We start from the raw sequence: 115,343 nt of genomic DNA, 5'->3' as shown, positions 1-115,343 counted from the left end.
ATCTCGGTGGTCGGGCTGCAGGACATGATGTTCAAGGCCAAGCAGGCGGCCGACGCCACCCGCGAACCCTTCACCTTCTTCCTGGCGGTGGCGGCCTTGTACCTGGTGCTCACCAGCATCTCGCTGGTGGCCCTGAAGTACCTCGAACGACGCTACTCGGTGGGCGTAAAGGCGGCTGAACTATGATCTTCGACTACAACGTCATCTGGGAGGCCATGCCGCTGTACCTGGGCGGCCTGCTGACCACCCTGAAGCTGCTGGCGCTGTCGCTGTTCTTCGGCCTGCTGGCGGCCATCCCGCTGGGCCTGATGCGCGTGTCCAAGCAGCCCGTGGTGAACCTGCTCGCATGGCTTTACACCTACGTCATCCGTGGCACGCCGATGCTGGTGCAGCTGTTCCTGATCTACTACGGCCTGGCCCAGTTCGAAGCTGTGCGTGAAAGTGTGCTCTGGCCTTGGCTGTCCAGTGCGACCTTCTGCGCTTGCCTTGCGTTCGCGGTGAACACCAGCGCCTACACCGCCGAGATCATTGCCGGCAGCCTGCGGGCCACGCCCCATGGCGAGATCGAGGCGGCCAAGGCGATGGGCATGTCACGCATGAAGATGTACCGGCGCATCCTGTTGCCCTCGGCCCTGCGCCGGGCGTTGCCGCAGTACAGCAACGAAGTGATCATGATGCTGCAGACCACCAGCCTTGCATCGATCGTCACCCTGATCGACATCACGGGCGCGGCGCGTACCGTCAATGCCCAGTACTACCTGCCTTTCGAGGCCTACATCACGGCGGGCGCGTTCTACCTGTGCCTAACCTTCATCCTCGTGCGCCTGTTCAAGATGGCCGAACGCCGCTGGCTCAGCTACCTGGCGCCGCGCAAGCACTGAACGCTCTGTGAGAACCGACAGCATGTACAAACTCCAAGTCCAAGACCTGCACAAGCGCTACGGCAGCCATGAGGTGCTCAAGGGCGTCTCGCTCGAGGCCAAGGCGGGCGATGTGATCAGCATCATCGGCTCCAGTGGTTCGGGCAAGTCGACCTTCCTGCGCTGCATCAACCTGCTCGAGCAGCCTCATGCCGGCAAGATCCTGCTCAACAACGAAGAGCTCAAGCTGGTGGCCGGCAAGGACGGTGCGCTGAAGGCCGCCGACCCCAAGCAACTGCAACGCATGCGTTCGCGCCTGTCGATGGTGTTCCAGCACTTCAACCTGTGGTCGCATATGACCGCGCTGGAGAACGTGATCGAAGCGCCGGTACATGTGCTGGGCGTGAACAGGAAGGAAGCGTTGGAAAAGGCCGAGCACTACCTGAACAAGGTCGGCGTGGCCCACCGCAAGGATGCCTTCCCCGGGCATATGTCCGGTGGGGAGCAGCAGCGCGTGGCGATTGCCCGTGCCTTGGCCATGGAGCCTGAGGTGATGCTGTTCGACGAGCCGACCTCGGCCCTCGACCCGGAGCTGGTCGGCGATGTGCTCAAGGTCATGCAGTCGCTGGCCCAGGAAGGTCGGACCATGGTCGTGGTGACCCACGAAATGGGCTTTGCCCGTGAGGTGTCGAACCAGCTGGTGTTCCTGCACAAGGGTTTGGTGGAAGAGCGGGGCTGCCCGCGCGAAGTGCTGGTCAACCCGCAGTCGGAGCGACTCAAGCAGTTTCTCTCCGGCAGCCTGAAGTAAAGGCTGCACCTTTGCACCAGAATAGGGCATGCTGCGCAGCGAAGCGCAGCCTGACCCGGCGCCACAGACTCGAACGAACCCAGGTTTCGGACCACGCCCTATGACCACCCAGCGAATCGGATTTCTCATCTGGCCGAGCACCCGGCCGCTGACCCTGGCGTTGGCCGAGGAAGTGTTGCGGGTGGCCCAGCGGGTTCACCCGGATGTGGTCTACGAACTGGTCTTCCTTCAAGCCGATGCCAGCCCGGACGGTGACTGGCGCTTGCCTGGCGAGCCGTGGAACGGCCGCCTGGAAGGCTGTCACAAGTTGTTTCTGCTGGCGGACGAGCCGCCATCTGCCATGGGTTCGGCGTTGTCCGCTGCGCTCAAGCAACTGGCGCGCAGTGGCTGCATGATCGGCGGGTTGTCCGCCGGGGTGTACCCGCTGGCGGCGCTGGGCTTGCTGGATGGCTATCGGGCGGCGGTGCACTGGCGTTGGCAGGACGACTTCGCCGAACGTTTCCCCAAGGTCATCGCCACCAGCCACCTGTTCGACTGGGATCGTGATCGCCTGACCGCCTGTGGCGGCATGGCCGTGACCGACCTGCTGCTGGCGGTGCTGGCCCGTGACCATGGGGCGGAGCTGGCGGGGGCGGTGTCCGAGGAGTTGGTGGTCGAGCGCATCCGCGAAGGTGGCGAGCGCCAGCGTATTCCGCTGCAGAATCGCCTGGGCTCCAGCCATCCGAAGCTGACCCAGGCGGTGCTGTTGATGGAGGCGAACATCGAAGAGCCGCTGACCACCGACGAGATCGCCCAGCATGTCTGCGTGTCCCGTCGCCAGTTGGAGCGGATCTTCAAGCAATACCTCAACCGGGTGCCGAGCCAGTACTACCTGGAGCTGCGCCTGAACAAGGCGCGGCAGATGCTGATGCAGACCAGCAAGTCGATCATCCAGATTGGATTGTCGTGCGGCTTCTCCTCCGGGCCACATTTCTCCAGTGCCTACCGCAATTTCTTTGGCGCAACGCCACGGGAAGACCGCAATCAGCGACGCAGCAGCAGCCCGTTCGAGTTGAGCTCGGCGCCGGCGGAGAAAGGCTGAGTCCGAAGCTGCTCGTATTGTCCCATCGCCGGCAAGCCGGCTCCCACCTGTCTTGCGCTATTTTCAGAGGTAAACCGCGATACCTGTGGGGGCTGGCTTGCCAGCGAAGGCGGCACACGTGTTCTTCTTCCCCGTGTGAACAGCCGTTCACCCAATCCCTCTCTCCCGTTACACTGCGCGATTGCGACAGTGTTTGTCGCATTGCCGAAAACCTCTGTAAAACAAGGTTTAGCGCTGTAACAAGTTGTCGCCTGGCAGCAAGGACAGGCGCCGATCAGTCCTTACAATCCCCTCATCGCTCGCCACTTCCAGGCCAGCGTTCCTCTTCAGGAGACTCAGATGTCCGTTGAGCAAGCCCCGGTGCAACGTGCCGATTTCGACCAGGTCATGGTTCCCAATTATTCTCCGGCGGCCTTCATTCCTGTGCGAGGCGAGGGCTCCCGCGTCTGGGACCAGTCCGGTCGCGAGCTGATCGACTTCGCCGGTGGCATCGCGGTCAACGCCCTGGGCCATTGCCATCCTGCGCTGGTCAAGGCCCTGACCGAACAGGCCAATACCCTCTGGCACGTATCCAACGTCTTCACCAACGAGCCGGCCCTGCGCCTGGCCCACAAGCTGGTGGACGCGACCTTCGCCGAGCGTGCCTTCTTCTGCAACTCCGGCGCCGAGGCCAACGAGGCCGCCTTCAAGCTGGCCCGTCGCGTTGCCCATGACCGCTTCGGCCCCGAGAAGCACGAGATCATCGCCACCGTGAACAGCTTCCACGGTCGCACCCTGTTCACCGTCAGCGTCGGTGGCCAGCCCAAGTATTCCGACGGCTTCGGTCCGAAGATCACTGGCATCAGCCACGTGCCGTACAACGACCTGGAAGCACTCAAGGCACAGATTTCCGACAAGACCTGCGCCGTGGTGATCGAGCCGATCCAGGGCGAGAGCGGCGTGGTGCCGGCCGACAAGGCCTACCTGGAAGGCGCCCGCAAATTGTGCGACGAGCACAACGCCCTGCTGATCTTCGATGAAGTGCAGACTGGCGTGGGCCGTACCGGTTCGCTGTACGCCTACCAGCATTACGGCGTCACCCCGGACATCCTGACCAGCGCCAAGAGCCTGGGCGGCGGCTTCCCGATCGGCGCCATGCTGACCACCACCGACCTTGCCAAGCACCTGGCCGTTGGTACCCACGGCACCACCTATGGCGGCAACCCGCTGGCCTGTGCCGTGGCCTGCGCCGTGCTGGACGTGGTCAACACCCCGGAAACCCTTGCAGGCATCAAGGCCAAGCACGAGCGCTTCAAGGCGCGTCTGGAGAAGATCGGCCAGCAGTCCGGCCTGTTCACCCAGGTGCGGGGCGTCGGCCTGCTGATCGGTTGCGTACTCGCCGACGCCTGGAAGGGCAAGGCCAAGGACATCCTCAATGCCGCCGAGAAGGAGGGCGTGATGGTCCTGCAGGCCGGCCCGGACGTGGTGCGTTTCGCCCCGAGCCTGGTGGTCGAGGATGCCGACATCGACGAAGGCCTGGCGCGCTTCGAGCGTGCCGCGGCCAAGCTGACCCAGGGCTGACAGCGCTGTGGTCCCTTCGCCGGCCCTGACCCTGGCCAGGGCCGGCGATACCTGAATTCCAGAGCGGGCGCGCGTTGAACACCGCGCCCGTCGTTTTTCCGTGCCGACCTGTCGGCCTGTTTTCCAAAGGAGTGACACCATGCTGGTGATGCGCCCCGCGCAAATGGCGGACCTGAACGAAGTGCAGCGTATGGCTGCCGACAGCCCCATTGGTGTCACCTCGCTGCCAGACGACGCCGGTCGCCTGGGCGACAAGATCGCTGCCTCGGAAACCTCCTTCGCCGCCGAAGTGAGCTTCAACGGCGAGGAGAGCTATTTCTTCGTGCTCGAAGACAGCGAGACCGGCAAGCTCGCCGGCTGCTCGGCGATCGTCGCCTCGGCAGGCTATTCCGAGCCGTTCTACAGTTTTCGCAACGAGACCTTCGTGCACGCCTCGCGCGAGTTGAAGATCCACAACAAGATCCATGTGTTGTCGCTGTGTCACGACCTGACCGGCAACAGCCTGCTGACCAGCTTCTATGTCTTGCCGGAGCTGGTGAACAGTAGCTGGGCCGAACTCAACTCCCGTGGCCGCCTGCTGTTCATGGCCTCGCACCCTGAGCGTTTCGCCGATTCGGTGGTCACCGAGATCGTCGGCTACAGCGACGACCAGGGCGAGTCGCCGTTCTGGGACGCCATCGGCCGCAACTTCTTCGACCTCAACTATGCCGACGCCGAGCGCCTGTGCGGCCTGAAGAGCCGTACCTTCCTCGCCGAGCTGATGCCTCATTACCCGATCTATGTGCCGCTGTTGCCGGACGAAGCCCAGGAAGCCATGGGCCAGGTCCACCCGCGGGCGCAGATCACGTTCGACATCCTCATGCGCGAAGGCTTCGAGACCGAGCACTACATCGACATCTTCGATGGTGGCCCGACCCTGCACGCACGCACCTCGGGCATTCGCTCGATCGCCCAGAGCCGGGTGGTGCCGGTCAAGCTCGATGACAGCCCGATCAAGGGCGGGCGCGCCTACCTGGTGTGCAACGGCCAATTGCAGGACTACCGCGCGGTGTTGCTGGAACTGGACTGGGTGCCGGGCAAGCCGGTCAGCCTGACCCGTGAAGCTGCCGATGCCCTGGGCGTCGGTGAAGGTGGCAGCGTCCGCTTGGTCGCCGTCTGAACCCCAGGGTCGGTATCGAGAGATTCGCGGCAGGCAAAGACCGCCGCACAAGGAGATAGCATGATCGTTCGTCCCGTACGCAGCAGCGACCTACCCGCGCTGATCGAATTGGCACGCAGCACCGGCACCGGCCTGACCACCTTGCCGGCCAACGAAGACCGCCTCGGGCACCGTGTCGGCTGGGCCGAGAAAAGTTTCCGTGGCGAAGCCGAGCGCGCCGATACCGACTACCTGTTCGTATTGGAAAACGACGAGGGCCTGGTGGTCGGCATCTGTGCCATTGCCGGCGCCGTCGGCCTGCGCGAGCCCTGGTACAACTACCGGGTCGGCCTGACTGTCAGCGCTTCCCAGGAGCTGAAGATCTACCGCGAGATCCCCACCCTGTTCCTGGCCAACGACCTGACCGGCAACTCTGAGCTGTGCTCGCTGTTCCTGCGCAGTGACTACCGCACCGGCCTCAACGGCCGCCTGCTGTCCAAGGCACGTATGCTGTTCATCGCCGAGTTCCCGGAGCTGTTCGGCAACAAAATCATCGCTGAGATGCGCGGCATGTCCGACGAGCATGGCCGCTCGCCGTTCTGGGAGAGCCTGGGCCGGCATTTCTTCAAGATGGAGTTCAGCCAGGCCGACTACCTGACCGGCGTGGGCAACAAGTCGTTCATTGCCGAGCTGATGCCCAAGTTCCCGCTGTATACCTGCTTCCTGTCTGAGGCCGCGCGCAACGTCATCGGTCGCGTGCACACCGATACCGAGCCTGCTCTGGCCATGCTCAAGCGCGAAGGCTTCAGCTACCAGGGCTACGTCGACATCTTCGACGCAGGCCCGGCCATCGAGTGCGAAACTTCGAAGATCCGCGCCGTGCGTGAAAGCCAGACCCTGGTGTTGGCCGTCGGCACGCCGGGCGACGACGCCACCCCTTATCTCATTCATAACCGCAAGCGCGAGGACTGCCGCATCACCGCAGCGCCTGCGCGCCTGGCAGCCGGCACCCTGGTGGTCGATCCTCAGACCGCCAAGCGCCTGCGCCTGGGCGCCGGCGACAATGTGCGCGCCGTGCCGCTGTCCGCCAGCCGGGAGGCCCAGTAAATGACGACCCATTACATTGCCGGCCAGTGGCAGGCCGGGCAGGGCCAGGCCCTGCAATCGCTCAATCCCGTCACCCAGGCCGTGGTCTGGGAGGGGCAGGGCGCCGACGAGGCTCAGGTGCAGGCTGCCGTACAGGCGGCGCGCCAGGCCTTCCCGGCCTGGGCGCAACTGAGCCTGGATGCACGCATCAGCGTGCTGGAAGCCTTCGCCGAGCAGCTAAAGGCCAATGCAGATGCACTGGCCCATTGCATCGGTGAGGAAACCGGCAAGCCCTTGTGGGAATCGGCCACCGAAGTCACCAGCATGGTCAACAAGGTCGCCATTTCGGTGCAGAGCTACCGCGAGCGCACCGGCGAAAAGAGCGGGCCGTTGGCCGACGCCACTGCTGTGCTGCGGCACAAGCCCCATGGTGTGGTGGCTGTGTTCGGCCCCTACAACTTCCCGGGCCACCTGCCTAACGGCCATATCGTCCCGGCGTTGTTGGCGGGCAACTGCGTGGTATTCAAGCCCAGCGAGCTGACCCCCAAGGTGGCCGAACTGACCGTCAAGTGCTGGGTCGAGGCCGGCCTGCCGGCCGGTGTGCTGAACCTGGTCCAGGGTGGCCGCGAAACGGGGGTGGCCCTGGCTGCCAACCCGGGTATCGATGGCCTGTTCTTCACCGGGTCCAGCCGTACCGGCAACCTGCTGCACCAGCAGTTCGCCGGGCGCCCCGACAAGATCCTGGCCCTGGAGATGGGCGGCAACAACCCACTGGTGGTGGACGAAGTCCAGGACGTGGATGCGGCGGTCTACACCATCATCCAGTCGGCATTCATTTCCGCAGGCCAGCGCTGCACGTGCGCCCGCCGTCTGCTGGTGCCGCAAGGCGCCTGGGGCGACGCGCTGGTCCAGCGCCTGGTCGAGGTCTGCCGCAGTATCAGTGTCGGCGCGTTCGACCAGCAACCGGCGCCCTTCATGGGGTCGGTGATTTCCCTGCAGGCCGCTCGCGCGCTCATGGCCGCCCAGGCTGAGCTGTTGGGCAAGGGCGCCGTGGCCCTGCTGGAGATGACCCAGCCCCAGGCCGATTCCGCCTTGCTGACCCCTGGCATCCTCGATGTGACCGCCGTGGGCGAACGCCCGGACGAAGAATTCTTCGGTCCGCTGCTGCAGGTGATCCGCTACGCCGACTTCGATGCGGCCATCGACGAGGCCAACAACACCCAATACGGCCTGGCCGCCGGGCTGCTGTCGGATTCGCGTGCGCGCTACCAGTACTTCTGGCTGCGCAGCCGCGCGGGCATCGTCAACTGGAACAAGCAGCTGACCGGCGCTGCCAGCAGTGCACCGTTCGGCGGCGTGGGCGCCAGTGGCAACCATCGCGCCAGTGCTTACTACGCGGCCGACTACTGCGCCTACCCGGTGGCCTCGTTGGAAACCGCCAGCCTCACCCTGCCGGCGACCCTGACGCCGGGCGTCACCCTATAACAACAGGTCTCGGAGCCTTGCCGATGAAATCCTACGAAGTGAATTTTGATGGCCTGGTGGGGCCGACCCACAACTACGGTGGCCTGTCCTACGGCAACGTAGCTTCGCAGAGCAACAGCCAGCAGCAGTCCAACCCGCGTGAGGCGGCGCGCCAGGGCCTGGCGAAAATGAAAGCCCTGGCCGACATGGGGTTCAAGCAGGGTGTGCTGGCGCCGCAGGAGCGCCCGGATGTGACCGCGCTGCGTCGCCTGGGCTTTACCGGCAGTGATGCCGAAGTGATCCGCCGCGCCGCCAAGGACGCCATGCCGCTGCTGGTGGCAAGCTGTTCGGCCTCGAGCATGTGGGTGGCGAACGCCGCCACAGTCAGCCCGAGCGCCGATACTGCCGATGGCCGGGTGCATTTCACTGCCGCCAACCTCAACTGCAAATACCACCGCAGCATCGAGCACCCGACCACCAGCCGTGTGCTGGGCGCCATGTTCGCCAACGAACAGCATTTCGCCCACCACGAAGCCCTGCCGGCCGTGGCCCAGTTCGGTGACGAAGGCGCGGCCAACCACACGCGCTTCTGCCGCGCCTACGGCGAGCCTGGGGTGGAATTCTTCGTCTATGGCCGCAGCGCCTTCGACAGCCGTTACCCTGCACCGCAGAAGTATCCGGCACGGCAGACCCTCGAAGCCTCCCAGGCCGTGGCGCGCCTGCATGGGCTGACCGACGACGGTGTGGTCTACGCTCAACAGAACCCGGCGGTGATCGACCAGGGTGTGTTCCACAACGACGTGATTTCGGTGGGCAACGGCGAAGTGCTGTTCTACCACGAAGATGCCTTCCTCGAGACCGACGCGGTGCTTGGCCAGTTGCAGGCTAAACTGGCCAGCAAGGGCGGCAACTTCCAGGCGATCCGTGTGCCTCGCGCGGCGGTGACGGTGGAAGACGCGGTGCGCTCCTACCTGTTCAACAGCCAGCTGCTCAGCCGCGACGACGGCTCCATGCTGTTGGTGGTGCCGGAGGAGTGCCGCAATAACGAGCGCGTCTGGTCCTACCTGGGGCAGTTGACCAGCCAGGGTGGCCCGGTCAAGGAGGTCAAGGTATTCGACCTCAAGCAGAGCATGCAGAACGGTGGTGGCCCTGCCTGCCTGCGCTTACGCGTGGCCTTGAAGGACAATGAACTGGCGGCGGTCAACCAAGGCGTTATCATGACCGCCTCGCTGTACGACACCTTGGTCCAGTGGGTCGACAAGCACTACCGCGATCGCCTGGGCGAGGCGGACCTGGCCGACCCGCAACTGCTGGACGAATGCCGTACGGCCTTGGATGAGCTGACCCGGATCCTGAAGCTGGGCTCGGTCTATCCGTTCCAACGCCAACCTTGAAGAGAGAACTTGTAATGTCCGATGCCCTGCGGCTGATCCTTGAAGACAACGACGGCACCCAGCTGGAAACCTCCTGCACCCGCTTTGCGGTGGTCTGGCAAGGCAAGGAGGTATGGATCCAGCAGGACGGCCGTGGCCAGCTGCTGATTGGCGTCGACGTCGAGGACGGCGATACCGAGTACGCCAACCTGTTGCTGCGCCCCATGGCCACCAACCTGGTCAGCCTGCAGCTGGAAATGGAACCAGCCGACATCGGCGACGACGACCACGTGCATGGCCCGGACTGCGGTCACGATCACTAAGGAAACGCCCTATGCTCGCCCTCGGAAAACTGCTTGACCTGACCCTGGCCGACCATGAGCCGGCCGAGAAGACGCAAGTGACCGTCGGGGGTGTGCGTTTGCGCTGGCTGGGCGAGGGCGCCCTCGAAGTGCGCCCGCCCGAGGGCAAGGACACGGGGCTGGACCTGCTGCTCTCGGCAGGTATCCACGGCAACGAGACCGCGCCCATCGAGTTGCTCGACGAGCTGTTGCATGGCGTGGCCCGGGGCGAGATCAAGCCGCGGGCGCGGGTCCTGTTCCTGTTCGGCAACCCTGAGGCCATCCGCAAGGGGGAGCGTTTCGTCGAACAGGACATCAACCGCCTGTTCAACGGCCGGCATGAGCTGTCCAGCGGTGCCGAAGCCCTGCGCGCAGCGGAGCTGGAACAATTCGCCCGGGTGTTCTTCAGCATGCCCGGGCGCACCCGCCTGCACTACGACCTGCATACGGCGATCCGTGGTTCGAAGATCGAACAGTTCGCCCTGTATCCCTATAAAGAAGGGCGCCAGCATTCCCGGCGCGAACTGGCGCGCTTGCGCGCTGCAGGCATGGAGGCGGTGCTGTTGCAGAGCAAGTCGTCGATCACCTTCAGTGCCTTCACCTACGAGCAGCTGGAAGCCGAGGCCTTCACCCTGGAGCTGGGCAAGGCGCGGCCGTTCGGACAGAACCAGCAGGTCAACCTCGACCGCCTGCAGGCGCGTCTGGTGCAGATCATCGAAGGTACCGAGCCAGAGGGGGACGACAACCTCGATGGCCTGCAATTGTTCAGCGTCGCCCGGGAAATCATCAAGCACAGCGACAGTTTCCATCTGCACCTGCCGACGGATATCGAGAACTTCTCCGAGCTGAGCAAGGGCTACCTGCTGGCCGAAGACCTGGCCGAGATGCGCTGGATCGTCGAAGAGGAGGGGGCGCGTATCATCTTTCCCAACCCCAGGGTCAGGAACGGGCTACGGGCCGGGATCCTGGTCGTGCCAGACTCGGGGCAGCGGCTTGGCGCATGATTCGAGCCCTGCGCAAGGCAAGCGCAACGCTTGCCATGCGCAGGTGCCTCAATAATGTGTGCGCAATGGGACGCCTAGTTCGAGCCTCAATGCATTTTCGTTGAAGGGCGCGGGATTCGTGTCGGTCGCCGGGGTTGCCGGGTTCTGATCGAAGTCGAAAAAGAAGCCGGTCGGTAGGCCGATTGCTTGCAGGTGAGCCCTGTTGACCTGGATATCCCTGCGATCAAGGGTTCGTATGGTCGCTTCACCTGGCAGTGTCGTGGCATTGAAGGCGTTGTACGCCTCGCAAAGGCAGCGGTAGAAATCGAACAGCGGCAGGTTTTCGCTTTGCGAGTGTTGCGGGTTGAATGCCAGGTCGCCCCTTTCGGCAGGAAAACCGGCTACCCATGCCAATCGGCTGTTCTGTCTGATGTGGTGGTCGGCTTCGTTCGGGTCTGCTTCCTCTGGGGCGAACAGGGTCGTTCCTTGGGTTTCGGTAACCCTGATCCGGGACCTTTTGGCCAGCTCGATCAGTAGTCGTTGGCCACATTGTGTATGCCTGAGGAAGACCAGGTGGTTGCCCACGGCCTGCATGAAGGTATCGCTGCCTTCTATTTCGAATGTATCGTTGGCGAGCGTATCCAGAGGCGAGGGGAGCGGTTGTTCGAAGCGGGCATCATCGGCTCGGTTCCGGGCATACACGCCTTCGGTATGCGGGTCGTCTATCAGGATGTGGCCGTCGATGCGGCTTTTATCCGAGCCGCTTTCCAGAAATGCCAGGCCCTGACCCACCGTGACCTGCACATCCCCTGCGCCGGTGAATACTTGCGTGATACCACCGCCGGTGGTGATCTGGCTGTTGCCCGTTCCGGTCCGGATGATCGTTGGCGTCTTCACATCGTCCCCTACGCGAATGACGGCCTGGCCATCGCTGGTCTTGATGATGAGGGTTTGCCTGGGTGTCGGTGCGAGGATGAATCGCTGGTTTTCGATAGTGGCCAGAAGGTGGCAATCGTAGGTCGAGATATCGATGCGTGCATCGGGCGTGTGGGTCTGGATGACCATGTGATGCTTGTGAGGGGCCCTGCTTTCGTCGAGCCACACTTGTTCCAGGTAGATGTCCAGCTTGTCGTCCCGGTATTCGAACAGTTGATGGATGGTTCTGCCCGGGGTCGACGTATCGGCCCATTGCTGGAAGCCACTGACTCTTCCTGAAATGAAATAGGAGGGATTGGGATGCATACGCTTGCCTCGTTAAGGGGTGGACTGACGCAACGGGTGTTGCGTTGGCCAGCCTATGGGGCTGCCTGGGCATCGGAGTGGTAGCTATCTAATGCATGACGGAGCGAGGGGCGTTGGGCGAGGCGTTGTCGGCGGGCAATGAACCGTATAGCCTGCGAAGGGCTATTCGAATGACAATTTCACCCAGATTGGGCATCTCGACGTACAAACACACTGCATCCGCCGTTCAGGCTGGATATAATGGCGCCCTTTGCCGTCGTTTCGTCGATTCGACGTGTGGCCGCCGTTTCCGTGGAAGAACCTATGAAAAGCGCAGAAATCCGTGAAGCCTTCCTCCGCTTCTTCGAAGAGCAGGGACATACTCGCGTCGCCTCCAGCTCCCTGATTCCGGGCAATGACCCGACCCTGCTGTTTACCAATGCCGGCATGAACCAGTTCAAGGACTGCTTCCTCGGCCAGGAAAAGCGCGCCTACACTCGGGCTGTCAGCAGCCAGAAGTGCGTACGCGCCGGCGGCAAGCACAACGACCTGGAAAACGTCGGTTACACCGCGCGCCACCATACCTTCTTCGAAATGCTGGGTAACTTCAGCTTCGGCGACTATTTCAAGCGCGACGCCATTACCTTCGCCTGGACCTTCCTGACCTCCGAAAAGTGGCTGAACCTGCCCAAGGAAAAGCTCTGGGTCACCGTCTACGCCAGCGACGACGAAGCCTACGATATCTGGACCAAGGAAATCGGCGTGCCGGCCGAGCGCATGGTGCGCATCGGCGACAACAAAGGCGCCCCGTACGCGTCCGACAACTTCTGGACCATGGGCGACACCGGCCCCTGCGGCCCCTGCACCGAGATCTTCTACGATCACGGCGCGGACATCTGGGGCGGCCCACCCGGCTCGCCGGAGGAAGACGGCGACCGCTACATCGAGATCTGGAACAACGTCTTCATGCAGTTCAACCGTACCGCCGATGGCGTCCTGCACCCGCTGCCGGCGCCGTCGGTGGACACCGGCATGGGCCTGGAGCGCATCAGTGCGGTCATGCAGCACGTGCACTCGAACTACGAGATCGACCTGTTCCGCAACCTGCTGTCGGCTGCGGCCAAGGCCATCGGTTGCAGCAACGACGACCAACCTTCGCTGAAGGTCGTCGCCGACCACATCCGTTCCTGCGGTTTCCTGATCGCCGATGGCGTGCTGCCGTCCAACGAAGGCCGTGGCTACGTGCTGCGCCGCATCATCCGTCGCGCCTGCCGTCACGGTAACAAGCTGGGCGCCAAGGGCAGCTTCTTCTACCAGATCGTCGCCGCCCTGGTGGCCGAGATGGGCGAGGCCTTCCCCGAGCTCAAGGCCCAGCAGGCGCACATCGAGCGCGTGCTCAAGACCGAGGAAGAGCAGTTCGCCAAGACCTTGGAGCAAGGCCTGCGCATCCTCGAGCAGGACCTGGCCCAGCTCAAGGGCGACGTGGTGCCGGGTGACGTGGTGTTCAAGCTGTACGACACCTACGGCTTCCCCATGGACCTGACCGCCGATATCGCCCGTGAGCGCGAGCTGACCATCGACGAAGCCGGCTTCGAGCGCGAGATGGAGGCCCAGCGCGAGCGCGCCCGTTCCGCCAGCGCCTTCGGCATGGACTACAACAGCCTGGTCAAGGTCGACGTCGCCACCGAGTTCCTCGGCTATGACGCCACCGAAGGCCAGGGCAAGATCGTTGCCCTGTACAAGGACGGCCAGGCTGTCGACCAGCTGGGTGAAGGCGAGCAGGGCGTGGTCGTGCTCGATCGCACACCGTTCTACGCCGAATCCGGGGGCCAGGTGGGTGACACCGGCTACCTGCAGGCTGGCGCTGCGCGCTTCGACGTGCGCGACACCACCAAGACCGGTGGTGCCTTCCTGCACCACGGTGTGGTTGCCAGCGGTGCTCTGGTCATCGGCTCGCCCGTCGAGGCCAAGGTCGATGCCGAGGTGCAGCACGCCACCTCGCTGAACCACTCCGCCACCCACCTGTTGCACGAAGCGCTGCGCCAGGTATTGGGCGAGCACGTCCAGCAGAAAGGCTCGCTGGTCGACAGCCAGCGCCTGCGTTTCGACTTCAGCCACTTCGAGGCGGTGAAACCGGAGCAGATCAAGGCCCTGGAAGACATCGTCAATCGCGAAGTGCGCAAGAACACTGCGGTGGAAACCGAACTGACCGACATCGAAACCGCCAAGGCCAAGGGTGCCATGGCGCTGTTCGGCGAGAAGTACGGCGATACCGTGCGTGTGTTGAGCATGGGTGGCGATTTCTCGGTGGAGCTGTGCGGTGGCATCCATGCCAAGCGCACCGGCGATATCAGCGTGTTCAAGATCATCAGCGAAGGCGGCGTGGCTTCTGGTGTGCGCCGTATCGAAGCGGTTACCGGGGCTGCGGCGCTGGCCTACCTGAACGCTGCCGAAGAGCAGGTCAAGGAAGCCGCGCAGCTGGTCAAGGGTAATCGCGACAACCTGATCGACAAGCTGTCGGCTGTGCTCGAGCGCAACCGCCAGCTGGAAAAGCAGCTCGAGCAGCTGCAGGCCAAGGCCGCCAGCGCCGCAGGGGATGATCTCTCCAACGCGGCCGTTGAGGTCAAGGGTGCCAAGGTTCTTGCCGCACGCCTGGATGGTCAGGATGGCAAGGCCCTGTTGGCCCTGGTCGATCAGCTGAAGAACAAGCTCGGCCACGCAGTGATCCTGCTGGGCAGCGAGCATGAGGGCAAGGTCGTGCTGGTGGCCGGCGTGACCAAGGACCTCTCCGGCCAACTCAAGGCTGGCGATCTGATGAAGCAAGCCGCTGCTGCGGTAGGTGGCAAGGGCGGTGGTCGCCCGGACATGGCCCAGGGTGGTGGCGTCGACGTCGCTGCGTTGGACAAGGCCCTGGCCCTGGCCGTGCCGTTCGCCGAGCAGGGACTTTGAGATGAAGGGGCAGCGGTCTAGTCGCTGCCCTTTCATGTTGGATGGTTTTTTGGGGCCCTTGAGGGCTGAGGCACCTTTGAAATGGCGTTGATCGTACAGAAATTTGGCGGTACCTCTGTCGGTTCCATCGAGCGGATCGAGCAGGTTGCCGACAAGGTCAAGAAATTCCGCGAGCAAGGCACCGACCTGGTGGTGGTGCTGTCGGCCATGAGCGGAGAAACCAATCGCCTGATCGACCTGGCCAAGCAGATCACCGATCAGCCGGTTCCTCGCGAGCTGGATGTGATCGTCTCGACCGGTGAGCAGGTGACCATCGCCTTGCTGGCCATGGCCCTGATCAAGCGTGGCGTGCCGGCGGTGTCCTACACCGGCAACCAGGTGCGAATCCTCACCGACAGCGCGCATAACAAGGCGCGCATCCTCCAGATCGACGACCAGAAGATCCGTGCCGACCTCAAGGCCGGTCGCGTGGTCGTGGTAGCGGGCTTCCAGGGTGTCGACGAGCACGGCAATATCACCACCCTCGGTCGTGGCGGCTCCGACACCACCGGTGTGGCACTGGCGGCGGCGCTCAAGGCCGACGAGTGCCAGATCTACACCGATGTCGATGGCGTCTACACCACCGACCCGCGGGTAGTGCCCCAGGCCCAGCGCCTGGAGAAGATCACCTTCGAGGAAATGCTGGAAATGGCCAGCCTCGGCTCCAAGGTGTTGCAGATCCGCTCGGTGGAGTTCGCCGGCAAGTACAACGTCCCGCTGCGCGTGCTGCACAGCTTCAAGGAGGGTCCGGGTACCCTCATTACCATTGATGAAGAGGAATCCATGGAACAGCCGATCATTTCCGGTATCGCCTTCAACCGTGATGAGGCCAAGCTGACCATTCGTGGCGTGCCGGATACCCCGGGCGTTGCCTTCAAGATCCTCGGCCCGATCAGCGCGGCGAACATCGAAGTCGACATGATCGTGCAGAACGTCTCGCACGATAACACCACTGACTTCACCTTCACCGTGCACCGCAACGAGTACGAGAAGGCGCACAGCGTGCTGGAAAACACCGCGCGCGAGATCGGTGCCCGTGAAGTGATCGGCGACACCAACATCGCCAAGGTTTCCATCGTCGGTGTCGGCATGCGCTCCCACGCGGGCGTGGCCAGCCGCATGTTCGAAGCCCTGGCCAAGGAGAGCATCAATATCCAGATGATCTCCACCTCCGAGATCAAGGTTTCGGTGGTCATCGAGGAGAAGTACCTGGAGCTGGCCGTTCGCGCGCTGCACACCGCGTTCGAACTCGACGCTCCTGCCCGACAGGGCGAGTAACTCGCTGCCTGGAGGGGCGCGGCTTGCCGCGCCCTTCGCGTTTCTGGCTGCTGCGCAGGCGCCTGTCCTGCCTCGTGCGGTGGCTTATCCGGGCTTGGTGCCATGTATGGCCCGGCCCAGCCAACTACAGACTGTTGTCCCTGATTGAATTGCTTGAGGAGAAAGCTATGTTGATTCTGACTCGTCGGTGCGCCGAGAGCCTGATCATTGGTGACGGCGAGATCACCGTCACGGTCCTGGGTGTCAAAGGCAACCAGGTGCGTATCGGCGTGAGTGCGCCCAAGGAAGTGGCCGTTCACCGCGAAGAAATCTATCTGCGGATCAAGAAAGAGAAGGACGAAGAACCAACCCTTTAATTTTTCTCGATTTTTTTTCAAAAAAGGGTTTGCAAACGGGGAAGGGTCTGGTTATTATACGCCCCGTGTTGCGGTGAGGTGGCCGAGTGGCCGAAGGCGCTCCCCTGCTAAGGGAGTATACCTCATAAGGGTATCGGGGGTTCGAATCCCCCCTTCACCGCCATTTTTCGTGTAGGGCGCTGTAATTGGCCGAATCACTTAAGTCGTTGAAAATAAACGAAAAAGTGCTTGGCAAAACGATTCAGCGAACTATAATGCGCGGCAAGACACGGACTCATAGCTCAGCTGGATAGAGTACTCGGCTACGAACCGAGCGGTCGGAGGTTCGAATCCTCCTGAGTCCGCCATTTAATGGGGCGGTTTTGTTAATCAAGGCAGCTTCATCAACCAGTGGTAACCTGGTCTAAAAATACCACCTACGGACTCATAGCTCAGCTGGATAGAGTACTCGGCTACGAACCGAGCGGTCGGAGGTTCGAATCCTCCTGAGTCCGCCATTTAATGAGGCGGTTTTGTTGAGCAAGGCAGCTTCATCAACCAGTGGTAACCTGGTCTAAAAAATACCACCTACGGACTCATAGCTCAGCTGGATAGAGTACTCGGCTACGAACCGAGCGGTCGGAGGTTCGAATCCTCCTGAGTCCGCCACACCCAAAAAGCCCGCTCATTGAGCGGGCTTTTTCTTTTCTGCCGTTTCACTGATTTGTCAGTGATGTCGAACTAAGCTCAGCGGTGATGGTTGCATACGCCGCCAGGCATCCTGCATGAAGCGATGTGTTTTTTCGCGCCGCGCGGCCGTCGCACTGATGGCTTCGAGCGTTGTCATAGCTTTAACGCGCAAACGATTGTTCTGGCCAAAATTTTAAGCGATCTGACAGCTGATGCAGTGTATGATTGCGCCCGTCAGCCCCGCCGGGGCTTGTGGAATACCACCATGGACTTACCCAGTAGTTACTCGATAACACGATTTGCCAAGCTAGATCTGACCGATTGATTCTCCCGGCGTGCTCCGCTGCTGGGAGTGGAGTTCGCCTATGACCGAAGTCGAAGTAAAAAAAGCCCAAGAGAGCCTGCAGGATCGCCTGGCCCAGGTAATCGAACTGTTGCAGCGCCAACGGGTGGTCGAGGACCTGACCCATCGTCAGGAAGGTCACCATCACGACCTGGTGGAAAACCTTGTCCACCGCCAGAACCTGGTCGAGCTGCAGCGTAAGCTCGACGATCTGCACCCTGCCGACATCGCCTATATCCTTGAAGCCCTGCCGTTGGACGACCGCCTGACGGTCTGGCAGCTGGTGCGTTCCGAGCGCGACGGCGATATCCTGCTGGAAGTGTCCGACGCCGTTCGCCAGACGCTGATCGCCGACATGGACGATCACGAACTGCTCGCCGCCGCCAAGGAAATGGATGCCGACGAGCTGGCTGACCTGGCACCGGAGCTGCCGCGAGACGTCATCCATGAGCTGATGGAAAGCCTCGATGCCCAGCAGCGCGAGCGAGTCCGTTCGGCCCTGAGCTACGACGAAGAGCAGGTCGGTGCGCTGATGGACTTCGAGATGGTGACTATCCGTGAGGACGTCAGCCTGGAAGTGGTATTGCGTTACCTGCGGCGGCTCAAGGAACTGCCTGGCCACACCGACAAGCTGTTCGTGGTCGACTACGACGGTATCCTCAAGGGCGTATTGCCCATCAAGCGTTTGCTGGTCAACGACCCCGAGAAGAAAGTCGCCGAGGTCATGGCCAACGACCCAGTCACTTTCCACCCCGAGGAAGATGCCTACGATGCAGCCCAGGCGTTCGAGCGCTATGACCTGGTTTCCGCGCCGGTGGTCGACAAGAGCGATCGCCTGATCGGCCGTTTGACCATCGATGAGATGGTCGACCTGATTCGCGAGGAGAGTGAGAGCGAAGTGCTCAACATGGCAGGCTTGCGCGAGGAAGAGGACATCTTCGCCTCGGTCTGGCGTTCGCTGCGCAACCGTTGGGCCTGGCTGGCCATCAACCTGATCACCGCCTTCGTGGCGTCCCGGGTGATCGGCCTGTTCGAAGGCTCCATCGAGAAACTGGTCGCCCTGGCGGCGTTGATGCCGATCGTGGCGGGTATTGGTGGCAACTCGGGTAACCAGACCATCACCATGATCGTCCGCGCCATGGCCCTGGACCAGGTATCGCCCGGCAATACCAGCCGCCTTATGCGCAAGGAATTGGCGGTGTCGTTGCTCAATGGTCTGATTTGGGGTGGGGTGATCGGCGCCGTGGCCTTCTGGTTGTATGGCAGTTGGTCGCTGGGCCTGGTAATGACCGCCGCGATGACCCTGAACCTGCTGTTGGCCGCGTTGATGGGGGTGTTGATTCCGATGACGCTGACGCGTCTGGGGCGCGACCCGGCGATGGGGTCGAGCGTGATGATCACCGCCGTGACCGATAGCGGTGGTTTCTTCATCTTCCTGGGGTTGGCTACGCTGTTCCTGCTCTAACCGGCGGTCTCTGTATGGAGCGGTACAAAGCCGTTCCAGAATGTTTCGGCACAAAAAAAGCCAGCATCAGCTGGCTTTTTTTTGTGGTGCAGGCCTCAGGAAGCGTCTGCGGCCATTTCCACGTCGTGGGCGATCAGGGCAACCAGCGCGTTCTGCTGGCGGTGGGAGAGTTGGCGGAAGCGTTGCAGCAGCTCCCGCTCGTGCAGGCTCAGCTCAGGGCTGTCCAGGCGCATGCTGAGCTCGTCGCCCAATGCACCTTCCTGGATAAGGCTTTGCTCCAGGCGTGCAATGATCTCGGAGTTCATGCTGCGATGGTGGTTGCGCGCTACCTCGGCAATGCGCTCACGCATTCCGTCTGGCAGGCGGACGACGAACTTGTCAGCGGTGCGGCTTGAATAGATAGCCTGTTTCATTGGGCGCATATACATTGACCGGTTTTTCTGGTTCAGGGGAAGCGGTTCTCAAATTGGCCGCACGGTGGTGGTGGTACGACCGTGGCGACATCAAAATGTTCAACCGGGATCTCATTTAGGTGCTCATCTTGCCCTAAGGCCGGCGTTTCCTTGGCGTCAATTCTGTGACAAATAGTGATCCGAATAAAGGCTTTTTGCCAGTACCAATTATCAGAAATGAGCACTGGTTGGAAAAGTTTTACCTTTTTCGCCTCGCCACGCTGTCCGCTGATTGCCGTCAAAAGCTGTTAAAAATCAGCAAAGGCCATGGAAAATCCCTAAAATACGCAGGTTCCCTCACTCGAGCATAGTGGCTATGCGACATGACGCAAGCAGCACGCCCCACACGGCAGGTCGCCTGATATTTCTGATTGGACCTTCTGGATCAGGAAAAGATTCCCTGATCGATGCAGCCCGAGCGCAATTGCTGGCCCACGGCATCGAAATCGCCAGGCGCGTGATTACGCGTTCGGCCGAATCCAAGGGGGAGGCGGCTCACGGGGTGAGCCTTGAGCAGTTCGAGGCAATGCGCGAGGCGGGCGCGTTTGCGATGCATTGGCAGGCCAATGCGCTGCAGTACGGCATCCCTGCGCAAGTCGATGAATGGTTGGCGGCCGGTCGCCATGTGCTGGTGAATGGTTCTCGCGGTTACCTGCCCGAGGCGCGGCGACGTTATCCCGGCCTGCTGGCGATTCGGCTGGACGTTGCGCCGCAGGTATTGAGGCTGCGCCTGCTTGCCAGAGGGCGAGAAACAGCCGAGGAGATCGAGCAGCGGCTCGAGCGCAATGCACGGTTGCAGCATCACGACGCACCGGATGTGCATGTGTTGGATAATTCGCTTTCGCTGACCACTACCGTGGGTGCATTGCTTGAACTCCTGGCCGACGAGGGGGTGATCGCCAGGGCTGCCCACGTACCGGGTGGTTAGCGGTGGCGCGATGAGCCCTGGAAATGCCGAAAAGGATTACAGGTAAAACATGGATTGAGGCATGACAAACGGTCGGTCGCTGGTTAAGATGCTCGCCGTCTCGCATGCAGCCCTGCCCGCGAGGCGTCACATCAAGCTCCCACGCACGGCATGTCCAGTGGGAATCGCACTATCCGTCCTCGTAGTTTAATGGATAGAACGGGGCCCTCCTAAGGCCTTGGTGCAGGTTCGATTCCTGCCGGGGACGCCATCTTCGTTGTTTTACGTCTGGCTAGTTTCCAACTCATATCGGCATGCCCGTTTATGTGTACCGTTAGCGGGAGTCGTAAATATCCCTTGCTATTCGTGTGCGTTTATTCAGGTCGAAAAGTCGCCCGTCCCTGGGCATTGTTTGAATACCATCTTTTTAAAAGCCTAAGCAAGTCGGTTTTCTAATGTGCCCTTCGAGGGGTCGTTAAAATGCGAGCCACGTCGCAATCGTTCCGTTGGTGAAACGGACTGTTCCTTTTCGGTGGTGTGCGATCACTTTCCTGATTAATTCTTAAGTTAGTTATACCGTTCCGATTAACGCCAAGCGAGTGTCGCTTTCGCTTGCCACTTGTGCTTTGCCGCCTTCAGGCTGCAGAGGGCTCACTGTTCGCGTTGATCGAACAAAAAGGTTTTTCACCTAGGCCCTTGACGTTTTATCCCGCATGCACTTTCTTATGCGGTATGGACGTGTGCAGTGAAGGCTGGATATATATAGAAGCGATTAGTCCTATATATAACTGGCTCTATCCGGCTTTCGGCAGGAGGGAAGGGGCGATTGAGTACTGGTGGTGTCGGCAACTATTGATCTTTTTTAATTATTCAAGGCGTGCGGGTCCTGGCAGGCCATTCTTTTTTCGCCTGCACGTGATTCGTTGTGTGGTCTGGCTTTTATATACAAGCGACTGTTTGAACGTTTCAGTGCGGGGCGTCAGTGTGTCCGGCTGCCGGAAGTTTGGTTGGTTCGGGTACCGATTCGTCAGAGGATTTCCGCAACGGGCACAGGATAAAAGCTTATTCCCGGTGCGGTCTTTCCCGCTTGAGGGTTCGCAATGGATGCCGATTGGCCCTTTGCCAAGTCGCGTCAATACAAGGAGAAGTTTGAATGTCGATTCAAGCGAAAGTGATTGCTTCCACCCAACCCTCTCACACCCTCGCGGATGCCCCGGCAGTTGCGGTGGATGGCCAGCTCACACTCACCCAGAGCAGTAACGTTGCACTCGGGCTCTCACCGGACGCGGTAGCCGAATACTCCCGTCAAGGTCCTGATCTTGTGGTGCATCTGAAAAATGGCGAAACCGTGCGTATCGCCAACTTCTATGCCGAAGGCCAGGCACCCAGCGAATTGTTCCTGGTGGGCGAGGACGACAAGCTGGTGGCGGTCGACCTTGCCGCCGCAGAAACCGACGGAGTGATCGCGGCCACCTATGTGCCCCAGGACGGTATGGCTGGTTTTGAGTCCTTGACGGCAGCCTCCGGCGTCGCCGGCATCTCTGGCGGGGCACTGCTCGCCAGCTTGGCTATCGTTGGCGGCGGTATCGCCCTTGCCAGTAACGGCGGGGGTGGCGGTGGTGGCAGCGACGGTGGTTCCACACCAGACACAGTCGCGCCCGGCAAGCCGACAATCAACCCCAGCAACGGCTCCAGCTTCAGCGGCACAGCAGAACCGAACAGCACGGTGATTCTCACCGACGGCAACGGCAACCCCATCGGCCAGACCACTGCCGATGCCAATGGCAACTGGACCTTCAAACCCGATACACCGCTGCCGGATGGTACGGTGGTCAACGTGGTGGTCCAAGACGCCGCCGGTAACACCAGCCCAGGCGCAACGACCACCGTCGATGCCGTCGCCCCTGACGCGCCGGTGGTCAACCCAACCAATGGCAGCACCATCAGCGGCACCGCTGAGCCAGGCAGCACCGTGATCATCACCGATGGCAACGGCAACCCCATCGGAGAAACCACCACTGACGGCAACGGCAACTGGACCTACACTCCGACCACACCGCTGCCGGACGGCACCGTGGTCAATGTGGTGACCAAGGACCCGGCAGGCAACACCAGCGGACAGGGCAGCGTCACCGTCGATGCCGTTGCCCCTGACGTGCCGGTGGTCAACCCAACCAATGGCAGCACCATCAGCGGCACCGCTGAGCCAGGCAGCACCGTGATCATCACCGATGGCAACGGCAACCCCATCGGAGAAACCACCACTGACGGCAACGGCAACTGGACCTACACTCCGACCACACCGCTGCCGGACGGCACCGTGGTCAATGTGGTGACCAAGGACCCGGCAGGCAACACCAGCGGACAGGGCAGCGTCACCGTCGATGCCGTTGCCCCTGACGTGCCGGTGGTCAACCCAACCAATGGCAGCACCATCAGCGGCACCGCTGAGCCAGGCAGCACCGTGATCATCACCGATGGCAGTGGCAACCCCATCGGTGAAACCACCACCGACGGCAACGGCAATTGGACCTACACTCCGACCACACCGCTGCCGGACGGCACCGTGGTCAATGTGGTGACCAAGGACCCGGCTGGCAACACCAGCGGGCAGGGCAGCGTCACCGTCGATGCCGTGGCTCCAAGCGCCCCGGTGCTCAACCCAAGCAACGGCACGACCCTAAGCGGTACTGCCGAACCTGGCAGCACTGTGACCCTGACCGACGGCAACGGCAATCCGATTGGCCAAGCCACCACCGATGGCAGCGGCAACTGGTCGTTCACACCAGGCACTGCGCTGCCTGACGGCACCGTGGTCAACGCCACCGCCACCGACCCGTCGGGCAACTCCAGCGCGCCAGCCAGCACCACCGTGGATGGCGTCGCGCCAGCGACTCCGACCGTGAACCTGAGCAACGGCAGCAGCCTGAGCGGCACGGCGGAGCCGGGCAGCAAGGTGATCATCACCGACGGCAGCGGCAACCCTATCGGCGAAACCACGGCCGACGGCAGCGGCAACTGGACCTATACCCCGACCACGTCGCTGCCCAATGGAACGGTCGTCAACGTGGTAACCCAGGACGGCGCAGGCAACACCAGCCCAGCAGCTGCTGTCACCGTTGACTCCAGCGCACCGGCCGTGCCCGTGGTCAACCCAACCAATGGCACTACCTTGAGCGGTACCGCCGAGCCGGGCAGCACCGTGACCCTGACCGATGGCAATGGCAATCCGATTGGCCAAGCCACCGCCGACGGCAGCGGCAACTGGTCGTTCACACCGAGCACGCCGTTGCCCAACGGCACCGTCGTCAATGCCACCGCCACCGACCCGACGGGCAACACCAGCGGGCAGGGCAGCGTCACCGTCGATGCCGTGGCTCCAAGCGCCCCGGTGCTCAACCCCAGCAACGGCACGACCCTAAGCGGTACTGCCGAGCCGGGCAGCACCGTGACCCTGACCGACGGCAACGGCAATCCGATTGGCCAAGCCACCACCGATGGCAGCGGCAACTGGTCGTTCACACCAGGCACTGCGCTGCCTGACGGCACCGTGGTCAACGCCACCGCCACCGACCCGTCGGGCAACTCCAGCGCGCCAGCCACCACCACCGTGGATGCCGTCGCGCCGGCAGCGCCGGTGGTCAACCCTACCAATGGCAACGTGATCAACGGGACCGCCGAGCCTGACAGCACCGTGACCCTGACCGATGGCAACGGCAACCTCATTGGCGAGGTGACTGCCGATGGCAGCGGTAATTGGACGTTCACCCCGGCCACGCAATTGCCGAACGGCACCGTGGTGAATGCCACGGCCACCGATGCGGCCGGCAACACCGGCCCGCAAGGCACGACTACCGTGGACAGTTCGCTGCCATCGATCCCGCAGGTCGACCCGAGCAATGGTTCGGTGATCAGTGGTACCGCCGATGCGGGCAACACCATCATCATCACCGACGGCAACGGCAACCCGATCGGCCAAGTCACCGCCGATGGCAGTGGCAATTGGTCGTTCACGCCAGGCACTCCGCTGCCCGATGGCACTGTCATCAACGTGGTGGCGCGTAACCCCGCCAACATCGACAGCGCCCCGGCCGTCATCACCGTCGATGGCGTAGCGCCTGACGCACCGGTCGTCGAGCCGAGCAATGGCGTGGACATCACCGGTACTGCAGAAGCCGGTGCAACCATCCTGCTCACCGACGGCAACGGCAACCCGATCGGCCAGGTTACCGCCGATGGCACCGGCAACTGGAGCTTCACGCCGGCCACCCCGCTGCCCAATGGTACGGTGGTCAATGCCACGGCCACCGATGCTGCAGGCAACGTCAGTGTCCCGGGCACCACGACCGTGGACACCTCGGTACCGAACGTCCCACAGGTCGATGCCAGCAATGGTGTGATGATCAGCGGTACGGCCGATGCGGGTAACGTGATCATCATCACCGACGGCAATGGCAACCCGATCGGCCAGACCACTGCCGACGGCAGCGGCAACTGGACGTTCACCCCAAATACCGCACTGCCCGATGGCACGGTCGTCAATGTCGTGGCGCGCAATCCGGGCAACAATATCGACAGTGCCCCGGCCAGCATCACCGTGGACGCCGTGGCGCCCGACGCGCCGGTCATCGAGCCGAGCAATGGTGTAGAGCTCAGCGGTACCGCCGAACCTGGCGCCACCGTGCTGCTCCTGGACACCAATGGCGACCCGATCGGCCAGGCAACCGCTGACGGCAGCGGCAATTGGTCGTTCACCCCGGCTACGCCATTGCCTCATGGCACGGTGGTCGAAGCCGTGGCCCTGGACGAGGCGGGCAACACCAGCTCGCCAGCCGCCGTCACGGTCGATGCCGTGGCACCGGCTGCTCCAGTGGTCAATCCGAGCAATGGCAGCACCATCAGCGGTACCGCCGAGCCTGGCAGCACCGTGACCCTGACCGACGGCAGCGGTAACCCGATTGGCGAGGCCACTGCCGATGGCAGCGGCAATTGGACCTTCACGCCGGCCACCGCCTTGCCTGATGGCACCGTGATCAACGCCACCGCAACGGACCCAGCCGGCAACACTGGCCCGCAAGGCTCGGCTACCGTGGATGCAATCGCGCCAGCCACGCCTACCGTCAACCTGTCCAAGGGCGACATCCTCACCGGCACTGCCGAGCCGAACAGCAAGGTCATCCTCACCGACGGCAACGGTGACCCGATTGGCGAAACAACGGCCGATGGCGCCGGCAACTGGAGCTTCACGCCGACTTCGCCGATCCCCAACGGCACTCTCGTCAATGTGGTGGCCCAGGACGCTGCCGGCAACGACAGCCCGCCGGCGACCGTGACCGTGGACGCCAGCGCGCCACCTGCGCCAGTGATCAATCCGAGCAATGGCACGACCATCAGCGGTACCGCCGAAGCCGGCGCCACCGTGACCTTGACCGATGGTGGCGGCAATCCGATCGGCCAGGTCACCGCCGATGGCAGTGGCAATTGGTCGTACACGCCTGCCAGCCCGTTGCCAAACGGCACCGTCATCGTGGCCACTGCGACCGACCCGACCGGCAACACCGGGCCGCAAGCGGCCTCGGTCGTGGACGCGGTCGCGCCGGCAGCCCCGGTAGTTGCTCCAAGCAATGGCACGATACTCAGTGGTACTGCTGAAGCCGGAGCCAAGGTCATTCTTACCGATGGCAATGGAGGCCCTATCGGTGAAACCACGGCCGATGGCAGCGGCAACTGGTCGTTCACCCCGAGTACCCCGTTGCCCAACGGCACCGTAGTCAATGCCGTGGCGCAAGACCCGGCCGGCAACACCGGCCCGCAAGGCAGCACCACGGTCGATTCCGTCGAACCGGCAGCGCCGGTGGTCAACGCCACCAACGGCAATGTGGTCAACGGCACCGCCGAACCGAACAGCAGCATCACCCTGACCGATGGCAACGGTAATCCGATTGGCCAAACCACCACTGACGACAGCGGCAACTGGAGTTTCACGCCGGGTGCGCAGTTGCCCAATGGCACCGTGGTCAACGTCACGGCTACCGATGCGGCAGGCAATGTAAGCGTTCCAAGTACCACCACGGTCGATACTTCGCTGCCGTCGATTCCGCAGGTCGATCCGAGCAATGGCTCGGTGATCAGCGGTACCGCCGATGCGGGCAACACCATCATCATCACCGACGGCAATGGCAACCCGATCGGCCAGGTCACCGCCGATGGCAGCGGCAACTGGTCGTTCACCCCCGGCACACCGCTGCCGGACGGCACGGTAGTCAACGTCGTAGCCCGCAACCCCGGCAACGTCGACAGTGCCCCGGCCGTGATTACCGTGGACGGTGTGGCGCCTAACGCGCCGGTCGTCGACCCGAGCAATGGCACGGAGATCAGCGGCACCGCCGAAGCCGGTGCCACTGTCATCCTCTCCGACGGCGGCGGCAACCCGATCGGCCAGACCACCGCCGATGGCAACGGTGACTGGAGCTTCACACCCACCACGCCGCTGGCCAACGGCACCGTGATCAATGCCGTGGCCCAGGACCCGGCCGGCAACACCAGCGGCCCGACCAGCGTCACGGTCGATACCGTGGCGCCGCCTACGCCGATCATCAACCCGACCAATGGTGTGGTCATCAGCGGTACCGCCGAAGCCGGCGCGACGGTGATCCTTAGCAATGGCAACGGCGACCCGATCGGCCAGACCACGGCCGACGGCACTGGCAACTGGACATTCGTGCCGGGCACGGCGCTGCCCAACGGCACCGTGGTCAATGCCGTGGCCCAGGACCCGGCCGGCAACGTCAGTGGCCCGGCCAGCGCCACAGTCGATTCGGTGGCGCCTGCAGCGCCAGTGCTGGAACCCACCAACGGTACTGTGATCAGTGGTACCGCCGAGATAGGGGCCCAGGTGACCCTCACCGACGGCAACGGCAACCCGATCGGCCAGGCCACCGCCGATGGCTCCGGCAACTGGAGCTTCACGCCAGGCACGCCGCTGCCCAATGGCACCGTAATCAATGCGGTGGCCCAGGATGCGGCAGGCAATAGCAGTGGCCCTGCGACCACCACGGTCGACTCCGTGGCACCGGCCACGCCGACGATCGAACCGACCAATGGGGTCGTCATCAATGGTACTGCCGAAGCGGGTGCAGCGGTCATCCTGACTGACGGCAACGGAGCCCCGATTGGCGAGGCGACTGCAGACGGCAGCGGCAACTGGACATTCACCCCGGGTACGCCGTTGTCCGACGGCACCGTGGTCAACGCAGTGGCCCAGGACCCGGCCGGCAACACCAGTGGCCCGGTCAATACCACTGTCGACGCAGTGGCGCCGCCAACACCCGTGGTCAACCCGAGTAATGGCAGCGTCATCAGCGGTACCGCCGAAATCGGCGCCACGGTCGTCCTCACCGACGGCAATGGCAACCCGATCGGCGAGGCGACCGCCGATGGCAGCGGCAACTGGAGCTTCACCCCTGGCACGCCGCTGCCTGATGGCACCGTGGTCAACGCGGTGGCGCAGGATCCGGCCGGTAACACCAGCGGCCCGGCCAGCACCACGGTCGATGCGATTGCGCCTTCGGCACCGCTGCTGAGCATCAGCGCCGACGGGGCGCTGCTGACCGGCACCGCCGAGCCCAACAGCCAGGTGCGCATCGTGGTCGCTGGCGACACCGCCAACCCGATCACCGTGAACGTCGATGGCAACGGCAACTTCAGCCTGCCGTTCGCACCACCGCTGATCACCGGCGAGCTGTTGTCGGCGGTTACGGTGGACGCCGCGGGCAACCTCAGCGGCCCGACCACGATCAACGCGCCGGACCTGGCACCGCCGACCCTCACCGTGCCGGAGGCGGCCGATACCTGGATCAATGCAGCCGAAATTGGCGATGGCATCCAGGTGGATGTGGCCGTGCGCCCCACCATGCAGGTTGGCCAGGTGGTCACGGTCAAGTTCGCCGGCCAGAACGGCTACGAAGCCGAGGTCAGCCATACCCTTACCGCAGGTGATATCGCGGCGGGCAACGTCACCTTGACGCTGACGCCTCCCGGTGGCCAAGGGCCGTTCCCGGAAGGTGCCTCCACAGTCACGGCCGATATCAATGGCGGAACCGCATCGACACCGGTACCGTTCACCATCGATACGGTTCCGCCGGCTACCCCTGTGCTGTCGTTGGTGGGCAATATCCTTACGATTTCCGCGGAGCCGGGTACTGAGCTGACGGTCACCGTTGATGTAGGAGGGGTAACCGCAACGGCCACGGTCACTGCCGATAACAGCGGCTTGGCATCGCTGAACTTGCTGACCGACCTGGATATCGACTTCAGCTGGGACCAGTTGCTCAACGCCCAGGTTTCGGTGGTTGGTCGCGACCCTGCCGGCAACCCGAGCAACGTGGCCTCCATCGGCGTGGGTACCAGCATCGAACAGCCGGTGACCATCGGCAACTTCGGTGTGGATGTCAGCCTCAACCCGCTGAACCCGCGCTTCGGTTTCAGCGGCACCACCGAGCCTGACTCCAGCGTGGTCATTCGCGTGATCACGCCGGCATTGAACGTGGAGCTGTTGCCGATCCAGGCGGATTCGAGCGGCAACTTCTCCTTGAACCTGCTCAGCCCGACCGTGCTTACCCAGCTTGGGCTGAATATCACCGACATCCTCAACCTCGGTTCGCAGATCTCGTTCAACCTGGTATCCACCGACTCCAACGGCAACGACAGCGCGGCCTACGGCATTACGCTCAGCCCTAACGGGTTGTCGCTGAACATCGGTCAGATCGATGTCAACGGTACCTCGGGTGACGATGTACTGTCCGGTGCCGATGGCAGTTCCGAACACATCAATGGTGGCGATGGCAGCGACCTGATCTTCAATGTCGGCACCGGTGACCAAGTGGTAGCGGGCAACGGTAACGACACCATGCAGATCACCGCGACCGACTTTGTCAGCATCGATGGTGGCGCCGGGTTCGACACGCTGTTGCTCGCCAACGGCATCGACCTGGACTACAACGGCGCAGGCGTCGGCACGCTCAGCAACATCGAGCGTATCGACCTGGGCAAGGGCGACAGCGGCAGTGTGCTGACCCTGACGGCGGCGGAGGTCGATGTCATCACCGATGCCAACAACACGTTGCAGATCACCGGTGAAAACAACGACGTTCTGAACGTGGTGGGAGCGGTCAATACCGGTACCACCCAGTTGATCGACGGTGTGACCTACGACGTCTACACGTTCGGTAGCACGACCCTGTTGATCGAGGACAACACCGTTCAGGTCGTGGTCTGATGAAACGTGCCGCGCAGTCCCGCAAGGGGCGGCAGATGGTGAAAGGAGTCGTCTGGCTCCTTTCACTCGGCCTGCCGGTGTTGACGTCGGCCATGTCCCTCGACCAGGCGGTACGGTCGGGGCTGGCCATTCACCCGGACGTGCGTTCGGCCATCGCCGAGGCCGAACGCGCCGGCACCGAGGTGAAGATTGCCAAGGGAGGCTATTACCCGGCCCTGTCGATGTCCGGCGGGCCACAGGAATTCGATTTCGGTGAGGTCGTGTACGACGTCACCGTGTCCCAGATGCTCTACGACTGGGGCCGCGTGGGCAGCAAAGTCGATGGTGCCAGTGCCACCGAGCGCAAACAGTTGGAGGCGGTGCGGGTAGCCCAGGACGATGCGGCCCTGGACATCATCGAAACCTACCTGGACGTATTGGCCGCCACTCAGCGGGTGGAGGCCGTGCGCCAGCATATCCAGCGCCTGGATGGCGTCCGCCAGATGACCCAGGACCGTGGTGGCGACGGCTATGCCGATCGCAGTGAACTGGATCGCGCCAACCTGGAGCTGGCCCGGGCCCAGGAGCAGTTGTCGCTGGAGAAGGGCACCCTGCAGGACGCCCGCAACCAGTACGACATCCTGGTCGGGCAACCCCCGGCGGACCTGGAGGAGCCGCAACCGATGTCCATGCAGCGCTACCTGGCCGCGAGCGACCTCAAGCAGGTCATCCGCGATTCGCCCCTGCAGCGCAAGGCGGTCGAAGACGCCAATGTGGCCGAGGCCCAGGTGCGCGAAGCCAAGGCAGCGTTGTTGCCACAGCTGAACGTGGAGGCCTCGGCCCTGCGCCGCGAGGTGGGCGGGCACCTGGAAAACGATTCGGTGGTGTCCCTGCGCTTGCGCATGGATACCTTCCAGGGGCTTTCCAACTTCCAGCGCCCGACCGCGGCGCAGCAGCGCCTGGAGTCGGCGCGCTGGACCGCCGATGCCATGCAACGCGATATCCGCAGGCAGTTGCAGACCTTGTTCGACACAGGCGAGACCCTGCGCTGGCGTGAGCAGTCGCTCAGCCAGCAGGTGACGGAAGCGGAGCAGGTCGCGGGGTTGTACCGCGAGCAGTTCGAGGTCGGTCGGCGCGACGTGATCGACCTGCTCAACGTGCAGCGCGAGCGCTTCGAGGCCGAACGCCAGTTGATCAACCTGCATTTCGAACAAAAGCGAGTCGAGTATCGGGCCGCCGCCCAGGTCGGTTGGCTGGGCCCATTAGTGGAGGGGCGTTTGAATCATGGACATCGATACCAGCCAAGCGAAGGTCGTGACGTTGCCGGTGGACAACCATCAAGACCCGTTGCGTCAGGGATTGCTACTGCTGTGCCGGCAACTCGGTCGTCCACTCGGTGATGCCGAGCTGGTCGACGGCATTGCCCTGGAACAGGGGCAGTTGCCCCTGAACAAAGTGGTACGGGCGCTGCGCCGTGCCGACATTGTCGCCCAGGTGGTCGAGCAGCCCCTGCGGCAGATGGACGATTACCTGCTCCCGGCGTTGCTGCTGCTGGGCAACGGCCAGACCGTGCTACTGGTGGGGCTGGACGATGAGCATGCGCGGGTGCTGGTGCCGCAGAGCAATGGCGGCGCCGAGCGCATGGCCCTGGCCGAGCTCGAGGCGCTGTACAGCGGCACGGTGGTGTTCGCCAAGTGTCGGTTCCGCCCTGACGGTCGCATCGGCGACTACGCCAAGGCGCCGGGTGAGCACTGGTTCTTCGGCCCGCTGCGACGTCTATGGCGCTCCTACACCGAAGTGGCGTTCGCCGCCTTCGCGGCCAACCTGCTGGCCATCGCCTCGGCATTGTTCGCCATGCAGGTGTACGACCGGGTGGTCCCCAACGGCGCCTTCGACACCTTGTGGATCCTGGCCAGTGGCGTGATGGCGGCGATCGTCCTGGACGGCGTGTTGCGGATCCTGCGCGGACACCTGTTGACGGTGCTGGGCAAGCGCCTGGACCTGCAATTGTCGACCCTGCTGTTCTCACGCGTGCTGAGTACACGCCTGGCGGCCAAGCCGGCCTCGATGGGCGCGTTCAGTACCCAGGTGCGCGAGTTCGAGTCGGTGCGCGAGTTCTTCACCTCCTCCAGCGCCGCGCTGATCAGCGATATACCCTTCGTGGCGGTGTTCTTGTTGATCATCGCCCTGGTGGGTGGCCATGTGGTCTGGGTGCCGCTGGTGGCCTGCGTGTTGATGGTGCTGCCGGGGCTGCTGACCCAGCGCGTGCTCGGTTCGCTGTCACGGCAGAACCTGCGCGAAGGGGCGATGAAGAACGGCGTGCTGCTGGAAGCCTTCGAGCATCTGGAGACCGTCAAGGCCACCCGTGCCGAAGGGCGCTGCCTGCACCAGTGGGAGACCCTGACTGGCGAGCTGTCGACCACAGCCCTGCGGACCCAGGCCCTGGTCAGCGTCTTGAGCTACACCTCAAGCATCATCCAGCAGCTGTGCTACGTGGGCGTGGTGGTGTTCGGTGTGTACCGGATCAACGACGGGGCGATGACGGTCGGTGCCTTGGTTGCCTGCTCGATCCTGGCCTCCCGGGCGATTGCGCCCTTGTCCCAGGTGGCTGGCATCCTGGGCCGTTGGCAGCACACCAAGGTGGCCATGGAAGGCCTGGACCAGCTGATGTCGGCGGACCAGGAGCGCCCCAGCGGGCAACGCTTCGTGCACAAGGAACGCCTGGCCGGGCACTACCAGCTCGAAGGCGTGCGCCTGGCTCATGGCGACAGCCCTCCGGTGGTGAATGTACAGGCGCTGACCATCAAGGCCGGCGAGCGCGTGGCCTTGCTCGGTGGCAACGGCGCGGGCAAATCGTCGCTGTTGCGCCTGCTCAGCGGCTTGACCAGCCCGCAAGCGGGGCGCCTGTTGCTCGACGATGTGAGCCTTGGGCAGATCGACCCGGCCGACCGTCAACGCGGTATCGGCTACCTGCCCCAGGACGTGGCGCTGTTCCATGGCACATTGCGCGACAACCTCAACCTGGCCAATGCCGCACTGCCTGACGAAGACCTGCTGGAGGCCTTGGACGGCGTCGGGCTTGGCCCGTTCGTGCGGGGCCATGCCCTGGGGCTGGACATGCCGATCCACGGCAATGCCAGCCTTTCGGGTGGTCAGCGCCAGGCCGTAGGGTTGGCCCGGGTGCTGCTGCAGGACCCTTCGATCGTGCTGCTCGACGAGCCCACAGCGGCCTTCGACCAGACCAGTGAACTGCAGGTGGTCAACTACCTGCAGCGCTGGCTGGGCAGCCGCACGCTGATCCTGACCACCCACAAGAAAAGCATGCTGGCCCTGGTGGACCGTGCCGTGGTGCTGCGCCAGGGGCAGGTCGTGATGGACGGCGCCGTGCAACAGGTGGTGCAAGGCAACCAGGTCCAGGTCTCACCGGTCGAGGAGCGTGCCCATGGGCGTTGAAACGAAGAGCCTGCCGTTGCGCAGGCAGCTGGAAGATCCCTTGCTGGCCACCACCCACCCGACCTATCGGCCGCTGCTATGGACGCTGCTGGGCACGTTGGTGCTGTTCATCGCCTGGGCGGCCTGGGCTGAGCTGGACGAGGTGACCCGGGGCGATGGTCGCGTGGTGCCGTTCAGCCGCATCCAGAAGATCCAGAGCCTTGAAGGAGGCATCCTCGACCGCCTGCTGGTCAACGAGGGCGACCTCGTGGAAGTGGGGCAGCCGGTGGTGCAGCTGGATGAAACGCACTTCCTGACCAACTACCAGGAATCGGCCAACCAGTCCCAGGTTCTGCGTGCGGCGATCGCCCGCCTGGACGCCGAGGTGCTGGGCAAGGACCGCATCGAGTTCCCCAGCGATATCGACGGCAAGAGCCCGTTGGCACGTTCGGAGCAGGAGCTGTTTGCCTCGCGTCGGGCCAAGTTGCACGAAGGCACCCGTGCCGTGCAACAGCAGATCGGCCTGGCCCAGCGCCAGCTGAACCTGGTGCGCCCGTTGGTGGAAAAGCGCGCAGTCAGCCAGATGGAGGCGCTCAAGCTCAGCCAGGACATCGCCACCCTGAGCGGCAAGCTCACGGAGCTCAAGAACACCTACTTCCAGGAGGCTTACACCGAACGCGCCGACAAGAAGGCCCAGCTGGCCCAGGTCGAACCGATCGTGCAGCAGCGGCATGACCAGTTGCGCCGCACGCAGATCCTGTCGCCGGTGCGGGGGAGGGTGAACACGGTGCTGATCAATACCCGTGGTGGTGTGATCAAGCCGGGAGACCCGATCATGGAGATCATCCCGGTAGAGGATCGATTGCTGGTCGAGGCCAAGATCAAACCCCGGGATGTCGCCTTCCTGGTGCCAGGCATGGAAGCCAAGGTGAAGATCACCGCCTACGACTACAGCATCTACGGCGACCTCAGCGGCACTTTGGAGCAGATCAGCGCCGACACCATCGAGGAGGACACGCCCCATGGCAAGGAGTCGTTCTACCAGGTGCTGATCCGCACCGATGGCAGCCAGTTGACCCGAGGTTCGCAGGTGTTGCCGATCATCCCGGGGATGGTTGCCGAAGTGGACATCCTCAGCGGCAAGCGGACCGTGCTCAACTACCTGCTGCGGCCGTTGATCAAGGCGCGGTTGTACTGACCTGTGAGATCGAAGCTGCCTCGACGCACGCCGCCCCCTCTTGACGAAGCCCCGGTTCCCTGTTTTATTGAAACCGTTTTCATAACCCTGCCCACATAAGCGAATACAAGAAGGTCACCGGGTGGACAAGACGCTTTCCCAAGCCCGCACGCGGGTCACGATCAGTGAAGTGGCCCAGGCTGCCGGCGTTTCCAAGGCCACGGTCTCGCGCTATATCGGCGGCGACCGGCAACTGCTGGCCGATGCCACCGCCCAGCGCATCGAGGCGGTGATCGAGCAGCTCGGCTACCGCCCGAACCGCATGGCCAGCGCCCTCAAGCGCGGCCGTACGCGCCTGATCGGCATGCTCCTGGCCGATATCCGCAACCCCTATTCAGTGGCCGTGATGCACGGCGTCGAGACGGCCTGCCGCGAGCATGGCTACAGCCTGGTGGTGTGCAATACCGACTGCGATGACGCCCAGGAGCGCCAGCACCTACAGGCGCTGCAGGCTTACAACGTCGACGGCCTGATCGTGAATACCCTCGGCCACCACGCCGGCGAGCTGGCCAGCCTGGCCCAGGAACTGCCCATGGTACTGGTGGATCGCCAACTGGCCGAACTGCAGACCGACCTGGTGGGCCTGGACAACGCCGATGCCGTCGAGCAGGCCCTGGACCATCTGCACGCCTGCGGCTACCGCGACATCCTCGCCGTCAGCGAACCCCTCGACGGCACCAGTTCGCGGCAGGAGCGGGTGGCCGCTTTCCAGGCCTCCATCGCCCGGCGGTCCGGGTTGCGCGGCCAGGTGCTGGAAGTGAGCGCCAATCTGCCTGGGCAACTGGCGGCGTTCCTGGCCAGCGCTGGCCATGGCCCCCAGGCCCTGTTCAGCTGCAACGGCGTGGCGACCCTGGAGGTTATGCGTCACCTGCATGGGCGTGGTGAACAGCTGTTCCAGCAGCTGGGCTTGGTGGCCCTCGACGACTTGGACTGGTACCCCTTGGTCGGTGGCGGTATCACTGCCTTGGCTCAGCCCACCGAACGCATCGCAGCCGCAGCGGTCCAGTGCCTGCTGGAACGGCTGCAAGGCAGCCAATTGCCGGCGCGTCGGCTTGACCTGCGCGCCCAACTCATCGTGCGAGGCTCCACCCCGATACGCAATTGAATGCAGCGCGGCCCGCGAGTCGCGCTGTTTTTTGCGCGGAAATGAAACCGGTTTCATCTGACAAGAACAAGGACAACGACGATGCATGCGAACCCTGTTTCCATCAGCCTGTCGAGCTTCGGCGCCGATACCGTGAAGCACCATGGCCAGGTCGCCTACCTGCCGCTGTTGGCGCAAGCCGGTGCGTGCCGTGTGGAGTGGCGCGAGGAGCTGTTCGAGGTCTGGCCCGAGGCCGACACCTTGGCCAAAGCCAGTGCTGAGCTGGGGCTGGAAAGCCTGTTCTCCACGCCTCTGGAGTTGTGGCGTGAAGACGGCAGCCTGGAGCCGGCGGTGGCCGAGCGGCTGGACCTGGCCGAACGGATCGGTGCGGTGGCATTGAAAGTATCCCTTGGCCATTACCGCGACACCTGCGACCTGCACGCCCTGCGGCCGTTGCTTGGGCGCAGGGCGGCACTGTTCGTCGAGAACGACCAGACGCCCCAGGGCGGGCGTCTGGCCCCCCTGCAGCGATTCTTCGAGCGTGCCGCCGCCCTCGACCTGGCGCCGGGCATGACCTTCGACATCGGCAACTGGTACTGGCAGGGTGAGTCGCCCCTGCAGGCCGCACAGGCGCTGGGCCCGTGGGTGCATTACGTACACTGCAAGGCCGTCACCCGGCGTGACGACGGGCGCCTGGTGGCGGTGCCGCCGCAGGCATCGGACCTGGCGGCCTGGCGGCAGCTGATGAGCCACTTCATGCCCGGCGTGCCCCGTGCCATCGAGTATCCATTGGTCGACGACGATCTGTTGGCCTATACCCGCCAGCAGGTTCAGCACCTGGCTGTGCTCGAGGCGGAGGTCCACCATGGCTGAACATGACGTGCTCTGCTTCGGCGAAACCATGGCCATGTTCGTGGCCGAGCAGTGCGGCGACCTGGCCCAGGTGGCTGGCTTCGGCAAGCGCATTGCCGGTGCCGACAGCAACGTGGCCATCGGCCTGGCGCGTCTGGGCCTGCGGGTGAACTGGCTGAGCCGGGTGGGCGACGATTCGCTGGGCGCCTTCGTGCTTGCCAGCCTGCGTGGCGAAGGCCTGGACTGTGCCCGTGTCGAAATCGATCCCGCATACCCCACGGGCTTCCAGCTCAAGGCACGTTGCGACGATGGCAGCGACCCGCAAGTGGAATACTTCCGCCGAGGCTCGGCCGCCAGCCGCATGTCGCCGGCGCAGCTGTGCCCGGAGCTGCTGGATGCCCGCCATCTGCATGCCACAGGCATCGTGCCGGCCTTGTCGGCGTCGTGCCGCGACCTTTCCCTGCAGTTGCTCGAGGCCATGCGCGCCAACGGCCGCAGCATCTCCTTCGACCCCAACCTGCGGCCATCGCTATGGCCCAACCGGCAAACCATGGTCCAGGAAATCAATGCCCTGGCATTCAAGGCCGACTGGGTGCTGCCAGGGCTGGAAGAGGGGCGCCTGCTCACCGGTCGGCAAACCCCTGAAGCCATTGCCGGTTTCTACCTGGAGCACGGCGTGCAATGCGTGGCCATCAAGCTGGGCGCCGAGGGGGCGTACCTGCGTGATGCTCGCGGTGCCGAAGGGGTGGTCGCGCCCTGTCCCGTGGCGCAGGTGGTGGACACGGTAGGAGCGGGCGATGCCTTCGCCGTGGGCGTGGTCAGCGCCTTGCTCGAAGGCCATGACCTGCGCCGCGCCGTGGCTCGCGGCAACTGGTGCGGCAGCCGTGCGGTGCAATCACGCGGCGACATGGAAGGCCTGCCGCAGCGCCATGAATTGGATGCCTACGAAAACCGCTTCGGCGGTTGAACCGAACCTGCCGGCCTGGCCGGTACCTGTTGCAACAAGAACAACAAGCTCAGGAGATACAACCATGCAGATCGACCGACTTGCCCCAAGACGCTGGTGGTACATCATGCCCATCGTCTTCATCACCTACAGCCTGGCCTATCTTGACCGTGCCAACTACGGCTTTGCCGCCGCTTCGGGCATGGCCGATGACCTGCACATCACCCCAGCCTTGTCGTCCCTGCTCGGGGCGCTGTTCTTCCTGGGCTATTTCTTCTTCCAGGTACCCGGTGCCATCTATGCCGAAAAACGCAGCGTCAAGAAGCTGATCTTCGTCAGCCTGATCCTCTGGGGCGGCTTGGCCACGCTCACCGGCATGGTGCAGAACGTGTCGCTGCTGATCGCCATCCGCTTCCTGCTGGGGGTGGTGGAGGCTGCAGTGATGCCAGCCATGCTGATCTACCTCTGCCACTGGTTCACCCGCGCCGAGCGCTCGCGGGCCAACACCTTCCTGATCCTCGGCAACCCGGTGACCATCCTGTGGATGTCGGTGGTGTCCGGCTATTTGGTCAAGCATTTCGACTGGCGTTGGATGTTCATCATCGAGGGCTTGCCGGCGGTGCTATGGGCATTCATCTGGTGGCGCCTGGTGGACGATCGCCCGGAGCAGGCCAGCTGGCTGAAGGCACAAGAGAAAACCGCGCTGCGCGAGGCCCTGGCCGCCGAGCAACAGGGCATCAAACCGGTGAAGAACTACCGCGAGGCGTTCCGTTCGCCCAAGGTGATCATCCTGTCGTTGCAGTACTTCTGCTGGAGCATCGGTGTCTATGGCTTCGTGCTCTGGTTGCCGTCGATTCTCAAGCAAGCCGCGGCGCTGGACATCGTCACGGCCGGCTGGCTGTCGGCGGTGCCGTACCTGGGCGCGGTGCTGGCCATGCTCGGGGTGTCCTGGGCATCCGACCGGATGCAAAAGCGCAAGCGTTTCGTCTGGCCGCCCCTGCTGATCGCTGCCCTGGCCTTCTACGGCTCCTACATCCTCGGCACCGAGCATTTCTGGTGGTCATACACCCTGCTGGTGATCGCCGGTGCCTGCATGTACGCCCCCTACGGCCCGTTCTTCGCCATCGTGCCGGAACTGCTGCCCAGCAACGTTGCCGGTGGCGCCATGGCCCTGATCAACAGCATGGGCGCGCTGGGCTCGTTCTCCGGCTCCTGGCTGGTGGGCTACCTCAACGGTGTCACCGGCGGCCCGGGGGCTTCCTATCTGTTCATGTGCGGCGCACTGCTGGTAGCGGTGGCCCTGACCGCCGTGCTCAACCCTTCGCAACAGGCACGGCGCCAACAGCTGGCGCCGAGCCAATAGGTATCGACCATGAAAAAACGCATCGTCCTGTACAAACGTTTGTCCGATGAACTCATGCAGCGCCTGCAGACCCATGCCGAGGTGACCCTGGTCGAGGCGCCGGCGGCCGATGGCCTGGCGCGCCTGCGGGCGGCCTTGCCGGGTGCCCATGGCCTGCTCGGTGCCAGCCTGCGTCTGGACGGCGAGCTGCTGAGCCTGGCGCCGCAGCTGGAGGTGGTCTCCAGCGTCTCGGTGGGCGTGGACAACTACGACATCGGCGAGCTCGACCGCCGCGGCGTGTTGCTGACCAACACCCCCGACGTGCTCACCGAAACCACTGCCGACACCGGTTTCGCCCTGCTGATGGCTTGTGCCCGGCGGGTGGTGGAACTCGACGGCTGGATTCGCAACGGCCATTGGCAGGCCGGCATCGGCCCGGCCCAGTTCGGCTGCGATGTGCACGGCAAGACGCTGGGCATCGTCGGCCTGGGGCGCATCGGCGAAGCCCTGGCTCGTCGGGCCCACGCAGGGTTTGGCATGCAGGTGCTGTATCACACACGCCAGCCACGGCCCGAAGTGGAAGCGCGCTACGGGGCGCGTCACCGCAGCCTCGAGGCCTTGCTGGCCGAGTCCGATTTCGTCTGCCTGTGCGTACCCCTGAACGCGCAGACGCAGAACCTCATCGGCGAACGTGAGCTGGCGCTGATGAAGCCCTCGGCGATCCTGGTGAACATCGCCCGTGGTCGCGTGCTGGACGAGGCGGCCCTGCTGCAGGCCCTGCGCGAGCGGCGTATCCGTGGGGCGGGCCTGGACGTATTCGTCCGCGAACCGCTGCCGGCCAATTCACCCTTGCTGCAACTGGATAACCTGGTGGTGACCCCGCACATCGGCTCGGCCACCCACGAAACCCGTGAGGCCATGGCCCGTTGTGCGGTGGACAACCTGCTCGCCGCCCTGGCGGGTGAAAAACCGGCCAACCTGGTGAATCCCATTGCTTGGGAGCGCAGGGCCGGATAGCGCACTGCCAGGTCCTATCGCTGGCAAACCAGCCCCCACAGGTATGGCGGTGTCTTTGAAACAGCGCAGGACAGGTGGGAGCCGGCTTGCCGGCGATTGGGCCGGCACAGCCTTTTGCAGGGCAAGGGCCGGCCCTTGGTCGCCGGCAAGCCGGCTCCCACAGAAACAGCACTGTCTATGCTTTCCCGACAAAACAACAACAGCCCCGCACGAACGGAGCGAATGCCATGTATGACCTGATTGACCTGTCAAAGAAGAGGCCAAAGCCATGTCCAACGACGAACCTGCCTTCGCGCACCCGGCGCGCCGCGAGTTCCTGCGCAAGTCACTGACCCTCATTCCGGTGGCGACCCTCGCCAGCACCGGCATGGGCAGCGCGGTGCTTGCCGATACCGCCACCCCCGCACCCGCCAAGGACCCCGAACAGGGCAGGGCGCCAGCCCGCGCCTACCAACCGACCTTCTTCAATGCCGAAGAGTGGGCGTTCATCTCGGCTGCGGTCGCGGTGCTCATTCCCGCCGACGCGCTCGGCCCCGGTGCGGTAGAAGCCGGTGTACCGGAATTCATCGACCGCCAGCTCAATACCCGCTACGGCAGTGGTGGCCTGTGGTACATGCAGGGCCCCTTCCATCCGGACGCACCGGCCGAGTTGGGCTACCAGCTCAAGCTCAGCCCCCAGGAGATCTACCGGCTGGGTATCCAGGAAACCGACGCCTGGTGCAAGACGCAGTGGAGCAAGCCGTTCGCCCAGCTGGACCCGGCCCAACAGCAGCAAGCCCTGGAGGCCCTGGACAGCGGCAAGGCGGCCCTGGCCTCGGTGCCTGCCGTCACCTTCTTCGCCATGCTCTGGCTCAATACCCGCGAAGGGTTCTTCAGCGACCCGCTGCACGGCGGCAACCAAGGCCTGGCTGGCTGGAAGCTGATCGGCTTCCCCGGCGCGCGCGCCGATTTCATGGATTGGGTGGAACGCGACGAGCGCTATCCCTTCCCTCCGGTATCCATCAGTGGCGAGCGAGGTTGAGCGATGGCCCAGGTGATGAAGAAAGTCGATGCGGTCATCGTCGGGTTCGGCTGGACCGGCGCGATCATGGCCAAGGAACTGACCGAGGCAGGCCTGCAGGTGGTCGCCCTGGAGCGAGGCCCGGCGCGTGACACCTACCCGGACGGTGTCTACCCGCAGACCATGGACGAGCTGACCTACAACTCGCGCAAGAAACTGTTCATGGACATCTCCCGCGAGACCGTGACCCTGCGTCACAGCCTGAACGATGTGGCCGTGCCGTACCGCCAGTTCGGCGCCTTCCTGCCTGGCACGGGCACCGGCGGGGCCGGGCTGCACTGGTCGGGCGTGCATTTTCGCGTCGACCCGATGGAGCTGCGCATGCGCAGCCACTATGAGGAACGCTATGGCAAGGCCTTCATCCCCGAAGGCATGACCATCCAGGATTTCGGCGTCAGCTACGAAGAGCTGGAACCGTACTTCGATTTCGCCGAAAAAGTCTTCGGCACCTCCGGCACCGCCTGGTCGATCAAGGGGCAGGTGGTGGGCCGCGACAAGGGCGGCAACCCGTTCTCCCCGGACCGCTCCGATGATTTCCCGCTGCCGGCGCAGAAGAACACCGTCTCGGCGCAGCTGTTCGAGAAGGCGGCCCGCGAGGTCGGCTACCACCCCTACAATTTGCCGTCGGCCAACACCTCCGGGCCCTACACCAACCCCTACGGGGCACAGATGGGCCCGTGCAATTTCTGCGGCTACTGCAGCGGCTATGCCTGCTATATGTATTCCAAGGCCTCGCCCAACGTGAACATCCTGCCGGCCCTGCGCCAGGTGCCGAACTTCGAGCTGCGCAACAACGCCCATGTGTTGCGAGTCAACCTCAACGCCGAGAAGAACCTGGCCACCGGCGTGACCTACGTCGATGCCCAGGGGCGCGAGGTGGAACAGCCGGCGGACCTGGTGATCCTCGGCGCCTTCCAGTTCAACAACGTGCGCCTGATGCTGCTTTCGGGCATCGGCAAACCCTACGACCCGGTCAGCAACCAGGGTGTGGTGGGGCGTAACTTCGCCTTCCAGAACCTGTCCACGGTAAGCGCCTTCTTCGACAAGAACAGCCACCACACCAACCCCTTCATCGGCGCTGGCGGCAATGGCGTGGCGGTGGACGATTTCAATGCCGACAACTTCGACCATGGCCCGCTCGGCTTCGTCGGCGGCTCGCCGTTCTGGGTCAACCAGGCGGGCACCAAGCCCATCTCCGGCACCAAGACCCCGCCAGGCACGCCCAAGTGGGGCAGCGCCTGGAAGGCCGCGGTGGCCGACAGCTACAGCCACATGCTGTCGATGGACGCCCATGGCGCGCACCAGTCCTACCGCGACAATTACCTGGACCTAGACCCGGTGTACAAGGACGCCTATGGCCTGCCGCTGCTGCGCATGACCTTCGACTGGAAGGACAACGACGTGAAGATGAACCGCTTCATGGTCGAGCAGATGCGCAAGATCGCCGAAGCCATGGGGCCCAAGGCGATCGCTGCATCGATGAAGGCGTTCGGTCAGCACTTCGATGCCACCGTGTACCAGACCACCCACCTCAACGGCGGCGCGATCATGGGCACCGACCCCAAGACCAGTGCCATCAACCGCTACCTGCAGAGCTGGGACGTGCACAACGTCTTCGTGCCGGGCGCCTCGGCGTTTCCCCAGGGGCTGGGCTACAACCCCACCGGGTTGGTGGCGGCGCTGACCTACTGGTCGGCGCGGGCCATTCGCGAGCAGTACCTGAAGAACCCAGGTCCACTGGTGCAGGCATAGGAGGCCGACCATGAAACGATTGTTGACCGCCGCCCTCTGCCTGGGCGCCAGTACCCTGTTGCACGCCGCCGATGCGGCCGACCCGGCCCTGGTCAAGAAGGGCGAATACCTGGCCCGCGCCGGCGACTGCGTGGCCTGCCATACCGCCAAGGGCGGCAAGCCGTTCGCCGGCGGCCTGCCCATGGAGACCCCCATCGGCACGCTCTATTCCACCAACATCACCCCGGACCCGAGCGGTATCGGCGACTACAGCTACGAGGACTTCGAGCGTGCCGTACGCCAGGGCATCGGGCTCGATGGCAGTACCTTGTACCCGGCCATGCCATACCCGTCCTATGCGCGGGTCAGCGACGAGGACATGCAAGCGCTCTATGCCTACTTCATGCACGGCGTGCAGCCGGTGGAGCAGGCCAACAAGGACAGCGACATCCCCTGGCCGCTGAGCATGCGCTGGCCGCTGGCGTTCTGGCGCGGGCTGTTCGCACCTGAGGTCAAGCCGTTCGAGGCCGGTGAACGTGACCCGGTGGTGGCCCGCGGGGCCTACCTGGTCGAAGGCCTGGGCCATTGTGGCGCCTGCCATACGCCGCGGGCGCTGACCATGCAGGAAAAAGCGCTGGATGCCGACGATGGTGATGCCTACCTGGCCGGCAGCGCGCCGCTGGAAGGCTGGATCGCCAAGAGCCTGCGGGGCGATCACAAAGATGGCCTGGGCAGCTGGAGCGAGGCGCAGATCGTGGCATTCCTCAAGACCGGGCGCAACGAGCGCACGGCGGTCTTCGGCGGCATGAGCGATGTGGTCGAGCACAGCATGCAGTACATGAGCGACGCCGACCTCAGCGCCATCGCCCGCTACCTGAAGACCTTGCCGCCGGTGAACCCGGACGACAAGCCGTTCCAGGAGGATCGCCAGGTCGCCGATGCGTTGTGGAAGGGCGACGACGCCAAGCCCGGTGCCGCGCTCTACGTGGACAACTGCGCTGCCTGCCACCGCACCGATGGCAAGGGCTACGCGCGGGTGTTCCCGGCCCTTGCCGGCAACCCGGTGCTGCAAGGCGAAGATGCCACTTCGCTGATCCACATCGTCCTCGAAGGCGGCACCTTGCCTGCCACGCAGACGGCGCCGTCGACTTTCACCATGCCGGCCTTCGCCTGGCGGATGAACGACCAGCAAGTGGCCGATGTGGTCAACTTCATCCGCAGCAGCTGGGGCAACCAGGCCGGTGCGGTGACCGCAGCCCAGGTGGCGAGCCTGCGCAAGCAGCCGGCGCCTGTGCTCAAGGCCGAGTCGTTGATCGGTGATACCACGGGGGTCGAGGAACCTTGAACCTTGAGGGCCGCTGCGCGGCCCTTTCGCGGCACAAGGCCGCTCCTACACAGGGTGGGGAGTGGCCTGGGCCGCAGTTCCATGAACGTTACAGGTGTACAGGCTTGGGCTTGCAAAGGCACGAAAGCGGCCTGCCGGGCTATCCGCAGGGCTGTGCGGTGCAGCTATGCTTGCCACCGAGGGGAGCCAGGGAGCGTGTCATGAGTCAGGAGCCAAAGCCGGTGCCCGCCGGTTTCAGCGAGCAGCAGCTGCATACCTTGTTCGAGCTGATCAGCGACGGTATCTGGGATTGGGATGCCAATTCCGGGTACGTCTACCGCAACCCCGGCTGGTACGCCATGCTCGGCTACGAAAGCCATTCCATGGCCAACACCGTGCTCACCTGGGAAAGCGTCATCCACCCGGAGGACTACCCCCGGGTAATGGCCCACTTCGAGGCCTACATCAACCAGCGCAACGAGCGCTACCGCATCGAATACCGTTGCCGTTGCCAGGACGGCAGTTACCTGTGGATCGAGGACAGCGGCCATATCATCGCCCGCAACGAGGATGGCTCGGTGGCGCGCATGCTCGGCGCGCACCGCAACATCGATGCCGGCAAGCGCCTGGTGATCGAGCTGCAGCAGAAGAACCACTCCTTGGAAACCCTGGTGGCCGAGCGCACCCGGGAGCTGTCATGGGTCAACCAGCAACTGCAACGCCAGCTCGAGGAGAACCTGGAGCTGGCCGAGCGCGACGCGCTGACCCGCACCGCCAACCGCTATCGCCTGGAGAAGACCCTGCAGCAGGAATGCGAACGGGCCCGGCGCTTCCGCCAGCCGTTGTCGCTGATCGTCATGGACTTGGATGACTTCAAGCCGATCAACGACCGCTACGGCCATGCCCGCGGGGATGCGGCGCTAGTGGAGGTGGTCGAATGCATCCGGGGTTGTCTGCGCCCTCAGGACCTGCTGGCGCGCTGGGGGGGTGACGAGTTCGTCGCCGTGTTGCCGCAAACGCCGGTGGAGCAGGCATTGGAGATTTCAGGCGCGATCCGCCAGGCCATGGAAGCGGTGGAGCCGATCGGCGATTGCCGGTTGACCATGAGCTTCGGCGTGGTGCGCTGGCAGGACGCTGAAGACCAGCACGACCTGCTGGCGCGGGCTGACCGGGCGCTGTACCGGGCCAAGGCAGCGGGCAAGAACACCATTTTCGAATGAGCTGCAGCCGCCCCCTGTAGGAGCGGGCTTGCAAAGCCGGACAAAAAAGACCCGCAGCGCCTGGGGCGCAGCGGGTCAAATCGGCCGTCGCCGCTTCAGTGTCAGATATGCAGGGCGTGGCCCAGGGCTCGCAGAGCCGCCTCCTGGACCGTTTCGCCCAGGGTCGGGTGGGCATGGATGGTGCCGGCGACATCCTCCAGCCGTGCGCCCATCTCCAGGGATTGGGCGAAGGCAGTGGACAGCTCTGAAACCGCCACCCCTACGGCCTGCCAGCCGAGGATCAGGTGGTTGTCACGGCGGGCCACCACGCGCACGAAGCCGCTTTTCGCTTCCAGGGTCATGGCCCGGCCATTGGCAGCGAAGGGGAACTGCGTGACGATGCAGTCCAGGCCTTGCTGGCTGGCTTGCTCCGGGGTCTTGCCGACCACCACCACTTCCGGGTCGGTGAAGCACACCGCGGCAATTGCAGCCGGCTCGAAACGCCGCGCCTTGCCGGCGATGATTTCCGCGACCATTTCGCCCTGGGCCATGGCCCGGTGCGCCAGCATCGGCTCGCCGGCCACATCGCCAATGGCCCAGACGTTGCGCATGCTGGTCTGGCAGCGTTCATCGATGGCCAGTGCCGCGCCGTTCATCTTCAGGTTCAGGCATTCAAGGTTGAAGCCCTGGGTGCGCGGACGACGACCGACCGCGACCAGCACCTGGTCGGCCTCCAGGCGCAGTTGCCCGCCCTGGCCGTCGTTGGCCAGCAGGCAACCGTTCTCGTAGCCTTCGACGCTGTGGCCCAGGTGCAGGGCGATGCCTAGTTTCTTCACCGACTCGGCAACCGGCTGGGTCAGCTCGGCGTCGTAGGTCGGCAGGATCCGCTCGCGGGCTTCCACCACGCTGACCTGCACGCCTAGCTTGCGGTAGGCAATGCCCAGCTCCAGGCCGATATAGCCGCCGCCAACCACCACCAGATGCTGGGGCAGGGCCTTGGGCGCCAGGGCCTCGGTGGAAGAGATCACCGGGCCGCCCAGCGGCAGCATCGGCAGTTCCACGCTGGTGGAGCCGGTGGCCAGCAGCAGGTGTTCGCACTGGATACGCTGGCCATCGACCTCGACGTTCTTGCCGTCGAGAATCCTGGCCCAGCCGTGGATCACCTTCACGCCGTTCTTCTTCAGCAGCGCAGCGACGCCGCTGGTCAGGCGATCGACGATGCCGTCCTTCCAGGCCACGCTGCGGGCGATGTCCAGGCGCGGTGCGGACACGCTGATGCCCAGGGGGGAGGTGTCATCGAGGCGGCTGGCCTGGTGGAACTGCTCGGCCACATGGATCAGCGCCTTGGACGGGATGCAGCCGATGTTCAGGCAGGTTCCGCCCAGCGCCTGGCCTTCGACCAGCACGGTGGGGATGCCCAGCTGGCCGGCGCGAATGGCGGCGATGTAGCCGCCAGGGCCGCCACCGATGATCAACAGGGTGGTATTGAGGATCTGTTGCATGCTCACTCCACGAACAGGCAGGCGGGCTGTTCCAGCAGGCCACGTACGGCCTGGATGAACAGGGCGGCATCCATGCCATCGACCACACGGTGATCGAAGGAACTGGACAGGTTCATCATCTTGCGCACGACGATCTGGCCGTCGATCACCACCGGCCGTTCGACCATGCGGTTGACCCCGACGATGGCCACTTCCGGCGTGTTGACCACTGGCGTGCTGGCGATACCGCCCAGTGCGCCGAGGCTGGTCAGGGTGATGGTCGAGCCCGACAGCTCGTCGCGGCTGGCCTTGTTGTTGCGCGCGGCGTTGGCCAGGCGGGCGATCTCGGCGGCGTTGCTCCACAAGCTGCCGGCTTCGGCATGGCGCAACACCGGCACCATCAGGCCATTGTCGCCCTGGGTGGCGATGCCTACATGCACCGCGCCATGCCGGGTGATGACCTGGGCTTCGTCGTCATAGGTGGCGTTGATCTGCGGGAAATCGCGCAGGGCCACGACCATGGCGCGCACGATGAACGGCAGCAGGGTCAGCTTGCCGCGGCTTTCGCCGTGCTTCTGGTTGAGCTGCTGGCGCAGGGCTTCCAGGGCGGTGACGTCGATTTCCTCGACGTAGCTGAAGTGAGCGACGCGGCGCTTGGCGTCCTGCATGCGCTGGGCGATCTTGCGGCGCAGGCCGATGACCGGCACCTGCTCGCTGTCGGTACGCCTGGCGTAGCCGCTCGGCGCTTGGCCGGCGCTGCTGTGGGGCTTGCTGATGAAGGCATCGAGGTCTTCATGCAGGATGCGCCCGGCCGGGCCGCTGCCGTGCACGTAGCGCAGCTCGATACCGGCATCCAGGGCGCGCTTGCGCACGGCCGGGGAGGCCAGAGGCTTGTCGCTGGCCTGGCGCGGCACGATGGGCGCGGCGGCGCTGGTGCTGGCAGGCTGGCTGGCCAGCACTTGAGGTTCGCTGCGCGGTGGCTCGGCGACCGGGGCCGGGGCAGGGGCCGCGACGGCTTCGACCGACTTGGCCTGCGGTGCATCCACGTGGTTGCCGCCGCCTTCGACTTCGATGCGGATCAGCTCGCTGCCGACCGCCATTACCTCACCTGGCTGGCCGCCCAGGGCCAACACCTTGCCGCTGACCGGCGAGGGGATTTCCACGGTGGCTTTGTCGGTCATGACATCGGCCACCACCTGGTCCTCGGCGATCACATCGCCGACCTTGACGAACCATTCCACCAACTCGACCTGTGCGATGCCTTCGCCGATGTCCGGCATCTTGATGACGTGCGTGCCCATTCAGACCTCCATGACCCGTTTCAATGCCGCACCTACCCGCGAAGGGCCGGGGAAGTACGCCCATTCCTGTGCGTGAGGGTAGGGGGTGTCCCAGCCAGTGACGCGCTCGATCGGCGCCTCGAGGTGATGGAAGCAATGCTCCTGGACCAGCGACACCAGTTCGGCGCCGAAGCCGCAGGTACGGGTGGCCTCGTGGACCACCACGCAGCGGCCGGTCTTCTTGACCGACTCGACGATGGTGTCCAGGTCCAGCGGCCACAGGCTGCGCAGGTCGATGACCTCGGCGTCGACGCCGGTCTCCTCGGCGGCCACCTGGGACACGTACACCGTGGTGCCGTAGGTCAGCACGGTCACGTCGTTGCCTGGGCGAGCAATGGCAGCCTTGTCCAGCGGGACCTGGTAGTAGCCGTCGGGTACCGCGCTCTGCGGGTGCTTGGACCACGGCGTCACCGGGCGGTCGTGGTGTCCGTCGAACGGGCCGTTGTACAGGCGCTTGGGCTCCAGGAAGATCACCGGGTCGTCGCATTCGATGGCGGCGATCAGCAGGCCCTTGGCGTCATAGGGATTGGACGGCATCACCGTACGCAGGCCGCAGACCTGGGTGAACATCGCCTCCGGGCTCTGGCTGTGGGTCTGGCCGCCGTAGATACCGCCGCCACAGGGCATGCGCAGGGTCAGCGGGGCGGTGAACTGGCCGGCCGAGCGGTAGCGCAGACGGGCCATCTCCGAGACGATCTGGTCGGAGGCCGGGTAGAAGTAGTCGGCGAACTGGATCTCCACCACCGGGCGCAGGCCATAGGCGCCCATGCCCACGGCGGTGCCGACGATGCCGCTTTCGGAAATCGGCGCGTCGAACACCCGCGACTTGCCGTACTTGGCCTGCAAGCCTTCGGTGCAACGGAACACGCCGCCGAAGTAGCCGACGTCCTGGCCGTAGATCACCACGTTGTCGTCGCGCTCGAGCATGATGTCCATGGCCGAGCGCAGGGCCTGGATCATGGTCATGGTGGTGGTGGACATGGCGGATTCCAGATGGATGCTGTTGTTGTGATCGTTCATCTCAGACCCCCAGTTCCTGGCGTTGGCGGCGCAGGTGTTCGGGCATTTCCTTGTACACGTCCTCGAACATCGAGGCGGCACTCGGGATGTGGCCATTGCCCAGGGTGCCGTACTGCTCGGCTTCCTTCTGGGCCTTGAGGATCTCGGCCTCGAGCTCGGCGGTGACCGCCTGGTGTTCTTCCTCGGACCAATGGCCGCTGGCGATCAGGTGCTGCTTCAGACGCGCGATCGGGTCGCCCAGTGGGAAGTGGCTCCAGTCGTCGGCCGGGCGGTACTTGGACGGGTCGTCGGAGGTCGAGTGCGGGCCTGCGCGGTAGGTGACCCATTCGATCAAGGTCGGGCCCAGGCCACGGCGGGCGCGTTCGGCGGCCCAGCGCGAGGCGGCGTAGACCGCGATGAAGTCGTTGCCGTCGACCCGCAGCGAAGCGATGCCGCAACCCACGCCACGGCCGGCGAAGGTGGTCGATTCACCCCCGGCGATGGCCTGGAAGGTGGAGATGGCCCATTGGTTGTTGACCACGTTGAGGATCACCGGGGCGCGGTAGACGTGGGCGAAGGTCAGGGCGGTGTGGAAGTCCGACTCGGCGGTGGCGCCGTCGCCGATCCAGGCCGAGGCGATCTTGGTGTCGCCCTTGATCGCCGAGGCCATGGCCCAGCCGACCGCCTGCACGAACTGGGTGGCCAGGTTGCCGCTGATGGTGAAGAAACCGGCTTCGCGCACCGAGTACATGATCGGCAGCTGGCGGCCCTTGAGCGGGTCGCGCTCGTTGGACAGCAGCTGGCAGATCATCTCGACCAGGGAGACGTCCCGGGCCATCAGAATGCTCTGCTGGCGGTAGGTCGGGAAGCACATGTCAGTGTATTGCAGCGCCAGGGCCTGGGCGCTGCCGATGGCTTCCTCGCCCAGGCTCTGCATGTAGAAGGACATCTTCTTCTGGCGCTGGGCGACGACCATGCGGTTGTCGAAGATCCGCGTCTTGAGCATGGCGCGCATGCCTTGGCGCAGGACCTGCGGGTCGATGTCCTCGGCCCAGGGGCCGACGGCGTTGCCGTGCTCGTCCAGGACGCGAATCAGGCTATAGGAGAGGTCCGCGGTGTCGGCGGGCTCCACATCGACAGGAGGTTTACGGACAAGACCGGCGTCGTTCAGACGCAGGTAGGAAAAATCGGTCTGGCAGCCTGGCCGGCCGGTAGGCTCGGGCACATGCAGCTGCAGGGGGGCGTACTCGTTCATGCCTTTTACGCTCGCTCGAATGTTGTTTTTGTGAGCTTTGAAGCGGTCGCCGCTGAGTACCGGCTTGTGACTGGTAAGTCAGCGCTAAATACATCATAGGGGGATGGCCAGAGAATTTTTCTCTCAAGTTGATTGCCTTTGCCGGACGGGCCAGATAAACATTCCGCATAAACACAAAAAACCGGTGAATTTGTCTCATGCGCAAACTCGATCGTACGGATATCGGCATTCTCAACAGCCTCCAGGAAAACGCCCGCATCACCAACGCAGAGCTGGCCCGCTCGGTGAACCTGTCGCCGACGCCTTGCTTCAACCGGGTAAAGGCCATGGAGGAGTTGGGGGTCATCCGTCAGCAAGTGACCCTGCTGGCGCCCGAGGTGCTGGGGCTGGACGTGAACGTGTTCATCCATGTGAGCCTGGAGAAGCAGGTGGAGCAGTCGCTGCACCGCTTCGAGGAAGAAATCGCCGAGCGGCCCGAGGTGATGGAGTGCTACCTGATGACCGGTGACCCCGACTACCTGCTGCGCGTGCTGCTGCCGAGCATCCAGGCGCTGGAGCGGTTCCTGGACTACCTGACACGGTTGCCGGGGGTGGCCAATATCCGTTCGAGCTTTGCCCTCAAGCAGGTGCGCTACAAGACCGCGCTGCCGCTGCCGGCCAATGGCATGACCTTGCGCGAGTCGTGAGATCTGCACCGGCCTGTGGGAAATTCTATGGTACTGGACAAGCTCAAATTGCCTTCGGTTGGTTTTCCCAGCCGTGCCAATACGGCCCAGGCTCCGCTTGCTTCGTGGGAGATTACCCCGCCCTTCGGGCTGCGCTGTCGCGCAGAGAACAAGCGGCCAATGCTGCCCCTGTGGGAGCGGCGGTGCGGCGGTCCGACTTGTCCCGCGATCAAGGGCGAAGCCCTTGCCAGGCGACGGTGATATCGGGCCCGGCCAAATCGCGGGACAAGCCCGCTCCCACATTAGGGTGCCGCAAATCAAATGGTCATGCGTTGTTCTATGAGGGCTGGTGGAGCCTGCGATAGGCCGCAAAGCGGCTCCTTGCGTCTGGTTCCACCGTTTGAGGGCTTAGAGTGGCCCGCGCAGGCAGCGAACATCGTGGGGTGTTAATAAATTTCTACATTGATGCTGTGTCTTGCTTGATATTTTCAACATCCAGCGCCTATGTTGTGCCCGACGAGCACACAACAACAAGGACAGCGTCATGAAGACCCAAGCCCTGCGCTCACTCGCCGAGCGCTTGACCGGCATCGACGAGATCGAATGCGTCACCCCCGACCTCAACGGCGTACCCCGCGGCAAGGTGATGACCGCCGAAGGCTTTCTCGAGGGGCGTCGCCTGCAGATGGCACGGGGTGTATTGCTGCAATGCATCATGGGCGGCTATCCGCCGGCGCGCTTCTATGGCAGCGACGACGGTGACCTGGCCCTGGTGGCCGACTCTGCGCAGATTCACCGCCTGCCCTGGAGCGACGAGCCCCGGGCCCTGGCCATCTGCGATGCGGTGGAGCTCGACGGCGTGCCGTCCGGGCTTTCCACCCGCGGTCAACTCAAGGCAGTGATCGCCCGCTATGCTGCCCTTGGCTTGGCCCCGGTGGTGGCCACGGAGCTCGAATTCTTTGTCTTCGCGCCCAATGCCGACCCAGGCCAGGCGTTCCAGCCTCCAGTGGGCAAGGACGGCCGCCGCGAGCTTGGCCACTCGGCCTTCAGCGTCAGCTCCAACAATGGCCTGCGCCCGTTCTTCAACGAGGTCTACCAGTGCATGGCCGCGCTTGGTCTGCCCCGTGACACCTTCATGCACGAGATGGGTGTCAGCCAGTTCGAGATCAACCTGTTGCATGGCGACCCGCTGTTGCTGGCCGACCAGACCTTCCTGTTCAAGCACCTGCTCAAGGAGGTGGCGCTCAGGCACGGCCTGACGGTGGTGTGCATGGCCAAGCCGCTGGCACGGACCCCGGGCAGCTCCATGCACATCCACCAGAGCCTGGTGGAGATCGGCAGCGGCCGTAACGTGTTCAGCGACGAAGCGGGGCAGCCAACGGCGACCTTCTACCAGTTCATCGGTGGCCTTCAGGCGTGCATGGCCGACTTCACCGCGTTGTTCGCCCCCAACGTCAATTCCTATCAGCGCCTGTGCCACCCATACGCCTCGCCCAACAATGCCTGCTGGTCCGAAGACAACCGTGCCGCCGGCCTGCGCATCCCGGCCAGTTCGCCTGTGGCGCGGCGGGTGGAGAACCGCCTGCCTGGCGCCGATGCCAACCCGTACCTGGCCATCGCCGCGAGCCTGGCTGCCGGCCTGCACGGTATCGAGCAAGGCCTGCAGCCAACGCCCGCGATCCAGGGGGAGTTCGACGTGCCGGAGCACCTGAGCCTGCCGTGCACGCTGCATGCCGCGCTGGAGCGGCTCAAGTGCAGCGCAGTGGCGCGGGAACTGTTCGGTGGCGAGTTCATCGAAGGCTACATTGCCACCAAGGCCTTGGAGCTGACCGATTTCCTAGACGAAATCACCCCCTGGGAACGACGGGTACTGGCGGCACAGGCCTGATCGCGACACGACCGGCACTGGACGCGCCCCTGTTGCGTTATTTCGCTACGAGGGGCCTGCGCTGCGGCAATTTTGCTTTTATGCTTGCCTGCAAGCCAACGCCATCTGACCCAAGGAGTTCGACGGGACGTATGCGCAACATCTGGAAGCCGTTTCAGTCGCTGTATTTCGCTGCCTTGATGATGCTGATCGGCTCGGGCCTGCTCAGTACCTACCTGGCCCTGCGTCTGGCCGCCGACCATGTGGACAGCCTCTGGGTCGGCGCCTTGATGGCCGCCAACTATTTCGGCCTGGCGGTGGGCGGCAAGATCGGCCACCGGCTGATCGGCCGGGTCGGGCACATACGCGCCTATGCCACTTGCGCCGGCATCGTGTGCGCCGCCGTGCTCGGGCATGGCATGACCAACTGGTTGCCGGTCTGGGTAGGGCTGCGGATGATCGTCGGCCTGGGGATGATGTGCCAGTACATGGTCATCGAGAGCTGGCTCAACGAGCAGGCCGATGTGAAGCACCGCGGGGCGGTGTTCAGTGGCTACATGATCGCCTCCTACCTGGGCCTGGTACTCGGCCAGCTGATCCTGGTGGTGCATCCGGAGCTTGGCCCTGAACTGCTGATGCTGGTGGCCATGTGTTTTGCCTTGTGCCTGGTGCCGGTGGCGATGACCCGGCGTATCCACCCGGCACCGTTGCGTCCGGCGCCGATGGAGCCGAAGTTCTTCCTCAAACGGGTACCCCAGTCCTTGTCCACGGTGCTGGGCTCGGGCCTGATCGTCGGTTCTTTCTACGGCCTGGCGCCCTTGTATGCGGCCAAACAGGGGCTGTCCACCGAGCAGATCGGTTTGTTCATGGGTAGCTGCATCTTCGCGGGGTTGGTGGTGCAGTGGCCGCTCGGTTGGCTGTCGGACCGCTACGACCGAGCCGTGCTGATCCGTAGTGTCTCGATCGGCCTGGCGCTGGCTGCATTGCCGCTGGCGGTGCTGCCCAGCGTGCCGCTGGAGTTGCTGTTCGCCATCGGTTTCGTGATTTCGCTGCTGCAGTTCTGCCTGTATCCGTTGGCGGTCGCGTTTTCCAACGACCATGTCGAAAGCGAGCGGCGTGTCTCGTTGACGGCCATGTTGCTGGTGACCTACGGCGTAGGGGCCTGTATCGGGCCGCTGGCGGCGGGGGTGCTGATGAAAGCGTTGGGGCCGCAGATGCTGTACGCCTTCTTCCTGTTCTTCGCCCTGGTGCTGGTGTGGCGGATCCGGCCGAAGGCGGTCACCGGGTTGCACCAGGTGCAGGACGCGCCACTGGGCCACGTGGCCATGCCGGCAGCCGGTTCGCCGTTGTCGGCAGCGCTCGACCCGCGGGTGGATGAGGCGACCGTGCAGGAGGTGATGCAGGCACCGGTGGCCGCGGAGGATACCGAGGCTGAGGAACAGAAGGCCAAGGCCGAAGAGGCCGAGCCGCAGGCGGAGGTCGATAAGGAGCGTACAGGTCTTTAGGTGGATGGTGCTTGTGAGATCGAGCGCCGCCCGCGCGGCGCATCGCGAGCTGCGCTCGCTCCTACGTTTGTTTACGGCCAGTATCGCCTGTGACAGGCGCGCGCGACCGCTTGGTTCGTACGACACGACATCAAGCCATACACCAAAGCGCCCGCGCGAAAATCCCGCAGGATGAACTGGCCCGAAACAAACGTAGGAGCGAGCGCAGCTCGCGATGCGCCGCGCGGGCGGCGCTCGATCTCGCAGGCACCAAAGCTGTCAAGTGAACAGCATTACACCCAATGGGTGTTGTTATTCCCCACGATCAATAGTCGTCTTTGTCGAACCGCCGTGCCTCACGCTGCAATTGGTACACGAAGCTCTCGACCTTGCGCTGCAGTTGGCCATTGAGGTTGTGAAAGCGTACCCCGGCGAACGTGGTATTGGCGCGCTCCTCGAAGTGCAAGTGGCGCAACTCCACCATCGCTTGCGGGATACCCAGCGGGGCCGCAGCGGCAAAGCGCTCGTAGACCTGGCCCAGTTGCAGGCGTTCTTCGACATTGCCCTCGAAGCGCAGCTTGCAACCGGTGGCGGAGATATCCAGCAGCTTGCCGCGCAGGGCGCCCTTGCCCTTGAGCTTTTCGCCGTCGAGCACGATATCGACCAGCTGCGACAGCTTGAGCGCGGCGCGGAAGGCGTTGCGCCGTTGGTGGTAGGTCACTTCGCTGGGCAGGGCGCTGCGGTAGCAGCGGTGGCCGTTGATCTCGGTGATGGTCGGTGCGATGTTGCAATCCCAGGCGATGCGCACCCCGTCATGGAAACCTTCGATGCGGAACGGTTCGCCGTTCTCGATGTATTTTTCCCCGTCGCGCGGAATCATCTCATCCAGCGCCAGGGTATTGCTGTCACGGTCCACGTGTACCACGTAGCTCTGGAACCGCTGGCTGCGCTCGTGGAAGGTGATGATCAAGGGATCATGGCTATCTTGCAGCTGGCGCAGGTTGGCCGCGATCTCCAAAGGCGTGGTCAGCACCTTCGGCGGTTGCGGGGCATCGGTTTCATTGAACACGGGTTTTCAATCTCCAGGCAAAAACGACACACGCAAGTAACGGCATTTTGCCAGTATGTTCCGTGCCTTGATAGCGGTAATCACACTTGGCTGATAGCCCGTGCCTTGGCCATGGGCGAGGTGGTGCCACGGCTGTCGTAGAGCGAGGGGGAGTCGCCGCCGTTGAGGATGCGGATCTGGTTGGCGGTGGCGAGCTGTTGCACCTGGATGACCCGGCCATTGGTCGCGTTGGCGGCCTGGCAGGCATCCATCAGTTGAGCGAGGGCGTCCAGTCGTTGCAGCAGGAGCTCGCCAATGGTCGATTGTGCGGCCAGAGCTTGCACGCCCGCGCGATCAGCGGAGAAACCGAGCCCGGTGAGCAACTGGTTCCGTCGCATGCCCTGCTGCTCGAGCAAGACGATCAGCGACTGCTTGCGTGCCAGGATATGTTCCAGCAGCAGCATATCGCGGCCATGCAGGGCGACGGTTTCCTTCTCGAGCAGTTCGAGCAGCTCTTGGGTCGGCGCGATGTCGTCTTCGATCAGTTGCAGCAGGGTGGTGTCGTGCATGGCTGGCTCTTGGCTCGTTACGTCCTTTGAAGTCAGCGCCCCAAAGGGTCAGCGCTGGGCTTCGAAATCAAGCAGTTTGCTGGCGACCCGCTCGGCATCGACCTTGTAGCTACCGTCTGCGATGGCCTGTTTCAACTGGGCCACGCGGGCGCTGTTGACTTCAGGTTGATCACGCAGCTGGTCGCTGATCTTCTGCAACTGCTGGGCCTCCTGGCTGAGATGTACGGCTTCTCCGCTGGCGCCGGGCTTGGCGGCCTGGCCGGTCTCGCTGGCCTTCTCGGCGTTGCCGGTCGCGGTATTGCCGCGAACGCCACCGATGATGGATGGCGCATTATTCAAACGACTGAAGTCGATGACCATGATTGTAGAAACCTCTGGGAATTTGGACGCTTGCCTTGTTTTCGGCCAACCCGAAAAAAACTTTAGGCGCGAATTTGTCGGCGCCTGTGCGCAAGTTCACATAACCCGTTTTCTGACACAGTCTAGGAAAAGCAGTTCCTTGTCGCCAGCCTTCATGGCGTTTCCCTGGCAAGGCCAATCGCGGGGCAAGCCCGCTCCTACAGGGACTAGAGCCTTGGCAGGCCCAATACTACATGGCCACCTCGACCTGGCCTGGCCCGGTCACTCGTGCCTTGACCACCCGCTTGGAGTTGAGGTTGCGCACGCGGATCTGCTCCGACAGGCCGCCTTTGCTCAAGGCTTCGCCCGGCATGCGCACGCTCAGGCTGCCGCTGCGGGCGATGATCACCACGTGGTCGCCCTTACGCACCACCTCGGCTTGTTCCAGGTGCTGTGGCGTGAGCACCTGGTCCAGCACGGTCGGGCGCAGCAGCTTCATGCCCACGGCCTGGTCCAGATCGGTGAGAAAGCCTTGGTTGAGCGTGCCCACGTCCCGTTCCCGCAGGCTCACATCGCCTTCGCCGATGACGCTTTCGCGCTTGAGCGGGCGCGCCATCACCACCACGTCGCGGAACAAGCGCACCTGGGCTGGCACGAATACCGTCCACGGCGCGCTGCCGGCGCAGCGCACCCGTACCGTGACCCTGCCCAGCGGCTGTGCTGGGCTCTCCAGCGAAGCGTCCAGCTGTTGGCTGCATGCCGGCATGCGCAGGCGCGGGTCGAGGGTGTTGACCTGGATCTCGTAGCGGCCCGGCGTCTGGCTGGTGGCCAGGTAGTCCTCCACGGTGAATTCAAGAAACCCTTGGGTGACGCCGATAAGCTGTTCAGGCAAGGTAACCGCATCGGCCAGCGCTCGGTTGCCGGGGGCCAGCAGGCAGATCATGGCCAGCGAGCCGCCCAGCAGGCGCGTCAGACGTCGGAAAAATGTCGTTTTCATATACATGGCGCTCAAAAAAGCAAAGCCCGTGCCGATTCGGTACATAGGCGAGAACTAGAGGAGTCTGGCATGGCTGGAGTCATGGATTCGGTCAACCAGCGTACGCAACTGGTGGGGCAGAATCGCCTGGAGCTGTTGCTGTTCCGCCTCAATGGCGAACAGCTCTATGGCATCAACGTATTCAAGGTGCGGGAAGTGCTGCAGTGCCCGGAACTGACCGTGATGCCCAAGTCCCACCCGGTGGTGCGTGGCGTGGCGAACATCCGCGGGGCAACCATTCCCATCCTCGACCTGTCGATGGCGACAGGCTTGCCCGGCCTGCGGGAAGAAACACGCAACAGCTTCGTGATCATCACCGAGTACAACACCAAGACCCAGGGCTTTCTGGTGCATTCGGTCGAACGCATCGTCAATATGAACTGGGAAGAGATCCACCCGCCACCCAAGGGTACCGGTCGCGACCACTACCTGACGGCGGTCACCCGCGTGGACAACCGCATGGTGGAGATCGTCGACGTAGAGAAGGTGCTGGCCGAGGTGTCGCCAGCCTCCGAGGCCATTTCTGCCGGGGTGATCGATGCCGAGGTGCAAGACAAGGCAGTGATGCTGCGGGTGCTCACGGTCGACGACTCGTCGGTTGCGCGCAAGCAGGTCAGCCGCTGCCTGCAGGCGGTGGGTGTCGAGGTGGTGGCGCTCAACGACGGCCGCCAGGCCCTGGACTACCTGCACAAGCTGGTGGAAGAGGGCAAGCGCCCGGATGAAGAATTCCTGATGATGATCTCCGACATTGAAATGCCGGAGATGGACGGCTATACCCTGACCGCGGAGATTCGCAGCGATCCACGCATGCAAAAGTTGCACATCGTGCTGCATACTTCGCTGTCCGGCGTCTTCAACCAGGCGATGGTCAAGAAGGTCGGTGCCGATGACTTCCTGGCCAAGTTCAAGCCGGACGACCTGGCCCAGCGGGTGGTCGACCGGATCAAGGCGACGCATTGAAACCGCCGGGGGCCAGCCCCCGGCACCAGTGATTGGAAAGAGGCGGCAGCATTGTCTACGGGTAATTTGGATTTCGAACAGTTCCGGGTCTTCCTGGAGAAAGCCTGTGGCATCTTGCTGGGCGAGAATAAGCAGTACCTGGTCTCCAGCCGTCTCAACAAACTGATGGAGCAGCAGGGCATCAAGTCGTTGGGCGAGTTGGTGCAGCGTATCCAGAGCCAGCCACGGGGCGGTTTACGCGAGCAGGTGGTCGACGCCATGACGACCAACGAGACCCTGTGGTTCCGCGACACTTACCCCTTCGAGGTGCTCAAGAACAAGGTCATCCCGGAGTTCATCAAGAACAACCCCGGCCAGCGCCTGCGTATCTGGTCGGCGGCCTGCTCCTCGGGGCAAGAGCCGTACTCGATCTCCATGGCCATCGATGAGTTCGAGCGCAGCAACCTGGGCCAGTTGAAGATGGGCGCGCAGATCGTCGCCACCGACCTGTCCGGGTCGATGCTGACCAACTGCAAGACCGGCGAATACGACAGCCTGGCCATCGGCCGCGGCCTGTCCCAGGAGCGCCTGCAGCGCTACTTCGACACCAAGGGCCCGGGCCGCTGGGCGGTCAAGGCGCCGATTCGCAGCCGGGTGGAGTTCCGCTCCTTCAACCTGCTCGACAGCTACGCGGCGTTGGGCAAGTTCGACATCGTGTTCTGCCGCAACGTGCTGATCTACTTCTCGGCCCAGGTCAAGAAGGACATCCTGCTGCGCATCCACAGCACCCTCAAGCCCGGTGGCTACCTGTTCCTCGGCGCGTCCGAGGCGCTCAACGGCTTGCCGGACCACTACCAGATGGTGCAGTGCAGCCCGGGGATCATCTACCAGGCGAAGTGAGGTAGGTAGAGGTTATGAGGTTTTCAGCTTCAGAAGTCAGAGAAGCTGTAAGGCTCGAGTTCAGTGAGCTGTGAAAGGAAAAGTAGGTGCTCTACGGCCTTGACCTTTTCGAGATGCTCCACTTGGCTAGGCCCGCCCATCATATAGGTGCCAAGCGCCTGACGGCGCTTGGTCCGTGATAGTGCTACTTCATTGAATGGTTGCAGCATCAATCAGGTTGCTCGGAGAAGGGAAAAGGCTGCAGGTCTGCCAGTTGCGCAAGAAAGACCAAGTGCTCAACGGCGCTGACTTTTTGAAGGTGCTGCAGGGAGTCGGAGCCACCCAGCATGAGTGCAGGGAAAAAGCCGTACATCTCATCATGTTTAAGTCTGCCAAGCTTTTCTCTGGCGGGATTGAAAAGGTGATTGAAATCATTTGAGTCGACTTTTCTTGATAGGATAAATCCTTGAAGTTCGGAGTTGAGCTGTTCTTTTGTAAAATCAGTTTTATAGAAAACGTACTGAGAGCTAAAGCTTGCTATTTCCAGTGCGAATCCAGTTTTTTCGCCCCATAGATATAAGTCTCCAAAAGCGCTTCTTGCAATCAAGTGATAGTTGTCATGTGAGTAAAATGCGGTGCCTGCAATCCAGCAGGAAACTACGGCGTCATACTCTTGTGGGTTGACCAGCCAGAATATGCCCTCTCCATAGCCTCCCCATCCATGTTCGGACCAATATTCCAAGAGCTTGGAAGGAAGCTTGTCTCTGTATCTTTCGATTGTGGAGGTAGGTACTTCCCGGCGGTCAATCGGTAGGCCGAAGTTTTTAATGAATTTGGCAAATATTTTATCTATTTTGGTTTCCTCGCGTTAGCGGTACATGAGGTGCCTCCCTGGCAGCGTGTGCAGGGGGAATCCCATCATGCATAGGTCCCAAGCGCCTGACGGCGCTTGGTCCATTGCTGGTCGATACGGGAAGGCTGTGCTTGAAGATAAATTGCCTAAAAGTCGGGAAGGGCGAATGGCTTGAGTTCGGATATTTGCGATAGAAGCATCAAGTGCTCCACGATTTTTACTTTCGCCAAGTGTTCAAGATTATCAGGGCCGCCAAGCATGATGGCGGGGATGAAACCATACATCTCGTCAGGGCCTAGCTGGCCAAGTTTTTGTCGAGCCGGCTTGAATAGGCCACCGTAGTCGTTGGTATCTACCCGCTTGGATGCCATGAAGGCCTTCACCCCTTTGTTCATTTTGTTTCCAACGTAAATGGAGTCATGAACTCTGTAGCGCGAAAGCACGCTCGTGATTTTGAGTGATGCGCCTGTCTTCTCTCCCCAGAGATACAAGTCTCCAAAGGCGCTTCTGGCAATCACGTGATAGTTGTCGATGGTTTCGAGCGCGGTGCCTTCAAGCCAGGATGCTACAACGCCATTATACTCTTGTGGGTTGACCATCCAGAAAATCCCATCGCCATAACCGCACCATCCATGCTCGCTCCAATACTCCAGTAGCTGATCAGGCAGTGTCCCGCGATAGCGCTGAATGCTCGATACTGGGACTTCTCGGCGCTCGATGGTATTTCCAAACTCTTCTAGAAAAACAGAAAAAGCCTCATCCATGTATTGTCTCCTAGCATTTGTGAAGATTTACATTTATCAACGTTTTACCACGAGAGGATTCTGGTACTGCCGCTGCGGCATTTCTTAGGTTCTCGACCTTGGTCTTCCATTGTGGTCCGATACTTGAGTTGACCTGCCGATCTCCAAAATCAGCAATGACATCTTTCCCGCCGGCTACAAGGTCAGGGTTATGCAGGGCTGCAAGGCTTGCCATGGTTTTCTTTGCTCTCTTAGCAGCTTCTGCTTTTGCAGCTCTATAACCCATTGATTCCTGTAACTCTTCTTCCAGTCGCTGGGTCAGTGCCTCTTCCAGCTCTTTTCGCGCTCTTTTTGCCGCGCTAGGGCTCCGTTTTACGGGGTTGGCAATATTCTCGAGAAATTCCTCAACCGTCAGCCGGTTCAACCCTTCCTGCTGCCCTTTCAGCTGCCGCTCAAACTCGGCATGCTTGGATACTGGCAATTTGTCCGCCTTGAAGCAGGCCACCGTATGCAACGGCATGCTACCGGGCTTACCCGTGGATGGCTCCTTATCTTTCCCTCCCGGCCGATTAGGCTGTATCGGTTGCGGCTCATCCACCGCCCCCTTGCGCCGCTCCGGCACCTGCAGATCCGGCCGTTTCTTCAACCCTTCTTCATGCTTGAGCATCCATTGCCCCAGCCGCGCACCTTTGCGGCTGGCCGCCATCTCCTGCGCCAGCACCCGGGCGTCGCCTCGCCCGCGCGTGAGGTAGGACACAATCGCGCCCAGTAGCAACACCACGACTTCTACATGGCCCAGGGCAATATGATGGGCGGCTCGGGATACCGCATGTGGGTCGTCCTGGCTGAATGGGCTCAGACCTTCGTCACCACGCGTACCTTTCCAGGCTATGCAGATGCCATCGAGGTAGTACTCGCCGATGCGTGGCAGGCCGTCGATGAAAAATTCGGCGATGGACGCCAGCCCCAGTACGCCGAGGATCCAGCCGCTGACCTTAAGACCCATCGCCGCGCCCGCGCCGGCAAAGGGAATGGCGCCCGCTCCTGCACCCAATACGCCTATTCCTGCACCAATGGCGCCGCCGGTGATGACGCCGCTGGCGACGATCATCGCCATCTGCCTCACGACGATGAGCAGTTCGTCGACGATGCTGGCGATTTCGAGGTCGGCGAAGCGTTGGCGCAGCATACGTGCAGCTTGCCATTCAGCCTGGTCGAAGGCCGACTGAACGGCTCTGACCCGGCGTAGGTTGAGCGCCAGCGAGGCGACCTGTTCGTTGAGGTGCGTGCGAAAATGGGCGCCTCCTTGATAGCCCATTTCATTGATGATGCGTGACTCGATTTCCTGCCACGAGGGTATGTAGTGGCCCAGAAACATGTGGTGTCTCCCTGACAGCGTGTGCAGGGGGAAATCACATCACGAAAAAATGGTGATCATTTCCGTGTGGCTTGTGGGATAATTCGCAAACTTCACTGAAATCGCCGACAAAATCGTCGATGGTATAGCTCGAGAGCGATCTGGTTCGCCCAGACCCTGAGCTTCAAGCTGTGCGTGGTTCGACCATGGCCTCAATTGGTGTCAATTTTTTGTTTTGCCGCTTTTGCCACCACGCGATTGCCGCTTTCCCTTCACCAGGCGGAAGCACTTTGCCGCTTTTCTGGCATCCCGCTTTGCCACCCGCGCCCCAAACCTCCGGTTTTACTGGGTCCCTGTCGCTTGGCACAAACCTTGCTCTAGCCTGCTCACGATTCTTCCGGTCAACCTTCGAAGGTTTCCCAGACATGAGCATCAGCTTCGACAAGGCGCTCGGCATCCATGAGCAGGCATTGAGCTTCCGCGCCCAGCGCGCCGAGGTCCTGGCCAACAACATCGCCAACGCCGACACGCCCAACTACAAGGCGCGCGACATGGATTTCTCGGCGGTGCTCGCCGCCGAGACGGCCAAGCAGCAGGACGGCCGCATCGCCCTGGACCGTACCAATACCCGGCACATCGAGGCCCAGGGCTTGGCCATGGGCGATGACACCCTCAAGTACCGCACGCCGATGCAGCCTTCGATCGACCAGAACACCGTCGATGCGCAGATCGAGCAGTCGAACTACGCAGAGAACGCCATTGGCTTCCAGGCCAGCTTCACCCTGCTCAACAGTAAATTCAAAGGGCTGATTTCGGCCCTGCGCGGAGAGTGACCATGTCCCTTGCCAGTGTCTTCAACATTGCCGGTAGCGGCATGAGTGCGCAGAACACCCGCCTCAACACCGTTGCCTCGAACATCGCCAACGCCGAGACCGTGTCCTCGAGCATCGACCAGACCTACCGCGCACGCCACCCAGTGTTCGCCACCACCTTCCAGCAGGCCCAGGATGGTGCCGGCCAGTCGCTGTTCCAGGACCAGGGCGAGGCGGGGCAGGGCGTACAGGTGATGGGCATTGTCGAGGACCAGAGCAACCTCGAGGCGCGCTACGAGCCCAACCACCCAGCGGCGAACAAGGACGGCTACGTCTACTACCCGAACGTCAATGTGGTGGAGGAGATGGCCGACATGATCTCCGCCAGCCGTGCGTTCCAGACCAACGCCGAACTGATGAATACTGCCAAGACCATGATGCAGAAGGTCCTGACCCTGGGTCAGTGATAAGGAATACGGACCATGGCTATCGATAGCACCAGTGGTGTGAACCTGAACGACGTCCTGTCGGCTTCGGGTGTGAGCACGGGCACCACCAAGAAAACCACGGCCGAGCCCGCCGACAAGAATGCGCTGGGCAAGGATGCGTTCCTGCAATTGCTGGTGACCCAGATGCAGCACCAGAATCCGCTCGACCCGCAGGACAACAGCGAGTTCGTGGCGCAGTTGGCGCAGTTCAGCAGCCTGGAGGGCATCACCACGCTCAACAGCACCGTCAACTCCATTGCCGGTGCGCTGGGTTCGTCCCAGGCGCTGCAGGCCTCATCGCTGGTCGGGCGCTCGGTGGTCGTGCAGAACGACAAGGCCGTGGTCGATACCGCCGAGAGCTTCAATGGCCAGATCGTCGTGCCGCAAAGTGTGGGCGAGGCGAAGGTCACCATCAAGGACAAGGACGGCAACGTCGTCAAGACCATCGAGTTGGGCGAACAGAAGGCCGGTTATGCCGACTTCATCTGGGACGGCACCAACGAGAAGGGCGAGAAAGTCGATCCTGGTACCTACAGCTTCGCCGCCACCACCACGGTGGATGGCAAGGCGGTGCAGTTGTCCACCCTGCTGCCGGCCAAGGTCACCAGCGTCAGCATCAACCCCAATGGCGAGATGATGCTCAACCTGGCCGGGCTCGGCAAAGTTTCCCTTTCCAGCGTGCAAACCATTGGTATCTAAGGCCGGCTAGCGCGGCACAAGGAGCTTCTACATGTCTTTCAATATCGGTCTTAGCGGTCTGTACGCAGCCAACAAGCAGTTGGACGTCACCGGTAACAACATCGCCAACGTCAATACCACCGGCTTCAAATCCTCGCGTGCCGAGTTCGCCGACGTATACGCCGGCGCCAACCGCCTGGGCGTAGGCAAGAACCAGGTCGGCAACGGCGTACGCCTGGCCGCGGTTTCCCAGCAGTTCAGCCAGGGTGACATCAACAACACCGGCAACGTGCTGGACATGGGCATCCAGGGCCAGGGCTTCTTCGTCCTGTCGGACAACGGCTCGATGGTCTACACCCGGGCTGGCGCGTTCCAGACCAACAAGGACAACTACGTGGTCACCTCGGACGGCCTGCGCCTGCAGGGCTACGCCGCCGATTCGACCGGCAAGATCCAGAAGGGTGTGCTGAGCGATCTGCGCATCGATACGTCCTCACTGGCGCCGAAGGCCACCTCGTTGATCGACCAGGGCATCAACCTGAACTCTTCGGCCACCGACATTCCGCTGGAAGTCTACGATGACAGCACCCCACCGGTGTTGGTGCCGAACAAGCCGTTCGACCCTGCTGATGAAACCACCTACACCAAGTCGTTCCCGACCAAGGTGTACGACAGCCAGGGCAACGAGCACACCATGGAGCAGTTCTATCGCAAGACCGGCACCAATGAATGGACCATGTACACCCTGGTGGACGGTCGCAATCCATTCGATCCGGCCTCCGAGGCGCCATTGACCGGCACCATCAGCTTCAACAGCGATGGCTCCGTCAAGAGCATGGCGGCTGACAACACTGGTCATCCGGCTGGTTCGTCGTTCACGGTCAGCAACAACACCTTCACCATGACCGGTTGGGTGCCGGCGGCGAAGAACGCGGCAGGTGACTGGGCCGCCAATGGTGCTGCAGGCAATGCCGATGGCATGCGCCTGTCGATGAACAGCACGACCTCCTACAACACCGAGACGGCGCGCATGTCGCAGTCCCAGGACGGCTATGCCACCGGCATCCTGTCGAGCCTGAGCATCGACTCCACCGGCGTGTTGTTCGCCAGCTTCAGCAACCAGCAGTCCCGCGCCATCGGTCAGGTCGCCATCGCCAGCTTCGCCAACGAGCAGGGCCTGCAGCAGATCGGTGGTACCCGCTGGACCGAGACTTACTCCTCGGGCATTCCTGGCATCGATGCGCCGAAGACCGGCACGCTGGGGAGCGTCGAGTCCAACTCGCTGGAGGCGTCCAACGTCAACCTGACCCAGGAGCTTGTCGAGCTGATCAAGGCGCAGAGTAACTATCAGGCGAACGCCAAGACCATCTCCACCGAAAGCACCATCATGCAGACCATCATCCAGATGACCTGACGGTCACTGGTCGGTCGAGTGCGCGCGAACCCCTTTCCCGGTAAAGGGGTTCGTCGTTTTTGAGGTAAGGCTCATGAAGAAATGGATCGTCACGCTCGCCGCAGCGCTGTGTCTGCTCCAGGCGCAGGCGGCCGCAGCGCCCTGGTGGCGTTGGGAAAGCCAGGCCGACGGGCGCCTGGTGTGTTCGCAGTGGTCGCCTGGGGAGGGGTGGAAACGCTTTGCCGGGCCCTACAACAATGCCGGTTGCCGCGAGCCGTAGCCGATTGCCGTCAGCGGCAAGATGGCGCCGGATATCCGGCGTCGTCCATTCCAAAGGCGTCCCTCAAAGCCCGTATTCACGGGCTTTTTCATGATTTCTAAAAGTTGGTTCGGAACTTGCTTTAGTGCCTGCAAAGCAACGCTGGCGGCAATCGGTCGTCGGTGCAGCGGAGGATGATTGTGGACAAGATGCTTTACGTGGCCATGACCGGCGCCAGCCAGAACGCGCTGGCCCAACGGGCCCACGCCAACAACCTGGCGAACGTTTCCACCAACGGCTTCCAGCGCGACCTGGAGCAGGCGCGGTCGATGCCGGTGTTCGGCGACAGCTTTCCGGCGCGAGCGTTCGCCATGACCGAACGCCCGGCGACCGACTTCACCGCAGGTGCCCTGGTGGAAACCGGCCGCGAGCTGGACGTGGCCGTCAGCGGTGACGGTTTCATCGCCGTGCAGGCACCGGACGGCAGCGAAGCCTACGTGCGCACCGGCAGCCTGAACATCGATGCCCTGGGCGTGCTGCGTGCCGGCAACGGCATGCCGGTCATCGGCAATGGCGGCCCGATCGCCATTCCGCCGGAGCAGAAGGTGGAGATCGGCGAAGACGGCACCATCAGCATCCGCGCCATGGGTGAAGACCCGCGGGTGATGGCCGAGGTCGATCGCATCAAGCTGGTCAACCCCGATACCAAGGGCCTGACCAAGGGCATGGACGGCATGATCCACACCACCAGCGGCCAGCCGGCCGATGCCGACGTCAGCGTCAAGGTGGTATCGGGCTTCCTGGAGTCGAGCAACGTCAACGCCGTCGAGGAAATGACCTCGGTACTGGCCCTGTCCCGCCAGTTCGAACTGCACGTCAAGATGATGAACGCGGCCAAGGAAGGCGATGAAGCCATGGCTCGGGTTTTGCAAATCGGCTAATCACTTTTGAACGGGTGCCGTAAAACAGGCGCACGAGGAGAACACTAAATGCTTCCGGCTCTTTGGGTCGCTAAGACCGGCCTGTCCGCCCAGGACACCAACCTGACTGTCATCTCCAACAACCTGGCCAACGTTTCGACCACCGGCTTCAAGCGTGATCGTGCCGAATTCCAGGATCTGCTGTATCAGGTCAAGCGCCAGCCCGGTGCCCAGTCGACCCAGGACAGCGAGCTGCCCTCGGGGCTGCAGGTCGGCACCGGTGTACGTATCGTCGGCACTCAGAAGAACTTCCAGACCGGCAGCCTGCAGACCACGGAGAACCCGCTGGACATGGCTGTCAATGGCCGCGGCTTCTTCCAGGTACTGCAACCGGATGGCACCGTTTCCTACACCCGCGACGGCACCTTCCACCTGAACTCCGACGGCCAGATCGTCACCGCCAACGGTTTCGCTCTGGAGCCTGCGATCGTCGTGCCGCCAGATGCCCAGACCTTCACCGTCGGCCAGGACGGCACCGTGTCGATCACCACCGCCGGCAACCCGGCCGCACAGATCATCGGCAACATCCAGACCGCCGATTTCATCAACCCGGCCGGCCTGCAGGCCATCGGCAACAACCTGTTCCTGGAGACCGCCGCCAGCGGTGCGCCGCAGATCGGTACTCCGGGCCTGAACGGCTTCGGCACCACCTTGCAGCAGACCCTGGAGAACTCCAACGTCAGCACCGTGGAAGAGCTGGTGAACATGATCACCACCCAGCGCGCCTACGAGATGAACTCCAAGGTCATCTCCACCGCCGACCAGATGCTCTCGTTCGTCACCCAGCAGCTGTAAGCCCCAAGCCCGTTACACCGTGAGGTAAGCGTCATGAATCGTCTGTTGTCCGTCTTCGCCCTCGGGGGCGCGGTGTTGTTGGCCGGTTGCGTCGCGCCGACGCCAAAGCCCAACGACCCGTACTACGCGCCGGTGTTGCCGCGTACCCCGTTGCCCGCGGCGGCCAACAACGGTTCGATCTACCAGGCCGGTTTCGAGCAGAACCTGTACACCGACCGCAAGGCGTTCCGGGTGGGTGACATCATCACCATCACCCTCAACGAGCGCACTTCGGCGAGCAAGAACGCAGGTTCGCAGATCCAGAAGAACAGCAATGCCAACATCGGCCTGACCTCGCTGTTCGGCACCACCCCGAACACCAACAACCCGTTCGGGGGCGGTGACCTGTCGCTGGAGGCCGGCTATAGCGGCGAGCGCGCCACCAAGGGCGACAGCAAGGCGACCCAGGGCAACACCCTGACCGGTTCGATTACCGTCACCGTGGCCGAGGTGCTGCCCAACGGCATCATCGCCGTGCGTGGCGAGAAGTGGCTGACCCTGAACACCGGCGAGGAGCTGGTACGTATCGCCGGCCTGATCCGCGCCGATGATATCGCCACCGACAACACCGTGCCGTCCACCCGCGTGGCCGATGCGCGTATCACCTACTCGGGTACCGGCTCCTTCGCCGATGCCAGCCAGCCCGGTTGGCTGGACCGCTTCTTCATCAGCCCGCTCTGGCCCTTCTGAGTCGAATGACCATGTTCAACGTAAGGCAGCTGATCGCCGCGACCCTGCTTCTGTCCTGTGCCTTCGACGCCCAGGCCGAGCGCCTGAAGGACATCGCCAGCATTTCCGGTGTGCGTACCAACCAGTTGATCGGTTACGGCCTGGTGGTGGGCCTGAACGGCACGGGTGACCAGACCACCCAGACCCCATTCACCCTGCAGACCTTCAACAACATGCTCTCGCAGTTCGGCATCAAGGTGCCGCCAGGGTCGGGCAACGTGCAGCTCAAGAACGTGGCGGCAGTATCGGTGCACGCGGACCTGCCGGCCTTCGCCAAGCCCGGCCAGGTGGTGGACATCACCGTTTCTTCCATCGGCAACTCCAAGAGCCTGCGCGGCGGCAGCCTGCTGATGACCCCGCTCAAGGGTATCGATGGCAATGTCTATGCCGTGGCCCAGGGCAACCTGGTGGTGGGCGGCTTCGACGCCGAAGGGCGGGATGGTTCCAAGATCACCGTCAACGTGCCCTCGGCCGGCCGTATCCCAGGTGGTGCCACCGTCGAGCGTGCGGTGCCGAGCGGCTTCAACCAGGGCAACAGCCTGACGCTGAACCTCAACCGCCCGGACTTCACCACCGCCAAGCACATCGTCGACAAAATCAACGAACTGCTCGGCCCGGGTGTCGCCCAGGCCGTGGATGGCGGCTCGGTGCGCGTCACCGCGCCCATGGACCCCAGCCAGCGGGTGGACTACCTGTCGATTCTCGAGAACCTGGAGATCGACCCGGGCCAGGCCGTGGCCAAGGTCATCATCAATTCGCGTACTGGCACCATCGTCATCGGCCAGAACGTCAAGGTCTCGCCGGCGGCGGTGACCCACGGCAGCCTCACCGTGACCATCACCGAAGACCCGATCGTCAGCCAGCCGGGGCCGTTCTCCAATGGCCAGACCGCCGTGGTGCCGCGCTCTCGCGTCAATGCCCAGCAGGAGGCCAAGCCGATGTTCAAGTTCGGCCCGGGTACCACCCTGGACGAGATCGTCCGTGCGGTGAACCAGGTCGGGGCGGCGCCCAGCGACCTGATGGCGATCCTCGAAGCCCTGAAGCAGGCCGGCGCCTTGCAGGCCGACCTGATCGTGATCTGAGGAGGCCTGCCCATGACGCCCAAGAGCCTGGTCTCCGGGCACGCCGACAGCGGCGCCTATACCGACCTCAACCGCCTGAGTTCGCTCAAGCACGGTGATCGCGACAGCGACGCCAATGTGCGCAAGGTGGCCCAGGAGTTCGAGTCGCTGTTCATCAGCGAGATGCTCAAGGCCTCGCGCAAGGCCAGCGACGTGCTGGCCGACGACAACCCGATGAACAGCGAGACGGTCAAGCAGTACCGCGACATGTATGACCAGCAGCTGGCCGTGAGCATGTCGCGCGAGGGCGGCGGCATCGGCTTGCAGGATGTGCTGGTACGCCAGTTGTCGAAGAACAAGGGCCCATCCGTCAATACCAGCCCGTTCCCACGCATCGAGGGGCATGCCCCTGCATTGTGGGGCAGCAAGGTGGCCGAGCCGGTGCATATCAGCGAATCAGCCGCGACCCGTAACGACGTCGCGGCCCTCAATGCACGGCGCCTGGCGCTGCCGGGCAAGCTCACCGATCGCCTGCTGGCCGGCATCGTACCGTCGGCGGCCACCAGCAACGCCGCCGCCGTGCCGGCCCGCGAAGGGCAGCAGGTCGCGCGCAGCTTCGCCGTGCCGGATGACGGCTTGCGCATTCTTGGCCGTGCCGTGGCCCAGCCGCCGCTGGCACCGAAGAAGGCCTTCAGCGACAGCGACCAGTTCGTCGCCACCATGCTGCCGATGGCCGAGCAGGCGGCCAAGCGCATCGGCATCGACCCCCGCTACCTGGTGGCCCAGGCCGCCCTGGAAACCGGTTGGGGCAAGTCGGTGATGCGCAACGCCGACGGCAGCAGCAGCCACAACCTGTTCGGCATCAAGGCCACCGGTAATTGGCAGGGCGGGCATGCGCGGGCGATCACCAGTGAGTTCCGTGGTGGGCAGTTCGTCAAGGAGACCGCGGCGTTCCGTTCCTACGACTCCTACCAGGACAGCTTCCACGACCTGGTCAGCCTGTTGCAGAACAACGCGCGCTATCAAGATGCAGTGAAGGCGGCCGATAACCCGGAACAATTCGTGCGGGAGCTGCAAAAGGCCGGGTATGCCACCGACCCGAACTACGCCAGCAAGATCTCGCAGATCGCAAGACAGATGAAGTCGTACGAGAGCTACGCAATGCTCGGTACCACAACGCAACTTTAAGGGTTTGGAACCATGGCGAGTTTGATCAATATTGGCATGTCGGGCCTGGGTGCCGCGCAATCGGGGATGTATACCCTGGGCAACAACATCGCCAACGCCGATGTGGACAGTTATTCTCGCCAGCAGATCGTGCAGAAGACCAAGGGCTCGCAGCAATACGGCCAGGTGTTCATCGGCAGTGGCACCACCCTGGCCGACGTGCGCCGGGTGTACAACGCCTTCCTGGAAAACCAACTGCGTACCACCACGTCGCTGTCCAGCGACGCCACCTCCTACCTGAACCAGATCACCCCGCTGGATACCGCCCTGTCGAGCGCCGACACCGGTATCACGGCTGCGCTCAAGAGCTTCTTCGGTGCTCTGCAGGATGCCGCGGCCAAGCCTAACGAGGACGCCTCGCGCCAGTTGCTGCTGGGTAGCTCCCAGGCACTGGCCAAGCGTTTCAACACGCTGTCGGCTCAACTGAACCAGCAGAACAGCAACATCAACGCCAACATGGCGTCGATCACCGACAAGGTGAACAAGCTCACCGCGACCATCGCCGAGTACAACGACCAGATCTCCCGGATCTCGGCCGTGCAGGGCAGCCCCAACGACCTGCTCGACCAGCGTGACGGCGCCGTACGCGAGCTGACCGCGCTGATCGGTGCCGATGTGGTGGAGCGCGAAGGCAACTACGACATCTACCTGAAGAACGGCCAGGCCCTGGTGCTGGGCAAGACTACTCAGACCCTGGGCGTAGAGCCAAGCCAGACCGACCCGACCCGCATGAGCCTGGTGCTCAACCGCGGTTCCACCAAGATGGATATCACCAACAGTGTCAGCGGTGGCGAGCTTGGCGGGCTGCTGCGCTACCGGCGCGACACCCTGGACCCGGCCCTCAATGAATTGGGCCGCGTCGCTCTGGTGGTGGCCGATGCCATCAACCGCCAGCTGGCGCAAGGCATCGACAAGAACGGCGAGTTCGGCGCCACCTTGTTCGGCGACATCAACAGTGCCAAGGCCATCAGCGAGCGCAGTGTGGCGTCGCAGCGCAACAGTGCAGGTTCCGGCAACCTCGACGTCACCATCAAGGACACCGGCAAGCTGAGCACCAGCGACTACCAGGTGACCTTCACCAGCGCCACCGAGTACAGTGTACGCAAGCTGCCCGAGGGAACCGACATGGGCTCCTTCGACCTCAATGACGACCCGGCTCCGGTCATCGACGGTTTCACCCTGTCGCTCAAGGGTGGCGCGGTGAGTGCCGGGGACAGCTTCAAGATCACCCCGACCCGCAACGCGGCCGCGTCCATCGAATCGGTGCTCACCGACCCGGACCGCCTGGCCATGGCCGCCCCCCTGACGGGCGTCAACGGCGCAGGCAACAAGGGCACCGGTTCGATCACCCAGCCGACCCTGACCTCGTCGCTCGACATCTACGATGCGGCCCAGCGCAGCGAACTGCAGACGGGCCTGAAGTACTCGACGCCGGTCAAGCTGGTGTTTGGCGACGACAGCGCCTCGCCCCAGGGCTACACGATGTATGACGCCAAGGGCAATGCCATCGGCACCGGCACCATCATCCCCGGCCAGGAAAACAAGCTGCAGCTGTCCGTGCCAATGGTCGACGCCAACGGCGACCCGATCATGGACGGCAGCACCCAGAAGACCTTCACCTTCGAGATGAATGTCTCCGGTGCGCCGAAGAACGGCGACAGTTTCACCGTATCGCTGACCGGCGCGGGCTCGGCGGACAACCGCAACGCCCAATCGGTGCTCGACCTGCAGACCAAGGGCACCGTCGAAGTCGGTGCCGACGGCAAGGGCATCAGCTTCACCGATGCCTACGCCAAGCTGGTCTCCAATGTAGGGGGCAAAACCTCCCAGGCCAGCATGGACGGCAATGCCACCAATGCCCTGCAGCAGTCCGCCCTGGACAGCCGCAACTCGGTATCGGGCGTGTCCGTCGACGAAGAAGTCGGCAACCTGGTCAAGTTCCAGCAGTACTACACCGCGTCGTCGCAGATCATCAAGGCGGCCCAGGAAACCTTCGCCACCTTGATCAACAGCCTTTAAGGAGCCGTAGACCGTGCGCATCTCCACTTCGCAGTTCTACAACACCAGCAGCGCGAACTACCAGCGTACCTTCTCCAACGTCAACAAGACGTCTCAGGAGGCCAGCGACTTCCTGCGCGTACGTACCGCCGCCGACGATCCGGTGGGTGCAGCGCGCCTGCTGCAGCTGGAACAGCAGCAGAACCTGCTGGAGCAGTACAGCGGCAATATCGTCAATGCGCGTAATGCGTTGGGGACTGCGGAAAGTACGCTCAATGCCATTGGTACGATCCTGCAGCGGGTCAATGAGCTGGCGGTGAGCTCGGGCAATGGTGGTTTTACCGACTCCGATCGCAAGGCCAACGCTGACGAACTCGCATCGCTGGAAGAGCAGTTGTTCTCTTTGATGAACAGCAAGGATGAGAACGGCAAGTACCTGTTCTCCGGTTCCAAAGGCGACACGCCACCGTATGTGCGCAACGCCGACGGCACCTACAGCTATCAGGGCGACCAGGGGCAGTTGATGCTCCAGGTCGGAGACATGCTCACCCTGGCGGCCAACGAGACGGGCTACAGTGCCTTCGAGCAGGCCCTAAACACCAGCCGCAGCGAGACCCACCTGACCGCGCCAGGCATTGATGATGGCCGAGTCAGCCTGTCCAACGGTCAGGTCTCTGGCAGTGCGACCTACAATGACCGCTTCCGTAGCGGCGAGCCGTACAGTATCGAATTCACCAGCAGCACCCAGTACAAGATCCTCGATGCAAACGGCAACGATGTGACGCTTGAAGCCAGCCAGGGGGGAACGTTCGATCCGAAGGATGAAAACACCACCATCAGCTTCCGTGGCATCGACTTGCGCTTGGATATCTCCCTCAAGGCCGGGGACGAGAATGACCCGGATGCGGCCATTGCCGGACATACCTTCAGCCTGAGCTCCAAGGCCGATTCGATTGCCGGTACCCGAAGCCCGGGCAATAGCTCGTCGAGCCAGGTGACCAGTGCCGCGATCAGCGATGATTCGGTATACAAGGCGGCCTTTCCAGGCGGCGGCGCGGTGCTCAAGTTCACCAGCGCGACCGAGTTCGAGCTGTATGCTGCCCCCATGACCGACGACAGCCGACCGGTGTCGACGGGGACGCTGAATGGCACCACGGCTACTGCTGCAGGCGTCAGTTTCGAATTGTCGGGCGCACCCGAGGCGGGTGATTCGTTTGCGGTCAAGGTGGACAACCACCAGACCCAGAACGTGCTCGATACCATCGGCCAACTGCGCTCTGCGTTGATGACGCCCCAGGACAACGACCCTGTCGCGCGGCAGAATTTCCTGGCCTCGCTGGATTCGGCCATTGGCAACATCGGCAGTGCGATCAACCAGGTCTCCTCGTCGGTCTCTTCCATCGGGGGGCGCGGACAGGGGCTGGATGTGCAGGCCGAAACCAACGAGGCGCTGAGCACCGAGAACAAGAAGACCCAGAGTTCGATTCGTGAGAGCGACCCGGCGGAGGTCATGCTGCGCCTGGAGATGCAGAAGAACATGCTGCAGGCTTCGATGCAGTCGTATGCAAAGATCGTTGGGTTGTCGTTGGTCAACTACATCTGATTTGCAGCCAAGCCTGAATGAGAGGGGCTCGCCGGTCATGCATGGCGAGCCCCGTATCCCGGTGTTCGAGAGCAGGCCCTCCATTCAAAGCGAGGTTCCATTCCTCCAGGCAGACCATTTTTCAGGTGAGCATTCGTGAAGGCATATCCTCTCGTCACCATCGCAATTCCAGCGTTCAATCCACACTTCTTCCGACGCGCCTTGGCCAGCGCGCTTGCCCAGGACTATCCCAATATCGAGATCATCGTCTGCGACGATAGCGCTGACGGGGAAATCGAGACGGCCTGCGCAGCATTGGGCGAGGGCGCTCAGATGCCCCTGCGCTATGTACGCAATCCTGGATGCCTGGGATTCGCTCGCAACCTCCTGGCCTGTTTGACGCACGCCAATGGGGAGTTCATCAAGTTCCTGTGCGATGACGATACCCTGCTCGCACCTTGCATTTCCCAGCAGGCGCAGGCCCTGGTCGAGTGGACCTCGGCAAGTATGGTGATCAATCAGCGCCTGCTCTGTGACGCAGATGACGTGCTGTTGCCATCACGAGCCCTCAACTGGGTTATTTCCTCCACGAGCGCCTTGATCAACGGCACCGATTTGCTCGCATGCGTTGCCGATAACGCGATCAACCTCTTCGGCGGTATCAGTCACGCGTTGTTCCGTCGCGCTCAAGTCCAAGAATATTTGCCCACCCTGGTGCAGGACGGTCATGGCTTCGCGGCCCGTCTGGATATGGCGTTGTACATTTGCCTCTTGCGCCGTGGCCATCTATGCAGCCTGGACCAAGTGCTGAGTCTTGAGCGTATGCATGCTGGCAGGCTGAGTCACAACGTGACCACGACTGAGGCGGCAAGGACCGAGACCCAATGGTTACTGCAAATGCTGGCATCACGTACCGGCGAGCTGCCGCCAGCTTCCGGTTGGGTGCGATATCACAACCTGACGTCACCTGGCAGCGGCGAGCGCCGGTGGGAAGAGTTGAACCTGCGCAGTGCATTCTCCGAACAAATGGATGACTTCAGGTTGCAAGTTGGGACCGACAGCCTCAGCTTCGCCGAGTTGTATTCGCAATGGCTGGAATGCCGCAGCTTGTCGCAAGGTCAATTGAGTCTGCTGTCCAGGCGGATCGAGCAGTGGCCTGGACGACCGCGCATCGTTCCGGTGATCTTCTGTGAAGAAGGTGACGAGGCTGCCCTTCGGGCCACCTTGGACACCCTGGCGACTCAATCCTATTCTGCCTGCCGTCCGTTGGTACTGGGCCCTGCCTCGATGGACGAGCGCACCGAGGTGCACTATCGGATGCTGCAGGGCGAGGGGGTAGGTGCGCTCAACGGTTGGCTCGAGCACGCCGATGCCGACTGGCTTTTCCTTCTGCGCGCCGGAGATCGTTTGCACCCGCATGCAATGGTGCTGATGGCGGAACGCATGGCGCTCCGTGGAGACAGTCTTTGCCTGTACATCGATGAAGGTGCTCACGACGGGCGCATGCCATCGGACCCTGTCTTCAAGCCCGACTTCAACTTGGATTTGATGCGTAGCTTGCCTTACGTAGGGCGGCTTTTGGCGTTTCGATGCGAAGCGGTGCGTACGCTGGGCGGGTTCGATGAGCAATTTGCGAGCCTGGCACCGCATGACCTTCTATGGAGGATGGTCGAGAATCACGGGCTGCACGTTGTCGAACATATCCCCGAAGTGTTGGTGCACAGTTCGTATGGCTATGCCGATTGGTTGCGCGACCCGGTCGGACAGTCACGGGCATCCGAGGTAGTCCGGGCGCACCTGCAACGCCTGGGTGTGCCTGCGCAGATCGACGGGGTGCCGGGCAGCATGGTGACGCGTGTGCGGTATCTGCACGAGCAAGCCGCAGGGGTATCCATTCTTGTCCATGCCGGGCACGACCTGCTGCGCTTGAGGCGGTGTGTCGAGTCGCTGTTCGAACATACAGAGTATGACGCCTACGAAGTGCTGTTGGTCGCCAACGGCCAAGAGCCAGCCGATGTTCGTGATTGGTTGGATGCGATGCGTGGTCTGGGTGGCCAGCTGCGAGTGATCGACGTTCCTGGCGCGGAGCCTGCGCAAGGCGTGAACCTGGCCAGCCAGTATGCCCGTGGCGACTACCTGCTGGTGCTCGATACCGGTTGTGCCTTTTTCGACGATACGTGGCTGCGGGAAATGATGAACCATGCCCAGCGCCCGGAAGTGGGCGTTGTTGGTCCGGGCCTGGTCAATCACGATGGTCTGATCGCTGCCGGGGCATTGGTGCTCGGACTCAGGGGGCCTGCTGGAAATCCGTTCCTGATGTCGGCCATGCATTCGCATGGCGGCGTGAACCGTTTGGGCTTGGTTCAGAACTGGAGTGCTCTGAGCTTGGACTGTTTGTTGGTTCGGCGGGAACTGTTCGACGAACTGCAAGGCATTGAAATGCACGCGTCTCCACCAGATTGGTGTGGCGCCGATCTTTGTCTGCGTGCTCGCGAGAAAGGTTACCTCGTCGTCTGGACGCCTGAGGCCAGGGTCGCTCAATTGACCCAGGCGCACAGCCCTGTCGTGCAGGAAGCCGACCAGGAGATTTTTCTCCAACGATGGCTGGGCAAGGTCGCAAAGGATCCGGCCTACAACCCGAACCTGAGCCTCACATTGATGAGTTTCAACCTCGAGCCCGGGTTGCGCGAAGGCTGGGATCCGTTTATCGAAAAGGCTGCGCCTTCTGTGCTGGCTGTGCCACGCAATACTTCGGGCGTAGGTCATTATCGAGTCATCCAACCCTTCACCGAGCTCGAACGCGCCGGTTATATCCAAGGCCGGATGAATTTCAGGGCACCGCACCTGATCGAACTGGAGCGGGAAAAGCCCGATGCAATCATCCTGCAGTATCGGTACTCGCCGGAAGACATCAGGACGCTGGGCCGTATCAAGCGCTTTTCCCAAGCGCGGCGGGTCTTCGAACTGGACGACTACGTCATAGATCCACCAAAGAAGAATGATCATGCGCGCAACCAGGCGAGCAATATACGGGAATTGCTTGGCCAGGCCATTGGCCTGTGCGACAGGCTGGTAGTCTCTACCGAGCCGTTGGCCGATGCATTGGCGGATTATCATCACGATATTCAGGTAGTGCCCAATATGCTCGCGGCCTCGTTGTGGACGGGGCTGTCGAGCTTGCGTCAGACCAGCGCACGTCCACGAGTGGGATGGGCGGGCGGGACCAGTCACCGTGGCGATCTGGAGATGATGAAAGAAGTGCTCCAAAGCCTGGCACATGAAGTCGACTGGGTATTCTTCGGCATGTGTCCGGACATGTTGCGGCCGTACGTAAAGGAATTCCACGACAGTGTTCCACTGGTGGCGTATCCGCAGAAACTGGCCAGTCTCAACCTGGACCTAGCGCTCGCACCGCTTGAGCAGAACCTGTTCAACGACTGCAAGAGCAACTTGCGTTTGCTGGAGTACGGTGTGTGTGGCTACCCAGTCATCTGTACCGATACCAAGGCCTATTCAGGCTATTTGCCTTGTACCCGGGTACGAGAGAACACCACCGAGCAATGGCTCGATGCTATCCGCATGCACCTGGCCGATCCTCAGGCCAGTTACCGCCAAGGCGATGCCCTGCGTGAGGCGGTATTGCGTGACTATGTATTGACGCCGCACCACCTGCAGCATTGGGCCAATGCCTGGCTGGCTGACTGACTTTCGGCGCTCGGCAAGCCCCGGGCGCTTCCATCCATCGACATAGGTGCACTATGAACGCAATCGCAACCGATTCACGCAGTGACGTGACGGTCGTTCTACTGGGACATGAACAGGTCGACCATCGTGCGCGTGCGTTGCACTACTACGATCAGCAAGGCGTACCATGCCTGCCTCTGGCCCCCTTGGAAGGCGATGAGACGCTTGGCCCATGGCAAGAGCAATTGGCCGGCGCGCTGCAGCATGTCTCCACACCGTTCGTGATGTTGGCCCAAGATGCCGATTTCGTACTCGCTTGCGCTTTGGACAAGGCCTCCGCCTGCCTGCAGACTCTGCCACAGGCCAGCGGCGCCCAGGGATACGCGCTCGCCTATGTACCCGGCCGCAGCAAGCTGTCCTACTACAAGGTCGGTTCGGTGCTGCCTGATGTTGGCTCGGACCCTGTCGTCGGCCTGCGCCAGTATGCCGAGGCTGGCCAGCAGGCCTGGCGAGCGGTATTGCGCGTCGAAGCCCTGCAGCAGGCCTTGGCATGTATGCCTGGGTGTCTGGATGCTGCCAGTTGGCGTGTTGCGCTTTCCTGGGTGCTATTGACTCAACAGATGATCGTGCGCCTGCAGCAGACGGATGTCATCTGTGGCTACCGCCCGACATCCGTACCGGCTGCCGTACGCCAGGAGCGTCAGGACCAGTTGGTCCGTACCTTGCGCGCTACAGACGCGGCAGCTCAGGGCCTGCATCAGGATGAGCCTGGTGTCGCGACACTGAACGCGTTCGTTCATTGCACCTATGAACCAGATCACAGCGCGTTGCTGTTTACCTCTACATGGAGCAGCGTGACCCCCAGGCCTGAGCGTGTCTTCGAGCCGAAGCAGTTCGTTGAGTTGCCTTATTACAATGGCGCCCTGTTCAATCGCCTGGCCGAGGTGGAGTTCCTCTGTCATGCCTGGCCGGTCGGTCAGCAGCAGATCCATGCGCTGGAGGGCGTCTGGGTCCAACAGGACCGGTTGCTGCAACGGCACCCGAACGACACGGCCGAAAGCTTGCAAGAGCGATATTGGCAAGCATTGGCGCTGAATGTTTTCAATCGCACGGTTTGCCAGTGCTTGCTTGCGTCTTTCGACAAGGAGGATGACGAGGCTAAATCCGTCGAACTGAACGCCTGGCTCGAACGCCTGGCCCAGGTGCCGGATTACCTGCTGCAGGTATTCAAATCCACGCCTTCGGGTCGGCTGCTTCACGCTCTGGAAGCGGTCACGCCCGATGACATCGATCGCAAGCGTGTACATACGCACCTGAGCAGGAAAGCCGTGTCGGTAGCCTTCGTGGTGGTGGATCTGCAAAACGACGACACCGCGCTGCAAGCCACCTTCGACAGCATACTGGCCACCGGTGTGCGCGATTTCAAATTGGTCGTGCTCAAGGCCGGGAAACCGCCGGTTATCACGACTGCTCGTGACACCCTGCACTTCATCCAGGTGTCGGAGGGCAATTGGGTAGGGCATTTGAACCAGGTGGTGCGGCAATTGCCCACTGACTGGCTGCTGTTGTTGCAAGCAGGGGACCAGTTGCTCTGTACAGGATTGCTGCACCTGCTGGTTGAGCTGGGAGACGCTCCACAGTGCCAGGCAATCTGCGCAAACGAAGTGCAACGGGATGAGGAGGGGCGTTTACATGCGGTGGTACGTCCTGGCGCGGACCTGAACCTGTTGCGCGCTCAACCAGGGCTGATGGCTCGTCATTGGGTGATGCGCCGCCAGGCTATCGTCGAGTTGGGGGGATACAGCGAAAGCCATGCCCAGGTGCTGGAATTGGACGTGTTGCTACGTCTGGCCGAAACGCAGGGGATCGGCTGCATGGCGCATCTGAACGAGTACCTGGTCATCACCCAGCAAGCTGCGCCAAGCCTGGCAGCCGAAGCGCTTCCAGTCGTTGCTCGCCACCTCAAGCAACTCGGTTATGGCGCACAGGTGCAGGATCAGGGCGCGGCGGGGCTCTCGATCGACTACCGCCATGGCAACACGCCCCTGGTCAGCATCCTGGTGGCCAGCGAAGGCGATATGGGCCAGTTGCAGGCATGCTTGACCAGCGTGCTCCAGCGCACCCGCTACCCTCGTTACGAACTGTTGGTCGCTTGTGGCAATGACGAAGTAGGAGCCCTCCAGGCATTTGCAAGCCGTGCTCGTCTGATAACAGCAGCAGCGGGCGCGTCTCGCGAACAGAGCCTGGAGATGTTGGCCGGCCAGGCGAATGGCCAATTCCTGTTGCTGCTATCGGAGCGTTGCCAAGTCATCAGCCCCGCCTGGATCGAGGCATTGGTCAATGAGGCCCAGCGTCCTGAGGTTGGCGTGGTCGGGGCTTGTCTGCATGCCGAGGATGGAACATTGGCTCATGCAGGCTATGAGTTGCTGGCCGGTCCGCAGGTACACACGCCCTGGCGAGGGTTGTCGTTCGAACAGAGTTCCGCAGCCCGTTGGCCCCAGTCGGTCCGTGGTTGTTCGGCAGTGGCCGGCGAGTGCGTGATGGTGCGTCGTGCGTTGTTCGATGAGTGCGGTGGGATAGCATCAATGCCTGATGTCGGTGTCGGGCTCGGCGTGGCTGCGGCGGATCACGGCATGATGGTCGTCTGGACTCCCCGCGCACGGCTGCTGGTCAGTGCCATGCGGATTTGGGATCTGGCATCGAGTCAATCATTGGCCGCCCGGTGGCCGGCAGCCTTCAATGGTCAGGTCCGCTCCGGTTGCGAAGACCTCGCAGCAACAGCCTGTGTCGACCAGCAATGGCTGACAAGCATTGCGTAGTGGCTCGGGATTTGCAAAGCCGGGTACATGCCCGGCTTTTTCTTGCCTGATGGCAATTTATTGACAGCACGAAGCAGGTTTCAACACGAGGTCCGGATGCAAAAAAAGGTGGCTGTGGTGCAGTCGAACTATATCCCTTGGAAGGGGTATTTCGATCTGATTCGCAAGGTCGATGCATTCATCCTGTATGACGATGTCCAATACACCCGTCGTGACTGGCGCAATCGCAACAAAATCAAGACAGCACAAGGCGAGCACTGGTTGACCGTTCCGGTAAAAAACAAAGGCCGGTACGAGCAGTGCATCAACGAAGTCGAGATCAGTGAGCCTGGCTGGGCGGCCCAGCATTGGAAGACGATCGAGATGAACTACCGGCGCGCGCCCTGCTTTTCCTCGATGGAAGGCCCTGTCCGCGCACTGTATGAGCACGCCGCCACCTGTACTCATCTTTCTCGTATCAATCAGGTCTTCATCGCTGGCCTGTGCGAACTGCTCAACATCCGAACGCCCCTTTATCGTTCCGAAGATCTTGGGCGAGCCGATGGCAAGAACGAACGCCTGATCCACCTGTGTCATGCCGTTGGCGGCACTGACTATCTCTCAGGACCCGCTGCCAGTTGTTATCTCGACGAACAAGCATTCGCCGCCGCCGGCTTGGGCCTTTCCTACATGAGCTATACGGGTTACCCGGAATATCCGCAACTGTTCGGTGAGTTCCAGCATGCCGTCAGCGTGATTGACCTGCTGTTCAATACCGGTGCCGATGCACCTACTTTCCTGGAGCGGTGCTGATGACCACGCCCATCCTGCAAGATGTCGAGCGTTATTACGCCTCGCGTATCCGTATGCACGGCGCCACGCCTGAGGGTGTCGACTGGAACGGAAGCCAATCCCAGCAGCTGCGGTTCGAACAATTGCTCAAGCTCGTGCCGGAACAGGACCAGCGACAAGGCTTCAGCCTGATCGACGTCGGGTGTGGTTATGGCGCACTGCTTGGCTGGCTGCGCGAGCGTGACATGGCGGTCGATTATCTTGGCTACGATCTTTGCCCTGAGATGATCGCCGCTGCAAAGCAACAGCACACTGTAGATGACGTGACCTGTTTCGAAGTCGGCAGTGCACCTTCGCGCCAGGCGGACTATGCCGTGGCCAGTGGCATCTTCAACGTTCGTCAGGACGTCGCAGTCCAAGCGTGGGAAACCTATATCGCCACGGTGTTGAAGGACATGGATGCCTGTAGTCGCAAAGGGTTCGCCTTCAATTGCCTCACTTCTTATTCCGACGCTCCCTATATGCGTGACTACCTGTATTACGGCGATCCCTGCTTTTATTTTGATCTGTGTAAAAGCACCTACTCCAGGCAGGTGGCACTGTTGCATGACTATGGTTTGTACGAATTTACCCTGCTTGTGCGTAAGTCACTGTGACTGTTCGACGACGCCCCTTGTTTCCGGAGATTCCCATGCTCAAAAGCGGTTCCACTTCCGTCACCCAATCCAGTGAAAGCCAACTCGAAGCGCGCGAGCAACTTTGGCAGTCGTTTTCCAATGCGCCTTTGGAGGATGCCGAAAAGGAACGCAACCTAGGCCTGTTCATCCGCTCGGCGTCTCTGGCTCGTATGCTGGCGATCTCCGACCTGTACCGGGAAATCGTCCACTTGCCTGGGTCCGTGCTCGACTTCGGAACATGGCGTGGCCAGAACGCCGTGCTTTGCGAAAACCTCAGGGCGATATTCGAGCCGTTCAACAAGCAGCGTCGGATCGCTGCGTTTGACACATTTGCCGGATACAAGTCCCATGCCGATGACGGCAAGATCAACAATGAACACTTCCAGGACGGCTGCTACGACACAGGGAACGGATATGCCGATTACCTGCGTCACCTGCTGGCCCTGCACGAAAGCATCAACGCCTTGCCGCAGGTATCGAGCGGTCATCAAGTCGTAGAGGGCGACATCAAGGATACCTTGCCGCAGTTCATCGAGCGGAATCGCAACCTGCTGGTTGCTCTGGCGTTCTTCGACATGAACCTGGAGGGGCCAACGCGTTTTGCCCTGGAGCAGGTCCTGCCACGTTGCCTACCCGGCTCCATGTTGGTGTTCTTCCAGCTACAGCGTGACTTCCTCCCAGGTGAAGGCTATGCCTACGTCACCGAGGTGCTGGGCAAGGTGCGCCACGAGATCAAGCGGTCGCAAACCTACCCATCGTTGTGCATCGTCAAGCTTCTGTAAGGAGAGCCACCATGTTCCTGATCGTTGGCAATGGCATGGTCGGCCTGGCTATCGCAGCGGGGTTGTCCCGCCACCTTCCGGGTGAGCAAATCCAGGTGGTTGGCCCTGCTGCGCGCCCTTTCAGCGCGTCGATGGCTGCAGCGGCCATGCTCAACTCTTTCGCCGAACTCGAACCGGGGGCCCTCGACCAGCCGCGGGATCGTTTGAAATTCGAGTTGAGCCAGGCATCTGCGCGTATGTGGGGGGCGTTTGTCGAAGAGTTCGAAATTCCTTCCCAGTACTACCGTTTGGGAACGGTACTGGTCAACAACAACGCGTCCAACAATTATGAGGATGCTGCGTTCGATGCCATTGCCGGCTACCTCGATGAGTTCGCCGAGCCCTACGAGCGTATAGAGCCGGCCAAGGAGCCTGCCTATGCCCCAGGGCCACGGTATCGCAGCCGGCAGGCTCTGTTCCTGCCGCGTGAAGGCGTGGTCAACCCTGACGGGGTGATCCGGGCGTTGCAGGCCACGCTGGAAAAGCGTGGCGTGCGTTTCATCGATGGTGTGGTGCAAACGCTGGAGAAACGCGGCGATCGAACCTGCGGCGTCAAGCTGGCCGATGGCCGTACCTTGTCAGGTGAGCGTATCGTGCTGGCCAACGGCAGCATGGCCACACGATTGTGGGACGAGGAAAGCTGCATCCGAGTGGTCAATGGCGTAGGCGCAACTGTGGTTCTGAAGAACCCGGGAATCAAAGGGCGCTACGTATTGCGTACGCCCAATCGTGGCGGTGCGTGCGGTATCTATCATGCGCCCTACGAGAACGATCTGTTCGTGGTTGGGGCCACCAACCTGGTGACGACGGCCGATGAGCAGTTCCCCCGCGCCGAGTCGGTAGCAGCGTTGGTCAATGGTGCGATCAACCAGGTCAACCAGATGCACCGCACCAGTGGGTTCATTCGCTACAACTTCGGATACCGTCCGGTGAGCCTCGATGGCTACCCGGTACTTGGGCAGCTCAACGGCAATACCTTCATCGCTACCGGTACGCGTCGGGACGGTTATCACTTCGCGCCATGGCTTGCGCAGAACCTGTCCTCTTTGTTGCTCGATCATTCGATTTCGGCCGAAGCCAGAGCCTACTTCGACCATGCCCGGCCATTGCGCAGTGCCATGCTTGACCAACCCGTCGAGGCTTGCTGTCGCAAATACGCAGCCGTCAAGGTGTCGGCGTTGTCGCAGCATGGCTACGAGGCGGGTCATACCGATGCCGACCAGGCGTTGGAGGAGCATTACTACCGTCGTGCCCGCGCGTTCTTCGACAAGCATGAACTCGACCAGGCGGTTCAGGTGGATTTTCTGGACGCTCTATTGGGTGGCTACCTGTCGCTGGCCGATTTCGCCTGAAGCATGTGGGCCGGAGAAACGAACATGAGCAAAGAAGTCATTCCTTTCAACAAGCCGTTCGTGGTCGGCAAGGAGCTGTTCTATATCGCCCAGGCGGTCATGAACGGTGGGATCGCGGGTGACGGGCAGTTTACCCAGATGTGCCAGCAATGGTTGGAAAGCAACCTTGGCTGCCCCAAGGCCCTGCTGACCCATTCCTGTACCGCTGCTCTGGAAATGGCGGCCATTCTGGCCGAAGTAGGCCCGGGGGACGAGGTCATCATGCCTTCGTTCACCTTCGTTTCGACGGCCAACGCGTTCGTGCTGCGTGGTGCCGTGCCGGTTTTCGTGGACGTTCGCAGTGATACCCTTAACCTGGACGAAAGGCTGGTCGAGGCGGCCATTACCGACAAAACCAAGGCCATCGTGGCTGTGCACTATGCTGGCCAGCCATGTGACCTGGATGCGCTGTTGAGTATTTGCGACAAACATGGCCTGGTCCTGATAGAAGATGCAGCCCAAGCCATCCTGGCGCGTGAGAAGACCCGGGCGCTGGGCACCATCGGCCATTTGGGCTGCCTGAGTTTTCACGAAACGAAGAATGTCATCAGCGGTGAGGGCGGGGCGTTGTTGATCAACGATCCAAGGCTGATCGAGCGTGCCGAGATCATTTGGCAAAAAGGCACCAACCGTAAAGCATTCTCCCGAGGCGAGGTTAGCAAGTACACCTGGGTCGATGTTGGCTCGTCCTTCCTGCCGAGCGAGTTGACAGCAGCATTCCTGTACGCCCAGCTGGAGCAGGGCGAAAACATCAACGCTCATCGCCGTGCACTCTATGAATCGTATTTCCACCAGCTGGAACCACTCGAGGCGGATGGCTGCTTCATGTTGCCGCGCACTCAAGGGGGCAAGCCTGCCAATGCGCATATCTTCTATCTGTTGATGCGCGATAACGAAGAACGCGGTGCATTGATCCGCTTCCTGCGTGAGCGCGATATCCATGCCGTGTTCCATTACGTACCGCTTCATGATTCGCCGGCCGGCCTGCGCTATGCCCGCAGTGCTGGCGAGTTGCCGGTGACCCGGCAGATTGCTGATTGCCTGCTGCGCCTGCCTCTGTATTCAGACATGAACATTCGCCAGGTCGCGCAAGTATGCGCAGCGATATTCCAGTTCTTCTCGGAACGCCGGGGCAAATGACCTCGCGCCCCTCGACCGTCTCCTTACCTGATCCTGGAGTTTCACCCGATGTCCCATCGTGCGCAGGTTGACTTGGTCTCTTCCGAGCAGGCCATGAAGCGCCTTCGGCAGATGTATGCCAAGCCAGAGCATCCGTATTACATCATGGCGCCCGACTATCGGGAGACCTCCTCGGGTATTGCCTCGCTGCACTACCTTTGCCATCTGCTCAACCTTAATGGTCGCGAAGCGTACATCTGTGGCGCCAGGGAGGTGAATCCGGACCTCAAGACCCCGTTGCTGAATGATCAGGCGAGCCAGCGTCATGTACAGGAGGGCAAGGTCCCGATCGCGGTATATCCGGAGGTCGCCACCGGCAACCCATTCAATTGTTCGGTGGTGGCGCGCTTTCTGTTGAACTTCGAAGGTTTTATCAACGGCAAGAGCATGGACGCCGCGCCGAGTGACCTGTTGTTCTACTCTGGGCAGCTGATCGCCACTCATCATGGTCACCCAGAGGGTGACCTGCTGTGCCTGCCGACCATCGATATCGATCTTTTCTCGGCGCCGCCTGCTGGTAGCCAGCGCCAAGGCTGCTATCTCTACCAGAACCGTTTCCCCCTGGAACAGATCGACTATGCCCTTCTGCCGGCGGATATCCGTCTGTTGAGCATGGCCAATGCCTTGACATTGCCGGAGCTGGCCGATGTGCTTCGGCAGGCGCAGGTCCTGTATACGCACGAGTGGTCCATGACGTGTGTGATCGCGATTCTGTGTGGATGTCCTGTCATTTTCATTCCAGGGCACGGCATCGACCAGGCGTTCCTCGACGCCAGTTTTGTCGGTAGCGCCGGATTCGCCATGCTTGATCAGCCTGATGCGATCGAGCGTGCTCGTGCCGGCGTCGAGGGCGCGCTGCAGCGTTATGTCGAACGTACCGCCCCCTTCTGGAATCAACTGGATGTGTTCATCGCCAAGACTCAGGATGCTGCCTGTCGTGAGGCGATAGGCAACCGCTTTGGTGTGCTCGGTTGGTTGCGCCAACGCTATCCCCAGCCCCGACAATTGCAGCTGATCAATGAGGAACTGGCCAGGGCGAGCGTACCGCTATTCGCCATTTTGATACGCGATGATGGTGACCGGGCAGCGTTGGCACGAACGCTCGATAGCCTTGCGCGAAATGCATATTCGCATGTGCAGGTCCATGTGCTTGGGTGCGAGGAGCCGGGTTTGGCCGGCGTAAGCTGGGTCGCGTGCGATCCGGAGGCCGTGGGTGCGACGGTCAATTCAGTGCTTCAGAGCAGTTCCTGTGACTGGATGATGCTGGTGAATGCGGGGGAGGAGTTTACGGCCAGTGGCTTGCTGATGGCTGCGCTGGAACTGCAACAGGCCCCTACCGAGTGTCTGGCGCTGTATGGCGATGAAACCATCCGCCTGCCCCAGGGGGGTATCGATACCGCGTTGCGCCCAGACCTGAACCTTGATTTGCTGCTGGCGTTTCCTGGTGCACTATCCCGTCATTGGTTGTACCGACGTGAGTCAGTACTGGCTGATAACGGTTTCGACGGGAGTTGTGGGGCGGCTTTCGAACTGCAATACCAGCTGCGCTTGGTCACGGCACGAGGCCTGCACTGCGTCGGGCACCTGAGCGAGCCTCTGTTGATCGCCAATGAATTGCCGATGCGGCCGTGCATCCAAGAAAAGTCGGTCATCGAGGCGCATCTGCGCTCCAGGGGATATATGCAGGCGCAGGCGATTGCGCTGGACAGGGCGCCGGGCTGCTACCGCATCGACTATGCGCATGAGCGGCAGGCTTCGGCCAGCGTCCTCATTTATCTGCAAGGGCCGTTGCTCCAGCTTCAACGCTGCCTTGAAAGCGTGCTCGCACAAACGACCCATGGCGATTATGAGATCGTCCTGATCGACCCAGGCAACGACGACCCGGCGCACATGCAGTGGCTGGACATGATCGAGGTATCTGGTGGTGACCGCTTCGAGGTGATGCGCTTCATGCCAGGCCAGCCCAGAGCTGCTATGTGCAATGCCGCTGCGCTGGAAGCTCGAGGCGAGTTCCTGGCCTGGCTGGATGCCGATAGCGCTGTGCTGGATGGCGACTGGCTGCAGGTCTTGCTCAATCATGCACAACGACCGGAAGTCGGTGCCGTGGGGTGCATGTTGCTGAACGGGGATGGCCTTGTGCGGCAAGCGGGGCTGGTGCTTGGCTTGGGCGGTACGGTTGGGCGGGCGTTCGAAGGCCGGCGGCCCCAGGATGGAGGGTACATGGGGCGCCTCGGGCTTGAGCAGAACTGTTCTGCGGTCGGCAGAGAGTGCCTCGTGGTGCGGCGGTCATCGTTCCTGGAGGTAGGCGGCTTCGAGGCCGATACACTGCTGGCCGAATGGGTCGATGCGGATTTGTGCCTGAAGCTGCAGCGGTCAGGTTACTTGAATGTCTGGACGCCCCATGCGCGAGTCCTTGTCGATCGTCCCGCCACGCGGCCAGCCACCTCTGAGGAGGAGGACGCGTTGTATGCACGCTGGCTGCCACAGCTGGCGCATGACCCTGCCTACAACAGTAATTTCTCATTGCGTCCGGCAGAAGGTTTTGTCATTCAGGCCAATGAGTTGAGCTGGCGTCCCTTGCAAGGAAGAGTACCTACGGTGCTGGCCTGCACAAGTGACGCGGTCAATGCCCAGGTGCGCCTGCTCGAGCCTCTCCAGGCCTTGCGCAAGGCCGGGAAGTTAGATGGTGCGATTGTCACCAGCCTGCTGTCGCCCGTCGAAGTCGAGCGCTTCGCCCCTTCGAGCGTGATCCTGCATCGCCCGGTGGACGAGCCAGGAATGCTGGCCCTACGTCGTTTGCGCGCGTTCTCGCAAGCATTCAAGGTCTACGACCTGCAGCAACCTTTCCTACCAGCGATCACGGGCGACCAAAGCGCTCGGGAGCTGCTTCAGCGTGTCGCTGGAGGGATCATGCAGGCCGACAGGGTTCTGGTTGCTGGTGCGCACCTGGCTGAACTTCTGCAAGGCGCGCATGACGATGTGCGTGTGCTTGAGCCCTTGCTGCCTGCGAGCTGGGGGCGTGTGCAAGGGGCACGTCGGGCCGGTGCCAGGCCGCGACTGGGTTGGCTGGAGAACAAGGATGTGCGGTTGTTGGCCGAGGTGGTGCCGCTGCTGGCCGGTGAGGTCGATTGGATCGTGATGGGGGATTGTCCTCCGGCATTGCTGCCGCTGGTCAAGGAGGTGCATCCGAGGGTCGGCTATGAACACTTTGCCGATGGCCTGGCTGCATTGAACCTGGATATCGCCCTGGTTCCGATGATGGATACGTTGGCCAATGCCTGTTCCGGCGACATACGCGTTCTGCAACATGCGGCCTGTGGGCATGCGGTGATCTGCAGTCGGGTGCCGGGCTTTGCCGGAGGTGAAGTATTGCCTTTGTCGCGTGTCGAAAACTCGACTCAGGATTGGATTAGGGCTATTCGTTTGCATCTGAGTGACCTGGACGCTTCGGCGGCGCTGGGGGATGCCTTGCAGGCGGCGGTGCGGGCTGACTGGTTGCTCGAAGGCCAGAGTCTTGAGCGATGGCGCCAAGCTTGGCTGGCGTAAGCTGGGGGCGCAACGAAGCTGGTCGCGGTCTCGGTGCTAGGACGGCGGCCGGCCTCGCGATGGAGACGCTTGGTCTTCGCGTGACTTGGCAGTCGAAACGTGCATCTCTAATCTATTGAGTCAGCGGGCAGCTCCGTCGGCGCGGAACGCGAATAACTTGTGTTTACGGCCCGGTGCCCGAGAATTTTCGCCATTTCCATCAGGAAGCCACAATGATTGGCATCAAAAGCATCGCCAGTTACGTACCTGTCGAAGGTGTCGACAACTACGCCCAAGGTGCGAAATTCGGTAAGGATCAAGAATTTATCTTCGGCAAGATCGGTGCAACGTTCTTGCCGCGCAAGGCGCCTGTCCAGGAGACTTCCGACCTGTGCGTCGAAGCAGCCAATGCATTGTTTGCGGCCAATCCCTCCCTTGACCCGGCCTCTATCGATGCGGTGATCGTCGTGACTCAGAACGGCGACGCCGAAGGGTTGCCGCACACAGCGGCTATCGTCCAGCAGAAGCTCGGGCTGCCGACGCACATTGCAGCATTCGACATTTCCTTGGGCTGTTCCGGTTACGTTTACGGCATCTACGCCCTTAAGGGCTTCATGGAGGCGGCAGGTCTGAAGAATGGCCTACTCATCACCGCCGACCCATACTCCAAGATCGTCGACCCCGAAGATCGCAACACCACCATGCTTTTCGGTGATGCTGCCACGGCGACCTGGATGGCCGATGGTGCGGCCTGGCAGCTGGGCAAGTCGTTGTTCGGCAGCGATGGGGCAGGGGCGGAGCACCTTCGCACCACCGATGGCAAGTTCTTCATGAACGGTCGCCAAGTCTACAACTTTGCCTTGGTCAAGGTGCCGGCTCACCTGCAGCAACTGCTTCAGGCGAGCGAGCTGCAGGCCGACGATATCGATCTGTATTGCCTGCATCAAGGCAGTGCGGCGATCGTCGACGCTGTATCCGTGCGTTTCAACGAAGGTCTGCAGCGAGAAAAGTTCGTCAAGGACATGGTCGAGACCGGTAATACGGTTTCCTCCAGCATTCCGCTGCTACTGGAAAAGCACGTAATCGGTTCGCAATACAAGCGCGTTGCCCTTAGTGGTTTTGGTGTCGGCTTGTCATGGGGGTCGGCCATCATCGAGCGTGTCGACTGACGAACGGTATGCTGGAAAGAAGCGCTCGCCCGTTCGGCCAGCGCTTTTTTGTTTTTTATTTGGCGATTTTTTGGCGTCAACTCCTTGATTTGCTTGGGGTGGCAGGATGCCAGTAAAAAAAATCGAAAATGCCCCTAAAGCAAACTGCCCTTTCGACGATAACCATTACGAAGGTTCTCTAGGCCACACCCCCGGCGAATTGCCAAGGCCGGAAGCCGTAGTACCCAATCCAACGAGGAATTCGTCATGGCTTTGACCGTTAACACCAACACTACCTCTCTGGGCGTTCAGAAGAACCTGAACCGTGCTTCCGACGCACTGAGCACTTCGATGACCCGTCTGTCCTCCGGCCTGAAGATCAACAGTGCCAAGGACGATGCTGCCGGCCTGCAGATCGCTACCCGCATGACCTCGCAGATCCGCGGCCAGACCATGGCAATCAAGAACGCCAACGACGGTATCTCCATCGCCCAGACCGCTGAAGGTGCGATGCAAGAGCAGACCAACATTCTGCAGCGTATGCGTGAACTGGCCGTCCAGTCCCGAAACGACTCCAACAGCGCCAACGACCGTGACGCGCTGAACAAAGAATTCCAGTCGATGCTGCAGGAAATCGACCGTATCGCCAACAGCACCCAGCTCAACGGCAAAAACCTGCTGGATGGTTCCGCTGGCGTGATGACTTTCCAGGTCGGTTCCAACGACGGTACCAACAACCAGATCACCATCAGCCTGAGCTCGGCCATGAGCACCACTGGTGGCCTGTCGGGCCTGGCTGGCAAGACCATCGCCGGTGCTGATACCACTGCTGCCCAGAACAACTTCAGCGCGGCCATCTCGGCCATCGATGACGCCCTGCAGGCGATCAACACCACCCGTGCCGACCTGGGTGCCTCGCAGAACCGTCTGACCAGCACCATCAACAACCTGCAGAACATCAACGAAAACGCCGAAGCCGCTCGTGGCCGTGTACAGGACACCGACTTCGCCGCTGAAACTGCCCAGCTGACCAAGCAGCAGACCCTGCAGCAAGCTTCGACGTCGGTTCTGGCCCAGGCCAACCAGCTGCCATCGGCAGTCCTGAAGCTGCTGGGCTAATCTGCCTGACAGGTGTCGGCGGGGGAGTGCATCTGGTGCACTTCCCCGCCTTTTCATTGTGAGGTAGTAGACATGGACATGAGCGTCAAGCTGAACCTGTCCTATCACCCTGCACGTTCGGCCGAGCAGGTTGTCGACAAGCCGATGGTGCGGTCGACTGAAATCAAGGATGAAAGCGGCAAGCGCGATCCGATCGAGGCTCAGAGCGTCGATGAGGTCAAGAGCGCTGTTGCCGAAATCGAAAAGTTTTTGAAAGAGACCCGACGTAACCTGGAATTCTCGACTGACGAAGAGTCCGGCAAGATCGTGGTCAAGGTCATCGCCAGCGAAAGCGGTGAGCTGATTCGACAGATTCCCTCGGAAGAGGCCTTGCGGATCGCGCACAGCCTGAGCGATGTCAAAAGTGTTCTGTTCGAAGCCAAGGCATGATCCGCGGCCGGCAGTTACCATAGTTTCATGTCAGGCTTGCAGGAGCAGGATCTGACGCGTCAGCGAGAGGGATAACAGCATGGCAAGCCCGATTACTTCCAGTGTGGGTCTGGGTTCTGGTCTGGACATCGGTTCGATGGTCAAAGCTTTGGTCGGGGCCGATACCGCCGCCAAGCAAGCTCAGATCACCCGGCAGACCAGCAACAACAGTGCGATGATCTCGGGTATCGGTGCGCTACGCAGTGCCCTTACGGCGTTTCAGGACGCCATGAAGAAACTCAATGATCGCAATGCGCCCTCGTTCAATGCCTATGCGGCCAAGTCTGCCAATGAGGCGGTGGTCAAGGTTACCTCGAGCAATACTGCGGTTGCCGGTAGCTATGACATCGTCGTGAAGCAAATGGCCACCAGTTCCAAGGTGGCGAGCCAGCAATTTGCCGGTGGCGCCACAAGCGCTATTTCCGAAGGCACGCTTACCATCAGTCAGGGCGGCAAGACGTACGATCTCAATGTAGCGGCCGGTGCGACGCTGCAAAGCGTGCGTGACCAGATCAACAAGGAAATGGGCATCAATGGCATTTCTGCGAACATCATCAACGAGGAGGGCGGTTCCCGTCTCGTGCTGAGTTCGACTACCACAGGTGCCAATACCGATATCAGTCTGAGCGGTATCCCGGAGCTGCAGATCGATGGCACAACCCAGCTTTCCGGAAGCGGAGCTGGCTACATCACTGCCAAGGCGCAAGACGCCGAATTGACCATCGATGGGCTGACCATCAAAAGTGCGAGCAACACGGTAAGCAATGCCATCAGTGGCATGACGCTGGAGCTCACCGGTGTCAGTGCCAAGGCTAGCGATGGCACTGCCACGCCAACAGCATTGACGGTGTCGGCGGATAACGAAGGGCTGAAGAAATCCGTCCAAGGGTTTGTCGACGCCTACAATACCTTGCAGAAAGCCATCACTTCATTGACCTCTACCAGCCGCGATGAAAATGACAAGCTGGTGCTGGGACCGCTCACCAACGACCCGACTACGCGTTCGCTGCTTGGGGATATTCGCAAGGTACTGAGCGAGGTGGGAGCCGGAGACAGGCTCACCACGTTGAGCCAGCTGGGTATCAATACGCAAAAAGACGGCACGCTCGAGTTCAACAGCGTCAAGTTCACTGCTGCCATGGATGAGAAGAAGCTGGGGCCTGAGGTGCAGGAGCTGTTCACTGGTACCAATGGCATCTTCGAGCGCATGAACAAGGCCATCGATCCCTACAACGCGACTGATGGCAGCCTGGCGACGCGCAAGGCCAACCTCGACAAGGCCGCCAAGAACCTCGCCGATCAGCAAGCGGCCCTGGATCGACGCACCGAGTCCCTGACCGAGTCGCTGACCAAGAAATACGTGGCCCTGGATGCCGCTCTTGGCAAGATGAAAGCCCAAGCCGAGCAAATCACCTCGATCTTCGAAGCGATCAACGCCCAGGCCAAGAAGTCCTGATTCGGCTTCATCGCGTGAAAGCCCGGCAGCATCCCCCTGATGCGCCGGGCTTTTCTGCTTCTGCGCTAAAGTTTTTTGACGAACCGACGATACCCAGGTATACGCAACCTTTTTGCTGCAACGAGGTAGATCCATGAACCCGATGTTGGCCCTTCGGCAGTACCAGAAAGTCAATAGTGTGGCGCAGACCTCCGAGGCCAGCCCGCATCGTCTGGTGCAGATGCTCATGCAGGGCGGCCTCGACCGTCTGGCCCAGGCCAAGGGCGCCATGGCGCGTAACGACATTGCCCAGCGCGGCATCCTGATCGGCAAGGCCATCGACATCATCGGTGGCCTGCGCGAAGGGCTGGACCTGGAAAACCACGGCGACAGCCTGGCTGACCTGGACAGCCTGTATACCTACATGAGCCGCCGGTTGGTCGAGGCCAACGTGCAGAACGATCCGGCGATCATCGACGAAGTGGCGCGCCTGCTGATCACCGTCAAGGAAGGGTGGGATGCGATCGGCGACGAGGTTGCGCCCGTTTGATTTTTGGGAGGTTGCGATGAGCCAGGTGATCGAGCGTATCGAGCAGACCCGTGAGGCCTTGCTGGCGGCATTGGCGAGTCGGGATTGGGACGCGATCGGGGCGCTCGACCTCGAATGCCGGGTGTGTGTCGACGATGTGCTGGCCGAGGCGCGGGTCGATGAGGCGGCTGTGAAGGGTAGCTTGGAGCAACTGCTCGGGGTCTATCGACAACTCATTGATATTGCAAGTGGCGAACGTCAATCGCTGGTCGATGAAATGACACAGATTCGTCAGGCACAAAACGCCGCAAAGGTATACCATCTGTTCAGCTGACGCTGGGCAATGCAGAAAACGCGCGCCATTAATTTGACTGTGCGCGATTTTTTGACTTAACTAGTGACTGTTTTCGCAAATTCAGACGTCCGAGCACTGAATCATTTCAGTCGGAATGATGTCGAGCACGCCCTCGGGCGTCGAAATGACTAGGGAAGTTGCTAACGCATGTGGCGTGAAACCAAGATCCTCCTGATCGATGACGACAGCGAACGCCGCCGCGATCTGGCGGTGGTCCTGAATTTTCTAGGCGAAGAAAACCTCTCCTGCTCCAGCCAAGATTGGCAGCAGGCGGTAGAGTCTTTGTCTTCGAGTCGTGACGTACTATGCGTGTTGATCGGGACCGTGAATGCTCCAAGCGGTGTGCTGGGGCTCCTTAAGACAGTGGCAACCTGGGATGAGTTCCTTCCGGTTCTGCTTTTAGGTGAAATTTCTTCTGCGGAGTTCCCGGAAGACCTGCGCCGTCGCGTGCTGTTCAACCTCGAGATGCCGCCGAGCTATAGCCAGTTGCTCGATTCGCTGCACCGTGCCCAGGTCTACCGCGAGATGTACGACCAGGCCCGCGAGCGCGGCCGCCAGCGCGAACCGAACTTGTTCCGCAGCCTGGTGGGGACCAGCCGGGCCATCCAGCATGTGCGGCAGATGATGCAGCAGGTGGCGGACACCGATGCCAGCGTGCTGATCCTCGGCGAGTCCGGCACCGGCAAGGAAGTGGTGGCGCGCAACCTGCACTACCATTCCAAACGCCGCGAGGCGCCGTTCGTGCCGGTCAACTGTGGGGCTATCCCGGCCGAGTTGCTCGAGAGCGAGCTGTTCGGCCACGAGAAGGGCGCCTTCACCGGGGCGATCACCAGCCGGGCCGGGCGTTTCGAGCTGGCCAACGGCGGGACCCTGTTCCTCGACGAGATTGGCGACATGCCGTTGCCGATGCAGGTCAAGCTGTTGCGCGTGTTGCAGGAGCGCACCTTCGAGCGGGTGGGTAGCAACAAGACCCAGAGCATCGATGTGCGCATCATCGCGGCGACCCACAAGAACCTCGAGACCATGATCGAGGAAGGGACCTTCCGCGAAGACCTGTACTACCGCCTGAACGTCTTCCCCATCGAAATGGCGCCGCTGCGTGAGCGGGTCGAGGACATCCCGCTGCTGATGAACGAGTTGATCTCGCGCATGGAGCACGAGAAGCGCGGCTCGATCCGCTTCAACTCGGCCTCGATCATGTCCCTGTGTCGCCATGGTTGGCCGGGTAACGTGCGTGAGCTGGCCAACCTGGTCGAGCGCATGGCGATCATGCACCCGTACGGGGTGATCGGGGTTTCCGAGCTGCCGAAGAAATTCCGCTACGTCGACGACGAGGACGAGCAGCTGGTCGACAGCCTGCGCAGCGACCTTGAGGAGCGTGCGGCGATCAATGGCCATGCACCGAACTTCACTGGCCACGCGATGCTGCCACCTGAAGGGCTGGACCTCAAGGACTACCTGGGCAATCTCGAGCAGGGCTTGATCCAGCAGGCATTGGACGACGCCAACGGCATCGTCGCGCGGGCCGCCGAGCGCCTGCGTATCCGCCGCACCACGCTGGTGGAGAAGATGCGCAAGTACGGCATGAGCCGTCGAGAAGGGGACGATCAGGCGGAAGGTTGACGCCTGTTGCTTTTGCACAATCGGGGCTGCTTTGCAGCCCATCGCCGGCAAGCCGGCTCCCACGGAGGCCGAACACGCCGAACCTTGTGGGAGCCGGCTTACCAGCGATAGGGGCAGAGCAGGGCGTCCCGGGGATGCATACCCGGCACGCCTATTGCTACACCGCTGGCAACATACCGGTTTTATGACGGTCAGCCACGCGAGAGAGCACGATGCCCCAGGCCGCCCACATCTCCCGAACCTCCGAATCGCACGGGCGCAGCCCGGTCGAGCAGGCCAGCCGCCAGGGCCTGGAGCAGGCGTTCGCCCTGTTCAGCCAGGTGTCCAGCCAGCTCAACGAGTCCTACAGCCTGCTCGAGGCGCGGGTCAGCGAACTCAAGGGCGAGCTGGCAGTGGTCAGTGCCCAGCGCATGGCCGAGCTGGACGAGAAGGAGCGCCTGGCCAACCGGCTGCAAAACCTGCTCGACCTGCTGCCCGGCGGGGTGATCGTGATCGATGCCCAGGGCTACGTGCGCGAGGCCAACCCCGCCGCCTGCGAACTGCTGGGCGAGCCCCTGGTGGGCCAGCTGTGGCGCCAGGTGATCGCGCGCAGCTTCGCGCCGCGCAAGGACGACGGCCACGAGGTCTCCCTGCGCGACGGTCGACGCCTGTCCATCGCCACCCGTTCCCTGGACGCCGAGCCCGGGCAGCTGGTGCTGCTCAACGACCTGACTGAAACCCGTCGCCTGCAGGACCAATTGGCGCGTCACGAGCGTTTGTCGTCCTTGGGGCGCATGGTCGCTTCCCTGGCCCATCAGATTCGCACGCCATTGTCGGCGGCAATGCTCTATGCCAGCCACTTGGCTGATGAAGAGAAAGACCTGCCGCGGGAAACCCGCCAGCGTTTTGCCGGCAACCTCAAGGAGCGCTTGCACGAGCTGGAGCACCAGGTCCGTGACATGCTGGTGTTTGCCCGTGGCGAGTTGCCGCTGGGCGATCGCATCAGCCCCAAGGCGTTGTTCCAGGCTTTGCAGCAGGCCGCCCAACCCCATGTCCAGGGGCATGCAGTACGCTGGCAGTGCGACAGCCACCTGGGTGAATTGTTGTGCAACCGCGACACCTTGGTCGGTGCCTTGCTCAACCTGATCGAGAATGCGCTACAGGCCAGCCAGGGCCCGGCGCGCCTGAAGGTCCACCTGTATCGCCGCGAGCAGGCCTTGCACCTATGCATCAGCGATGCCGGCTGCGGCATCGATGCTGACCTGCTGGCTCGCCTGGGTGAACCCTTCCTCACCACAAAGACCACCGGCACTGGCTTGGGCCTGGCAGTGGTCAAGGCTGTGGTGCGTGCGCACCAGGGCAACCTGGGCATTCGCTCCAAGGTCGGGCGCGGCACTTGCGTGCAAGTAGTGTTGCCGTTGATCGATGGTTGGCCACGGGAGGTCGTGTAATGGCGGTGAAGGTCCTGCTGGTGGAGGACGACCGCGTCCTGCGCCAGGCCCTGGGCGATACCTTGGAGATCGGTGGGTTCGTCTACCGTGCCGTGGGCAGCGGCGAGGAGGCACTCGAGGCCGTTGCCGGCGAAGCATTCAGCCTGGTGGTCAGCGACGTGAACATGCCGGGCATGGACGGGCATCAGTTGCTGGCGCAACTGCGCTGCCTGCATCCGCAGTTGCCGGTGCTGCTGATGACGGCCCATGCGGCCGTGGAGCGGGCCGTCGAGGCGATGCGTCAAGGTGCCGTCGACTACCTGGTCAAACCGTTCGAGCCCAAAGCCCTGATCAGCCTGGTGGAGCGCCACGCCGCCGGCCGGGTGGGCGGTGCGGGCGAAGAGGGCCCGGTGGCCTGCGAGCCGGCCAGCCGGCAGTTGCTGGAGCTGGCGGCGCGGGTCGCACGCAGCGATTCCACCGTGCTGATCTCCGGCGAGTCCGGCACCGGCAAGGAGGTCCTGGCGCGCTACATCCATCAGCAATCGCCCCGTGCGGCGCAACCCTTCGTGGCGATCAACTGCGCGGCGATCCCCGACAACATGCTCGAGGCGACCCTGTTCGGCCATGAGAAGGGCGCCTTCACCGGCGCCATCGCCGCCCAGGCGGGCAAATTCGAGCAGGCCGACGGCGGTACCTTGCTGCTCGACGAGATTTCCGAAATGCCCCTGGGCCTGCAGGCCAAGCTCCTGCGTGTGCTGCAGGAGCGGGAGGTCGAGCGGGTGGGTGGGCGCAAACCGATCGCCCTGGACATCCGCGTGCTGGCCACCACCAACCGCGACCTCGAAGGCGAGGTGGCTGCCGGGCGCTTCCGTGAAGACCTCTACTATCGCTTGTCGGTCTTCCCGCTGGCCTGGCGACCGTTGCGCGAGCGCGGCGCCGATATCCTGCCGTTGGCCGAACGTCTGCTGGCACGCCATGTGGCAAAGATGAAGCATGCCCCGGTGCGCTTGTCGGCCGAGGCGCGCGCCTGCTTGCAGGGGTATGCCTGGCCGGGCAACGTGCGCGAGCTGGACAACGCCTTGCAGCGGGCCTTGATCCTGCAGCAGGGCGGGTTGATCGAGGCGGCGGATTTCTGTCTGGCGGGTGTCATTCCCCTGTCGGCGCCCCAGCACGCTGCCTCGCAGACCGTGAACGAAGTGCCTGTCGAGCCGGGAGGGCTTGGCGATGACATGCGTCGCCATGAGTTCCAGATGATCATCGACACCCTGCGCGCCGAGCGAGGCCGACGCAAGGAAGCCGCCGAACGGCTGGGGATCAGCCCGCGTACCCTGCGCTACAAGCTGGCGCAGATGCGTGATGCCGGGTTCGACGTCGAGGCCAGCCTGTATGGCTGAGCCATAAGCCGCAAGCAAGCGCATTGGGGCTGCTACGCAGCCCAATCGCCGGCAAGCCGGGCTCCCACGGGTGCAGTGCTGTCCTCGGAGTTGAGGAGGTTACTTGCAGCTTGCCGCTGGAAGTTTTGCAGGGCTGGCACTCTTGTTGCTAGTTCCAGCCCATTCGCTGCATGAGCGTCAAAAAAATGCAGCCGCCGGAGAGAAGAGATCCATGACCCAAGGTGTTGAATTCAATCGTCTGATGCTGGATATGCGGGCCATGCAGGCCGAAGCCATGTCCCAGCCCAAGGTCGCGGCTGCGCCTGAGCTGGCCCCGGACCAGAGCAGCTTCGCCGACATGCTCGGCCAGGCCATCGGCAAGGTGCACGAGACCCAACAGGCCTCCACCCAGCTGGCCAACGCCTTCGAGATCGGCAAGAGCGGTGTCGACCTGACCGATGTGATGATCGCTTCGCAGAAAGCCTCCGTATCGTTCCAGGCCCTGACCCAGGTGCGTAACAAACTGGTCCAGGCGTACCAGGACATCATGCAGATGCCGGTTTGAGGGCAGGGTAGGTCATGGCCGAAGCAGTCGTCGATAACGCCCCCGCCAAGAGCGGTCCGCCAGCGGCCAAGCCGCCGCTGTTCGGCATGGCGTTCCTGGAAAACATCTCGCAGATGCCCATGCTGCGTCAGGTCGGCCTGTTGGTCGGGTTGGCCGCCAGCGTGGCGATCGGCTTTGCCGTGGTGCTCTGGTCGCAGCAGCCGGACTACCGGCCGCTGTACGGCAGCCTGGCAGGCATGGATGCCAAGCAGGTCATGGATACCCTGGCCTCGGCCGACATCGGCTACCGCGTGGAGCCCAACTCCGGCGCCTTGCTGGTCAAGGCCGACGACCTGTCCCGCGCACGCTTGAAGCTCGCCGCTGCAGGCGTAGCGCCCAGCGATGGCAACATCGGCTTCGAGATCCTCGACAAGGAGCAGGGCCTTGGCACCAGCCAGTTCATGGAGGCCACCCGTTACCGTCGGGGCCTGGAAGGCGAACTGGCGCGTACCGTCTCCAGCCTGAACAACGTCAAGGCCGCCCGGGTGCACCTGGCGATCCCCAAGAGCTCGGTGTTCGTACGCGACGAGCGCAAGCCCAGTGCATCGGTACTGGTCGAGTTGTACCCGGGCCGAGCCTTGGAAGCCGGGCAGGTGATGGCCATCGTCAACCTGGTCGCCACCAGCGTGCCGGAGCTGGACAAGTCCCAGGTCACCGTGGTCGACCAGAAGGGCAACCTGCTGTCCGACCAATTGCAGGACAACGCCCTGACCATGGCCGGCAAGCAGTTCGACTACAGCCGCCGCATGGAAGGCCTGCTGACCCAGCGCGTGCACAACATCCTGCAGCCGGTGCTGGGCAACGACCGCTACAAGGCCGAGGTGTCCGCCGACGTCGACTTCAGCGCGGTGGAGTCCACCTCCGAGCAGTTCAACCCTGACCAGCCGGCCCTGCGCAGCGAGCAGTCGGTGAACGAGCAGCGCACCAGCAGCCAGCCGCCGCAAGGCGTACCGGGTGCCTTGAGCAACCAGCCGCCGGCCGGTGCCGCAGCCCCTGAAAACGCCACGGCCGCTGCACCGCCCGCAGGCGCGATCCAGCCCGGGCAACCGCTGGTCGATGCCAACGGCCAGCAGATCATGGACCCGGCCACCGGCCAGCCGATGCTCGCGCCGTACCCGGCCGACAAGCGTCAGCAGACCACCAAGAACTTCGAGCTGGACCGCTCCATCAGCCATACCCGCCAGCAGCAGGGTCGCCTGACCCGCCTGTCGGTGGCGGTGGTGGTGGACGACCAGGTCAAGGTCGATGCCGCCACCGGCGAGACCACCCGTGCGCCCTGGGGCGCCGAAGACCTGGCACGCTTCACCCGCCTGGTACAGGACGCGGTGGGCTTCGATGCCAGCCGCGGCGACAGCGTGACCGTGGTCAACGTGCCGTTCTCCGCCGACCGTGGCGTGGAGCTGGCCGACATTCCGTTCTATTCGCAGCCGTGGTTCTGGGACATCGTCAAGCAAGTGCTGGGCGTGGTGTTCATCCTGGTGCTGGTGTTCGGCGTGCTGCGCCCGGTGCTCAACAACATCACCGGCGGTGGCAAGCAGGCCGCCGCTGCCGACAGCGACATGGAGCTGGGCGGGATGATCGGTCTGGATGGCGAACTGGCCAACGACCGCGTCACCCTCGGTGGCCCGCAAAGCATTCTGTTGCCCAGCCCCAGCGAGGGCTACGAAGCACAGCTCAACGCAATCAAGGGCCTGGTGGCCGAAGACCCGGGCCGCGTGGCCCAGGTCGTGAAAGAGTGGATCAACGCCGATGAGTGACAACCGAGCCGTTACCGCCAAGCTGAGCCGCGTCGACAAGGCGGCGATCCTCCTGCTGTCCCTGGGCGAGACCGACGCCGCCCAGGTGCTGCGCCACATGGGGCCCAAGGAAGTGCAGCGGGTCGGCGTGGCCATGGCGCAGATGGGCAACGTGCACCGCGAGCAGGTCGAGCAGGTGATGAGCGAGTTCGTCGAGATCGTCGGCGACCAGACCAGCCTGGGCGTGGGCTCGGACGGATATATCCGCAAGATGCTCAACCAGGCCTTGGGCGAAGACAAAGCCAATGGCCTGATCGACCGCATCCTGCTCGGTGGCAACACCAGCGGCCTGGACAGCCTCAAGTGGATGGAGCCGCGTGCCGTGGCCGATGTCATCCGCTACGAGCACCCGCAGATCCAGGCGATCGTGGTCGCCTACCTGGACCCCGACCAGGCCGGCGAGGTGCTGAGCAACTTCGACCACAAGGTGCGCCTGGACATCATCCTGCGCGTGTCGTCGCTCAACACTGTGCAGCCGGCGGCGCTCAAGGAGCTCAACCAGATCCTCGAGAAGCAGTTCTCCGGCAACTCCAACGCCGCGCGTACCACCTTGGGCGGCATCAAGCGCGCAGCCGACATCATGAACTTCCTGGACAGTTCGGTGGAAGGCCAGCTGATGGACTCGATCCGCGAGATCGACGGCGACCTGTCCGAGCAGATCGAAGACTTGATGTTCGTCTTCAACAACCTGGCCGACGTGGACGACCGTGGTATTCAGGCGCTGTTGCGCGAGGTGTCCTCCGATGTGCTGGTGGTTTCGCTCAAGGGGGCCGACGAGAAGGTCAAGGACAAGATCTTCCGCAACATGTCCAAGCGGGCCTCGGAGCTGCTGCGCGACGACCTGGAGGCCAAAGGCCCGGTGCGGGTCAGCGATGTCGAGGCGGCGCAGAAGGAAATCCTCACCATCGCACGGCGCATGGCCGAGGCGGGCGAAATCGTGCTCGGCGGCAAGGGCGCCGAGGAAATGATCTGATCCAGTCTGCGCCAACCCCTGTAGGAGCGGCCTTGTGCCGCGAAAGGGCTGCGAAGCAGCCCCGGCAATCTATGCAAAAACGCTGAAATCCAGGGGCTGCTTCGCAGCCCTTTCGCGGCACAAGGCCGCTCCTACACCAAATGGCGTTGCTCGTTGATGAGTACCTGAAGAACATGCCCACCAAAGAATCCCACCCCAGCGACCTGATCCGCGCCCGCGACCTCGAGGGTGTCGACGTCTGGCCGCTGCCCAGCTTCGACCCGGAACCTGAGCCGGAGCCTGAACCTGAGCCGGAGGTCGTCGAGGAGGAAGTCGAGGAAGTGCCGCTGGAAGATGTCCAGCCGCTGACCCTCGAGGAGCTCGAGGCCATTCGCCAGGAGGCCTACAACGAAGGCTTCGCCACCGGCGAGCGCGAGGGCTTCCACAGTACCCAACTGAAGGTGCGGCAGGAGGCCGAAGCGGCCCTGGCCGCCAAGCTGGGTAGCCTGGAGCGCTTGATGGGCCACCTGCTCGAGCCGATCGCCGAGCAGGACGAAGAGATCGAAAAAGGTCTGGTGCACTTGGTGGCGCACATGGTGCGCCAGGTGATCGGCCGCGAGCTGCACAGCGACTCGAGCCAGATCACCCACGTGCTGCGCGAGGCGCTGAAGCTGTTGCCGATGGGCGCCGAGAACATCCGTATCCACCTCAACCCCCAGGACTTCGAGCAAATCAAGGCCCTGCGCGAGCGCCACGAGGAGCGCTGGAAGCTGCTCGAGGACGAGGCCCTGCTGCCAGGGGGCTGCCGCATCGAAACGCTGCACAGCCGCATCGACGCGACCATGGAGACGCGTATCGAGAAAGCCGTGGCGCAATTGTTCGACCAGTTGCACGAGCAAGGCCTGCACCCGGCCGCGCCGGACCTCTCGGTGGACCTGGAGCACGGCGATGCGTCTTGAGCGCACCAGCTTCGCCAAGCGCCTTGGCAGCTACGCCGGGGCGGTGAAGCTGCCGGACCAGCCGATCGTGGAGGGCCGCCTGCTGCGCATGGTCGGCCTGACCCTGGAGGCCGAGGGCCTACGCACTGCCGTGGGCGGGCGTTGCCTGGTGATCAACGACGACAGCCACCACCCGGTCCAGGTCGAGGCCGAGGTGATGGGCTTTGCCGGTTCGAAGATCTTCCTCATGCCGGTCGGCAGCGTCGCCGGTATCGCCCCTGGGGCCCGGGTGGTGCCGCTGGACGAGGGCGGCCGCCTGCCCATGGGCATGAGTATGCTCGGGCGTGTGCTCGACGGTGCCGGTCGCGCCCTGGATGGCAAGGGTGGGATGAAGGCCGAGGACTGGGTGCCGATGGACGGCCCGATCATCAACCCGCTCAACCGTGACCCGATCAGCCAGCCGCTGGACGTGGGCATTCGCAGCATCAACGGCCTGCTCACGGTTGGCCGGGGGCAGCGCCTGGGCCTGTTCGCCGGCACCGGCGTAGGTAAATCGGTCCTGCTGGGCATGATGACCCGCTTCACCGAGGCCGAGATCATCGTGGTCGGGCTGATCGGCGAACGGGGCCGCGAGGTGAAGGAGTTCATCGAGCATATCCTCGGCGAAGAAGGGCTCAAGCGCTCGGTGGTGGTGGCATCGCCCGCCGATGATGCCCCCTTGATGCGCTTGCGCGCGGCCATGTACTGCACACGTATCGCCGAGTATTTCCGCGACAAGGGCAAGAACGTGCTGCTGCTGATGGACTCGCTGACCCGTTTCGCCCAGGCCCAGCGGGAAATCGCCCTGGCCATCGGCGAGCCGCCGGCGACCCGTGGCTACCCGCCGTCGGTGTTCGCCAAGCTGCCCAAGCTGGTGGAGCGGGCCGGCAACGGTGAGCCCGGCGGTGGTTCGATCACCGCGTTCTATACCGTGTTGTCCGAAGGTGACGACCAGCAGGACCCCATCGCCGACTCGGCGCGGGGCGTGCTCGACGGCCATTTCGTGCTGTCCCGGCGGCTGGCGGAGGAGGGGCATTATCCGGCCATCGATATCGAAGCGTCGATCAGCCGGGTCATGCCCCAGGTGGTCGATGCCGAGCACCTGCGCGAGGCGCAAAAGTTCAAGCAGCTGTGGTCGCGCCTGTCGCAAAGCCGCGACCTGATCAGCGTGGGTGCCTATGTCGCTGGCGGCGACCCGGAAACCGACCAGGCCATCGCCTTGCAGTCGCGCTTGGTGGGCTTCCTGCGCCAGGGGTTGCAGGAGAATGTCGGCATGACACAGAGCCGCGAGCAGCTTCACGGAATCTTCGCAGCGCCGGTGGGAGGCTGATAGGTCATGGGGCTGCCCAGTCGAGCCGCGCGCCTGGCGCCGGTGGTGGACATGGCCGAGGAGGCTGAGCGCAAGGCCGCCCAGCGCCTGGGGCATTTCCAGCAGCAGGTGGCCCTGGCCCAGGCCAAGCTGACCGAGCTCGAGCGTTTTCGCGAGGACTACCAGCTGCAGTGGATCGACCGTGGTGGGCAAGGGGTGAACGGCAACTGGCTGGTCAACTACCAGCGCTTCCTGGGGCAGCTGGAGACCGCCATGACCCAGCAGCGCCAGAGCCTGACCTGGCACCAGAACAACCTCAACAATGCCCGAGACACCTGGCAGCAGGCTCACGCCCGCGTAGAGGGGCTGCGCAAGCTGGTGCAGCGCTACCAGGACGAGGCCCGGCGTGCCGAGGACAAGCGCGAGCAGAAGTTGCTGGATGAATTGTCCCAGCGCCTGCCGCGCGAGCGGCATCTGTAACGCGTTTCGGCCCAATCGCGGGACAAGCCCGCTCCCACAGGCAAGGTGAAGCGCCGAGCCTGGATGAAGGCACCAACTTTTTGCGGACAGTACAACCTGTGGGAGCGGGCTTGTCCCGCGATTGGGTCTGCAAGGCCCCCGCAAACCCAACTTGCAGGCTCCGGGCCGGGCTGCTAAACCTTCTAGGATCGTATTCGCCATCTTCATCGAAGGAATCGCTGGCATGGCTGTGGAGTCCGATTTTTCAAAGGACGAGAAAAAACTGACGATCAAGGTCACGGGCCGTTTCGATTTCGGCAGGCACCAGGAGTTTCGCAATGCCTACGAACGCCAGCCTGTTCGCCCGGACTCGGTGGTCGTCGACCTCAAGGATGCCACCTACCTCGATAGCTCCGCCCTGGGCATGCTGCTGTTGTTGCGTGACCACGAAGGCGGCGAAGATGCCTGCATCAGCGTGATCAACACCAGCCCTGACGTGCGCAAGATCCTCGCCATCTCCAACTTCGAAAAACTGTTCGATATCAGCTGAGCCCATCATGCCGGCCGAACGGGCGCTGAGCGTGCTGGTTGCCGAGGATGGCGCGGCGGATCGGCTATTGCTGGCGCAGATCGTCCGGCGTCAGGGGCATGAAGTCTTCACCGCGCAGAACGGCGAGCAGGCCGTGGCAATGTTCGCCGAACAGCGCCCCCACCTGGTGTTGCTCGACGCGCTGATGCCGGTCATGGACGGCTTCGAAGCGGCGCGGCGGATCAAGGCGCTGGCCGGCGAGGCCTTCGTGCCGATCATCTTCCTGACCTCGTTGAACGAAGAAGACGCCCTGGTGCGCTGCCTGGAGGCCGGCGGCGACGATTTCATGGCCAAGCCCTACAGTGCCGTGATCCTGGGCGCCAAGATCCGCGCCATGGACCGCTTGCGTCGCCTGCATGCCACGGTACTGGAGCAACGCGACCAGATCACCCGGCATCACCATCACCTGCTCAACGAACAGCGCGTGGCCAAGGCTGTGTTCGACAAGGTGGCGCATTCCGGTTGCCTGCGTGCGCCCAACATTCGTTACCGACAATCGCCCTACGCCTTGTTCAACGGCGACCTGCTGCTGGCTGCCTTTACCCCTTGCGGTGATATGCAGGTGCTGCTCGGCGATTTCACCGGCCATGGCCTTCCTGCGGCGATCGGCGCGATGCCGCTGGCAGAAGTGTTCTATGGCATGAGCGCCAAGGGCTATGGTGTGGCGCACACGCTGCGCGAGATGAACGCCAAGCTCAAGAGCATCCTGCCGGTGGACATGTTCTGCTGCGCAGTGATGCTCAACCTGAGCTTCGAGCGTGGCAGGGTGGAGGTGTGGAGCGGCGGCATGCCGGACGCCTATCACCTGTCGGCCACCGGTGAAGTGTTGGCCTCGCTGGTATCCCGCCACCTGCCGCTGGGTATCCTGGCGCCGGAGCGGTTCGACGACAGTACCGAGGTGTTGCCGTTGGCAGTCGGCGAGCGGCTGCTGTTGCTGTCTGACGGCGTGGTCGACACCTGTGACGATCAGGATCGGTTGTTCGGTGTATCGCGCTTGCAGGCGGTTCTGGCAGGTAATCATGACCCTGCGTGCTTGCTCGACGATGTCATGGGCGCCCTGGAGCGTTTCGGTGGGCGCCGGCGAGACGATATCAGCCTGTGCGACATCGCCATGGTCGAGCCGCAACGGCAGGTGCCGGTGCCGGCGGGCTACGCTGACAATGGCCATGGCAGCCCCTTGAACTGGTCGCTGCATTTCGAGCTGCAGGCCGAGAGCTTGAAACGTTTCAATCCCGTGCCATACCTAGTACAGCTGTTGCAGGAAATCCACGGCCTGCGGCCAAGCAGTGGGCTCTTGCATACCGTCCTCAGCGAGCTGTATACCAATGCACTCGAACATGGGGTGCTGGGCCTGGATTCACGGCTCAAGCACGATGCCCAGGGGTTCGCCGAGTACTACCGCCAGCGCAACCTGCGCCTGGGGCAAGCGCTGGACGGCTTCGTACGCATCGACCTGGAAGTTGAACCCTTGCCTGCAGGCGGCCGTCTGACAGTAGCAGTACGCGACAGTGGCGCAGGTTTCGACGTGACACGGGTGTTGTCCCGCCACCCAGCGGAACATGGGTTGAGCGGGCGGGGCGTACAATTGGTCCGCAGCCTCTGCCAGGGCGCCGAATGGCTGGAGGGCGGTCGTTGCGCACGAGTGGTATTCTGCTGGTAGGTGTTCGGCGCGGGCCCTGCCCAGGCAGGTACGATCGAGCTTGATCAAGGGAGTGAACAAGTGACTGACATGCATATCGACCAGAAGGTCCTCGCGGATCTTCAAGAGGTCATGGAGGATGGTTACCTGCAATTGCTGGAAACCTTCCTCGAAGACTCCGAGCGACGCCTGAACCAGCTGCATGGGGCCAAGAGCACCGAGGAACTGGGCCAGGCCGCGCACAGCTTCAAAGGTAGCAGCAGCAACATGGGGGCGGTCGGGCTCGCCGAGTTGTGCCGCCAGCTCGAGGAGCGGGTGCGGCAGCGACCTTTGTATGGAATCGAGGACCTGATCAACCGCATCGACCAGGAATACCTGGAGGTGCAGCGCTTCTATCGCAGTGAGCGACAACGTATTTCCGCTGGCTGAGCAAACCTGGCGCGAGTCTTGCCTGTCTTTGCCTGGACGATTTCACGATTTCCGGCGCGGAGACCTTTCAATGCCTGTCGCACCCAACCCACTGTTGCAAGCCAATGCCCTGGCCAAGCCGTCACGCGCCAGCGCCGCGACGGCCGACAAGCCGCAATCGGCGGGCAATCAGGCGGGGGATGGCTTCGGCCAGGTGATGGCGCGCCAAGGGGGCGATGGCAAGGCGGCCCAGGCCAAGCCGAAGGACACGCGCGACGAGGCCGCCGGCGGCAAGGAGCAGCCGAAGGAAGCGCAACCGGTTGCCGAAGCCGGCAATACCTTGCCAGCTTCCGAACAGACGCAAGGCGCTGGCGATAGCAGCCCCCTCGATGCCAACCTGGTGGCCGGCCAGGTCACCGACGCGCAACCCGGTGCGCAGTTGATCCAGGCCCAGGCCGAAGCGGTGGCGCCTGTGTTGCAGGCGGCTGTCCAGTCACCTGCCGAGCCTTCGCCCGAAGAAGAGGCAAGCGCTGAGCCGTTCGATCCCGAAGCCGACCCGTTGGCCAACCTGCCGACCTTGCGCCTGGCCTTGGAGCACAGCGCCCAGGCCAAGGGTACGACGTCCACCCATGCCGCCTCCCCAGACAATGCCGCCCAGGTCGAGGACGGCCAGGCTGCCGTCAATACCTTGGCGAACCTGGTCGACCCGGTGGACGCCGAGCGTGGCCAGTCGCAGCCGGGCGACAAGGCGTTCGGCGAACTGCTCGAAGATGGCCTGAAGGACATCAAGGGAGCCGGCAGCGACACCCGCGTCGATGACTTCGCCGACCGGTTGGCCAGCCTGACCCAGGCCGCCACGCCGAAAACCGCCAACGCCGTGCCGGCCAGCCCGCTGCACCAGCCGTTGCCGATGAACCAGAACGCTTGGGCCGAAGGGCTGGTGAACCGGGTGATGTACCTGTCCAGCCAGAACCTGAAATCCGCCGATATCCAGCTCGAACCCGCCGAGCTCGGCCGGCTGGACATCCGCGTCAACGTGGCGACGGACCAATCCACCCAGGTCACCTTCATCAGCGGCCATGCCGGTGTGCGCGACGCGCTGGACAGCCAGGTGCATCGCCTGCGTGAACTGTTCGCCCAGCAAGGCCTGGCGCAGCCGGACGTGAATGTCGCCGACCAGTCCCGTGGGCAGCAGCAACAGCCGGGACAGCAGGACGGTTCGAACCTCTCGGGCGTCGCGGCGCGGCGTGCCATGGCCGGGGGCGGCGAGGAGGGTGAAGTGGCCGAGGCGTCACGGCCGATCGAGCCGCAGGTGGTCATCGGCGACAGTGCGGTGGACTATTACGCCTGACATTCCTTCCTGGCCCTAACCGGCCCCATCGCCGGCAAGCCGGCTCCCACCTGTCCAGCGCTGTTTTCGGAGGCGCCACCGTACCTGTGGGAGCCGGCTTGCCGGCGATAGGGCCGGATCTGCCATCTGCCGGATAAGCGCCGCATCAAATCTGGCATAACACTTGCTCAACCCCCGTCATCCTCCCTTGAAACCCCGATGGACGACGGATTATTGGCATGGCGAAAAGCGAAGCAGTCAAAGACCCCGCCACAAAAGGCAAACTCAAGCTGATCCTGTTGTTGGTGTTGGCCCTGCTCCTGGCGGTCGGTCTCTCCGTGGGCGCCACCTGGTTCGTCATGCACAAGAGCGAGTCGGCCCCGGCGGCCGACCCTGCCCAGGCCAACGCCAAGCCCGCGGCGATCTACGAACCCCTGGCCCCGGCCTTCGTGGTCAACTTCAACCAGAACGGGCGCCAGCGCTACATGCAGGTGAGCATCACCCTGCAAGGTCGCAACCAGGCCGACCTGGATGCGCTCAAAGTGCACATGCCGGTCATTCGCAACAACCTGGTGATGATGTTCTCCGGTCAAGGCTTCGACACCCTGGCTGCCAGTTCGGTGGGCCAGGAGATGCTGCGCCAGAAGGCTACCGCGGTGGTCCAGGAAGTGGCGCAGAAGGAAGTCGGCAAGCCGGTCATCGACCAGTTGCTGTTCACCAATTTCGTATTGCAGTAGGAGCCCCAGATGGCCGTGCAGGACCTGCTGTCCCAGGATGAAATCGACGCCCTCTTGCATGGCGTCGACGATGGGCTGGTACAAACCGAAAGCGCCAGCGAACCCGGCGGCGTCAAGAGCTATGACCTGACCAGCCAGGACCGGATCGTCCGCGGACGCATGCCGACCCTGGAAATGATCAACGAGCGCTTCGCCCGCTACACCCGCATCAGCATGTTCAACCTGCTGCGTCGTTCTGCCGACGTGGCGGTCGGTGGCGTGCAGGTGATGAAGTTCGGCGAATACGTGCATTCGCTGTATGTCCCGACCAGTCTGAACCTGGTCAAGATCAAGCCGCTGCGTGGTACCGCGCTGTTCATCCTCGACGCCAAGCTGGTGTTCAAGCTGGTGGACAATTTCTTCGGCGGCGACGGGCGGCACGCCAAGATCGAGGGGCGTGAGTTCACCCCGACCGAGCTGCGGGTGGTGCGCATGGTCCTGGACCAGTGCTTCGTCGACCTCAAGGAAGCCTGGCAGGCGATCATGCCGGTCAACTTCGAGTACATGAACTCCGAGGTCAACCCGGCCATGGCCAACATCGTCGGCCCCAGCGAGGCGGTGGTGGTGTCGACGTTCCACATCGAGCTGGACGGCGGTGGCGGCGACCTGCACGTGACCATGCCGTACTCGATGATCGAACCGGTGCGCGAGATGCTCGATGCGGGCTTCCAGTCCGACCTGGACGACCAGGACGAACGCTGGGTCAAGGCCCTGCGCGAGGACGTGCTGGACGTCAGCGTGCCGCTGTCGGCCACCGTGGCCCGTCGCCAGCTGAAGCTGCGCGACATCCTGCACATGCAGCCGGGCGATGTGATCCCGGTCGAGCTGCCCGAGCACCTGGTGCTGCGGGCCAACGGCGTGCCGTCGTTCAAGGCGCGCCTGGGCTCGCACAAGGGCACCTTGTCGCTGCAGATCATCGACCCGATCGAACGCCGCTGACGGCGTGCCGGTCGCTATTTCCGAATTGAATGCCTGTCGAGGACATCATGGCTAACGAAAACGAGATCACCTCCCCGGAGGAACAGGCCCTGGCCGATGAGTGGGCGGCTGCCCTGCAGGAAACCGGCAACGCCGGCCAAGCCGACATCGACGCGCTGCTGGCGGCCGACAGCGGCAAGCCGGGCGCCGGTCGCCTGCCCATGGAAGAGTTCGCCAGCTCCCCGCGGCCCAGCGACAACGTCAGCCTGGAAGGGCCGAACCTGGACGTGATCCTGGATATCCCGGTGAACATCTCCATGGAAGTGGGCAGCACCGAGATCAGCATCCGCAACCTGCTGCAGCTCAACCAGGGGTCGGTGATCGAACTCGACCGCCTGGCCGGCGAGCCGCTGGACGTACTGGTCAACGGCACCCTGATCGCCCATGGCGAAGTGGTGGTGGTCAACGAGAAGTTCGGCATCCGCCTGACCGACGTGATCAGCCCCAGCGAACGCATCAAGAAGCTGCGCTGAGTGAAGGGCGCGATGCGGGGCCTGACGGCCCTCGGTACGTTGCTGGCCAGCGAGGCGGTGATCGCGGCGGCCCAGGCGGGCGCGCCGACGCCGGCCAGCCCCGGCAGCCTGGGAGGGCAGCTGGCGCAGATGGTCTTCGGCCTGTTGCTGGTGGTTGGCCTGATCTTCTTCCTCGCTTGGCTGCTGCGCCGCATGCAGGGCGCAGCGCCCCGCGGCACCCAGGTCATCGAGATCGTCGGCAGCCGCGCCATCGGCCCGCGTGACCGCCTGCTGTTGGTGCAGGTGGGCAAGGAGCAGATCCTCATCAGCCATACCCCCGGCAGCATCGAGGCGTTGCATGTGCTGGCAGAACCCGTGGAGGTGCCCGCCGGTGCCCGCCCGGCTACGCCGGAGTTCGCCCAGCGGTTGCTCGAGCTGATGGGCAAGGACCAGAAGGACAAGACGTGATGAGTGGCGCCCTGCGCATCCTGTTGAGCACCTTGTTGCCGCTCGCGCTGCTGCTGGCTGCGCCTTTGGCGGTGGCCGCCGACCCGTTGTCGGTGCCGGCCATCACCCTCTCCAGCGGGCCGGACGGGCAGCAGGAGTATTCGGTCAGCCTGCAAATCCTGCTGATCATGACGGCGCTGAGCTTCATCCCGGCGTTCGTCATCCTGATGACCAGCTTCACCCGCATCATCATCGTCTTCTCCATCCTGCGCCAGGCCCTGGGCCTGCAGCAGACGCCTTCGAACCAGGTGCTCACCGGCATGGCGTTGTTCCTGACGCTGTTCATCATGGCGCCGGTGTTCGACCGGGTGAACCAGGATGCCCTGCAGCCCTACCTGAACGAACAGCTGACGGCCCAGCAGGCAATCGACAAGGCCCAGGGGCCGTTGAAGGACTTCATGCTGGCGCAGACCCGGCAGAGCGACCTGGACCTGTTCGTGCGCCTGTCCAAGCGCACCGACATCGCCAGCCCCGAGCAGGCGCCGCTGACCATCCTGGTGCCGGCGTTCGTCACCTCGGAGCTGAAGACCGCATTCCAGATCGGCTTCATGATCTTCATCCCGTTCCTGATCATCGACATGGTGGTGGCCAGCGTACTGATGGCCATGGGCATGATGATGCTGTCGCCGCTGATCATCTCGCTGCCGTTCAAGATCATGCTGTTCGTGCTGGTCGATGGCTGGGCGCTGATCATGGGTACCCTGGCCGGCAGTTTCGGTGGCGTGTGACGCCGCCAAGGAGAGCCTTGCATGACACCTGAAGTGGCCGTAGACCTGTTTCGCGATGCCCTCTGGCTGACCACCCTGATGGTCGCGGTGCTGGTGGTGCCAAGCCTGTTGGTCGGCCTGGTGGTGGCGATGTTCCAGGCCGCCACGCAGATCAACGAACAGACCCTGAGCTTCCTGCCGCGCCTGCTGGTGATGCTGGTGACGCTGATCGTCGTCGGGCCCTGGCTGGTGCAGAAGTTCATGGAGTACTTCATTGGCCTGTACACCAGCATCCCGCAGCTGATCGGTTGAGGCCCCCATGCTGGAGCTGACCGACACGCAGATCGGCACGTGGGTCGCCACCTTCATCCTGCCGCTGTTCAGGGTGGCCGCGGTGTTGATGACCATGCCGATCTTCGGCACGCGCATGCTGCCGATGCGCATTCGCCTGTACGTGGCCCTGGCGATCACCGTGGTGATCGTCCCAGGCCTGCCGGCGTTGCCCGAGTTCGACCCGTTGAGCCTGCGTGGCGTGCTGTTGTGCGGGGAGCAGATCATCGTCGGTGCGTTGTTCGGCTTTGCGCTGCAGTTGCTGTTCCAGGCCTTCGTGGTGGCCGGGCAGATCGTCGCGGTGCAGATGGGCATGGCCTTCGCGTCCATGGTCGACCCGGCCAACGGCGTTAACGTGGCGGTGATCAGCCAGTTCATGACCATGCTGGTGAGCATCCTGTTCCTGGTGATGAATGGCCACCTGGTGGTGTTCGAGGTGCTGACCGAAAGCTTCACCACCCTGCCAGTGGGCAATGCCCTGGTGGTCAATCATTTCTGGGAGATGGCCGGGCGCCTGGGCTGGGTATTCGGCGCGGGGCTGTTGCTGATCCTGCCAGCGATCACGGCGCTGCTGGTGGTCAACATCGCCTTCGGCGTGATGACCCGGGCGGCGCCGCAACTGAACATCTTCTCCATCGGCTTTCCGCTGACCCTGGTGCTGGGCATGGGCATCTTCTGGGTCGGCCTCGCCGATGTCCTTTCCCATTACCAGGCATTGGCCAGCGAAGCGCTGCAATGGCTGCGTGAACTGGCACGGGCGCGCTGAACATGGCAGAGAGCGAAAGCGGTCAGGACAAGACAGAAGAGCCCACGGACAAGCGCAAGCGCGATGCGCGCGAGAAAGGCGAGATCGCCCGCTCCAAGGAGCTCAACACCGTGGCGGTGACCCTGGGCGGCGCCGGCGGGCTGTTGGCGTTCGGCGGCTACCTGGGGGAGACACTGCTGGACCTGATGCGCCTGAACTTCAGCCTGCCCCGCGAAGTGCTGGTGGATGAAAGCGCCATGGGGGTATTCCTGCTCACCTCGGGCAAGATGGCGATCTGGGCCGTTCAGCCGGTCCTGATCCTGTTGTTCGTGATCGCCCTCATCGCGCCGGTCGCCCTGGGCGGGTTCCTGTTCTCCGGCAGCCTGTTGCAGCCGAAGTTCAGCCGCATGAACCCGCTTTCGGGGATCAAGCGCATGTTCTCGATGAACTCGTTGACCGAGCTGCTCAAGGCCCTGGCCAAGTTTTTCGTGATCCTCGTAGTGGCACTGCTGGTGCTGGCCAACGACCGCCAGGCGTTGCTGGCGATCGCCAAGGAGCCGATGGAGCAGGCGATCATCCACAGTGCCCAGGTGGTGGGTTGGAGTGCATTGTGGATGGCGGCGGGTTTGCTGCTGATCGCGGCGGTGGACGTGCCGTTCCAGCTGTGGCAGACGCACAAGAAGCTGAAGATGACCAAGCAGGAGGTGCGCGACGAGTACAAGGACTCGGAGGGCAAGCCTGAGGTCAAGCAGCGCATCCGCCAGTTGCAGCGGGAGGTGTCGCAGCGGCGGATGATGGCGGCGGTGCCGGATGCCGATGTGATCATCACCAACCCCACGCACTATGCCGTAGCGCTCAAGTACGACCCGGAGAAGGGGGGGGCGGCGCCGTTGTTGCTGGCCAAGGGGACCGACTTCATCGCCTTGAAGATCCGCGAGATCGGGGTCGAGCACAAGGTGCAGATTCTCGAGTCGCCGGCGCTGGCGCGGGCGATCTACTACTCGACGGAGCTCGAGCAGGAGATCCCGGCGGGGTTGTACCTGGCCGTGGCGCAGGTGCTGGCCTATGTGTTCCAGATTCGCCAATACCGGGCGGGCAAGGGCAAGGCGCCGGAGCCGCTCAAGCCTGACCTGCCGATTCCGCCTGATCTGCGGCGGGATGAATGAGGTGTAGGGCGATAGGGCATCAGCGCCTGTGATATCCAGCGCCGCCCGCGCGGCGCATCGCGAGCTGGCGCTCGCTCCTACGTTTGTTTATGGCCAGTAACGCCTGTGACAGGCGCGCGCGACCGCTTGGTTCGTACGACACAATCTCGCGTCTGGCACCAAAGCGTCCGCGCGAAAATCCCGCAGGATGGACTGGCCCGAAACAAACGTAGGAGCGAGCGCCAGCTCGCGATGCGCCGCGCGGGCGGCGCTGGATTTCATTGGCGTCGACTATCTCAAGACGAACCTCAACTGCCTTCTATCTAAAGTTGGAAGGCTTCTTGCAAAGCCACCGCCAAACCGCCCAATCGCGTCAAAGTTTTGCTTCATAGAGGACTCCCGGTGGATCGCACCCAGCTCATCAACAGCGCCCGAAACAACCTGGCCGGCCTCGGCCGGGGCAACATCGGTGTGCCGCTGTTGCTGTTGGTGATGATGGCAATGATGATGTTGCCCATCCCACCTTTCCTGCTCGACGTCTTCTTCACCTTCAACATCGCCCTGTCGATCGTGGTCCTGCTGGTGTGCGTCTACGCCTTGCGCCCGCTGGACTTCGCCGCGTTTCCCACGATCCTGCTGGTGGCCACGCTGTTGCGCCTGGCGCTGAACGTCGCCTCCACCCGCGTGGTCATGCTCCACGGCCACGAAGGCCATCAGGCCGCGGGCAAGGTGATCCAGGCCTTCGGTGAGGTGGTGATCGGCGGCAACTACGTTGTCGGTGCCGTGGTCTTCGCCATCCTCATGATCATCAACTTCGTCGTGGTGACCAAGGGTGCCGGCCGTATCTCCGAGGTCAGCGCGCGCTTCACCCTCGACGCCATGCCCGGCAAGCAGATGGCCATCGATGCCGACCTCAACGCCGGCCTCATCGACCAGGGGCAGGCCAAGGCCCGACGTGCCGAGGTCGCCCAGGAAGCCGAGTTCTACGGCTCCATGGACGGTGCCAGCAAGTTCGTGCGCGGTGACGCCATCGCTGGCCTGCTGATCCTGTTCATCAACCTCATCGGCGGCATGCTCATCGGCATGCTGCAGCATGGCATGCCCGCCGGCGAGGCTGGCAAGGTGTACGCCCTGCTGACCATCGGTGACGGTTTGGTGGCGCAGCTGCCGTCGCTGCTGCTGTCCACCGCCGCCGCGATCATGGTCACCCGTGCCTCCAGCTCTGAGGACATGGGCAAGCTGATCAACCGGCAGATGTTCGATTCGCCCAAGGCCCTGGCTGTGTCGGCGGCGTTGATGATTGTCATGGGTCTGGTCCCGGGCATGCCGCACATCGCCTTCCTCGGCCTTGGCGGGTTGGCCGCTGGCGGCGCCTACCTGGTCTGGCGCAAGCAGCAGCAGGCCAAGCTCAAGGCCCAGGAAGAAGCGCAGCGCCAGCAGGACCTGCTGCCCTCGCCGCAACGTGCCCTGGAAACCAAGGAGCTGGGCTGGGATGACGTGACTCCCATCGACATGATCGGCCTGGAAGTGGGCTACCGCCTGATCCCGCTGGTCGATCGCAACCAG

General features: G+C 62.7%; 95 protein-coding genes, 5 tRNA genes and 1 pseudogene (2 of these 101 only partly in view). 87 read left to right on the top strand and 14 right to left on the bottom strand.

Annotation, left to right across the window (positions count from 1 at the left end; all coding sequences use genetic code 11):
- From ACXHGZ_RS14580 to astE, 11 genes are all read left to right on the top strand, one after another.
- A protein-coding gene (locus ACXHGZ_RS14580) for an ABC transporter permease (RefSeq protein ID WP_084858294.1) crosses the window boundary here: on the top strand, positions 1 to 186 show its end. Its footprint begins 504 nt before the window's first position; only the last 186 of its 690 coding nucleotides appear in the window; its start codon lies off the left edge, out of view; its stop codon occupies positions 184 to 186.
- A complete protein-coding gene (locus ACXHGZ_RS14575) occupies positions 183 to 881 on the top strand; it encodes an ABC transporter permease (RefSeq protein WP_224456441.1) in 699 nt (232 codons plus the stop codon). Before ACXHGZ_RS14580 ends, ACXHGZ_RS14575 begins: the two co-directional genes overlap by 4 nt.
- Before the next feature lie 22 nt (positions 882 to 903).
- Positions 904 to 1,668 carry an ABC transporter ATP-binding protein gene (locus ACXHGZ_RS14570; protein ID WP_084858292.1) on the top strand — a complete coding sequence of 255 codons (765 nt, stop codon included), beginning with the start codon at positions 904 to 906 and terminating at the stop codon, positions 1,666 to 1,668.
- Between the two features lie 100 nt (positions 1,669 to 1,768).
- Positions 1,769 to 2,749, top strand: a complete 981-nt coding sequence (gene argR, locus ACXHGZ_RS14565; protein ID WP_084858291.1) for a transcriptional regulator ArgR — start codon at positions 1,769 to 1,771, stop codon at positions 2,747 to 2,749.
- A 339-nt stretch (positions 2,750 to 3,088) separates the two neighbouring features.
- Positions 3,089 to 4,309 (top strand): aspartate aminotransferase family protein, encoded by a 1,221-nt coding sequence (locus ACXHGZ_RS14560; RefSeq protein ID WP_084858290.1) that lies wholly within the window; start codon positions 3,089 to 3,091, stop codon positions 4,307 to 4,309.
- Between the two features lie 139 nt (positions 4,310 to 4,448).
- Positions 4,449 to 5,468, top strand: a complete 1,020-nt coding sequence (gene aruF, locus ACXHGZ_RS14555; RefSeq protein ID WP_084858289.1) for an arginine/ornithine succinyltransferase subunit alpha — start codon at positions 4,449 to 4,451, stop codon at positions 5,466 to 5,468.
- Positions 5,469 to 5,528: 60 nt separating this feature from the next.
- On the top strand, positions 5,529 to 6,554 hold the full coding sequence (gene astA, locus ACXHGZ_RS14550) for an arginine N-succinyltransferase (protein WP_084858288.1): 1,026 nt from the start codon (positions 5,529 to 5,531) through the stop codon (positions 6,552 to 6,554).
- A complete protein-coding gene (astD, locus tag ACXHGZ_RS14545) occupies positions 6,555 to 8,018 on the top strand; it encodes a succinylglutamate-semialdehyde dehydrogenase (protein WP_480460370.1) in 1,464 nt (487 codons plus the stop codon).
- 23 nt (positions 8,019 to 8,041) lie between these two features.
- Positions 8,042 to 9,391, top strand: coding sequence for an N-succinylarginine dihydrolase (gene astB / locus ACXHGZ_RS14540; protein ID WP_480460369.1), 1,350 nt, complete (start codon positions 8,042 to 8,044; stop codon positions 9,389 to 9,391).
- Between the two features lie 14 nt (positions 9,392 to 9,405).
- Positions 9,406 to 9,693, top strand: coding sequence for a topoisomerase II (locus ACXHGZ_RS14535; protein ID WP_084858285.1), 288 nt, complete (start codon positions 9,406 to 9,408; stop codon positions 9,691 to 9,693).
- Positions 9,694 to 9,704: 11 nt separating this feature from the next.
- Positions 9,705 to 10,715 carry a succinylglutamate desuccinylase gene (astE, locus tag ACXHGZ_RS14530; protein WP_480460368.1) on the top strand — a complete coding sequence of 337 codons (1,011 nt, stop codon included), beginning with the start codon at positions 9,705 to 9,707 and terminating at the stop codon, positions 10,713 to 10,715.
- Positions 10,716 to 10,763: 48 nt separating this feature from the next.
- On the opposite strand, the gene ACXHGZ_RS14525 is transcribed toward astE, so the two are convergent.
- Positions 10,764 to 11,936: a M91 family zinc metallopeptidase gene (locus ACXHGZ_RS14525; RefSeq protein ID WP_480460366.1), complete on the bottom strand. Its 1,173-nt coding sequence runs from the start codon at positions 11,934 to 11,936 to the stop codon at positions 10,764 to 10,766.
- A 303-nt stretch (positions 11,937 to 12,239) separates the two neighbouring features.
- Here ACXHGZ_RS14525 and alaS point away from each other — a divergent pair, with 303 nt between their 5' ends.
- From alaS to mgtE, 8 genes are all read left to right on the top strand, one after another.
- Positions 12,240 to 14,864: an alanine--tRNA ligase gene (gene alaS, locus ACXHGZ_RS14520; protein ID WP_084858282.1), complete on the top strand. Its 2,625-nt coding sequence runs from the start codon at positions 12,240 to 12,242 to the stop codon at positions 14,862 to 14,864.
- A gap of 81 nt (positions 14,865 to 14,945) precedes the next feature.
- Positions 14,946 to 16,181, top strand: coding sequence for an aspartate kinase (locus ACXHGZ_RS14515; RefSeq protein WP_084858281.1), 1,236 nt, complete (start codon positions 14,946 to 14,948; stop codon positions 16,179 to 16,181).
- Between the two features lie 167 nt (positions 16,182 to 16,348).
- The gene (csrA, locus tag ACXHGZ_RS14510) at positions 16,349 to 16,537 is read left to right on the top strand and encodes a carbon storage regulator CsrA (protein WP_043209419.1); all 189 of its coding nucleotides are present in this window, start codon (positions 16,349 to 16,351) and stop codon (positions 16,535 to 16,537) included.
- A gap of 72 nt (positions 16,538 to 16,609) precedes the next feature.
- Positions 16,610 to 16,700, top strand: a tRNA-Ser gene (locus ACXHGZ_RS14505).
- A gap of 107 nt (positions 16,701 to 16,807) precedes the next feature.
- Positions 16,808 to 16,884, top strand: a tRNA-Arg gene (locus ACXHGZ_RS14500).
- 73 nt (positions 16,885 to 16,957) lie between these two features.
- Positions 16,958 to 17,034 (top strand) — tRNA-Arg (locus tag ACXHGZ_RS14495).
- Between the two features lie 74 nt (positions 17,035 to 17,108).
- Positions 17,109 to 17,185: transfer RNA gene (locus tag ACXHGZ_RS14490), tRNA-Arg, on the top strand.
- A gap of 386 nt (positions 17,186 to 17,571) precedes the next feature.
- Positions 17,572 to 19,014: a magnesium transporter gene (mgtE, locus tag ACXHGZ_RS14485; protein WP_084858280.1), complete on the top strand. Its 1,443-nt coding sequence runs from the start codon at positions 17,572 to 17,574 to the stop codon at positions 19,012 to 19,014.
- A 95-nt stretch (positions 19,015 to 19,109) separates the two neighbouring features.
- Here mgtE and ACXHGZ_RS14480 read toward each other — a convergent pair whose 3' ends face one another.
- Positions 19,110 to 19,436 (bottom strand): Arc family DNA-binding protein, encoded by a 327-nt coding sequence (locus tag ACXHGZ_RS14480; protein ID WP_003254499.1) that lies wholly within the window; start codon positions 19,434 to 19,436, stop codon positions 19,110 to 19,112.
- A 346-nt stretch (positions 19,437 to 19,782) separates the two neighbouring features.
- On the opposite strand from ACXHGZ_RS14480, the gene phnN reads away from it, so the two are divergent.
- From phnN to ACXHGZ_RS14405, 15 genes and pseudogenes are all read left to right on the top strand, one after another.
- A complete protein-coding gene (phnN, locus tag ACXHGZ_RS14475) occupies positions 19,783 to 20,394 on the top strand; it encodes a phosphonate metabolism protein/1,5-bisphosphokinase (PRPP-forming) PhnN (RefSeq protein WP_480460365.1) in 612 nt (203 codons plus the stop codon).
- 175 nt (positions 20,395 to 20,569) lie between these two features.
- Positions 20,570 to 20,644, top strand: a tRNA-Arg gene (locus ACXHGZ_RS14470).
- Positions 20,645 to 21,526: 882 nt separating this feature from the next.
- Positions 21,527 to 29,650, top strand: coding sequence for an Ig-like domain-containing protein (locus ACXHGZ_RS14465; RefSeq protein ID WP_480460364.1), 8,124 nt, complete (start codon positions 21,527 to 21,529; stop codon positions 29,648 to 29,650).
- Positions 29,650 to 30,918: pseudogene (locus ACXHGZ_RS14460) on the top strand (TolC family protein); the annotation flags it as partial. The gene ACXHGZ_RS14465 and the pseudogene ACXHGZ_RS14460, both read left to right, overlap by 1 nt.
- Positions 30,914 to 33,082 carry a type I secretion system permease/ATPase gene (locus tag ACXHGZ_RS14455; protein ID WP_480460363.1) on the top strand — a complete coding sequence of 723 codons (2,169 nt, stop codon included), beginning with the start codon at positions 30,914 to 30,916 and terminating at the stop codon, positions 33,080 to 33,082. The pseudogene ACXHGZ_RS14460 and the gene ACXHGZ_RS14455, both read left to right, overlap by 5 nt.
- Complete coding sequence (locus ACXHGZ_RS14450; RefSeq protein WP_084858277.1) at positions 33,072 to 34,259, top strand: beta-barrel domain-containing protein; 1,188 nt, start codon at positions 33,072 to 33,074, stop codon at positions 34,257 to 34,259. Before ACXHGZ_RS14455 ends, ACXHGZ_RS14450 begins: the two co-directional genes overlap by 11 nt.
- A gap of 121 nt (positions 34,260 to 34,380) precedes the next feature.
- Positions 34,381 to 35,403, top strand: a complete 1,023-nt coding sequence (locus ACXHGZ_RS14445) for a LacI family DNA-binding transcriptional regulator (protein WP_480460362.1) — start codon at positions 34,381 to 34,383, stop codon at positions 35,401 to 35,403.
- A gap of 81 nt (positions 35,404 to 35,484) precedes the next feature.
- Positions 35,485 to 36,255, top strand: coding sequence for a sugar phosphate isomerase/epimerase family protein (locus ACXHGZ_RS14440; protein WP_480460361.1), 771 nt, complete (start codon positions 35,485 to 35,487; stop codon positions 36,253 to 36,255).
- Complete coding sequence (locus ACXHGZ_RS14435) at positions 36,248 to 37,201, top strand: sugar kinase (protein ID WP_480460360.1); 954 nt, start codon at positions 36,248 to 36,250, stop codon at positions 37,199 to 37,201. Before ACXHGZ_RS14440 ends, ACXHGZ_RS14435 begins: the two co-directional genes overlap by 8 nt.
- Before the next feature lie 64 nt (positions 37,202 to 37,265).
- The gene (locus tag ACXHGZ_RS14430) at positions 37,266 to 38,543 is read left to right on the top strand and encodes an MFS transporter (RefSeq protein WP_480460359.1); all 1,278 of its coding nucleotides are present in this window, start codon (positions 37,266 to 37,268) and stop codon (positions 38,541 to 38,543) included.
- 9 nt (positions 38,544 to 38,552) lie between these two features.
- The gene (locus ACXHGZ_RS14425; protein ID WP_480460358.1) at positions 38,553 to 39,539 is read left to right on the top strand and encodes a 2-hydroxyacid dehydrogenase; all 987 of its coding nucleotides are present in this window, start codon (positions 38,553 to 38,555) and stop codon (positions 39,537 to 39,539) included.
- A gap of 268 nt (positions 39,540 to 39,807) precedes the next feature.
- Positions 39,808 to 40,560 carry a gluconate 2-dehydrogenase subunit 3 family protein gene (locus tag ACXHGZ_RS14420; protein ID WP_480460357.1) on the top strand — a complete coding sequence of 251 codons (753 nt, stop codon included), beginning with the start codon at positions 39,808 to 39,810 and terminating at the stop codon, positions 40,558 to 40,560.
- A gap of 3 nt (positions 40,561 to 40,563) precedes the next feature.
- On the top strand, positions 40,564 to 42,351 hold the full coding sequence (locus ACXHGZ_RS14415; protein WP_084858270.1) for a GMC family oxidoreductase: 1,788 nt from the start codon (positions 40,564 to 40,566) through the stop codon (positions 42,349 to 42,351).
- A 10-nt stretch (positions 42,352 to 42,361) separates the two neighbouring features.
- On the top strand, positions 42,362 to 43,675 hold the full coding sequence (locus ACXHGZ_RS14410) for a c-type cytochrome (protein WP_480460356.1): 1,314 nt from the start codon (positions 42,362 to 42,364) through the stop codon (positions 43,673 to 43,675).
- A 200-nt stretch (positions 43,676 to 43,875) separates the two neighbouring features.
- Positions 43,876 to 44,874, top strand: a complete 999-nt coding sequence (locus tag ACXHGZ_RS14405) for a sensor domain-containing diguanylate cyclase (RefSeq protein WP_480460355.1) — start codon at positions 43,876 to 43,878, stop codon at positions 44,872 to 44,874.
- Positions 44,875 to 44,975: 101 nt separating this feature from the next.
- On the opposite strand, the gene lpdA is transcribed toward ACXHGZ_RS14405, so the two are convergent.
- From lpdA to ACXHGZ_RS14385, 4 genes are read right to left on the bottom strand one after another with little or no spacing between them, the layout of a single operon-like run.
- Positions 44,976 to 46,355: a dihydrolipoyl dehydrogenase gene (gene lpdA, locus ACXHGZ_RS14400; RefSeq protein ID WP_480460354.1), complete on the bottom strand. Its 1,380-nt coding sequence runs from the start codon at positions 46,353 to 46,355 to the stop codon at positions 44,976 to 44,978.
- 2 nt (positions 46,356 to 46,357) lie between these two features.
- Positions 46,358 to 47,635, bottom strand: a complete 1,278-nt coding sequence (locus ACXHGZ_RS14395) for a dihydrolipoamide acetyltransferase family protein (RefSeq protein ID WP_480460353.1) — start codon at positions 47,633 to 47,635, stop codon at positions 46,358 to 46,360.
- Complete coding sequence (locus ACXHGZ_RS14390) at positions 47,636 to 48,694, bottom strand: alpha-ketoacid dehydrogenase subunit beta (RefSeq protein WP_084858265.1); 1,059 nt, start codon at positions 48,692 to 48,694, stop codon at positions 47,636 to 47,638.
- 1 nt (position 48,695) lies between these two features.
- On the bottom strand, positions 48,696 to 49,928 hold the full coding sequence (locus ACXHGZ_RS14385) for a 3-methyl-2-oxobutanoate dehydrogenase (2-methylpropanoyl-transferring) subunit alpha (protein ID WP_084858264.1): 1,233 nt from the start codon (positions 49,926 to 49,928) through the stop codon (positions 48,696 to 48,698).
- 197 nt (positions 49,929 to 50,125) lie between these two features.
- On the opposite strand from ACXHGZ_RS14385, the gene bkdR reads away from it, so the two are divergent.
- From bkdR to ACXHGZ_RS14370, 3 genes are all read left to right on the top strand, one after another.
- Positions 50,126 to 50,614, top strand: a complete 489-nt coding sequence (bkdR, locus tag ACXHGZ_RS14380; RefSeq protein ID WP_196146849.1) for a Bkd operon transcriptional regulator BkdR — start codon at positions 50,126 to 50,128, stop codon at positions 50,612 to 50,614.
- A gap of 625 nt (positions 50,615 to 51,239) precedes the next feature.
- Positions 51,240 to 52,481, top strand: coding sequence for a glutamine synthetase family protein (locus tag ACXHGZ_RS14375; protein ID WP_480464061.1), 1,242 nt, complete (start codon positions 51,240 to 51,242; stop codon positions 52,479 to 52,481).
- Between the two features lie 131 nt (positions 52,482 to 52,612).
- Complete coding sequence (locus ACXHGZ_RS14370; protein WP_480460351.1) at positions 52,613 to 53,965, top strand: MFS transporter; 1,353 nt, start codon at positions 52,613 to 52,615, stop codon at positions 53,963 to 53,965.
- A 304-nt stretch (positions 53,966 to 54,269) separates the two neighbouring features.
- Here the strand turns inward: ACXHGZ_RS14370 and ACXHGZ_RS14365 are convergent, their stop codons facing one another.
- From ACXHGZ_RS14365 to flgA, 4 genes are all read right to left on the bottom strand, one after another.
- On the bottom strand, positions 54,270 to 55,013 hold the full coding sequence (locus tag ACXHGZ_RS14365; protein WP_480460350.1) for a flagellar brake protein: 744 nt from the start codon (positions 55,011 to 55,013) through the stop codon (positions 54,270 to 54,272).
- Positions 55,014 to 55,093: 80 nt separating this feature from the next.
- A complete protein-coding gene (locus ACXHGZ_RS14360; RefSeq protein ID WP_480460349.1) occupies positions 55,094 to 55,561 on the bottom strand; it encodes a flagella synthesis protein FlgN in 468 nt (155 codons plus the stop codon).
- Positions 55,562 to 55,609: 48 nt separating this feature from the next.
- Positions 55,610 to 55,921 carry a flagellar biosynthesis anti-sigma factor FlgM gene (gene flgM / locus ACXHGZ_RS14355; RefSeq protein ID WP_480460348.1) on the bottom strand — a complete coding sequence of 104 codons (312 nt, stop codon included), beginning with the start codon at positions 55,919 to 55,921 and terminating at the stop codon, positions 55,610 to 55,612.
- 229 nt (positions 55,922 to 56,150) lie between these two features.
- Entirely contained in the window at positions 56,151 to 56,903 is a 753-nt protein-coding gene (gene flgA, locus ACXHGZ_RS14350; protein ID WP_480460347.1) for a flagellar basal body P-ring formation chaperone FlgA, read from the bottom strand.
- A gap of 63 nt (positions 56,904 to 56,966) precedes the next feature.
- On the opposite strand from flgA, the gene ACXHGZ_RS14345 reads away from it, so the two are divergent.
- Together ACXHGZ_RS14345 and cheR are read left to right on the top strand one after the other, a co-directional pair.
- The gene (locus tag ACXHGZ_RS14345) at positions 56,967 to 57,896 is read left to right on the top strand and encodes a chemotaxis protein CheV (protein ID WP_084858257.1); all 930 of its coding nucleotides are present in this window, start codon (positions 56,967 to 56,969) and stop codon (positions 57,894 to 57,896) included.
- Between the two features lie 51 nt (positions 57,897 to 57,947).
- On the top strand, positions 57,948 to 58,775 hold the full coding sequence (gene cheR, locus ACXHGZ_RS14340; RefSeq protein ID WP_084858256.1) for a protein-glutamate O-methyltransferase CheR: 828 nt from the start codon (positions 57,948 to 57,950) through the stop codon (positions 58,773 to 58,775).
- 29 nt (positions 58,776 to 58,804) lie between these two features.
- Here cheR and ACXHGZ_RS14335 read toward each other — a convergent pair whose 3' ends face one another.
- From ACXHGZ_RS14335 to ACXHGZ_RS14320, 4 genes are all read right to left on the bottom strand, one after another.
- Entirely contained in the window at positions 58,805 to 58,984 is a 180-nt protein-coding gene (locus ACXHGZ_RS14335) for a T6SS immunity protein Tdi1 domain-containing protein (RefSeq protein ID WP_480460346.1), read from the bottom strand.
- Positions 58,984 to 59,607: a GAD-like domain-containing protein gene (locus ACXHGZ_RS14330; protein WP_480464060.1), complete on the bottom strand. Its 624-nt coding sequence runs from the start codon at positions 59,605 to 59,607 to the stop codon at positions 58,984 to 58,986. The genes ACXHGZ_RS14335 and ACXHGZ_RS14330 overlap by 1 nt, the downstream gene beginning before the upstream one ends.
- Positions 59,608 to 59,753: 146 nt before the next feature.
- Entirely contained in the window at positions 59,754 to 60,371 is a 618-nt protein-coding gene (locus ACXHGZ_RS14325; protein WP_480460345.1) for a GAD-like domain-containing protein, read from the bottom strand.
- 10 nt (positions 60,372 to 60,381) lie between these two features.
- A complete protein-coding gene (locus ACXHGZ_RS14320) occupies positions 60,382 to 61,728 on the bottom strand; it encodes a DUF6861 domain-containing protein (RefSeq protein WP_480460344.1) in 1,347 nt (448 codons plus the stop codon).
- A 404-nt stretch (positions 61,729 to 62,132) separates the two neighbouring features.
- Between ACXHGZ_RS14320 and flgB the strand changes: the two genes are divergently transcribed.
- From flgB to flhA, 48 genes are all read left to right on the top strand, one after another.
- The gene (flgB, locus tag ACXHGZ_RS14315; RefSeq protein WP_480460343.1) at positions 62,133 to 62,540 is read left to right on the top strand and encodes a flagellar basal body rod protein FlgB; all 408 of its coding nucleotides are present in this window, start codon (positions 62,133 to 62,135) and stop codon (positions 62,538 to 62,540) included.
- Between the two features lie 2 nt (positions 62,541 to 62,542).
- Positions 62,543 to 62,986: a flagellar basal body rod protein FlgC gene (gene flgC / locus ACXHGZ_RS14310; protein ID WP_084858254.1), complete on the top strand. Its 444-nt coding sequence runs from the start codon at positions 62,543 to 62,545 to the stop codon at positions 62,984 to 62,986.
- Between the two features lie 15 nt (positions 62,987 to 63,001).
- Positions 63,002 to 63,706 (top strand): flagellar hook assembly protein FlgD, encoded by a 705-nt coding sequence (flgD, locus tag ACXHGZ_RS14305; RefSeq protein WP_480460342.1) that lies wholly within the window; start codon positions 63,002 to 63,004, stop codon positions 63,704 to 63,706.
- Between the two features lie 31 nt (positions 63,707 to 63,737).
- Entirely contained in the window at positions 63,738 to 65,099 is a 1,362-nt protein-coding gene (flgE, locus tag ACXHGZ_RS14300) for a flagellar hook protein FlgE (protein ID WP_480460341.1), read from the top strand.
- Between the two features lie 73 nt (positions 65,100 to 65,172).
- Positions 65,173 to 65,358 (top strand): hypothetical protein, encoded by a 186-nt coding sequence (locus ACXHGZ_RS14295; RefSeq protein ID WP_480460340.1) that lies wholly within the window; start codon positions 65,173 to 65,175, stop codon positions 65,356 to 65,358.
- A 179-nt stretch (positions 65,359 to 65,537) separates the two neighbouring features.
- The gene (gene flgF / locus ACXHGZ_RS14290) at positions 65,538 to 66,278 is read left to right on the top strand and encodes a flagellar basal-body rod protein FlgF (protein WP_480460339.1); all 741 of its coding nucleotides are present in this window, start codon (positions 65,538 to 65,540) and stop codon (positions 66,276 to 66,278) included.
- A gap of 48 nt (positions 66,279 to 66,326) precedes the next feature.
- Complete coding sequence (gene flgG / locus ACXHGZ_RS14285; RefSeq protein ID WP_196144947.1) at positions 66,327 to 67,112, top strand: flagellar basal-body rod protein FlgG; 786 nt, start codon at positions 66,327 to 66,329, stop codon at positions 67,110 to 67,112.
- 33 nt (positions 67,113 to 67,145) lie between these two features.
- The gene (flgH, locus tag ACXHGZ_RS14280; protein ID WP_196144946.1) at positions 67,146 to 67,841 is read left to right on the top strand and encodes a flagellar basal body L-ring protein FlgH; all 696 of its coding nucleotides are present in this window, start codon (positions 67,146 to 67,148) and stop codon (positions 67,839 to 67,841) included.
- Between the two features lie 11 nt (positions 67,842 to 67,852).
- A complete protein-coding gene (locus ACXHGZ_RS14275) occupies positions 67,853 to 68,962 on the top strand; it encodes a flagellar basal body P-ring protein FlgI (protein ID WP_480460338.1) in 1,110 nt (369 codons plus the stop codon).
- A gap of 12 nt (positions 68,963 to 68,974) precedes the next feature.
- Positions 68,975 to 70,129: a flagellar assembly peptidoglycan hydrolase FlgJ gene (gene flgJ / locus ACXHGZ_RS14270; protein WP_480460337.1), complete on the top strand. Its 1,155-nt coding sequence runs from the start codon at positions 68,975 to 68,977 to the stop codon at positions 70,127 to 70,129.
- A gap of 12 nt (positions 70,130 to 70,141) precedes the next feature.
- On the top strand, positions 70,142 to 72,187 hold the full coding sequence (gene flgK / locus ACXHGZ_RS14265; RefSeq protein WP_480460336.1) for a flagellar hook-associated protein FlgK: 2,046 nt from the start codon (positions 70,142 to 70,144) through the stop codon (positions 72,185 to 72,187).
- Between the two features lie 13 nt (positions 72,188 to 72,200).
- Positions 72,201 to 73,769 carry a flagellar hook-associated protein 3 gene (locus ACXHGZ_RS14260; RefSeq protein WP_480460335.1) on the top strand — a complete coding sequence of 523 codons (1,569 nt, stop codon included), beginning with the start codon at positions 72,201 to 72,203 and terminating at the stop codon, positions 73,767 to 73,769.
- 135 nt (positions 73,770 to 73,904) lie between these two features.
- Positions 73,905 to 77,453, top strand: a complete 3,549-nt coding sequence (locus ACXHGZ_RS14255) for a glycosyltransferase (RefSeq protein WP_480460334.1) — start codon at positions 73,905 to 73,907, stop codon at positions 77,451 to 77,453.
- 53 nt (positions 77,454 to 77,506) lie between these two features.
- On the top strand, positions 77,507 to 80,251 hold the full coding sequence (locus tag ACXHGZ_RS14250; RefSeq protein ID WP_480460333.1) for a glycosyltransferase: 2,745 nt from the start codon (positions 77,507 to 77,509) through the stop codon (positions 80,249 to 80,251).
- Between the two features lie 96 nt (positions 80,252 to 80,347).
- Positions 80,348 to 81,043, top strand: coding sequence for a WbqC family protein (locus tag ACXHGZ_RS14245; RefSeq protein ID WP_480460332.1), 696 nt, complete (start codon positions 80,348 to 80,350; stop codon positions 81,041 to 81,043).
- The gene (locus tag ACXHGZ_RS14240; protein ID WP_480460331.1) at positions 81,043 to 81,678 is read left to right on the top strand and encodes a methyltransferase domain-containing protein; all 636 of its coding nucleotides are present in this window, start codon (positions 81,043 to 81,045) and stop codon (positions 81,676 to 81,678) included. The genes ACXHGZ_RS14245 and ACXHGZ_RS14240 overlap by 1 nt, the downstream gene beginning before the upstream one ends.
- Positions 81,679 to 81,713: 35 nt before the next feature.
- Entirely contained in the window at positions 81,714 to 82,481 is a 768-nt protein-coding gene (locus ACXHGZ_RS14235) for a class I SAM-dependent methyltransferase (RefSeq protein WP_480460330.1), read from the top strand.
- Positions 82,482 to 82,492: 11 nt separating this feature from the next.
- Positions 82,493 to 83,872 carry an NAD(P)/FAD-dependent oxidoreductase gene (locus ACXHGZ_RS14230; RefSeq protein ID WP_480460329.1) on the top strand — a complete coding sequence of 460 codons (1,380 nt, stop codon included), beginning with the start codon at positions 82,493 to 82,495 and terminating at the stop codon, positions 83,870 to 83,872.
- 24 nt (positions 83,873 to 83,896) lie between these two features.
- The gene (gene rffA / locus ACXHGZ_RS14225; protein ID WP_480460328.1) at positions 83,897 to 85,051 is read left to right on the top strand and encodes a dTDP-4-amino-4,6-dideoxygalactose transaminase; all 1,155 of its coding nucleotides are present in this window, start codon (positions 83,897 to 83,899) and stop codon (positions 85,049 to 85,051) included.
- Between the two features lie 48 nt (positions 85,052 to 85,099).
- The gene (locus ACXHGZ_RS14220) at positions 85,100 to 88,636 is read left to right on the top strand and encodes a glycosyltransferase (protein WP_480460327.1); all 3,537 of its coding nucleotides are present in this window, start codon (positions 85,100 to 85,102) and stop codon (positions 88,634 to 88,636) included.
- A gap of 212 nt (positions 88,637 to 88,848) precedes the next feature.
- Positions 88,849 to 89,784, top strand: a complete 936-nt coding sequence (locus ACXHGZ_RS14215) for a ketoacyl-ACP synthase III (RefSeq protein ID WP_480460326.1) — start codon at positions 88,849 to 88,851, stop codon at positions 89,782 to 89,784.
- A gap of 246 nt (positions 89,785 to 90,030) precedes the next feature.
- Positions 90,031 to 90,882 carry a flagellin domain-containing protein gene (locus ACXHGZ_RS14210; RefSeq protein WP_480460325.1) on the top strand — a complete coding sequence of 284 codons (852 nt, stop codon included), beginning with the start codon at positions 90,031 to 90,033 and terminating at the stop codon, positions 90,880 to 90,882.
- A gap of 72 nt (positions 90,883 to 90,954) precedes the next feature.
- Entirely contained in the window at positions 90,955 to 91,311 is a 357-nt protein-coding gene (locus ACXHGZ_RS14205; RefSeq protein WP_480460324.1) for a flagellar protein FlaG, read from the top strand.
- A 79-nt stretch (positions 91,312 to 91,390) separates the two neighbouring features.
- On the top strand, positions 91,391 to 92,806 hold the full coding sequence (fliD, locus tag ACXHGZ_RS14200; protein WP_480460323.1) for a flagellar filament capping protein FliD: 1,416 nt from the start codon (positions 91,391 to 91,393) through the stop codon (positions 92,804 to 92,806).
- Between the two features lie 133 nt (positions 92,807 to 92,939).
- Positions 92,940 to 93,335, top strand: a complete 396-nt coding sequence (gene fliS / locus ACXHGZ_RS14195; protein WP_480460322.1) for a flagellar export chaperone FliS — start codon at positions 92,940 to 92,942, stop codon at positions 93,333 to 93,335.
- Positions 93,336 to 93,351: 16 nt separating this feature from the next.
- Positions 93,352 to 93,648 (top strand): flagellar protein FliT, encoded by a 297-nt coding sequence (locus ACXHGZ_RS14190; protein ID WP_480460321.1) that lies wholly within the window; start codon positions 93,352 to 93,354, stop codon positions 93,646 to 93,648.
- A gap of 168 nt (positions 93,649 to 93,816) precedes the next feature.
- Positions 93,817 to 95,292, top strand: a complete 1,476-nt coding sequence (fleQ, locus tag ACXHGZ_RS14185; RefSeq protein ID WP_480460320.1) for a transcriptional regulator FleQ — start codon at positions 93,817 to 93,819, stop codon at positions 95,290 to 95,292.
- A 212-nt stretch (positions 95,293 to 95,504) separates the two neighbouring features.
- Complete coding sequence (locus tag ACXHGZ_RS14180; protein ID WP_480460319.1) at positions 95,505 to 96,722, top strand: sensor histidine kinase; 1,218 nt, start codon at positions 95,505 to 95,507, stop codon at positions 96,720 to 96,722.
- Positions 96,722 to 98,095, top strand: a complete 1,374-nt coding sequence (locus ACXHGZ_RS14175) for a sigma-54-dependent transcriptional regulator (protein WP_480460318.1) — start codon at positions 96,722 to 96,724, stop codon at positions 98,093 to 98,095. The genes ACXHGZ_RS14180 and ACXHGZ_RS14175 overlap by 1 nt, the downstream gene beginning before the upstream one ends.
- 211 nt (positions 98,096 to 98,306) lie before the next feature.
- Positions 98,307 to 98,639: a flagellar hook-basal body complex protein FliE gene (gene fliE, locus ACXHGZ_RS14170; protein ID WP_480460317.1), complete on the top strand. Its 333-nt coding sequence runs from the start codon at positions 98,307 to 98,309 to the stop codon at positions 98,637 to 98,639.
- Positions 98,640 to 98,653: 14 nt separating this feature from the next.
- Positions 98,654 to 100,435, top strand: coding sequence for a flagellar basal-body MS-ring/collar protein FliF (gene fliF, locus ACXHGZ_RS14165; protein ID WP_480460316.1), 1,782 nt, complete (start codon positions 98,654 to 98,656; stop codon positions 100,433 to 100,435).
- Positions 100,428 to 101,447: a flagellar motor switch protein FliG gene (fliG, locus tag ACXHGZ_RS14160; RefSeq protein ID WP_084858232.1), complete on the top strand. Its 1,020-nt coding sequence runs from the start codon at positions 100,428 to 100,430 to the stop codon at positions 101,445 to 101,447. The genes fliF and fliG overlap by 8 nt, the downstream gene beginning before the upstream one ends.
- A 173-nt stretch (positions 101,448 to 101,620) precedes the next feature.
- Positions 101,621 to 102,385, top strand: a complete 765-nt coding sequence (gene fliH, locus ACXHGZ_RS14155) for a flagellar assembly protein FliH (protein WP_480460315.1) — start codon at positions 101,621 to 101,623, stop codon at positions 102,383 to 102,385.
- Positions 102,375 to 103,733 (top strand): flagellar protein export ATPase FliI, encoded by a 1,359-nt coding sequence (gene fliI, locus ACXHGZ_RS14150; RefSeq protein WP_084858231.1) that lies wholly within the window; start codon positions 102,375 to 102,377, stop codon positions 103,731 to 103,733. The genes fliH and fliI overlap by 11 nt, the downstream gene beginning before the upstream one ends.
- A 6-nt stretch (positions 103,734 to 103,739) precedes the next feature.
- A complete protein-coding gene (gene fliJ / locus ACXHGZ_RS14145) occupies positions 103,740 to 104,192 on the top strand; it encodes a flagellar export protein FliJ (protein WP_084858230.1) in 453 nt (150 codons plus the stop codon).
- 223 nt (positions 104,193 to 104,415) lie between these two features.
- Entirely contained in the window at positions 104,416 to 104,721 is a 306-nt protein-coding gene (locus ACXHGZ_RS14140) for an STAS domain-containing protein (protein WP_480460314.1), read from the top strand.
- Between the two features lie 7 nt (positions 104,722 to 104,728).
- A complete protein-coding gene (locus ACXHGZ_RS14135; RefSeq protein ID WP_480460313.1) occupies positions 104,729 to 106,420 on the top strand; it encodes an ATP-binding SpoIIE family protein phosphatase in 1,692 nt (563 codons plus the stop codon).
- 60 nt (positions 106,421 to 106,480) lie between these two features.
- Positions 106,481 to 106,828 carry an Hpt domain-containing protein gene (locus ACXHGZ_RS14130; protein ID WP_084858328.1) on the top strand — a complete coding sequence of 116 codons (348 nt, stop codon included), beginning with the start codon at positions 106,481 to 106,483 and terminating at the stop codon, positions 106,826 to 106,828.
- 70 nt (positions 106,829 to 106,898) lie between these two features.
- Complete coding sequence (locus ACXHGZ_RS14125) at positions 106,899 to 108,158, top strand: flagellar hook-length control protein FliK (protein ID WP_480460312.1); 1,260 nt, start codon at positions 106,899 to 106,901, stop codon at positions 108,156 to 108,158.
- Positions 108,159 to 108,376: 218 nt separating this feature from the next.
- The gene (gene fliL / locus ACXHGZ_RS14120; protein WP_084858226.1) at positions 108,377 to 108,874 is read left to right on the top strand and encodes a flagellar basal body-associated protein FliL; all 498 of its coding nucleotides are present in this window, start codon (positions 108,377 to 108,379) and stop codon (positions 108,872 to 108,874) included.
- A 9-nt stretch (positions 108,875 to 108,883) separates the two neighbouring features.
- Positions 108,884 to 109,852 (top strand): flagellar motor switch protein FliM, encoded by a 969-nt coding sequence (gene fliM / locus ACXHGZ_RS14115; protein ID WP_084858225.1) that lies wholly within the window; start codon positions 108,884 to 108,886, stop codon positions 109,850 to 109,852.
- Positions 109,853 to 109,899: 47 nt separating this feature from the next.
- Positions 109,900 to 110,364 (top strand): flagellar motor switch protein FliN, encoded by a 465-nt coding sequence (gene fliN / locus ACXHGZ_RS14110; RefSeq protein WP_084858327.1) that lies wholly within the window; start codon positions 109,900 to 109,902, stop codon positions 110,362 to 110,364.
- A gap of 12 nt (positions 110,365 to 110,376) precedes the next feature.
- Positions 110,377 to 110,811, top strand: a complete 435-nt coding sequence (fliO, locus tag ACXHGZ_RS14105; protein ID WP_480460310.1) for a flagellar biosynthetic protein FliO — start codon at positions 110,377 to 110,379, stop codon at positions 110,809 to 110,811.
- Positions 110,811 to 111,578, top strand: coding sequence for a flagellar type III secretion system pore protein FliP (gene fliP / locus ACXHGZ_RS14100; RefSeq protein ID WP_084858224.1), 768 nt, complete (start codon positions 110,811 to 110,813; stop codon positions 111,576 to 111,578). Before fliO ends, fliP begins: the two co-directional genes overlap by 1 nt.
- Before the next feature lie 21 nt (positions 111,579 to 111,599).
- Positions 111,600 to 111,869, top strand: coding sequence for a flagellar biosynthesis protein FliQ (gene fliQ, locus ACXHGZ_RS14095; protein WP_224456386.1), 270 nt, complete (start codon positions 111,600 to 111,602; stop codon positions 111,867 to 111,869).
- Between the two features lie 7 nt (positions 111,870 to 111,876).
- Entirely contained in the window at positions 111,877 to 112,653 is a 777-nt protein-coding gene (gene fliR, locus ACXHGZ_RS14090) for a flagellar biosynthetic protein FliR (protein ID WP_480460309.1), read from the top strand.
- Positions 112,654 to 112,655: 2 nt separating this feature from the next.
- Positions 112,656 to 113,798: a flagellar biosynthesis protein FlhB gene (gene flhB / locus ACXHGZ_RS14085; protein WP_465001282.1), complete on the top strand. Its 1,143-nt coding sequence runs from the start codon at positions 112,656 to 112,658 to the stop codon at positions 113,796 to 113,798.
- 381 nt (positions 113,799 to 114,179) lie between these two features.
- Positions 114,180 to 115,343: the 5' portion of a flagellar biosynthesis protein FlhA gene (flhA, locus tag ACXHGZ_RS14080; protein ID WP_084858220.1), read on the top strand. 966 nt of this gene lie beyond the right edge of the window; only the first 1,164 of its 2,130 coding nucleotides appear in the window; the start codon lies at positions 114,180 to 114,182; its stop codon lies beyond the right edge, outside the window.

The sequence above is a fragment of the Pseudomonas shiyinii genome (genome assembly GCF_056725765.1).
Note: the sequence above shows the minus strand (reverse complement) of the source record. Positions and strands in the feature narration are given on the sequence as shown.

What these genes read in the sequence shown, in the direction of transcription:
- ACXHGZ_RS14575 (WP_224456441.1), top strand. Translation starts at nt 183, where the DNA reads ATGATCTTCGACTACAACGTCATCTGGGAGGCCATGCCGCTGTACCTG.
- ACXHGZ_RS14570 (WP_084858292.1), top strand. Translation starts at nt 904, where the DNA reads ATGTACAAACTCCAAGTCCAAGACCTGCACAAGCGCTACGGCAGCCAT.
- argR (WP_084858291.1), top strand. Translation starts at nt 1,769, where the DNA reads ATGACCACCCAGCGAATCGGATTTCTCATCTGGCCGAGCACCCGGCCG.
- ACXHGZ_RS14560 (WP_084858290.1), top strand. Translation starts at nt 3,089, where the DNA reads ATGTCCGTTGAGCAAGCCCCGGTGCAACGTGCCGATTTCGACCAGGTC.
- aruF (WP_084858289.1), top strand. Translation starts at nt 4,449, where the DNA reads ATGCTGGTGATGCGCCCCGCGCAAATGGCGGACCTGAACGAAGTGCAG.
- astA (WP_084858288.1), top strand. Translation starts at nt 5,529, where the DNA reads ATGATCGTTCGTCCCGTACGCAGCAGCGACCTACCCGCGCTGATCGAA.
- astD (WP_480460370.1), top strand. Translation starts at nt 6,555, where the DNA reads ATGACGACCCATTACATTGCCGGCCAGTGGCAGGCCGGGCAGGGCCAG.
- astB (WP_480460369.1), top strand. Translation starts at nt 8,042, where the DNA reads ATGAAATCCTACGAAGTGAATTTTGATGGCCTGGTGGGGCCGACCCAC.
- ACXHGZ_RS14535 (WP_084858285.1), top strand. Translation starts at nt 9,406, where the DNA reads ATGTCCGATGCCCTGCGGCTGATCCTTGAAGACAACGACGGCACCCAG.
- astE (WP_480460368.1), top strand. Translation starts at nt 9,705, where the DNA reads ATGCTCGCCCTCGGAAAACTGCTTGACCTGACCCTGGCCGACCATGAG.
- ACXHGZ_RS14525 (WP_480460366.1), bottom strand. Translation starts at nt 11,936, where the DNA reads ATGCATCCCAATCCCTCCTATTTCATTTCAGGAAGAGTCAGTGGCTTC.
- alaS (WP_084858282.1), top strand. Translation starts at nt 12,240, where the DNA reads ATGAAAAGCGCAGAAATCCGTGAAGCCTTCCTCCGCTTCTTCGAAGAG.
- ACXHGZ_RS14515 (WP_084858281.1), top strand. Translation starts at nt 14,946, where the DNA reads ATGGCGTTGATCGTACAGAAATTTGGCGGTACCTCTGTCGGTTCCATC.
- csrA (WP_043209419.1), top strand. Translation starts at nt 16,349, where the DNA reads ATGTTGATTCTGACTCGTCGGTGCGCCGAGAGCCTGATCATTGGTGAC.
- mgtE (WP_084858280.1), top strand. Translation starts at nt 17,572, where the DNA reads ATGACCGAAGTCGAAGTAAAAAAAGCCCAAGAGAGCCTGCAGGATCGC.
- ACXHGZ_RS14480 (WP_003254499.1), bottom strand. Translation starts at nt 19,436, where the DNA reads ATGCGCCCAATGAAACAGGCTATCTATTCAAGCCGCACCGCTGACAAG.
- phnN (WP_480460365.1), top strand. Translation starts at nt 19,783, where the DNA reads ATGCGACATGACGCAAGCAGCACGCCCCACACGGCAGGTCGCCTGATA.
- ACXHGZ_RS14465 (WP_480460364.1), top strand. Translation starts at nt 21,527, where the DNA reads ATGTCGATTCAAGCGAAAGTGATTGCTTCCACCCAACCCTCTCACACC.
- ACXHGZ_RS14455 (WP_480460363.1), top strand. Translation starts at nt 30,914, where the DNA reads ATGGACATCGATACCAGCCAAGCGAAGGTCGTGACGTTGCCGGTGGAC.
- ACXHGZ_RS14450 (WP_084858277.1), top strand. Translation starts at nt 33,072, where the DNA reads ATGGGCGTTGAAACGAAGAGCCTGCCGTTGCGCAGGCAGCTGGAAGAT.
- ACXHGZ_RS14440 (WP_480460361.1), top strand. Translation starts at nt 35,485, where the DNA reads ATGCATGCGAACCCTGTTTCCATCAGCCTGTCGAGCTTCGGCGCCGAT.
- ACXHGZ_RS14435 (WP_480460360.1), top strand. Translation starts at nt 36,248, where the DNA reads ATGGCTGAACATGACGTGCTCTGCTTCGGCGAAACCATGGCCATGTTC.
- ACXHGZ_RS14430 (WP_480460359.1), top strand. Translation starts at nt 37,266, where the DNA reads ATGCAGATCGACCGACTTGCCCCAAGACGCTGGTGGTACATCATGCCC.
- ACXHGZ_RS14425 (WP_480460358.1), top strand. Translation starts at nt 38,553, where the DNA reads ATGAAAAAACGCATCGTCCTGTACAAACGTTTGTCCGATGAACTCATG.
- ACXHGZ_RS14420 (WP_480460357.1), top strand. Translation starts at nt 39,808, where the DNA reads ATGTCCAACGACGAACCTGCCTTCGCGCACCCGGCGCGCCGCGAGTTC.
- ACXHGZ_RS14415 (WP_084858270.1), top strand. Translation starts at nt 40,564, where the DNA reads ATGGCCCAGGTGATGAAGAAAGTCGATGCGGTCATCGTCGGGTTCGGC.
- ACXHGZ_RS14410 (WP_480460356.1), top strand. Translation starts at nt 42,362, where the DNA reads ATGAAACGATTGTTGACCGCCGCCCTCTGCCTGGGCGCCAGTACCCTG.
- ACXHGZ_RS14405 (WP_480460355.1), top strand. Translation starts at nt 43,876, where the DNA reads ATGAGTCAGGAGCCAAAGCCGGTGCCCGCCGGTTTCAGCGAGCAGCAG.
- lpdA (WP_480460354.1), bottom strand. Translation starts at nt 46,355, where the DNA reads ATGCAACAGATCCTCAATACCACCCTGTTGATCATCGGTGGCGGCCCT.
- ACXHGZ_RS14395 (WP_480460353.1), bottom strand. Translation starts at nt 47,635, where the DNA reads ATGGGCACGCACGTCATCAAGATGCCGGACATCGGCGAAGGCATCGCA.
- ACXHGZ_RS14390 (WP_084858265.1), bottom strand. Translation starts at nt 48,694, where the DNA reads ATGAACGATCACAACAACAGCATCCATCTGGAATCCGCCATGTCCACC.
- ACXHGZ_RS14385 (WP_084858264.1), bottom strand. Translation starts at nt 49,928, where the DNA reads ATGAACGAGTACGCCCCCCTGCAGCTGCATGTGCCCGAGCCTACCGGC.
- bkdR (WP_196146849.1), top strand. Translation starts at nt 50,126, where the DNA reads ATGCGCAAACTCGATCGTACGGATATCGGCATTCTCAACAGCCTCCAG.
- ACXHGZ_RS14375 (WP_480464061.1), top strand. Translation starts at nt 51,240, where the DNA reads ATGACCGCCGAAGGCTTTCTCGAGGGGCGTCGCCTGCAGATGGCACGG.
- ACXHGZ_RS14370 (WP_480460351.1), top strand. Translation starts at nt 52,613, where the DNA reads ATGCGCAACATCTGGAAGCCGTTTCAGTCGCTGTATTTCGCTGCCTTG.
- ACXHGZ_RS14360 (WP_480460349.1), bottom strand. Translation starts at nt 55,561, where the DNA reads ATGCACGACACCACCCTGCTGCAACTGATCGAAGACGACATCGCGCCG.
- flgM (WP_480460348.1), bottom strand. Translation starts at nt 55,921, where the DNA reads ATGGTCATCGACTTCAGTCGTTTGAATAATGCGCCATCCATCATCGGT.
- flgA (WP_480460347.1), bottom strand. Translation starts at nt 56,903, where the DNA reads ATGTATATGAAAACGACATTTTTCCGACGTCTGACGCGCCTGCTGGGC.
- ACXHGZ_RS14345 (WP_084858257.1), top strand. Translation starts at nt 56,967, where the DNA reads ATGGCTGGAGTCATGGATTCGGTCAACCAGCGTACGCAACTGGTGGGG.
- ACXHGZ_RS14335 (WP_480460346.1), bottom strand. Translation starts at nt 58,984, where the DNA reads ATGCTGCAACCATTCAATGAAGTAGCACTATCACGGACCAAGCGCCGT.
- ACXHGZ_RS14325 (WP_480460345.1), bottom strand. Translation starts at nt 60,371, where the DNA reads ATGGATGAGGCTTTTTCTGTTTTTCTAGAAGAGTTTGGAAATACCATC.
- ACXHGZ_RS14320 (WP_480460344.1), bottom strand. Translation starts at nt 61,728, where the DNA reads ATGTTTCTGGGCCACTACATACCCTCGTGGCAGGAAATCGAGTCACGC.
- flgB (WP_480460343.1), top strand. Translation starts at nt 62,133, where the DNA reads ATGAGCATCAGCTTCGACAAGGCGCTCGGCATCCATGAGCAGGCATTG.
- flgC (WP_084858254.1), top strand. Translation starts at nt 62,543, where the DNA reads ATGTCCCTTGCCAGTGTCTTCAACATTGCCGGTAGCGGCATGAGTGCG.
- flgD (WP_480460342.1), top strand. Translation starts at nt 63,002, where the DNA reads ATGGCTATCGATAGCACCAGTGGTGTGAACCTGAACGACGTCCTGTCG.
- flgE (WP_480460341.1), top strand. Translation starts at nt 63,738, where the DNA reads ATGTCTTTCAATATCGGTCTTAGCGGTCTGTACGCAGCCAACAAGCAG.
- ACXHGZ_RS14295 (WP_480460340.1), top strand. Translation starts at nt 65,173, where the DNA reads ATGAAGAAATGGATCGTCACGCTCGCCGCAGCGCTGTGTCTGCTCCAG.
- flgG (WP_196144947.1), top strand. Translation starts at nt 66,327, where the DNA reads ATGCTTCCGGCTCTTTGGGTCGCTAAGACCGGCCTGTCCGCCCAGGAC.
- flgH (WP_196144946.1), top strand. Translation starts at nt 67,146, where the DNA reads ATGAATCGTCTGTTGTCCGTCTTCGCCCTCGGGGGCGCGGTGTTGTTG.
- ACXHGZ_RS14275 (WP_480460338.1), top strand. Translation starts at nt 67,853, where the DNA reads ATGTTCAACGTAAGGCAGCTGATCGCCGCGACCCTGCTTCTGTCCTGT.
- flgJ (WP_480460337.1), top strand. Translation starts at nt 68,975, where the DNA reads ATGACGCCCAAGAGCCTGGTCTCCGGGCACGCCGACAGCGGCGCCTAT.
- flgK (WP_480460336.1), top strand. Translation starts at nt 70,142, where the DNA reads ATGGCGAGTTTGATCAATATTGGCATGTCGGGCCTGGGTGCCGCGCAA.
- ACXHGZ_RS14250 (WP_480460333.1), top strand. Translation starts at nt 77,507, where the DNA reads ATGAACGCAATCGCAACCGATTCACGCAGTGACGTGACGGTCGTTCTA.
- ACXHGZ_RS14245 (WP_480460332.1), top strand. Translation starts at nt 80,348, where the DNA reads ATGCAAAAAAAGGTGGCTGTGGTGCAGTCGAACTATATCCCTTGGAAG.
- ACXHGZ_RS14240 (WP_480460331.1), top strand. Translation starts at nt 81,043, where the DNA reads ATGACCACGCCCATCCTGCAAGATGTCGAGCGTTATTACGCCTCGCGT.
- ACXHGZ_RS14235 (WP_480460330.1), top strand. Translation starts at nt 81,714, where the DNA reads ATGCTCAAAAGCGGTTCCACTTCCGTCACCCAATCCAGTGAAAGCCAA.
- ACXHGZ_RS14230 (WP_480460329.1), top strand. Translation starts at nt 82,493, where the DNA reads ATGTTCCTGATCGTTGGCAATGGCATGGTCGGCCTGGCTATCGCAGCG.
- rffA (WP_480460328.1), top strand. Translation starts at nt 83,897, where the DNA reads ATGAGCAAAGAAGTCATTCCTTTCAACAAGCCGTTCGTGGTCGGCAAG.
- ACXHGZ_RS14220 (WP_480460327.1), top strand. Translation starts at nt 85,100, where the DNA reads ATGTCCCATCGTGCGCAGGTTGACTTGGTCTCTTCCGAGCAGGCCATG.
- ACXHGZ_RS14215 (WP_480460326.1), top strand. Translation starts at nt 88,849, where the DNA reads ATGATTGGCATCAAAAGCATCGCCAGTTACGTACCTGTCGAAGGTGTC.
- ACXHGZ_RS14210 (WP_480460325.1), top strand. Translation starts at nt 90,031, where the DNA reads ATGGCTTTGACCGTTAACACCAACACTACCTCTCTGGGCGTTCAGAAG.
- ACXHGZ_RS14205 (WP_480460324.1), top strand. Translation starts at nt 90,955, where the DNA reads ATGGACATGAGCGTCAAGCTGAACCTGTCCTATCACCCTGCACGTTCG.
- fliD (WP_480460323.1), top strand. Translation starts at nt 91,391, where the DNA reads ATGGCAAGCCCGATTACTTCCAGTGTGGGTCTGGGTTCTGGTCTGGAC.
- fliS (WP_480460322.1), top strand. Translation starts at nt 92,940, where the DNA reads ATGAACCCGATGTTGGCCCTTCGGCAGTACCAGAAAGTCAATAGTGTG.
- ACXHGZ_RS14190 (WP_480460321.1), top strand. Translation starts at nt 93,352, where the DNA reads ATGAGCCAGGTGATCGAGCGTATCGAGCAGACCCGTGAGGCCTTGCTG.
- fleQ (WP_480460320.1), top strand. Translation starts at nt 93,817, where the DNA reads ATGTGGCGTGAAACCAAGATCCTCCTGATCGATGACGACAGCGAACGC.
- ACXHGZ_RS14180 (WP_480460319.1), top strand. Translation starts at nt 95,505, where the DNA reads ATGCCCCAGGCCGCCCACATCTCCCGAACCTCCGAATCGCACGGGCGC.
- ACXHGZ_RS14175 (WP_480460318.1), top strand. Translation starts at nt 96,722, where the DNA reads ATGGCGGTGAAGGTCCTGCTGGTGGAGGACGACCGCGTCCTGCGCCAG.
- fliE (WP_480460317.1), top strand. Translation starts at nt 98,307, where the DNA reads ATGACCCAAGGTGTTGAATTCAATCGTCTGATGCTGGATATGCGGGCC.
- fliF (WP_480460316.1), top strand. Translation starts at nt 98,654, where the DNA reads ATGGCCGAAGCAGTCGTCGATAACGCCCCCGCCAAGAGCGGTCCGCCA.
- fliG (WP_084858232.1), top strand. Translation starts at nt 100,428, where the DNA reads ATGAGTGACAACCGAGCCGTTACCGCCAAGCTGAGCCGCGTCGACAAG.
- fliH (WP_480460315.1), top strand. Translation starts at nt 101,621, where the DNA reads ATGCCCACCAAAGAATCCCACCCCAGCGACCTGATCCGCGCCCGCGAC.
- fliI (WP_084858231.1), top strand. Translation starts at nt 102,375, where the DNA reads ATGCGTCTTGAGCGCACCAGCTTCGCCAAGCGCCTTGGCAGCTACGCC.
- fliJ (WP_084858230.1), top strand. Translation starts at nt 103,740, where the DNA reads ATGGGGCTGCCCAGTCGAGCCGCGCGCCTGGCGCCGGTGGTGGACATG.
- ACXHGZ_RS14140 (WP_480460314.1), top strand. Translation starts at nt 104,416, where the DNA reads ATGGCTGTGGAGTCCGATTTTTCAAAGGACGAGAAAAAACTGACGATC.
- ACXHGZ_RS14135 (WP_480460313.1), top strand. Translation starts at nt 104,729, where the DNA reads ATGCCGGCCGAACGGGCGCTGAGCGTGCTGGTTGCCGAGGATGGCGCG.
- ACXHGZ_RS14125 (WP_480460312.1), top strand. Translation starts at nt 106,899, where the DNA reads ATGCCTGTCGCACCCAACCCACTGTTGCAAGCCAATGCCCTGGCCAAG.
- fliL (WP_084858226.1), top strand. Translation starts at nt 108,377, where the DNA reads ATGGCGAAAAGCGAAGCAGTCAAAGACCCCGCCACAAAAGGCAAACTC.
- fliM (WP_084858225.1), top strand. Translation starts at nt 108,884, where the DNA reads ATGGCCGTGCAGGACCTGCTGTCCCAGGATGAAATCGACGCCCTCTTG.
- fliN (WP_084858327.1), top strand. Translation starts at nt 109,900, where the DNA reads ATGGCTAACGAAAACGAGATCACCTCCCCGGAGGAACAGGCCCTGGCC.
- fliO (WP_480460310.1), top strand. Translation starts at nt 110,377, where the DNA reads ATGCGGGGCCTGACGGCCCTCGGTACGTTGCTGGCCAGCGAGGCGGTG.
- fliP (WP_084858224.1), top strand. Translation starts at nt 110,811, where the DNA reads ATGAGTGGCGCCCTGCGCATCCTGTTGAGCACCTTGTTGCCGCTCGCG.
- fliQ (WP_224456386.1), top strand. Translation starts at nt 111,600, where the DNA reads ATGACACCTGAAGTGGCCGTAGACCTGTTTCGCGATGCCCTCTGGCTG.
- fliR (WP_480460309.1), top strand. Translation starts at nt 111,877, where the DNA reads ATGCTGGAGCTGACCGACACGCAGATCGGCACGTGGGTCGCCACCTTC.
- flhB (WP_465001282.1), top strand. Translation starts at nt 112,656, where the DNA reads ATGGCAGAGAGCGAAAGCGGTCAGGACAAGACAGAAGAGCCCACGGAC.